84 protein-coding genes and 2 tRNA genes are annotated in these 115,343 nt (G+C 47.0%); 54 read left to right on the top strand and 32 right to left on the bottom strand.

Going from position 1 to position 115,343, the window contains the following annotated elements:
- Positions 1 to 415 precede the first annotated feature (415 nt).
- The 7 genes from BMZ54_RS21855 to BMZ54_RS21825 all read left to right on the top strand — a co-directional run bounded on the left by BMZ54_RS21855 (position 416) and on the right by BMZ54_RS21825 (position 9,251).
- Positions 416 to 1,072, top strand: coding sequence for a TetR/AcrR family transcriptional regulator (locus BMZ54_RS21855; protein WP_202909322.1), 657 nt, complete (start codon positions 416 to 418; stop codon positions 1,070 to 1,072).
- Between the two features lie 143 nt (positions 1,073 to 1,215).
- Entirely contained in the window at positions 1,216 to 2,556 is a 1,341-nt protein-coding gene (locus BMZ54_RS21850; RefSeq protein WP_089917830.1) for a TolC family protein, read from the top strand.
- A gap of 18 nt (positions 2,557 to 2,574) precedes the next feature.
- Positions 2,575 to 3,624 (top strand): efflux RND transporter periplasmic adaptor subunit, encoded by a 1,050-nt coding sequence (locus BMZ54_RS21845; protein WP_089917351.1) that lies wholly within the window; start codon positions 2,575 to 2,577, stop codon positions 3,622 to 3,624.
- Positions 3,625 to 3,635: 11 nt separating this feature from the next.
- Positions 3,636 to 6,686: an efflux RND transporter permease subunit gene (locus BMZ54_RS21840; protein ID WP_089917348.1), complete on the top strand. Its 3,051-nt coding sequence runs from the start codon at positions 3,636 to 3,638 to the stop codon at positions 6,684 to 6,686.
- 21 nt (positions 6,687 to 6,707) lie between these two features.
- Positions 6,708 to 7,484 carry an SDR family NAD(P)-dependent oxidoreductase gene (locus BMZ54_RS21835; RefSeq protein ID WP_089917345.1) on the top strand — a complete coding sequence of 259 codons (777 nt, stop codon included), beginning with the start codon at positions 6,708 to 6,710 and terminating at the stop codon, positions 7,482 to 7,484.
- Between the two features lie 135 nt (positions 7,485 to 7,619).
- Positions 7,620 to 8,075 carry a methyltransferase family protein gene (locus tag BMZ54_RS21830; RefSeq protein ID WP_089917343.1) on the top strand — a complete coding sequence of 152 codons (456 nt, stop codon included), beginning with the start codon at positions 7,620 to 7,622 and terminating at the stop codon, positions 8,073 to 8,075.
- Between the two features lie 150 nt (positions 8,076 to 8,225).
- Positions 8,226 to 9,251 (top strand): NAD(P)/FAD-dependent oxidoreductase, encoded by a 1,026-nt coding sequence (locus BMZ54_RS21825; protein ID WP_089917341.1) that lies wholly within the window; start codon positions 8,226 to 8,228, stop codon positions 9,249 to 9,251.
- Between the two features lie 644 nt (positions 9,252 to 9,895).
- Here BMZ54_RS21825 and BMZ54_RS21820 read toward each other — a convergent pair.
- Positions 9,896 to 9,969 (bottom strand) — tRNA-Asp (locus BMZ54_RS21820).
- 114 nt (positions 9,970 to 10,083) lie between these two features.
- Here BMZ54_RS21820 and BMZ54_RS21815 point away from each other — a divergent pair.
- The gene (locus BMZ54_RS21815) at positions 10,084 to 10,965 is read left to right on the top strand and encodes a glutamate--tRNA ligase family protein (protein WP_089917338.1); all 882 of its coding nucleotides are present in this window, start codon (positions 10,084 to 10,086) and stop codon (positions 10,963 to 10,965) included.
- A gap of 9 nt (positions 10,966 to 10,974) precedes the next feature.
- Here BMZ54_RS21815 and BMZ54_RS21810 read toward each other — a convergent pair whose 3' ends face one another.
- The gene (locus BMZ54_RS21810) at positions 10,975 to 11,844 is read right to left on the bottom strand and encodes an alpha/beta fold hydrolase (protein WP_089917337.1); all 870 of its coding nucleotides are present in this window, start codon (positions 11,842 to 11,844) and stop codon (positions 10,975 to 10,977) included.
- A gap of 92 nt (positions 11,845 to 11,936) precedes the next feature.
- On the opposite strand from BMZ54_RS21810, the gene BMZ54_RS21805 reads away from it, so the two are divergent.
- The gene (locus BMZ54_RS21805) at positions 11,937 to 12,794 is read left to right on the top strand and encodes a LysR family transcriptional regulator (RefSeq protein ID WP_089917335.1); all 858 of its coding nucleotides are present in this window, start codon (positions 11,937 to 11,939) and stop codon (positions 12,792 to 12,794) included.
- 228 nt (positions 12,795 to 13,022) lie between these two features.
- Here BMZ54_RS21805 and BMZ54_RS21800 read toward each other — a convergent pair whose 3' ends face one another.
- Complete coding sequence (locus BMZ54_RS21800) at positions 13,023 to 13,766, bottom strand: SDR family oxidoreductase (protein WP_089917333.1); 744 nt, start codon at positions 13,764 to 13,766, stop codon at positions 13,023 to 13,025.
- Positions 13,767 to 13,924: 158 nt separating this feature from the next.
- Between BMZ54_RS21800 and BMZ54_RS21795 the strand changes: the two genes are divergently transcribed.
- Both BMZ54_RS21795 and BMZ54_RS21790 read left to right on the top strand, forming a co-directional pair.
- Positions 13,925 to 15,073, top strand: a complete 1,149-nt coding sequence (locus tag BMZ54_RS21795) for a glycoside hydrolase family 5 protein (RefSeq protein ID WP_089917331.1) — start codon at positions 13,925 to 13,927, stop codon at positions 15,071 to 15,073.
- Between the two features lie 26 nt (positions 15,074 to 15,099).
- Positions 15,100 to 15,762 (top strand): GDSL-type esterase/lipase family protein, encoded by a 663-nt coding sequence (locus tag BMZ54_RS21790; RefSeq protein ID WP_089917329.1) that lies wholly within the window; start codon positions 15,100 to 15,102, stop codon positions 15,760 to 15,762.
- Positions 15,763 to 15,933: 171 nt separating this feature from the next.
- Here the strand turns inward: BMZ54_RS21790 and BMZ54_RS21785 are convergent, their stop codons facing one another.
- Both BMZ54_RS21785 and BMZ54_RS21780 read right to left on the bottom strand, forming a co-directional pair.
- A complete protein-coding gene (locus BMZ54_RS21785; protein WP_089917327.1) occupies positions 15,934 to 17,118 on the bottom strand; it encodes a PepSY-associated TM helix domain-containing protein in 1,185 nt (394 codons plus the stop codon).
- A gap of 3 nt (positions 17,119 to 17,121) precedes the next feature.
- Positions 17,122 to 19,482 (bottom strand): TonB-dependent receptor, encoded by a 2,361-nt coding sequence (locus BMZ54_RS21780; protein WP_089917325.1) that lies wholly within the window; start codon positions 19,480 to 19,482, stop codon positions 17,122 to 17,124.
- A 586-nt stretch (positions 19,483 to 20,068) separates the two neighbouring features.
- Between BMZ54_RS21780 and BMZ54_RS21775 the strand changes: the two genes are divergently transcribed.
- The 4 genes from BMZ54_RS21775 to BMZ54_RS21760 all read left to right on the top strand — a co-directional run bounded on the left by BMZ54_RS21775 (position 20,069) and on the right by BMZ54_RS21760 (position 28,351).
- Entirely contained in the window at positions 20,069 to 23,284 is a 3,216-nt protein-coding gene (locus BMZ54_RS21775) for a SusC/RagA family TonB-linked outer membrane protein (protein WP_089917322.1), read from the top strand.
- Positions 23,285 to 23,293: 9 nt separating this feature from the next.
- A complete protein-coding gene (locus tag BMZ54_RS21770) occupies positions 23,294 to 24,769 on the top strand; it encodes a SusD/RagB family nutrient-binding outer membrane lipoprotein (RefSeq protein WP_089917319.1) in 1,476 nt (491 codons plus the stop codon).
- A 33-nt stretch (positions 24,770 to 24,802) separates the two neighbouring features.
- Positions 24,803 to 27,112, top strand: coding sequence for an arylsulfatase (locus BMZ54_RS21765; RefSeq protein WP_089917317.1), 2,310 nt, complete (start codon positions 24,803 to 24,805; stop codon positions 27,110 to 27,112).
- A 150-nt stretch (positions 27,113 to 27,262) separates the two neighbouring features.
- Complete coding sequence (locus BMZ54_RS21760) at positions 27,263 to 28,351, top strand: sterol desaturase family protein (protein ID WP_089917315.1); 1,089 nt, start codon at positions 27,263 to 27,265, stop codon at positions 28,349 to 28,351.
- A 118-nt stretch (positions 28,352 to 28,469) separates the two neighbouring features.
- Here BMZ54_RS21760 and BMZ54_RS21755 read toward each other — a convergent pair whose 3' ends face one another.
- Together BMZ54_RS21755 and BMZ54_RS21750 are read right to left on the bottom strand one after the other, a co-directional pair.
- Positions 28,470 to 29,084 (bottom strand): dihydrofolate reductase family protein, encoded by a 615-nt coding sequence (locus BMZ54_RS21755; protein WP_089917313.1) that lies wholly within the window; start codon positions 29,082 to 29,084, stop codon positions 28,470 to 28,472.
- An 84-nt stretch (positions 29,085 to 29,168) separates the two neighbouring features.
- Positions 29,169 to 29,729, bottom strand: coding sequence for a dihydrofolate reductase family protein (locus tag BMZ54_RS21750; RefSeq protein WP_089917311.1), 561 nt, complete (start codon positions 29,727 to 29,729; stop codon positions 29,169 to 29,171).
- A gap of 124 nt (positions 29,730 to 29,853) precedes the next feature.
- On the opposite strand from BMZ54_RS21750, the gene BMZ54_RS21745 reads away from it, so the two are divergent.
- Positions 29,854 to 30,768: a sigma-70 family RNA polymerase sigma factor gene (locus BMZ54_RS21745; protein WP_089917308.1), complete on the top strand. Its 915-nt coding sequence runs from the start codon at positions 29,854 to 29,856 to the stop codon at positions 30,766 to 30,768.
- Between the two features lie 30 nt (positions 30,769 to 30,798).
- Positions 30,799 to 31,233, top strand: a complete 435-nt coding sequence (locus tag BMZ54_RS21740) for a DoxX family protein (RefSeq protein ID WP_089917828.1) — start codon at positions 30,799 to 30,801, stop codon at positions 31,231 to 31,233.
- Here BMZ54_RS21740 and BMZ54_RS33380 read toward each other — a convergent pair.
- The 6 genes from BMZ54_RS33380 to BMZ54_RS21705 form a co-directional block, all read right to left on the bottom strand.
- The gene (locus BMZ54_RS33380; RefSeq protein ID WP_238386645.1) at positions 31,212 to 33,668 is read right to left on the bottom strand and encodes an endo-1,4-beta-xylanase; all 2,457 of its coding nucleotides are present in this window, start codon (positions 33,666 to 33,668) and stop codon (positions 31,212 to 31,214) included. The genes BMZ54_RS21740 and BMZ54_RS33380 overlap by 22 nt on opposite strands.
- Complete coding sequence (locus tag BMZ54_RS21725; protein WP_089917306.1) at positions 33,668 to 35,104, bottom strand: RagB/SusD family nutrient uptake outer membrane protein; 1,437 nt, start codon at positions 35,102 to 35,104, stop codon at positions 33,668 to 33,670. The genes BMZ54_RS33380 and BMZ54_RS21725 overlap by 1 nt, the downstream gene beginning before the upstream one ends.
- 19 nt (positions 35,105 to 35,123) lie before the next feature.
- On the bottom strand, positions 35,124 to 38,522 hold the full coding sequence (locus BMZ54_RS21720; RefSeq protein ID WP_089917305.1) for a TonB-dependent receptor: 3,399 nt from the start codon (positions 38,520 to 38,522) through the stop codon (positions 35,124 to 35,126).
- A 273-nt stretch (positions 38,523 to 38,795) separates the two neighbouring features.
- Entirely contained in the window at positions 38,796 to 39,938 is a 1,143-nt protein-coding gene (locus BMZ54_RS21715; protein ID WP_089917303.1) for a FecR family protein, read from the bottom strand.
- 67 nt (positions 39,939 to 40,005) lie between these two features.
- Positions 40,006 to 40,581 (bottom strand): RNA polymerase sigma-70 factor, encoded by a 576-nt coding sequence (locus BMZ54_RS21710; protein WP_162277639.1) that lies wholly within the window; start codon positions 40,579 to 40,581, stop codon positions 40,006 to 40,008.
- Between the two features lie 77 nt (positions 40,582 to 40,658).
- On the bottom strand, positions 40,659 to 43,418 hold the full coding sequence (locus tag BMZ54_RS21705; RefSeq protein ID WP_089917299.1) for a hybrid sensor histidine kinase/response regulator transcription factor: 2,760 nt from the start codon (positions 43,416 to 43,418) through the stop codon (positions 40,659 to 40,661).
- A gap of 324 nt (positions 43,419 to 43,742) precedes the next feature.
- Between BMZ54_RS21705 and BMZ54_RS21700 the strand changes: the two genes are divergently transcribed.
- The 5 genes from BMZ54_RS21700 to BMZ54_RS21680 all read left to right on the top strand — a co-directional run bounded on the left by BMZ54_RS21700 (position 43,743) and on the right by BMZ54_RS21680 (position 52,721).
- Positions 43,743 to 45,071, top strand: coding sequence for a sugar porter family MFS transporter (locus tag BMZ54_RS21700; RefSeq protein WP_089917296.1), 1,329 nt, complete (start codon positions 43,743 to 43,745; stop codon positions 45,069 to 45,071).
- A 24-nt stretch (positions 45,072 to 45,095) separates the two neighbouring features.
- Positions 45,096 to 46,001, top strand: coding sequence for a carbohydrate kinase family protein (locus BMZ54_RS21695; RefSeq protein ID WP_089917294.1), 906 nt, complete (start codon positions 45,096 to 45,098; stop codon positions 45,999 to 46,001).
- A 54-nt stretch (positions 46,002 to 46,055) separates the two neighbouring features.
- Positions 46,056 to 49,136, top strand: coding sequence for a SusC/RagA family TonB-linked outer membrane protein (locus tag BMZ54_RS21690; protein WP_089917292.1), 3,081 nt, complete (start codon positions 46,056 to 46,058; stop codon positions 49,134 to 49,136).
- An 18-nt stretch (positions 49,137 to 49,154) separates the two neighbouring features.
- Positions 49,155 to 50,873, top strand: a complete 1,719-nt coding sequence (locus BMZ54_RS21685) for a RagB/SusD family nutrient uptake outer membrane protein (protein WP_089917290.1) — start codon at positions 49,155 to 49,157, stop codon at positions 50,871 to 50,873.
- Between the two features lie 327 nt (positions 50,874 to 51,200).
- Positions 51,201 to 52,721 (top strand): glycoside hydrolase family 32 protein, encoded by a 1,521-nt coding sequence (locus BMZ54_RS21680; RefSeq protein ID WP_089917288.1) that lies wholly within the window; start codon positions 51,201 to 51,203, stop codon positions 52,719 to 52,721.
- A 111-nt stretch (positions 52,722 to 52,832) separates the two neighbouring features.
- Here the strand turns inward: BMZ54_RS21680 and BMZ54_RS21675 are convergent, their stop codons facing one another.
- On the bottom strand, positions 52,833 to 53,630 hold the full coding sequence (locus BMZ54_RS21675; RefSeq protein ID WP_089917286.1) for an SDR family oxidoreductase: 798 nt from the start codon (positions 53,628 to 53,630) through the stop codon (positions 52,833 to 52,835).
- 162 nt (positions 53,631 to 53,792) lie between these two features.
- On the opposite strand from BMZ54_RS21675, the gene BMZ54_RS21670 reads away from it, so the two are divergent.
- Entirely contained in the window at positions 53,793 to 54,152 is a 360-nt protein-coding gene (locus tag BMZ54_RS21670; RefSeq protein ID WP_089917284.1) for a winged helix-turn-helix transcriptional regulator, read from the top strand.
- A gap of 22 nt (positions 54,153 to 54,174) precedes the next feature.
- On the opposite strand, the gene BMZ54_RS21665 is transcribed toward BMZ54_RS21670, so the two are convergent.
- Positions 54,175 to 55,041: a DMT family transporter gene (locus BMZ54_RS21665; protein ID WP_089917282.1), complete on the bottom strand. Its 867-nt coding sequence runs from the start codon at positions 55,039 to 55,041 to the stop codon at positions 54,175 to 54,177.
- An 86-nt stretch (positions 55,042 to 55,127) separates the two neighbouring features.
- On the opposite strand from BMZ54_RS21665, the gene BMZ54_RS21660 reads away from it, so the two are divergent.
- Both BMZ54_RS21660 and xth read left to right on the top strand, forming a co-directional pair.
- Positions 55,128 to 55,565, top strand: coding sequence for an Lrp/AsnC family transcriptional regulator (locus tag BMZ54_RS21660; RefSeq protein WP_089917278.1), 438 nt, complete (start codon positions 55,128 to 55,130; stop codon positions 55,563 to 55,565).
- Positions 55,566 to 55,620: 55 nt separating this feature from the next.
- Positions 55,621 to 56,394, top strand: a complete 774-nt coding sequence (xth, locus tag BMZ54_RS21655) for an exodeoxyribonuclease III (protein ID WP_089917276.1) — start codon at positions 55,621 to 55,623, stop codon at positions 56,392 to 56,394.
- Here xth and BMZ54_RS21650 read toward each other — a convergent pair whose 3' ends face one another.
- Positions 56,395 to 57,132, bottom strand: coding sequence for an SDR family oxidoreductase (locus tag BMZ54_RS21650; RefSeq protein WP_089917274.1), 738 nt, complete (start codon positions 57,130 to 57,132; stop codon positions 56,395 to 56,397).
- Positions 57,133 to 57,282: 150 nt separating this feature from the next.
- Positions 57,283 to 58,173 (bottom strand): AraC family transcriptional regulator, encoded by an 891-nt coding sequence (locus tag BMZ54_RS21645; protein ID WP_089917272.1) that lies wholly within the window; start codon positions 58,171 to 58,173, stop codon positions 57,283 to 57,285.
- Between the two features lie 164 nt (positions 58,174 to 58,337).
- Between BMZ54_RS21645 and BMZ54_RS21635 the strand changes: the two genes are divergently transcribed.
- On the top strand, positions 58,338 to 58,748 hold the full coding sequence (locus BMZ54_RS21635; protein WP_089917267.1) for an SRPBCC family protein: 411 nt from the start codon (positions 58,338 to 58,340) through the stop codon (positions 58,746 to 58,748).
- A 30-nt stretch (positions 58,749 to 58,778) separates the two neighbouring features.
- On the top strand, positions 58,779 to 59,153 hold the full coding sequence (locus BMZ54_RS21630) for a nuclear transport factor 2 family protein (RefSeq protein WP_089917265.1): 375 nt from the start codon (positions 58,779 to 58,781) through the stop codon (positions 59,151 to 59,153).
- A 5-nt stretch (positions 59,154 to 59,158) separates the two neighbouring features.
- On the opposite strand, the gene BMZ54_RS21625 is transcribed toward BMZ54_RS21630, so the two are convergent.
- Positions 59,159 to 60,238, bottom strand: a complete 1,080-nt coding sequence (locus BMZ54_RS21625) for a 3-oxoacyl-ACP synthase III family protein (RefSeq protein WP_089917262.1) — start codon at positions 60,236 to 60,238, stop codon at positions 59,159 to 59,161.
- Between the two features lie 478 nt (positions 60,239 to 60,716).
- On the opposite strand from BMZ54_RS21625, the gene BMZ54_RS21620 reads away from it, so the two are divergent.
- The 6 genes from BMZ54_RS21620 to BMZ54_RS21595 all read left to right on the top strand — a co-directional run bounded on the left by BMZ54_RS21620 (position 60,717) and on the right by BMZ54_RS21595 (position 68,231).
- On the top strand, positions 60,717 to 61,790 hold the full coding sequence (locus tag BMZ54_RS21620; protein WP_089917258.1) for a fatty acid desaturase: 1,074 nt from the start codon (positions 60,717 to 60,719) through the stop codon (positions 61,788 to 61,790).
- A 149-nt stretch (positions 61,791 to 61,939) separates the two neighbouring features.
- On the top strand, positions 61,940 to 63,532 hold the full coding sequence (abc-f, locus tag BMZ54_RS21615) for a ribosomal protection-like ABC-F family protein (RefSeq protein ID WP_238386644.1): 1,593 nt from the start codon (positions 61,940 to 61,942) through the stop codon (positions 63,530 to 63,532).
- A gap of 124 nt (positions 63,533 to 63,656) precedes the next feature.
- Positions 63,657 to 64,109 carry a carboxymuconolactone decarboxylase family protein gene (locus BMZ54_RS21610; RefSeq protein WP_089917253.1) on the top strand — a complete coding sequence of 151 codons (453 nt, stop codon included), beginning with the start codon at positions 63,657 to 63,659 and terminating at the stop codon, positions 64,107 to 64,109.
- Between the two features lie 104 nt (positions 64,110 to 64,213).
- Positions 64,214 to 64,525 carry a YciI family protein gene (locus BMZ54_RS21605; RefSeq protein ID WP_238386643.1) on the top strand — a complete coding sequence of 104 codons (312 nt, stop codon included), beginning with the start codon at positions 64,214 to 64,216 and terminating at the stop codon, positions 64,523 to 64,525.
- Between the two features lie 54 nt (positions 64,526 to 64,579).
- The gene (locus BMZ54_RS21600) at positions 64,580 to 65,821 is read left to right on the top strand and encodes an RNA polymerase sigma factor (RefSeq protein WP_089917248.1); all 1,242 of its coding nucleotides are present in this window, start codon (positions 64,580 to 64,582) and stop codon (positions 65,819 to 65,821) included.
- 79 nt (positions 65,822 to 65,900) lie between these two features.
- Entirely contained in the window at positions 65,901 to 68,231 is a 2,331-nt protein-coding gene (locus BMZ54_RS21595; RefSeq protein WP_089917245.1) for an alpha/beta hydrolase, read from the top strand.
- On the opposite strand, the gene BMZ54_RS21590 is transcribed toward BMZ54_RS21595, so the two are convergent.
- From BMZ54_RS21590 to BMZ54_RS33495, 5 genes are all read right to left on the bottom strand, one after another.
- Positions 68,232 to 70,145 carry an eCIS core domain-containing protein gene (locus tag BMZ54_RS21590; RefSeq protein ID WP_162277638.1) on the bottom strand — a complete coding sequence of 638 codons (1,914 nt, stop codon included), beginning with the start codon at positions 70,143 to 70,145 and terminating at the stop codon, positions 68,232 to 68,234.
- 131 nt (positions 70,146 to 70,276) lie between these two features.
- The gene (locus BMZ54_RS21585) at positions 70,277 to 70,549 is read right to left on the bottom strand and encodes a DUF4242 domain-containing protein (protein WP_089917239.1); all 273 of its coding nucleotides are present in this window, start codon (positions 70,547 to 70,549) and stop codon (positions 70,277 to 70,279) included.
- A gap of 226 nt (positions 70,550 to 70,775) precedes the next feature.
- Positions 70,776 to 71,384 carry a hypothetical protein gene (locus tag BMZ54_RS21580; RefSeq protein ID WP_089917237.1) on the bottom strand — a complete coding sequence of 203 codons (609 nt, stop codon included), beginning with the start codon at positions 71,382 to 71,384 and terminating at the stop codon, positions 70,776 to 70,778.
- Between the two features lie 193 nt (positions 71,385 to 71,577).
- A complete protein-coding gene (locus BMZ54_RS21570) occupies positions 71,578 to 71,769 on the bottom strand; it encodes a TIGR02452 family protein (protein ID WP_089917232.1) in 192 nt (63 codons plus the stop codon).
- Between the two features lie 22 nt (positions 71,770 to 71,791).
- Positions 71,792 to 71,914: a hypothetical protein gene (locus tag BMZ54_RS33495; protein ID WP_262487618.1), complete on the bottom strand. Its 123-nt coding sequence runs from the start codon at positions 71,912 to 71,914 to the stop codon at positions 71,792 to 71,794.
- Positions 71,915 to 71,948: 34 nt separating this feature from the next.
- On the opposite strand from BMZ54_RS33495, the gene BMZ54_RS32800 reads away from it, so the two are divergent.
- Both BMZ54_RS32800 and BMZ54_RS21560 read left to right on the top strand, forming a co-directional pair.
- Positions 71,949 to 72,401: a DUF2004 domain-containing protein gene (locus BMZ54_RS32800; RefSeq protein ID WP_162277637.1), complete on the top strand. Its 453-nt coding sequence runs from the start codon at positions 71,949 to 71,951 to the stop codon at positions 72,399 to 72,401.
- Positions 72,402 to 72,861: 460 nt separating this feature from the next.
- Complete coding sequence (locus BMZ54_RS21560) at positions 72,862 to 73,308, top strand: SRPBCC family protein (RefSeq protein WP_089917230.1); 447 nt, start codon at positions 72,862 to 72,864, stop codon at positions 73,306 to 73,308.
- 225 nt (positions 73,309 to 73,533) lie between these two features.
- Here the strand turns inward: BMZ54_RS21560 and BMZ54_RS21555 are convergent, their stop codons facing one another.
- The 3 genes from BMZ54_RS21555 to BMZ54_RS21545 form a co-directional block, all read right to left on the bottom strand.
- Positions 73,534 to 75,240, bottom strand: coding sequence for a toll/interleukin-1 receptor domain-containing protein (locus tag BMZ54_RS21555; protein ID WP_089917228.1), 1,707 nt, complete (start codon positions 75,238 to 75,240; stop codon positions 73,534 to 73,536).
- A gap of 36 nt (positions 75,241 to 75,276) precedes the next feature.
- A complete protein-coding gene (locus tag BMZ54_RS21550) occupies positions 75,277 to 76,281 on the bottom strand; it encodes a hypothetical protein (protein WP_089917226.1) in 1,005 nt (334 codons plus the stop codon).
- A gap of 816 nt (positions 76,282 to 77,097) precedes the next feature.
- Positions 77,098 to 77,171: transfer RNA gene (locus BMZ54_RS21545), tRNA-Asp, on the bottom strand.
- A 138-nt stretch (positions 77,172 to 77,309) separates the two neighbouring features.
- Between BMZ54_RS21545 and BMZ54_RS21540 the strand changes: the two genes are divergently transcribed.
- Both BMZ54_RS21540 and dapA read left to right on the top strand, forming a co-directional pair.
- Positions 77,310 to 78,263, top strand: coding sequence for an acetyl-CoA carboxylase carboxyltransferase subunit alpha (locus BMZ54_RS21540; RefSeq protein ID WP_202909321.1), 954 nt, complete (start codon positions 77,310 to 77,312; stop codon positions 78,261 to 78,263).
- 64 nt (positions 78,264 to 78,327) lie between these two features.
- Positions 78,328 to 79,206 carry a 4-hydroxy-tetrahydrodipicolinate synthase gene (dapA, locus tag BMZ54_RS21535; RefSeq protein WP_089917220.1) on the top strand — a complete coding sequence of 293 codons (879 nt, stop codon included), beginning with the start codon at positions 78,328 to 78,330 and terminating at the stop codon, positions 79,204 to 79,206.
- A gap of 471 nt (positions 79,207 to 79,677) precedes the next feature.
- Here dapA and BMZ54_RS21530 read toward each other — a convergent pair whose 3' ends face one another.
- Positions 79,678 to 80,586 carry a ribonuclease Z gene (locus tag BMZ54_RS21530; protein ID WP_089917218.1) on the bottom strand — a complete coding sequence of 303 codons (909 nt, stop codon included), beginning with the start codon at positions 80,584 to 80,586 and terminating at the stop codon, positions 79,678 to 79,680.
- Positions 80,587 to 80,842: 256 nt separating this feature from the next.
- Positions 80,843 to 81,217: an STAS domain-containing protein gene (locus BMZ54_RS21525; protein ID WP_089917216.1), complete on the bottom strand. Its 375-nt coding sequence runs from the start codon at positions 81,215 to 81,217 to the stop codon at positions 80,843 to 80,845.
- 238 nt (positions 81,218 to 81,455) lie between these two features.
- On the opposite strand from BMZ54_RS21525, the gene BMZ54_RS21520 reads away from it, so the two are divergent.
- From BMZ54_RS21520 to BMZ54_RS21485, 7 genes are all read left to right on the top strand, one after another.
- Positions 81,456 to 83,990: an ATP-dependent Clp protease ATP-binding subunit gene (locus BMZ54_RS21520; protein WP_089917214.1), complete on the top strand. Its 2,535-nt coding sequence runs from the start codon at positions 81,456 to 81,458 to the stop codon at positions 83,988 to 83,990.
- A 677-nt stretch (positions 83,991 to 84,667) separates the two neighbouring features.
- Complete coding sequence (locus BMZ54_RS21515) at positions 84,668 to 86,311, top strand: hypothetical protein (protein ID WP_089917212.1); 1,644 nt, start codon at positions 84,668 to 84,670, stop codon at positions 86,309 to 86,311.
- 95 nt (positions 86,312 to 86,406) lie between these two features.
- Entirely contained in the window at positions 86,407 to 88,599 is a 2,193-nt protein-coding gene (locus tag BMZ54_RS21510) for a hypothetical protein (protein WP_143081097.1), read from the top strand.
- Between the two features lie 21 nt (positions 88,600 to 88,620).
- Entirely contained in the window at positions 88,621 to 90,234 is a 1,614-nt protein-coding gene (locus tag BMZ54_RS21505; protein WP_089917208.1) for a T9SS type A sorting domain-containing protein, read from the top strand.
- Positions 90,235 to 90,566: 332 nt separating this feature from the next.
- Positions 90,567 to 91,259 (top strand): (d)CMP kinase, encoded by a 693-nt coding sequence (gene cmk, locus BMZ54_RS21495; protein WP_089917205.1) that lies wholly within the window; start codon positions 90,567 to 90,569, stop codon positions 91,257 to 91,259.
- A 792-nt stretch (positions 91,260 to 92,051) separates the two neighbouring features.
- Positions 92,052 to 93,872, top strand: coding sequence for a tetratricopeptide repeat-containing sensor histidine kinase (locus tag BMZ54_RS21490; protein ID WP_162277636.1), 1,821 nt, complete (start codon positions 92,052 to 92,054; stop codon positions 93,870 to 93,872).
- A 30-nt stretch (positions 93,873 to 93,902) separates the two neighbouring features.
- On the top strand, positions 93,903 to 94,667 hold the full coding sequence (locus BMZ54_RS21485) for a LytR/AlgR family response regulator transcription factor (protein WP_089917201.1): 765 nt from the start codon (positions 93,903 to 93,905) through the stop codon (positions 94,665 to 94,667).
- Between the two features lie 242 nt (positions 94,668 to 94,909).
- Here the strand turns inward: BMZ54_RS21485 and BMZ54_RS21480 are convergent, their stop codons facing one another.
- The gene (locus BMZ54_RS21480; RefSeq protein ID WP_089917197.1) at positions 94,910 to 96,142 is read right to left on the bottom strand and encodes a 4-hydroxy-3-methylbut-2-enyl diphosphate reductase; all 1,233 of its coding nucleotides are present in this window, start codon (positions 96,140 to 96,142) and stop codon (positions 94,910 to 94,912) included.
- 300 nt (positions 96,143 to 96,442) lie between these two features.
- Positions 96,443 to 97,342 (bottom strand): rhomboid family intramembrane serine protease, encoded by a 900-nt coding sequence (locus tag BMZ54_RS21475; protein ID WP_089917194.1) that lies wholly within the window; start codon positions 97,340 to 97,342, stop codon positions 96,443 to 96,445.
- A 142-nt stretch (positions 97,343 to 97,484) separates the two neighbouring features.
- Here BMZ54_RS21475 and rpsA point away from each other — a divergent pair, with 142 nt between their 5' ends.
- Both rpsA and BMZ54_RS21465 read left to right on the top strand, forming a co-directional pair.
- On the top strand, positions 97,485 to 99,383 hold the full coding sequence (rpsA, locus tag BMZ54_RS21470) for a 30S ribosomal protein S1 (RefSeq protein ID WP_089917191.1): 1,899 nt from the start codon (positions 97,485 to 97,487) through the stop codon (positions 99,381 to 99,383).
- Between the two features lie 254 nt (positions 99,384 to 99,637).
- On the top strand, positions 99,638 to 102,346 hold the full coding sequence (locus BMZ54_RS21465) for an alpha-L-rhamnosidase (RefSeq protein WP_089917189.1): 2,709 nt from the start codon (positions 99,638 to 99,640) through the stop codon (positions 102,344 to 102,346).
- 186 nt (positions 102,347 to 102,532) lie between these two features.
- Here BMZ54_RS21465 and hxpB read toward each other — a convergent pair whose 3' ends face one another.
- Positions 102,533 to 103,189, bottom strand: a complete 657-nt coding sequence (gene hxpB / locus BMZ54_RS21460) for a hexitol phosphatase HxpB (RefSeq protein WP_089917188.1) — start codon at positions 103,187 to 103,189, stop codon at positions 102,533 to 102,535.
- A gap of 317 nt (positions 103,190 to 103,506) precedes the next feature.
- On the opposite strand from hxpB, the gene BMZ54_RS21455 reads away from it, so the two are divergent.
- From BMZ54_RS21455 to BMZ54_RS21430, 5 genes are all read left to right on the top strand, one after another.
- A complete protein-coding gene (locus tag BMZ54_RS21455) occupies positions 103,507 to 104,361 on the top strand; it encodes a bifunctional helix-turn-helix domain-containing protein/methylated-DNA--[protein]-cysteine S-methyltransferase (protein WP_089917186.1) in 855 nt (284 codons plus the stop codon).
- Between the two features lie 293 nt (positions 104,362 to 104,654).
- Positions 104,655 to 106,775 carry a HEPN domain-containing protein gene (locus BMZ54_RS21450; protein ID WP_089917184.1) on the top strand — a complete coding sequence of 707 codons (2,121 nt, stop codon included), beginning with the start codon at positions 104,655 to 104,657 and terminating at the stop codon, positions 106,773 to 106,775.
- Positions 106,776 to 106,837: 62 nt separating this feature from the next.
- Positions 106,838 to 107,614: a uroporphyrinogen-III C-methyltransferase gene (cobA, locus tag BMZ54_RS21445; protein ID WP_089917181.1), complete on the top strand. Its 777-nt coding sequence runs from the start codon at positions 106,838 to 106,840 to the stop codon at positions 107,612 to 107,614.
- Between the two features lie 40 nt (positions 107,615 to 107,654).
- Positions 107,655 to 108,248: a precorrin-2 dehydrogenase/sirohydrochlorin ferrochelatase family protein gene (locus BMZ54_RS21440; RefSeq protein WP_089917178.1), complete on the top strand. Its 594-nt coding sequence runs from the start codon at positions 107,655 to 107,657 to the stop codon at positions 108,246 to 108,248.
- Positions 108,249 to 109,039: 791 nt separating this feature from the next.
- Positions 109,040 to 109,708: an HD domain-containing protein gene (locus tag BMZ54_RS21430; RefSeq protein ID WP_089917172.1), complete on the top strand. Its 669-nt coding sequence runs from the start codon at positions 109,040 to 109,042 to the stop codon at positions 109,706 to 109,708.
- Between the two features lie 267 nt (positions 109,709 to 109,975).
- Here BMZ54_RS21430 and BMZ54_RS21425 read toward each other — a convergent pair whose 3' ends face one another.
- Positions 109,976 to 110,539 carry an acyl-CoA thioesterase gene (locus tag BMZ54_RS21425; protein ID WP_238386642.1) on the bottom strand — a complete coding sequence of 188 codons (564 nt, stop codon included), beginning with the start codon at positions 110,537 to 110,539 and terminating at the stop codon, positions 109,976 to 109,978.
- A gap of 285 nt (positions 110,540 to 110,824) precedes the next feature.
- Between BMZ54_RS21425 and BMZ54_RS21420 the strand changes: the two genes are divergently transcribed.
- The 3 genes from BMZ54_RS21420 to BMZ54_RS21410 all read left to right on the top strand — a co-directional run bounded on the left by BMZ54_RS21420 (position 110,825) and on the right by BMZ54_RS21410 (position 115,215).
- On the top strand, positions 110,825 to 112,483 hold the full coding sequence (locus tag BMZ54_RS21420) for a CTP synthase (RefSeq protein WP_089917168.1): 1,659 nt from the start codon (positions 110,825 to 110,827) through the stop codon (positions 112,481 to 112,483).
- Between the two features lie 167 nt (positions 112,484 to 112,650).
- Positions 112,651 to 114,486 carry a membrane protein insertase YidC gene (gene yidC / locus BMZ54_RS21415; RefSeq protein ID WP_089917165.1) on the top strand — a complete coding sequence of 612 codons (1,836 nt, stop codon included), beginning with the start codon at positions 112,651 to 112,653 and terminating at the stop codon, positions 114,484 to 114,486.
- 327 nt (positions 114,487 to 114,813) lie between these two features.
- The gene (locus BMZ54_RS21410; RefSeq protein WP_089917162.1) at positions 114,814 to 115,215 is read left to right on the top strand and encodes a transposase; all 402 of its coding nucleotides are present in this window, start codon (positions 114,814 to 114,816) and stop codon (positions 115,213 to 115,215) included.
- Positions 115,216 to 115,343: the final 128 nt, after the last annotated feature.

The raw sequence follows: 115,343 nt of genomic DNA, 5'->3' as shown, positions 1-115,343 counted from the left end.
GGCTATCACCATTATAAGTTTTGAGGGTGTACCAGTACACCCTCAAAACTTATTTATTGCAAGAGGGCTAAAACAGCTCATGTAAATAGTCACCCTCATCAGAGTTTATCAGAACTTTGAATTAAAACAAAAAAGGCCGTATCAACTCCAGCCTTTGTAAGTAATCGAAAATCACCGTGCCCCACATAAGAGAATTATCGAACCAGGAGATAGAAGATCTAATCTCCATTTTCAATCTTAAATCTTTAATTAATAAACAATTAAGATACTGATTCTGAACTATTTCGGTATAATTTTCGATCCTTCAAACATTGTATCGATAGTGCCAAACTTGCAGATCGGATTATTGTATTCGTAATATTCGGCCAGTTATTCACTTCAAATGTCAAGCAAAAAATAAAATTTATTTTGAAAAATGAACATTGTTCATTTTCTTTGTACTGAAATTGATTTTATGGGTACTATAGAAAGAAAAGCAAGAGAGAAGGAAGAGCTGAAGGCGCTTATTTTAAAAGCTGCCCGTAAGTTGTTTGTAGAAAAAGGCATCGGACAAACAACTATCAGAAATATCGCTGATTCCATAGACTACAGCATCGGTACAGTATATGTTTATTTCAGGGATAAGAATGAAATACTCCATGCGCTGCACACGCAGGGCTTCGTTGACCTCGGCGGCCAGTTGAAAGTATTATTTAACGTAAAAGACCCGATGGAGCGGCTAAAGGCAATGGGCAAAGTGTATATCACTTATGGCCTGAATAACCCGGAAATGTACGATCTGATGTTTATTCTTAAAGCACCAATGGAGTTCCTTGAAACAATCCAAAAAGATGAGTGGGATGAAGGGAAAGCAAGCTTTGATTCGCTAAGAACTACGGTAAAACAGTGCATGGATGCCGGGCATTTTAAAGGGCATAAACTGGACCCCCTGTGTTTTCTGATATGGAGCTGTATACATGGCATGTGCAGCCTGGAAATAGGTTCCCGTACGAAAAACGCGAATATTAAAAACCCTGAAAACATTGTAACGGATGCGTACGATGAGTTTTTAATAATCATAAGTAATCTGTAAATTTTTTTGCCCTCATAATGAACATTGTTCATTAAAATTATATGGTTCATTAAAATCAGAGCCTTGAAAAAGTTATCGTGTTTTTTTTGCTTTAGAAATGAACATTGTTCATTAAAATAATATGGTTCATTAAAATAAAAATCATGAAAAAATTTATCCCATTTCTTTTGCTGTTATTATGCGTTGGAAGCGCTTATGCACAAACACACCTGGAGCAGTATATCAACACGGGTCTGAGTAATAATGAAACAATCCGCCAGCAGCAATTTTTACTTGATAAAAGTCTCTGGGCTTTGAAAGAAGCTAAATCATTATTCCTCCCCAATGTTGAGTTTAATGGAAACTATACCCTTGCAGGCGGCGGACGCACCGTGGATATTCCGGTGGGAGATTTAATGAATCCCGTTTACAAAACGCTCAACCAACTGACAGGCACTAATAATTTTCCACAAATACAAAACCAAAGTGTACTGCTGAACCCCAATAATTTTTATGATGTAAAACTACATACCACTTTTCCGGTCATCAATGCAGAAATAGCTTACAATAAAAAAATAAAAAGTCAGCAGTATGATTTGCAAAAGATAGAAATAGACATTTACAAGCGGGAACTTGTAAAAGAAATCAAAATCGCTTATTATAATTATTTACAGGCAACGGCAGCCATCGGGATTTATGAAAATGCCCTTGCACTTGTAAAAGAAAATGAAAGGATAAACACTTCTCTTTTTAATAACGAAAAAGTAAACCGCACGGCAGTAGTAAGGAGCAATAATGAAGTAACAAAGATTACTGCACAACTGAATACCGCCATGATAAACCGTGATAATGCCAGAGACTTTTTTAATTTCTTAATCAACCAACCGCTAACCACTCCCATACTTATAGACTCAATAACCAATATTCCTGACCCACATGTTGCAGATGATACTGCTGTAAATAAAAGAGAAGAATTATTAAAGTTAAATACAGCAGCCGCAATCAATAAGAACCTTATTGGTCTTGCAAACTCCTACAAAATACCAAAACTAAATTCCTTTCTTGATTTAGGGTCGCAAGCTTTTGATTTTAAAGTAAATGACAAATCGCCTTATTATTTCTTCGGGATTTCACTTGGCTGGGATATTTTTTCAGGAGGCAGAAATAAATTTAAAGTAAAACAGGTGGAGGCGGATACTAAAGTGATTGCATCCCAGACAAGCAATACCGAACAGCAACTGAGATTACAGGTTAGCACGGCAGCCAATTCATTCAACACCGCGCTTATAAATTACAATGCAGCTGTTTCACAAGTGGCTTCTTCTGAAAAATATTATAAGGATGAATTGCTGCTATATAAAGAAGGTATTTCACTTTATATAGAACTGCTGGATGCACAAAACCAACTCGTATCTGCCCAACTTCAGGCAAATATTTCACTTTACGACACATTAATAAAACAGGCAGAAATAGAACGCGCCAACGCCAGTTTCACCATTCAATAAAATAAAAAAACAACTAAGATGAAGAAAATACAATTGCTCAGTCTTATTGCAGCAATGTCAGTTTTATACTCCTGCAATGAAGAAGACAAATCAAAAAATCCGTTGGGAGAAACGGATGTTATTCCTGTAAAGATTTCAGCAGTGTCTGCATTAGGTTTACCTCAAAAAATAAATGCAACAGGCCTGGTAAGCACAGAAAACGAAGCCAAATATTCCTTCAAAATAGGAGGTGTAATTAACCGTGTTTTGGTAGAAGAAGGCCAGTTCTTCAAGAAAGGCCAGTTGCTTGCCACACTCAATTCTACAGAGATTTCAGCAGGCCTGGAGCAAGCCAGCCTGAATGTTGACAAAACACAACGCGACTATACACGGGCGGTGAATCTTTACAAAGACAGCGTTTTTACTTTAGAACAACTGCAAAACACCAAGACCGCCCTGGATATTGCTCAGAAAGCAAAAGAGGCAATAGCTTTTAACGAACGCTATTCAAAAATATATGCAGCATCCGATGGTTTTGTAACTCAAAAAATTGCCAATGAAGGAGAAGTAATTGGCGCGGGAACGCCGGTCTTTATTATCAACGAAACAAACGGAAACGATAACTATTTGCTTAAGGTTGGTGTAACAGACCGTGAATGGTCCGCTGTCAGTCCGGGCCAGGCAGCGAAGGTAACGCTGGACGGATATGCAGGTAAGGAAATTGATGCTTTCGTATTTCGTAAGTCACAGGCGGCAGACCGTGCGCTGGGCTCCTTCCAGGTAGAACTGAAACTGAAATTAAAAGATATAAAACCTGCAGTAGGCATGTTTGGCAAAGCGGAAATCTCTACTAATTCTGATGAAAATGTAAACGTCATTCCATACAGCTCTTTAGTAGAAGCCGATGGTGATAAAGCATTCGTCTTTGCGCCCGAAGGAACCGGTAAGGTGAGGAAGATCCCGGTAACTATTTCAAAAATCGACAACCAACAGGTGTACCTGAGAGAGGGACTTGCTGATGTGAAAGAAATTGTGGTATCCAACAGTGCCTATCTCAACGAAAAATCTACAATAAAAATTATCAGGTAATAACTATAGATATGAAGATTACAAATTTTGCGGTTAAAAATTACCAGTTCACGCTCATTATTTTCCTGCTGTTTGCAGTAGTGGGCGTACTCACCTTGTTTACCATGCCGCGTTCGGAGGATCCGACCATTCATCCGCCAGAATATCTCATAACGGTCATATACCCCGGCACAAGTCCTAAAGACATGGAAGAGCAGGTAGCCAAGCCGATTGAGAACAAAATTTATGGCCTGGAAAACATTGATAAAATGCTTACCACAATTGAAGACGGCGTGGCGGCAATCCAGGTGAAATTCAAATATGGTGTTGATATTAACAATAAGTACCAGGAAATATCTACAGAGATAAATGCTTTGAAAAACAGTGAACTTCCCAAGGATATCTACCTGGTCAAAACAGAAAAGATCTCTTCTTCGGATGTAAAAATTTTACAGGCGGCATTGGTCTCTGATAATGCTTCCGATAAACTATTGAGAGACCAGGCTGATATACTAAAAACCCGCCTGGAGAAAATAACAAACCTCAAAGAAGTTAAATATTCCGGTATGCCGGAACAGGAAATCCGTGTTGATGTGCAACTGGATAAACTGGCGCAACTGAAAATTCCGCTTAACATAGTTGCAGGCAGTTTGCAAAGTGAAGCGGCAGACATTCCCGGAGGAAGCATCAATCTTGACAGTAAGGTTTTTAATGTAAAGACCAGTGGAAAGCTTAAGAATGTTGAGGATGTTGCCAATACCGTTATTTACAACGCTAATGGAAAGATTATCTATTTGAAAGATGTGGCTGATGTAAGCTATAAAAGCGAAATGGTGAACCATATTATACGTCTAAACGGACACCGTTCTGTATTGGTGACTGCAGCAATGAAAGACAACGTCAACATAGCACAAGTGCAAAAAGAATTTCTTCCAATTGTTGACGAATTTTCGAAAGGACTTCCCTCTAATATCAAACTTGTCAAAACTTTTGACCAGGCAAATATGGTTTCGCAACGTTTGGGACATCTCGGATTTGATTTTGGGTTAGCAATTCTTTTAGTAGCCATTACCTTATTGCCTTTAGGATTCAGGGCATCACTCATCGTAATGATTTCTATTCCGCTTTCGTTAGCAATAGGGCTTATAGCATTGAATTTATTAGGGTTTTCATTAAACCAGCTTAGTATTGTTGGGCTCGTTGTGGCGCTGGGATTGTTGGTGGATGACAGTATCGTAGTTGTTGAAAATATAGAAAGATGGCTCAGGGAAGGACACTCACGAATGGATGCTATCTTAAAAGGCACTAAACAAATAGGTGTAGCAGTTGTAGGATGTACAGCCACGTTAGTAATTGCGTTTTTGCCTCTTGCCTTCCTGCCGGATGCACCCGGTGAATTTATGCGCAGCCTGCCTATGGCTGTTATCACCAGTGTACTGGCATCGATGGTTGTAGCTTTAACGCTTGTTCCTTTCATGGGAAGCCGGATATTGAAAACGCATGCCCATGGAGAAGGTAATTTTTTCCTAAAGCAATTGCAAAAATTTCTCACCTACAGTTATCGCGGTATTATGCCACGAGCTTTAAAATATCCCAAAACAACCATTGGAATATCATTAATACTTAGTGCTTTCGCCTTTTTCTTATTTACAAAAACAGGATTCAAACTTTTTCCAACTTCTGAAAAGCCGATGTTCCTTATCAATATCAAAATGCCGCTGCAGGCTGATATTCCAGAGAGTGATAGGGTAACTAAACTCATAGAAAATGAATTAAAACAACACAAAGAGATTGTGTATTATACAAGCAATGTGGGCAAAGGAAATCCGCAGATATATTATAACATACATCAACAGGACGTTAAGCCCGACTTTGCCCAGATTTTTGTACAGTTGGATGATGAGGCAAGTCCTGCCTCTAAAGTAGCGTTGATTAAACAGCTAAGAGAAAAATTTAAAAGTTTTCCCTATGCCAAAATTGAAGTGAAAGATTTTGAACAGGGACCCGCGATAGAAGCCAACATAGTTGTAAGGGTTTTTGGTGAAGACCCGGACACGCTACGTAAGCTTTCCTTTAAGGTGGAGGATATTTTGCGCAACAACCCAGGTACTGTTTACATCAATAACGAATTAAACACCTACAAGTCTGACGTTAAAATAGAAATAAACAAAGAGAAAGCCCGCACATTGGGTGTGCTTACAAGCGATGTTGATAAGGTAATTCGAATGGCGGTAGCAGGATTAACTGTTGGTGATTATATAGATGACAGAGGCGATGCCCGCAACGTTGTCCTGACACTTCCCAAAGATAAATTTTCAAATTTAGATGCATTCAAAAACCTGTACGTAAACAACATACAAGGTGTTCCTGTATTGGTTAACCAGATTGCAACCATTTCTTTTGAAACATCGCCTACGGCAATAAATCATTTTAATAAATCGCGTTTTATAAAGGTTACTTCTCTAACCAAAGAAGGTATATATGCAAACGATGTACTAAAGGATATTGTTCCGCAACTGGACAAACTTAAAATGCCGCCTGGTTACTATTATAAGCTATCCGGAGAAGCGGAATCGGAAGGTGATGCATTGGGTGGAAACTTCCTTTCAGTTATACTGCTAAGTGCATTCCTCTTTATCGGCGTTCTGTTACTACAATTTAAAACGTTTAAAGGTATCATCATTGTACTATCTATTATTCCATTAGGAATTCTCGGAGGTGTGGTAATGCTACTGATCACCGGCCATCCGATGTCAATCGTTTCTATTATTGGTTTCATTGGTTTGTCCGGCATACAAGTCAAGAATTCGTTGTTACTCGTTGATTTTACCAACCAGTTGCGGGCTGAAGGTTATAGCATAGACGATGCAATTAATAAAGCAGGAGAAACCCGTTTCTTACCGGTGGTGCTTACCTCTATAACCGCTATCTGTGGATTAATTCCTCTTGCCTGGAACCCCAATCCACTTATAGCTCCATTAGCGATTGTATTGATTGGAGGATTAATTAGTTCAACTATTCTTTCAAGAATTGTAACGCCGGTAATGTATAAGCTTATACCACCTTCCATTGAAAGTATTTAATCATTCATAAAATCAAACAAAATGAAACAATACATCTTAATAACCGGAGCATCATCCGGAATTGGTTACGAAATGGCCCAACAGCTTGCAGCTTTAAAATACAATCTAATACTCACTGCCCGCAGTGAAGATAAATTGGCAGCCATGGAGAAGGAATTATCTTCCAGATATGGAATTACTGTGCACTACCTACCCAAAGACCTAAGCAAAACAGAGCAGGCGGCTCAGTTATATGATGATATCAAGAAAGCTAACTACCAGGTATCTCATTTGGTGAACAATGCAGGATTGGGCGACTATGGCTGTTTTTTGGAAACATCACTGGAAAAGGAGTTGAACATGATTGATCTCAACGTCAGCAGCCTGGTTATCCTTACCAAATTGTTTGCAAAAGATATGGCAGCCCGAAAGTTAGGCAGAATCATGAATGTTTCTTCAGTGATTGCATATTTGCCTTTCCCTTACATGTCGGTGTATTCCGCTACCAAGTCTTTTGTCTTAGCATTTTCGGAAACTCTCGCTGCCGAACTGGAAGGAACCGGCGTAGTGGTTACCACACTGGCTCCCGGCACAACTGAAACAGCTTTTGTTTCACCAGAAATGCGGGAAACAAATCTGGTAAAATCTAACAAGCCAGCCCCAGTGAAAACAGTGGCTACTGAAGGAGTGAAACTTTTACTACATGGAAAAGGAAAGAAAATTGTAGGCTTTCAAAACCGGTTTAATTCCATTTTAGCTGGAATATTGCCAGACTCTATGATGATGAAAATCAAGATGAAGCTGGCAAGTGCCAAGTGATGTGTTTGAAAATTCTGTTTTGAAAGATGTGAATGGCATAAAATAAATTAGTACTGATAGAAAAAAAGATTAGGGTATATTCAAAGCTTTGTTTGAAAACAGTTTACCAGCAAGCAATTTGTAAATTAAATCATCATGAGCACTTCAATACCTCGTATTCCTCCTCCAATTTTTTTTCTTATAGGATTAATTGCGATGATACTACTCAGTTCATTTGTTCCAATCGGACGTTGGTTGCATTTTCCTTGGAGGTACATTGGAATTATAATAATTGTTCTTGGATTTTCTCTTGGTCTTGGAAGTGGTATGTTCTTTCGGAAATTAGGCACAAATCTTCGTCCGGGTACTCGGGCAACTCTAATTGTAACAAAAAGGCCATTCAAGTATACAAGGAATCCGATGTACTTGGGTCTTATCACTATGCTTATTGGCACTTCAATACTTTTAGGAACATTTTCACCCCTCATTGTAATCCCAATCTTTTTTTTGATACTTCACACGCAATTTGTACTTCGAGAAGAGAAATGGATGACAGAATGGTTTGGTGAGCCATACTTAGAATATAAAAAGAAAACACCAAGATGGTTATAGTAGCAAGGATGTCTGCTGCTAACCTTGCATTGGCAATATGGCGGGGCGACGAATATATGCTCAACTCTTTGTTCGCTAATTAGCTTTAACTCTAAACAACGAATAACGCCAAGCAACAGAATTAAGAAACGACACACATCCAAAAGCCAAATGACTGAAACGAAAAAAATATCAAGACGAGTACTAATAAAAAACGGTGGACTTGCTTTATCAGTTTTAGCTTTACCTTTTCCATTAACAACATTTTTAAATTTTAATGAAATGACAGATAGTAAAGATTTTGACGTAATCATAGTTGGCGGAAGCTATGCAGGGCTTTCGGCAGCAATGTCTTTGGGGCGAGCATTAAGAAATGTTTTAATCATTGATAGCGGTTTGCCTTGTAACCGACAAACACCTCATTCGCATAACTTCATTACGCAAGACGGAGAAAAACCAAGCGTTATTGCGGAGAAAGCGAAGAATCAAGTATTGAAATACGACACAGTAAAATTCTTAACTGATCTTGCCATTAATGGAACGAAAACCGATAAGGGGTTTGAAATTTCAACTCAATCAGGAAAATTATTTTCAGCTAAAAAACTCGTTTTTGCAACAGGCTTAAAAGACTCAATGCTAAAGATTAAGGGATTTTCCGAATGTTGGGGGATTACAGTAATTCATTGTCCTTATTGCCACGGATATGAAGTGAAAAATCAAAAGACAGGGATTTTGGCAAATGGATATGGTGCATTTCATTTGGCTCGACTCATTCGTAACTGGACAAAAGATTTAACCATATTTACCAATGGAAAATCGGAATTGACACAAGAGCAAACTGACGAAATCAAAAGACACAATATTTCAATAGTTGAAAAGGAGATTGCATCATTGAACCACAAAAACGGAGTAGTTGAAGAAATAGTTTTTTCAGACAATTCAAGTTTTGAATTGAAAGCTATCTATTCAAGACCTCCTTTTGAACAACACTGTAAAATCCCCGAATTGTTGGGTTGTGAATTGACAGAACAGGGACTTATCAAAGTAGATGAATTTCAGAAAACAACGGTGGATAATATATTCGCTTGTGGAGACAGTACCAATCCTGTTCGTGCTGTATCATATGCTGTATCGACAGGGAATAATACAGGAGTATTCTTAAATAACGCAATGACAGAAGAAGAATTTTTAAAATGAAAAAAAGCTGCATATAACATCGGGCTTACTGCTATGACGGGAGGCGGAATAAACTTCGGCTAAATGCAAACATCAGCAAAAGTTCCAGCGTAACGAACAACGCCAAGCAATAGCTGTTACAATCATCTTCATTAACTTAATTCAGCAGCGCTTCAGGACTGGATGTTTAGTGAACACCGCGACAGCAGCAAGCCCTGTTCGTTGGCTATTTTTGCTAATTGAAAATACTCAGTATCCGCACCGGGATTTGAACCATATAAACTATTGCTCTACCTTGATTTGAGCTTTGTCATTCAGAAAGCAAGAATGAATTTAAGCAAAAAAGGCCTCAAGCAGGTCGAATTTTGATGCCTGTATGCAGCCATGTTTTTGTTTGGCATTATCACAGTACTGAATGAATATAGTAGAAGTACCATCTTCATGCACTCTCTTTGTACGGCAAATCAGCTTAATAGACAACTTGATGATCCTGAAATTTTAAAGACCATCACTCAGGTCGAGGTCGAGTTATTAAAGTGTCAAGCTGAAATAAAGGTAGGAAGAATGAGCAGGCGATATTGTTGCTACTTATTGAAAATCAACTCATTAAGTGCAAAGTGAAGTAAAATAAAAAAAGGTTTACCATTGCTGATAAACCTTAGATGCGGACCGGACGGGACTCGAACCCGCGACCTCCGCCGTGACAGGGCGGCATTCTAACCGACTGAACTACCGATCCGTTCCGTGTTAAACGGGCTGCAAATATATAGAGATCTCCCAAATAAACAAATCCGCATCAAAAAATTTTCTCCTCCCACAGCCGGCAGCAAAAAAATAGTAATTTACCCGCGCCATGCAGCTGCACCAAACATTCAATAAAACCAGGCTAGCGCCTACCCCCAGCGGTTTCTTACACCTGGGTAATGTATTGTCGTTTGCCATCACTGCTGCACTGGCAAAGAAAACCAACGCCAAAATACTTCTGCGTATTGATGACCTGGACCGTGAACGGGTAGAGTCACAATATGTACAGGATATTTTTGACACCCTGCATTATCTCAACATTCCCTGGGATGAAGGCCCTGCAGATTACGCTCAATACGAAAAGGAATATTCACAGCTGCACCGCATGGAGTTATACCGTGCAGCGCTGCAGCAACTGAAGAAAAGTGAGCATGTATTTGCCTGTGAGTGTTCACGTGCACAGGTACCGGATGGTATTTATCAGGGCACCTGCCGCAATAAAGGGTTACCGCTGGATCAGGAAAATGTAAGCTGGCGGCTGCGTACTGATACTGCAAAAGAGATCAGCATTCAAACATTGACAGGTAAAGTAAAAACCACCTTACCACCTTCCATGCAGGATTTTGTTGTAAGAAAGAAAGATGGTTTCCCGGCTTATCAGCTAACCTCGGTTATAGATGATCATTATTTTGGCGTGGATTTAATCATAAGAGGAGAAGACCTTTGGCCATCCACCATTGCACAAAATTATTTGTCTGCATTACTGCCAGGTAATACTTTTCAATACAGCACCAGTTATCATCATCCGCTGCTATTGGAAGCGCCTGATAAAAAATTATCAAAATCCGCCGGTGCTACTTCCATACAATTCCTGCGAAAAGAAGGGAGGCAGCCGGCGGATATTTATACAATGATTGCACAAATGTTGGGTTATGAGCAAGGGGTTAAAGATTTAGAAGGCATAACGGGGTTAGTGAAGGTGCCTGTTTGAAAATACCCCCTACGCCGCTAACCCCTTCAAAAATTCCAGCACATCCTGCCCAATCTCCCGGTAATGCGTTTCCAGTGCAAAGTGCCCGGTATCATAAAACTTAACGATCGCTTTCGGGTTATCCTTTTTATATCCTTCTGCACCAGCTGGTAAAAAGAACGGATCTTTATTTCCCCAGGCAGCTAATATCGGCGGCTGGCTGTTACGGAAGTATTCCTGGAATTTCGGGTACAGCGCTACATTGCTGCGATAGTCCAGCATCAGGTCCAGCTGAATTTCTACGTTGCCCGGGCGGTCCAGGAAATGCTGGTCCAGCGTATAGGTTTCAGGGGCAATTAATGATAGATCTGTTACCCCATGCTCATATTGGAAGCGCGTCATTTCATTGGCTACAAATCCGCGCAGCGCATTACGGTTAGCCTCAGATGGGTCTTTCCAATAAGTTTGCAGTGGATTCCATTCTTTACTTAAGCCGGCTTCGTATGCATTCCCATTCTGGGAAATAATACCGGTGATCTTCTCCTTGTTAGCCAGTGCCAGCCGGTAACCGGTAGGGGCGCCATAATCAAACACATAAATGGCAAAACGTTTCACGCCCAGGCCATCAATGAACGCCTGCATGGTGTTGGCCAGGTTGTCAAACGTATAGGCAAACTGGTCGTGCGGTGGCGCATCAGAAAAACCATACCCGGGCAGGTCAGGTGCAATAACATGGTACTGCTCACTTAAAATGGGGATCAGGTTGCGGAACATGAAAGAGGAGGTAGGGTACCCGTGCAACAGCAGTACAGTAGGGGCATCCGCAGGTCCGGCTTCCCGGTAAAATATGTTTAAACCATTGGCTTTGGCAGTGCGGTGAAATACAGTCGTATTTGTCATGGTAAGCATGTCTTTTGTTGATCCTACAAATGTACACTAGCCATTTAATCAGTAAAAATGATTAGTTTTGATATAAACTATCTGTAAAAGAGATGAATTTACATGACCTGCAAACCTTTGAGGCAGTAGCTGCCTTAGGTAGTTTTACCAAAGCGGCAGAAACCATGCACACCGTGCAATCTAACGTTACCGCACGTATTAAAAGCCTGGAAGATGAATTTAAGGTAACCCTTTTCACGCGTACCTCCCGCCGGGTAGAGCTGACAACAGCAGGAGAAACACTGATCAAATACTGCCGGCATATCGGCCAAACCATTGAAGAAGCTAAAAGAGAGCTGTCTGAAACCTCGCAGGTCAGCGGTATTATCCGCATTGGTACAATGGAAACTTCCCTGTCCATGAAGCTGCCGGGTGTTATTAACCGCTTTACGGATCATTACCCGGATGTAGAGATTGAAGTTAAAAGCGCCTTTACCGGTGTGTTAACAAACGATGTGCTCAACTATAAGCTGGATCTGGCTTTCGTAGCGGCGCCCATTGCCTCGCCGGAGCTGCAGGAGAAGGTGATCAAAAAAGATAAGCTGGTGATCATTACCGCCAGCGAACATACCAGCCTCAAAGATTACCTGAAAAAACAGCCGGTAAAGATCATCGTGTTCGACCAGGGCTGCAGCTTCCGCGCCCGGCTGGAATCATGGCTGAATGCTAAAGGCGTGGTAAGCTATAGACGCACGGTAATGAATAGCTGGGAAGGTATCATCAGTTTTGTGGAAGGCGGTATGGGCATGACCATTGTACCGGAGGACCTGCTGCTGCAGCATTATGCTAAACGCAAAATAAAGGTCCATGAGATCAATAAAGAGCTGGGTACCTTAACCACGGTGCTTGTTTACCGGAAAGATCTGCCGCAATCAAGGGCCATGAAGGCGTTTATTGAAATGTATGCATAGTGGCCCGCAGTTTGGATCATGACCAAAATACATTTGTAAATGGAAGAGTACAATAATGAGTCTTCCTGAGATATTACAGGGAACCATAACAATCATTATAAAGATGCATTTGTAAATAGAAGAAGTGCTTTAATGACTTCCTCAAATGCTACCACAGATCATGAGCCTTTATGTAGTACACCTGTGATACAGTAAAACTGCCCGGAGCACCCGCCCCGGGCAGCCGTATCATATCAGTGACGCCCCGCCGTCAATCACCATATTCTGTCCGGTACCAAATTGCTGTTTCATCAGGTATAAAAATGCCAGCGCAATTTCTTCCGCTTCACCTACCCGTTTTACCAGCAAAGCATCGCCCACATTTTTATACAACCCTTCCCGGTCTGCTTCCGGCAGGCTGTTCCAAAGATTGGTTCTCACCACACCTGGCACTACGCTGTTTACCCGTATAGGCGCCAGCTCCACCGCCAGCGCACGTGTTAAGCCTTCCATGGCGCCGCAAATACTGGCAGCGATGGTCCATCCTTTACCCGGACGTAAACCGGCGATACCACCGGTTAAACAAATAGATCCACCGGGGTTAATATGCGGCGCACCATATTTAACGGCCGCCAATGCGCTCCAGTAGCGCAAACCAAAGAACTGGCGTGCATTATCTATTACGGTTTCACTCAGGTTGTTCAGGCTAATATTTTCTGCTGCTGTGTATACCAAATGATCAAAGGCGCCGGCCTTTTCAAAAAAGTCTTTAATGTTGGCCTCTTTGCTCAGGTCTATGGCATATCCTTCACTGCCTGCAGGTAATTGTTGCAGGGCCTGATCCACCCGTTGCTGATTGCTGGATACGATCACTACTTTCGCGCCTTCAGCTGCTGCGGCTTTGGCAGTAGCCAGTCCAAAACCGGAGCTGCCGCCTAATAAAATAACCCGTTTGCCTGCCAGTGCTGATCCTTGTTTACTTTGATTTTCCATGATGCTTGTGTTTTATACCACAAAGGTCTGCCGCTAAGAATTGCTTTCATTTACCAAATGGTAAAAAGCATCCGGGAGGTATTTTGACTAACGGCTGAAATTGCCTATTTTCATCAGCTCACCCGGTTGCTAATTATTTCACGTTAAATATTCACGTTATGGAACGTCGTTCTTTCCTCAAAAACACCGGCCTGTTAACTGCCGGTATCAGTCTGGCCGGTACCGCTGCCATGGCTGCCTTACAGCCATCTGTTATTAAGGCTAACAAGCTGCCTAAATGGAAAGGGTTTAACCTGCTGGATTTTTTCTCGCCCCAGCCTGCAGGTACGAATAAGCCTACTACCGAAGATCATTTCCGCTGGATGCGCGACTGGGGTTTTGATTTCGTGCGCATTCCCATTGCTTATCCCAGCTATTTAAATATTGATCGCAGCCGCAACATTACGCCCGAAGAGGTGTATAAAATAGATGAGCAGGCAGTTGAAAAGATCGATCAGCTGGTTACCCTGGCCCATAAATATAATATGCACGTAAGCCTGAACCTGCACCGCGCTCCTGGGTATTGTATTAACGCAGGATTCCATGAGCCGTATAATTTATGGACAGACCAGGCAGCGCAGGATGCTTTCTGCTTTCACTGGAACATGTGGGCTAAACGGTATAAAGGCATATCCAGCAAAAAGATCAGTTTCGACCTGGTAAATGAGCCCAGCATGCGGGAAGATATGAACGATCAGCATTCACCCTCCAAAGCCGTTCCCGGTAATGTGTACCGCAAAGTGGCGCAGGCCGCGGCAACCGCCATCCGTAAAGAAAATCCCAACCACCTGGTGATTGCCGACGGCAATAGTGTAGGCAATAACGTTATCCCGGAGATCATAGACCTGGATATTGCGCAAAGCTGCCGCGGGTACTTCCCGGGCGCCATCTCGCACTACAAAGCGCCCTGGGCTAACAAAGACCCGGAACATGCCCCTGCACCACTGTGGCCAGGGCAGGTAGGCGATAAATACCTGAGCCGCGGCATGCTGGAAAACTACTACAAACCCTGGATAGAGCTGGCCGCAAAAGGCGCCGGCGTACATTGCGGGGAATGCGGCTGCTGGAACAAAACACCGCATCCTGTTTTCATGGCCTGGTTTGGCGATGTGCTGGATATTTTATCCACTCATCAAATTGGATTTGCTGTTTGGAATTTTATTGGCGATTTTGGAGTGCTGGATTCCAAACGTACCGATGTACAGTATGAAGACTGGTATGGTCACCAGTTGGACAAACAGTTCCTGGAGCTGCTCCGTAAACATTGAGTCATTAATCAGAAGAGATCTATCGTATGAAGAAAGTTATTTTGCTTTGCGCCCTGTTGTTCGCTGCATCTGTTATGGTATTACAGGCACAGGATAAGCCCCGGTTCTGGGACGATGTACAAACCATCAAACAATTTGATAAAATGTACAATCCGCCGGCCCATCCCATCCTGTTCACCGGCAGCTCTTCTATCCGCAAGTGGGACGACCTGGAACGTACCTTTGCCAGTTATGTGGTGCTGAACCGCGGCATTGGCGGAGCCATTGTAAATGACATTACTTTTTATCTGAACGATATTGTTTTTCCATACCATCCGCGCCAGATCGTATTATATGTAGGAGAGAACGACCTGCCGGATGAAGCCAGCACGGCCGATTCTGTGCTGCAAAGAACAGAACGCCTGTTTCACCTGATCCGGAATAAGCTGCCGGATGTACCCATCGTTTATATTTCCATGAAACCCAGCCCTTCCAGGGAAAAATTCCAGCAAAAGGCCATTGAAGCCAATGCGCTCATTAAGGATTTCCTGAGCAAGGAAAAGCAAACCGTTTTCATAGATGTGTTCCATGCCATGCTAACGGCTGATGGAAAAACACGTCCCGAGCTCTTTGTATCGGACATGCTGCACATGAATGCAAAAGGTTACCAGATCTGGAAGGAGCTGGTGGAGCCTCACCTGTTAAAATAAAGCCTGCCAGCCCCGGTGCTGCCTATACGCAATGCATCTGGTCCGGGAGATTGTGTTTGCAAAACTGAACGGCCACAAAGCTTTAAGGATCGCTTAAGCTGAAAGGTATCCAAATAAATAAGGGCTGACCAAAAGTAGTGGTCAGCCCTTATTTAGTAGTTGCTTTGATCTTTATGCCTTGGCAGTTACATTAGGCGTAGCGTAAGCCACCTGCACGCTGCCTGTTTTCTTTGGTGCGCCCTTGTTCTTCTTTTTATCCTTCTTCTTTTTGCCCCACCAAATGTAAAACCCGGTTACCGGTAAAGAAGCCGTGATCAGCGAAGCGAGGAACATTAATATCCTGCCCGGCCATCCGGCAATGGCGCCCACGTGAATATCGTAGTTCATTCGTACGGCCTTATCTGCTATGGTAGCTTCGGAATATTTGCCCCAGTGCGGCACCTTGATCTCTTCCAGGGTATAGGGATTAAAATAGGCCAGGTCAGTAGTATAGTTCAATTGTTCATCATTATAAATGCGCACGCCAACGGCAGCAGAATCTGTGGCAGGCAGCATCAGCATCACACGTTTGGCATTGGGGTTTTGTGCCTGTACAATGGCAGTGATCTTATCCAAAGGGTCTTTTACCGGCTGGGCCACTGGCAGCACCTTCATCTTTGGCAGTACCGGCTTGCTTTTGCCGCCGCTCAATAATGAATATTCCGCTTTAGCCGCCCACTCAAATCCCCATACAAGGCCTGTAAGCACGGCAAACAAAATGATCCAGCTGGCATAAAAGCCCAGCACGTTATGAAGGTCGTAGTTGAGCCGTTTGGGCGAGGCATCCCATTTTACCTTAAAGCTGGTTTTGCGCCGCGCTTTGTTCCGCGGCCACCACAGCACAATACCGCTAATGATAATTACCAGGAAAGTGAGGGTGCCGTAAATATTCACTATATGGCCAATGGGCTGGGGCAGCCATAGGTACAGGTGTCCCAGCAGCGTTACGTAAAAGAAATCCTTATACATATCCTTTACAGCCAGCACCTTGCCGCTGTAAGGGTTTATGTACACATTGTAATAGTAGGGGTTCTTTTTCCGCTCAAAGAACATCACGTTCACTGATTCGTCTTTGCCGCGCAGCATAATGCGGATGGGCTTTTTACCGGGCAGCTGTTTTTCCGCAATAGCTTTAAAAGCGGAGGCAGGCAAAAAAGGCCTGTTCTCCGCTTTTACTGAAAGGTAAGGTTGTGTTGCCTTTGTCAGCTCCGGCTGAAAGGTATAAATGGCGCCGGTAAGCGCAATGGTCATCACTATCAGTCCTGCAATAAGGCCCAGCCACAGGTGCAGCCAGCCGGATATCTTCTTAAAGGTCATACATCAGAATTTAAAGGTTACACTTCCTGCAAAATTTCTTAACGCCTGTGGTGCGCCGTACAGGTCCCAGTTCTTACGGCTGCCTATATTATTCAGCTTAAGGTCAAAGCGCCACTGGTCCGTATCATAGAACAGTGATCCGTTCACGATGGTATAGGAAGGCATGAAATATTTGTTGTCCGTAGCCAGGTAAACTTTATCCACGTAGTTGCCGCCGGCCGCAACTCCCAGGTTCTTCAGCACGCCGGGCAGGCGGTAGCTGATCCATACATTCACCACGTTAGCCGGCGCCGCAGCGGCTTTATTGCCTTCAATGTTCTTATCCGAGGCCCGTATAATCTTGTTGTCATTGTACGCATAACCGGCTATAATGCTCAGGCCTGTTACGGGGCTGGCTATTAATTCCACTTCCATGCCTTTGCTCACTTGTTTACCATCCTGTATAGTGAACAGGTTTGCATCGGTACGGGTGGCGTTATCTATGGTAATGTTATAATAGCTGGCTGTCAGGTTCAGTTTTTTAGAAAAGGCTTCCATCTTTACGCCGCCTTCCCATTGATTGGCAAAAACGGGATCCAGCGCCAGCTGGCTGCCATCGGGCTGGTTCACGGGCGCCATGTTCTGGAAACCGCTCATATAGTTACCAAATACAGATACCTGGTCTTTTATCACTTCGTATACCAGTCCCAGTTTGGGCGCCAGGGAAGTTTGCTTATAGGCGTCAGTACCTTTTACACCTTTATAATTAAAGCGGTCTGCCCGTAAGCTCAGCATGGCTATTAGCCGGTCGGTGATATTCACTACATCACTGGCATAGGCGCTCAGGGTTTGCTGGTCAGAAACTGCAGAGGGCTGCATACTGCCATAGTTCAGCATAAACTGGTCTATCTGGGCTTTGCTGAGTGCAGTAAAGGATCTACGGATATTGATGGTGTCTATAAAACGGTTGTTCCGGCTGCCAGTATAGTTAAACGTGCCGTGGAAATAACGGTAGTTCACACCTGCCAGCAAACGGTGGCGCAGCCGGCCGGTGTGGAAGGTGCCGTTCACATTCTGCTGAAAATTCGTGTAGTCATTATGGATAGGCCCGTAGTTCAGCACATTCCTGGCTACGGTAGTATCCGTAAGCCAGGTGGGGTAGTACTGGTAGCTTTGAATAGCATTTTCACTAACATAGGAGAACAGGGTGGTGGTGCTCCAGTTATCTGAGATTCTGTATTGTCCCTGCAGAAAAAGCTTGTTGGCAAAAGCACGGGCATTGGCGTCGTCCAGATAAAGTGTCTGGTCATAAGGCAGCTTAATATCTGCCGGGTTCGTTATGCCGGAGTTAGCGGCAGTGCGGGTGTACATTACCCGGCTTTGATCGGTGTATAGGTATTCCAGGTCGGCCAGCAGTGTAAGCCGGTCATTTACTTTGTATGATAGGCTGGGCGCTACCAGGTAAGCATTGTTATGCCCGTAATTCAGGAAGCTGTTCTGCCGGTTCACTGCCGTGTTCAGGCGGAACAGCACTGTTTTGTCCTGGTTCACGGGCGTATTAATATCAGCAGTAACACGCTGTAAGCCAAAGCTGCCGAAGGTGTAAGCGGCTTCGCCTTTAAAGGTGTCAAAAGGTTTTTTTGTTACCAGGTTCACCAGCCCTCCAAAGGAGGAGATAGTAGAACCAAACAAGGTACCGGAAGGACCTTTGATCACTTCCAGGCGTTCTACGTTGCCCAGGTCAATAGAGGAGCGGCTGGAAGCAGTTTCCATGCCATTGCGCGCATTTACGCTGGTAACAAAACCACGGGAGCTAATGGCCAGCCCCCCGGCGGGATAAGTAACCGGCGCAGCGCCCACTGCATTGCGCAGGGCTTCTTTAGCGTCCACTACCACCTGCTCTTTCAGCAGCTCTTTATTTACTACAGAATACACCTGCGGGTTTTCCAGGTTAGAGATGGGCATGCGGGCCACGTAGTCGGTATTTTTATTTACCAGCCTTCCGCGTGCGCTGCTAACCACCACTTCCTGCAGCTGGCTGCGGGAAACAGTTAACCGGATAGATAGCTTAGCCGTTTTTCCTTCTTTTACCTCCACGGTTTGCTCAATAGTTTCGTAACCGGTTAGCGAAACAGACAGGGTATAGCTGCCGGGTTTTAAACGGCTAAACGAAAAATGGCCTTCCTCATTGGTGAGCGTGCCTTTGGATAATGATTTGATCTGAACGGTTACAAATGCAGCGGCCGTACCGTCACTGGTAGTAACGGCTCCGTGAATGTTACCATTCTTTTCAATGTCTTCCCGCGCAAACAGCGGTGTATATAAAACAGTGATAAACAGCGTGATTAAAAGAAATGATATGCGGATAGGGGAATAGCTGAACATGACTTAATTGATTAGCACCGCAAAAATCAGGAATGAACGCAAGGAGCGTTTACGCAATCGGGAGAATAACTTATCTAATTGGGAAAATCTGTAACACTTCACAAAAGGGCCGGCTGCCAGACCCCTCCAAAATGATCCAATGCCATACCGCCGCGGCAGGGTATTACTATTTTAAGGCAATTTGGCCTGAAATAAATAATTTATTAGCTCTGTACTTGACATTCCTGAAACTGTTTGTATATTTGTCTACATAATCAGTAGACTAATAAAATTTACCACCACCAACTACTGAACCCTGCATGCGCTGCCCCACCAACAGCACTGCACTTAGCAATAATTTAATTAAAACCAGCTAACAATGAAAAGGCAACTATGCCTGCCGGTATGCGCACAGCCGTACCCTATGGTGGTCCATGTAAAATTCCTGCACTTTACTGCACAGCCGTGCTGTTGTTCCTGTAGCTGATAGCAGCCACCAGCGCTCATTTGTACCAAATGGTTTTTTGTCCGGGAGGATGGGGGAGAGCTATGCCTGGTCATGAGCAAATAAACACACAACCATTCATATCAACTAAAGCATAATTATATGGCAACTGTAAAGGGGCATTCCTATGTCCTGATCCCACTGTTATTACTTGTTTCATTATACAGCCACGCACAAACGATCGTTAAGGGAAAAGTGGTGGACGCCACTTCCAGGGAGCCATTGCCAGGTGCCTCCGTACGCATTACAGATATTAAAACCGGCACCTTAACAGATGCGGAGGGTAATTTTGCATTGAGCGCTACCAGGCCTTTGCCGCAAACTATTACCGTATCGTATGTGGGTTACCAGGTGCAGGAATTAAAGATCACCGGGAACGGGGAGTCTGTAATATCCCTGCAGCCGCAGCAGGCCCTTTCCGAAGTAGTGGTAACAGCGGTAGGTATTAAAAGCACTACCCGTTCCCTGGGTTACAGTGTGGGAGAGGTGAAGGGAAAAGAAATTACCGCTGCCCGCGAACCTAACCTGGTAGCGGCGCTTAGCGGAAAAGTAGCCGGTGTGCAGATCAGCAACAGCGGCGGATCTCCCGGTGGTTCCTCTACTATAAAAATAAGGGGCAACAGCTCCCTGCTGGGTAACAATGCACCCCTATTTATTTTAGACGGTATCCCGGTAGATAATTCCATACAGGATATTTCACCCATCAGTAATAACGTTTCACTGGCCACCCCTTCCAACCGGGCCATTGATATCAACAGTGCGGATATTGCCAGCATTACCGTGCTGAAAGGACCGGCTGCTGCGGCCTTATATGGTATACGTGCTGCCAATGGCGCCGTGATCATTACTACCAAAAGAGGCAGCAGCTTAACAGAAAAACCGGTATCCGTTAGTTACAGCGGATCATTTACCGTTGATAAAATTAACCGCAGGATGCAGCCGCGGCAGAATATTTTCTCAAACGGTTTAGGCGGAAAGTACATACGGCCGGGCTTTACAGGGGCCGATGAGAATTGGGGCGCTTCGCTGGATACCTTAACCTACAGCAATCAGCCCAGCAACTTTGACAGGAACGGCGTGATAGTAGGTAAAAGTGATCCGCTCTCCAACGGCATTCCTGTAAACCGTTACGATAATATCGATAACTTTTATGTGACCGGCTTAACCAATGATCATAACATCAGCCTGTATGGCAATACCGGTAACGCAGGTTACTATTTCTCTTATGGCAACCTGAAACAAACCGGTATTATTCCCACTACAGACTTTTACCGCCATACCTTCCGCTTTAATGGTGATTATAATGTAAATGATAAGCTGAAAATTTCCGGCGGTGTTAACTATATACAGGATGGCGCGCATAACCGCGCATTAATGGGTGGCTTTAATACAAACGTAGTGCGGGCGCTCATGAACTCACCGGCCAATTTTGATATTACCAATGGGTATGAGGATGCCTGGAAACATCCGGAATCCTACAAGCTGGCGCCCACCGTGGCCAAGCCCTGGGGCGACAGCCGTTCCTATGCCAATGGTATTGGCTGGGATAATCCCTACTGGTCGCTGAACATGAACCCGCAAACCGATCAGCTGAACCGCTACATTACTTTTGCCGAAGCTACCTATGATGTAACCGGCTGGCTGAAAGCAACTGCCCGTTATGGTATAGACAACTACACCGATGTACGTAAAGGCGCATTCAGCAACGGCACTTCCGGTATTGGCACCGGTACTATTAATGATGTGAACTTTCGGAGGAAAGATAATAACCTGGATCTGCTGCTGACCTCACAGCATCGTTTAACCAACGACGTTAGCCTTACAGCAGTAGCCGGCTATAACTATTACAGCTCCTGGAAAAATCAGCTCAATACCCGGGGCGATGGGCTAACCATTCCCGGTAACTTCAATATCGCCAATGCATCTTCTGTACAAACCATTGACCAAACCATCCGCAAAAAGCTGGTGGCCGGTTATGCAGATGTAAAGCTGGAATACAAGCGCTGGTTATACCTGGAGCTTACCGGCCGTAATGAATGGACCTCCACGCTGGCGAAGGGGAAAAATGCTTTCTTCTATCCCTCCATAGGTTCCAGCCTGGTATTTACAGATGCGTTAAAGCTGAACAGCAAGCTGCTCAACTTTGGTAAGGTACGCTTCACCTATGCGCAGGTAGGTAATGATGCGGACCCTTATTCATTGCTTACCTATTACATACCCACTACCACCGGTGGCTGGATCCAGAGCAGCCTCAGTTTTCCCTTTAACGGGCAGCAGGGCTTAAGCTATAGCAGCGCCATTGGTAACAGTGAGCTGAAGCCGGAACGCATCAGCACCTGGGAAGCCGGCGCAGAGCTGCACTTCTTTAACGACCGCACCATCCTGGATGCCGTGTATTATTATAACAGCAGTAAAGATCAGATCATACCCGTTTCCCTGCCTTACTCCACCGGTGCAGCCAGCACACTGGCCAATGCAGGTAATATTGTTAACCGCGGTATTGAAGCCTCTTTGCAGCAGAACATCCTGAAGGGAAAGGATTTTTCGTGGAATGCCACTGTGTTGTTCACCAAGAACATTAGCCTGGTAAAATATATTAACAGCAGTATCTCCAATGTTAGCTTAGGCGGTATCTGGATGGAAGCCCGCGGGCAGGCAGGCCAGCCCTATGGCGTATTCTACGGGATAGATGTAACAAAGGATGCAGCCGGTAAATTGGTCATTGATGATAATCCGAGCAGCGCTAACTACGGTTATCCCTTAGTGAATACTACGTTCACGAAGATCGGTGACCCGAATCCAAATTTTAGCCTCGGGCTTAAGAATGAATTTAAAGCAGGCGCTTTTACTTTCTCTTTCCTGCTGGATGGGCGTTTCGGGTTCGATATCTTTAATGCGCCCCGTTTGCAGATGGTATTCAATGGGGTAGATGCTTCCACCGCCAACCGCGGGCAAACCACAGTGTTTGAAGGCGTGAACAGCAAAGGCGCGCCTAACACCATACCGGTAGAGCTGTCGCAGGCATGGTACCGCCGCACCTTCAGCATACAGGGTTTGTATGTGGAGCATGACCTGTACTGGGTGAAGCTGAAAGATGTGAACCTCACCTACAACCTGCCGGAAAGTTTATTGCACCCCACGGGGATCTCTGCCGCCAGCGTGACTTTAACAGCGCGCAACTTTTTACTCTCTACTAATTATACCGGTAGTGATCCGGACCTGGGTACCCGCAACGGGCTGTCCAACTTTTCCGGTATTGATTTCTGGACCACGCCTAACACCCACAGCCTGGGTGTAGCCTTAAACGTTACTTTTTAAAATTCAGGTATGAACAAGCGCTTATACACAATATTGTTTTCGCTGTTGCTGTTATCAGCCTGCGATCTTACGGATACCAACATAAATCCTAATGCCTCCTCTGAAGTATCAGTAAGCGCTGTGCTTAGCGGCGCAGAAGTTACGCTGGGATTTAACGCCGGCGTAAACGCTGGGCTGATTGCCAACATCTACATACAGCAGGTAGCCGGCGCCAATGGTGATGCCGCTTCCTTTGATAACTATACTACTTCCCCCAGTTATTTCAACTCCACCTGGCAGGGTTTTTATGCCGGTGTGCTGGATGAGCTGAAGATCATTAAAGCCACCGCAAAAGAAAAACAGCTGCCTTATTATAGTGGTATTGCCCGCGTGCTGTCGGCTTACTCCTATGGTACGCTTACAGACCTCTTTGGGGATATTCCTTTTTCAGAATCACTGGGCGGTAATGTGATCACCAATCCGGTATATGATAAGCAGGAAAATATTTACCCTGCCCTGCAGCTGGAGCTGGATTCTGCCATACGCGAGCTTTCACAGCCATCCACCGATAATAAGGGCGCGGTACCTTTTAATGATGATGTGATCTTTAAAGGCGATGTAAGTAAATGGATCGCTACTGCCTGGACGCTGAAAGCCCGCTATGCCATTCACCTCAGTAAGCTGGACCGCACCACAGCCGCACAACAGGTATTGGCTAACCTGTACAATGGCAGTGTGTATCGTGGTATAGCAGATTATACGGCTGATGCGCAGGTGGTATTTGGTGCAGCCGCTACCAATGCCAATCCTTTTTATCAGCAAAATACTAACCGTCCCGGGTGGATAGGATTGGGCGCTTCCTTCGTGAATTTATTGAATGGCAACAGCGTAACAGATGATCCCACAAAAGAAGAGGGCACATTTGTAGATCCGCGCCGCGCCGCTTTTGCCACCCAGTCGCCGGCAGGCAGCAATAAATACCGGGGCAGCGCACCCGGCGTGCCCGGCGCATTTTCTGTGATAGGCAGCTATTACGGCAGCGCTACGTCGCCGGTAGTACTTATAAGCTTTACGGAAGCTAAATTTTTAGAAGCAGAGGCCCGCCTGATCTTAGACCCTGCTGACCCGCTGGCGCAAACTGCGCTGGATGCAGCTGTAAAGGCCTCCTTTGCCAAAATAGTGAAGGGCGGCGATGCATATGCTACACCGGAAAAACAAGCTGCTTATGTAACGGCAAAGGCTACGCTCACCGGTACGCCTGAAGCTAAGCTGGAAACGCTGATAACGCAGAAATACATTGCGCTGTTCCTGCAGCCGGAAGTATGGAGCGATTACCGCCGCACCGGCTACCCGGCCATTCCATTGGCAGCCAATGCTACCAGCAGCGCCAACCCGCAGGGCCAGATCCCGCGCCGCATCCCGTACCCGGGAAATGAACAGTCGCTGAATAAGAATACCCCGGCCGGTTCCGGTTATCAAACACCCCGCCTTTGGTGGGATCGTTAATGCTATGCTTTCAAACACGCACACACTAACAACATGAGCTATAAAACGCAATTATTCATTTTAGCCCTGGTGCTTGGCTATCAGGCGCAGGCCCAGTATAGTCCCCAGCCCGCATTTAAGGGAGTAGCGGGTAAAACCCTGTCGGAAACGCGTTCGGGTAATACGGCATTTAATCCTGTAGCGCCGGCTGCTGCGCCTAACATTGTATACATCCTGCTGGATGATGTAGGTTTTGGCGCCAGCAGCGCTTTTGGCGGCTTAGTGGAAACCCCCGTCTTCGACAGCCTGGCCAATAACGGCCTGCGCTATACGAACTTTCATACCACGGCCATTTGCTCGCCTACCCGTGCATGCCTGCTTACCGGGCGCAATCATCACTCCGTAAATGTGCCAACGGTAATAGATGTAGCCATAGATGCGCCGGGACATAATGGTTACATGCCTTTTGAAAAAGGCACCATTGCAGAAATAGCCCGCGAAAACGGTTATAACACTTTTGCAGTAGGCAAGTGGCACGTAACCCCCACGCCGGACCTTACGCCTGCAGGGCCTTTCAACCGCTGGCCTACCGGCCGTGGGTTTGATCATTTCTTTGGCTTTATGGCCGGGGAAACAGATCAGTACACCCCCATGCTCTGGGAAAACACGCAAAAAGTAGAACCCGACCTGCACGGGCAGCACCTCACAACTGTATTGGTAGATAAAGCCATTGAATATATTGCCGGTCAGCAATCCGCAGCTCCCAATAAACCCTTTTTCCTGTACCTGACGCCGGGCGCCACACACGGCCCCCACCAGGTGGAACGGAAGTGGATAGATAAGTACAAGGGCCGTTTTGATGCAGGTTGGGACCATTACCGGGAAGCGGTGCTGGCACGGCAAAAAAAGCTGGGTATTATTCCGGATAGTGTAACCCTTCCTGTTAGCAATGGCGGAGTAAAGCCATGGGATTCCCTTTCCCCCATAGAAAAGAAAGTATTTGCCCGTTTCTTTGAAGCCTACGCAGGTTTCCTGTCGCACACAGATTATGAGATAGGGCGGCTGATCCACTACCTGAAAGACATTCACCAGCTGGATAATACGCTGATCGTATTAATGATAGGCGACAACGGCGCCAGCAAGGAAGGCGGCTTAACGGGCCATGTATACGGCATTAATGAGTACATAGATCAAAGCTTGTTTGAAGAAAAATACGAAGACCGCATCCGTGAAATTGCACGCCGCTATAATGATATCGGTACCTCCCTTACCGGTCCTAATTACCCGGCCGGCTGGGCGCAGGCCGCCAACACGCCTTTCCGCTACCTGAAGCAGGATGCCAACAGCGAAGGCGGCACCCGCAACCCGCTGATCATTTTTTACCCGAAGAAGATCAAACAACCCGGCATCCGCACGCAGTACACGCATGTGAACAGCATTACGCCCACAGCCATTGAAATCGCAGGTTTAAAAGTTCCGGAAACCATTAATGGTTACAAACAGGATAGCCTGGAAGGCATAAGCCTGGCTTACACGCTTGAGGATGCGCAGGCGCCTGCCCGCCACCACACACAGTATTACGAGATCTCCGGCAGCCGCGCCATTTACCAGGATGGCTGGAAGGCGGAAGTATACCACCGCAATGGCGCCTCCTTCAGCACCGATAAATGGGAGCTGTATAACGTAGCCAACGATGTAAATGAACAGCATAACCTGGCCGCAACAAACCCTGCAAAATTAAAAGAGCTGCAGGACCTGTTTGAAGCACAGGCAGAAAAATATCATATTTATCCATTGTTAGGCGATACCACCCCACGCCTGCAGGCGCTCTTAACCAAAGGCCCCTTTGATACACAGCAGCAGTCTGTCCTATATCCCGGTGTTACCCAGCTGCCTGCCCGGGCAGCGCCCTCCCTGTTCCAGCATTCCTTCAGCATAAGCGCAGAGGTGGAGATAAAAGATAACAGCACAGAAGGCATTCTGCTGGCTGCAGGCGGGCGTTTTACCGGCTTTAGTTTTTATGTGCAGGGTAACAAGCTAAAGATCGCGCATAATAACAATGGCAAGCTGGTGTACCTGGAAGCAGCGCAACCATTGAAACCCGGTAAGGCCGTGCTGAAATATACCCTGCAATATACGCCTGCTAAAAAGCTGGTAGATCCTGCCGGCACAGAAGCGCTGTACATTAATGATGAGAAAGTAGCAGAGCGTAAGATCACTAAAGCAGATGCCACTATTATGCCCTATGATGAAGGCGTGGATGTGGGGCTGGACAATGGTTCTGCCGTAGCGCCACAGTATAAGGCGCCGTTTGCTTTCACCGGGGTGTTACATAAAATTATTGTTGATCATCAAAAACCATAGAACTATGAATGTGGCTGACATTGCCTTGTTGGTAAAGAAAATAGCGGTGGGCATTTTCATATTCCTGCTACCACTGCTGATTATAGCCGGTGGTATCTGGCTGGCATATAACCTTTTTAAATAATTGTTGAAGCGTAAAACTGAATTGTTATGAAAACAGCTCAAGACATTCAAAAAAGTATCTGGCGCGATGCTGCCATCAGCATATTCATTTATGCATTACCGGTAGTGCTGATGTTCAGCGCCTTTTACCTGACCAACACCCGGCCCTGGGAAACCCACGGAAATGGAACGCTGCCGTTCCGCTTACCGCATTTCCTGGATGTTGTTTTTGAAAACCTGCGCAGCTGGGGCCTGCCGGCCATTATGCTGGTGCTGGGCATTATTGAATTTGCCGTAGGCCTGTATGAGAACAAATGGACCAGGAACGAACGCATACTGGATATTGTATGCTTCACGGTGCCTAAAATAATATTGCGCCCGGCAATTGCCTACTTTGGCTTAAAGTTCCTGCCCGTGCTACTGCCCGGCGCTGCCAATGCTTTTGCCTGGATCCCTTTTGGCTGGGGTTTGCTGATCATAGCCATTGCAGATGATCTTACGCAGTACTGGTATCACCGCATTCACCACCAGGTGCCCTGGCTGTGGCGTTTTCACCGTACGCACCACTCTGCGCCTTATATGGGTATGGCCATGACCAGCAGGCAGAATGTGCTGTACACGTTCTTCTTTTCGCAGATCTATTTAACCACTACGCTTACCTACCTGGGATTAGGCTATCCCGCTTTGTTTGTAGGCGGTATTAAATCGCTGATCACTACCGGCGCACATTCCAGCATCCGTTGGGATAAGCCCTTCTATACCATTAAATGGCTGAATCCCATTGCCTGGGTTATGGAGCGGCTTATATCCACACCGGCCACGCATCATGCGCATCATGCAGATACAACAGATGATGGCATAGGCAACTATAAAGGTAACTTCGGGAACATGTTCTTCCTGTGGGATATTATTTTCGGTACCGGCATTATAACCCGCCAGTATCCTGCATCCTACGGTATTAAACACTATAAGCAGGAGGAATGGTATGCGCAGTTCCTGTGGCCCATTTTTAAATCCAGGAAAGAGGGCAGTGAGCTCTCTGCCAACGGCCCAATGGTGGGAGATGAGGTGATTGAAAAACCGGAAGCCATCACCAAAGAGCTGCCACAACCTGCTGTTGCCGCTCACACAGCATAAAGCGCAAAGCATAAAGTGCAAAGCATAAAGCATAAAGCACAAAGCCCTAAATGTAAACGTTGAATGCAGCGAACCCCTGCATTCAACGTTTACTATATTAATTATTCATTCTTAATTATTAATTACCCAGGGCGCGGTAAACGTGCACCACAGTACCTGCCTTAAATGCAATATGCTCTACCAGCTGCAGATCCGAGGGCTTGGGCAATTTAGAAAATACGGGCAGGCCGGTACCCAGCACTACCGGGTGTATTACCAGGCGGTATTCATCAATTAAACCGGTAGCTACCAGGCTTTGTACAAAACTGGCGCCGCCCTGTGCCAGTATGTCTTTCCCCTGTTGTTGCTTCAGCTTTTTAATTTCTTCAGCCAGGTCGCCGTTGGCTATCTGCGCTTCTGCCCAGGTGTGTGCATCCGGTGAAGCGTTAGCATCTTTCAAAGCCTGTGCGTTTAATCCCTTGGCTTGCAGGTCAAGTTTATCTTTGCTCGTGAACACTACTTTAGGAATAGCGTTCATGGGTTCAGCAACAGCATCTTTGGCAAAAGGCCAGTGGGACGCCATAGTATAAAAGGTGCGGCTGCCCATAATATGGAGGCCCGCCTGCCACAGCGTGTCCGCCAGCCAGGCGGCACCCTCTTCACTCCTGCTTTTAAAAAACCAGTCCATTTCCCCATTAGGCCCGGCCATAAAGCCATCAACAGACATAGACACTTTCAGTATAAGCTTTCTCATATGTTTTATGTTTTTACAAAACTACGGATTGCATATACCACGCAGGCGGGGAGAAACCGACTAATCAGGGGGGTAGAAGCGCACTTATTTTACCGCTGCATATTCCAATAAAACCACACCCGAGTTATGAGCGGTAGTGTTTATTAAACTAAGCCCCACCCGGTTCTTAAAACCGGAAAAAAGCGGTTTGCCTTCGCCCAGCAGCACAGGGTGCACTGCCAGCCGGTACACATCTATCAAACCCCGTGCTATAAACGTAGTAATAAGTTTACCACCACCGTATAACCAGATGTCTTTACCCGGCTGCTGTTTGATGGCAGCTACCTGCGCTGCAATGTCCCCATGAATGTAAGTGGCTTTATCATCATCTTTCGGATGGTGGGAGAACACATACTTCTTTTTGCTGTGCACCGTTTGCCAGAGCTGCTGTTCTGCCGCTGAAGCATTACTGTCCGGCTGGAACCGCCCCCACATATCATAGCTTACGCGGCCATAAAAAATGGTGTCAATACTATTCAGGAAAGCGCCAAAACCGGATTCCCCATCCATAATGTCGCCATCCATTATACACCAGTCAATTTCCCCGTTGGGGCCTTCAATAAAACCGTCTAAGGTAACTGCTAAGTCCAGTACGATCTTTCTCATGGTTTACGTATTTTAATATAGGTTGAAGGGGGAAGTTAAAAACTCTTGCCAGGAATAACAAACAAGCTGTCACAAAACAGCTGGCTATCCTGTCTTACTTTTGTACCAATGCAGTAATTAAATTATGGACTACAGGGCAGCAACTTTTCTTGAATACAAAAACCTGCTGTTTTCCATTGCCTATAACATGCTGGGTAATGTGGATGCAGCAGAAGACCTGGTGCAGGACACTTTCCTGAAATGGATGGAAATGCCGGTGGAGGATGTGCGCCACCGCAAAGCCTACCTGGTAAAAATGATCACCAATAAAAGCATTAATTACCTGCACAGCGCCCGTTTAAAGCGGGAGGAATATATTGGTATCTGGCTGCCGGAGCCGCTGCAGCAGTATGCCACACACCCTGCTTACCGGCAGGTGGAAATGTACCATGCATTGTCTATTGGGATGATGGTGCTGCTGGAAAAGCTCACCCCGCAGGAAAGGGCCATTTTCCTGCTGAAAGAAGTATTTGCCTACGACTATTATGAGCTGGCAGAGATCTTTGACAGATCAGAAGATAACTGCCGGCAGATCCTGAAACGCGCCAAAGATAACCTGGGCAAGGAAACCCGCCGTTTTGAAGTGGATATTAAAGCCCATGAAAAAATACTGCAGAACTTTTTGCTGGCCGCTTCAGAAGGCAGGGTGGATGAGCTGGTGCAGCTGCTGAAAGAAGATATTACCCTGTTTGCCGATGGTGGCGGTACCGTAACTGCGCTTAACCGCAAACGGCTTACCGCTCCTTTAAATCCCATTTACGGTAAGGAAAATGTGATCAGGCTCCTGAAAGGCGTAGTGCCTGTATATTACCGCGATATGCCGGAGATTAGCCGGGAAATTACCCTGGCCAATGGACTGCCTTCTATTATTTCCTATTCAGGCACATCGGCCGTAAGCATCGTATCCATTGAGCTGGAAGGAGAGCAGATCAAAAATATTTACATACAAACCAACCCGGAAAAGCTGAAACGTTTTAAAAGGTTGTCACAGGATGAATAGCTGCGCTGTCCTATGTATAAACAATACATCATGAAAAAGGACAAGCGCATTTACTGGATCACCACCGGCATCATTTGCACTGTAATGGTATACAGTGTTATCAATTTTAATCTCAAAGCCCCCATAGGGCCGGAAGTATACCGCACAGAAGGGCCTTTCAAACATTTAGGCCTGCCGGATTATATGCGGATAGAGCTTTCCATTGCGAAGGCATTAGGGGTGCTGGCCTTGCTAATTCCCGGCATACCATCAAAGGCAAAAGAGTTCGCCTACGCAGGTTTTGCCATCACGCTGGCATCTGCTGCTATTGCGCATTTGTCTGTGGGCGATGGTATTATCTTCATTATTGATCCGCTCATTTTCCTGGGCGTTTTAACGGTTTCCTACACCTATTTCCGGAAGCTAAAAAGTAAGGCGGCTGTAACACAGACACCGGCCCGTATTCAAAATTCTGTAATGGCGTAATACGCTTTCTTTGGTCTTAAGCGGCTATCAAACAACAAAGGATAATTCTTTCTTCCCTGGGCAGAAGGGGTGCGGTCAAGCCAGGTGTATTTATCAGACACGTTCCAGAAAGTAACACCTGTGAGCACCCCTTTATACTGCCTGAACACATTGAATACGGATGTGTATTGCGCCGCCTGCTGCTGTTCCAGCTGAGGTGTATACGCATCCGGCTGTGCCAGCCAGGCGCTATCGCGCTGTGATTTTGGCGGCAGCACGGAAATATCCAGCTCCGTGATCTGTACCTGCAGGCCCAGTGCGCGGAAACGTTCTATGGTAGCAATCAGTTCTTTTTGCGCAGGGTCCGTAAGGTTCCAGTGCGCTTGTAAGCCAATGCCTTGTACCGGCACTTTGTTATCCAGCAATTTTTTCAGCAACCGGTAAATGCGTTCCCTTTTTTCGGGATGCTCCGTATTATAATCATTGTAAAACAAAATGGCATCCGGGTCCGCTTCATGTGCATATATAAAAGCCTTTTCAATAAATTCTTCCCCGCAGATCCGGTACCAGGGCGAATTACGTAAGAACTGCGTACTATCATCCGAAATAGCTTCGTTCACTACATCCCAGGCATATATTTTGCCCCTGTAGCGTTGCATTACAGTAAAAATGTGCTCCTTCAGCCGTTGCAATAACACTTCTTTACTAACAGGCGCGCCTTTCCTGTCAACAAATAGCCAGGCCGGTGTTTGCTGGTGCCAGCAAAGTGTATGGCCCCGCACTTTAAGGTGATGCGCCTGTGCAAAACTGATAATAGTATCCGCCCCGTCCCAGTTATAACGCTGCTCCTCCGGATGCACAGAGCCAAATTTCAAAACGTTTTCCGTGGTAAGGCTGTTAAACTGTTGAAGGATCAGGGTAGTATCCCCGCCGCTAACATTACGGGGCGATACGGATACGCCTATGGGGAAATAATCGTTATAATAATCTTTTAACCCCTTTGTTGTAGTCGTAGCATGTTCAGTAACACCTACCCACTGTGCAGGTAATTTATCCTGATTGTTGCTGTAATGCACATTGTGCAGGAACAGGTGTTCAATATCCACACCTATCAGTGGTATGCGTGCATCGGCCGGGTTAAGCTGCTCAAAGGTTACATCTGATAAGCGGATGTTTTTAACATGCCGGATGAATAGCCCGGAGCTGGGCAGGTTCTTCCACGTGGTGGGCTCGGGGTAACCCTTTTCATCCTCCGGCACCTGTAATGCATCTCTTATATAATCCCCGGCTTTTACGGCGGTTCTGTTAATGATATGGATATTATTGAGTGATATGTTTTCAATGAGCGCGCCAGGCACGCCGGTTATAGATGAACAATAGTTGCCGGCATTATAAGCCGTTATATTACTGAGCTGCACATCCCTCATTATACCCGGCGCCGGGGTGGAAATGCCTTCCATATAAGGACGGCCACGGTTACCCAAACGTACATATACCGGGCATTCAGTACCTTCAATCACAATGTTGTTTACGTTTACGCCCTCCATGGTACCGCCATCCACTATTTCTAATGAAATGCCGGTAATGCCAATATTGGTGCGGCCCCAAATGGGAGGCAGCTTGCTTTTGGAAGGTTTTACCACGCAATTGGAAATAGTGATACGTTTAAAACCACCCGTGGATTCTGTGCCGCATTTGATAGCATTGGTAAAGCTGCTGGTGATACAATTGTTGATCACCACATCCTCGCAGCCTGCTTTACCCGTGCTTTTTAGCACAATGGCATCATCGTCCGAATCAATGATGGAGTTGGACAGTACAAACCGCCGGCAACCGTCAATATCAATACCATCATTATTCCGGTTGGCATGGTTGTACACTTTAATGCCGTCTACCATCACATCCTCACAATCCAGGTAATGCTGGTTCCAGATGCCGGCATTGTACATGCTTACCTCTTTTACTGTTATGTTGTTGCAGGAAATAAACAGGATGTTCCGGGGCCGCCCGTCCCGGTCGCCATCCGGTTGGGCATGCCGGGGCTGCTGCCTGGCGCCCTGTCCGTCTATAACGCCGCTACCGGTAATGGCTATATTATTAGCGCCGGCTGCATAGATCAGTGCAAACCAGCCGCCCGGGTCTTTCTGCGAGCGGTAGGCAGGCCGTGGTTGCTGCGGAAAATCCTGCGGGTTTACACTGGCATATAAAGTGGCGCCCCTTTCCAGGTGCAGCTCCACATTGTTTTTCAGGATAATGGTGCCGCTTTTGAAATTCCCGGCCGGTATTACCACCCTGCCACCGCCACGGCCGTAGCAAGCCTCCACGGCTTTGTTAATGGCGGTGGTGCTTAAGCGGGTGGTATCGTTCACAGCTCCATATTGCAGGATGTTATAATCCTGTGCGGCTGCCTGCAGGCTATATAACAGGGCAATAGTAACAGTTAAAAGGTATTTCATCAATATCCGGTATTTTGTGTAATGGCGCTATTTTGCTGGCGTACAATTTCCGGTATGGGCAGCAACAGTTTATCGGGTGTTACCGGTTTGCCCTTGGCGCTTAATACCGTCACTGCACGGTTGGTTCTGCGCAGGTCAAAACCCCGCTGAAATTCAATGGCCAGCTCCACCCGTCTTTCATGCTCAATGGCCAGGTCCAGTGAAGGGTATTGTGCTGCCGGGTAACCCGGCATGCCGTATAAAGGCAGTCCTGCACGGGCCCGCACCTGGTTCAGGTAGGCAGCATCGCCGGTGGCTTCCGTAAGCATCAGCAATACATCCGCATAACGCAGCACCATAAAATTATTGCTGCTGGCTTCCCGTGCGTTACCATTAATGGTAACAATAGGCGCCAGACTATCCGTCCATTTACGCGGGTATTTGATGGGGATGAAAGTACCTGTTTTGTTAGTGTAACCCGGTGCAATGCTAAGATCGCGCCGCGGATCATTACTTTCAAATTCATTGTACAGGTCATCGGTCACCATGTTCATACCGCCGGCATACAAGGTAAAGGAAAAGTTTTCGTAAGGGGTGTATTCGTTGTAAAAATCACTTAACGGTACCCCGGTTGAGCCGCCTTTGTACTGGATCTCAAAAACAGATTCTTTGGTATTCTTATTCGTTACTACCCACAGGCTGGCATATTGCGGCAACAGCATATACTGGTTGCTGCTTACCACTTCCTGTAATGCCTGTGCAGCAGCCGTTTTGTTGCCTTGTGTAAGGTATACTTTGCCCAGCAAGGCCTGGGCTGCGCCTTTGGAGGCGTGGCCGGCAGCCGTTACTGCAGGTGCCAGTGGTAATTTACCGGCTGCAAACTGCAGGTCGCTGATCACCTGGTTATATACTTCTGCTTTAGGTGAGCGCAAAATGCCATAGCTTTCTGCTGCCGTAATGTCTTTGGTTACCAGTGGCAGGTCGCCCCACATTTGCGTCATGTAGAAATAATACATGCCGCGTAAAAAACGCATCTCCGCTCTTACCTGGTCCTTATATGCTTCATCCAGGTCCGCGCCTTCTATTTTGTCCAGCACAATATTCACGTTGTATAAAGAGCGGTAGCACTGCTGCCAGAACAGGTATACCTGCGTGTTGGAGGAGTTCACATTAAAATCCTTGAACGCTTTTTTATCTGCCTGTATGCCGTTAATGTTGTAGATGGTAGCATTGTCCGACATCTGTTCAGAAAAGAACGATACGGCGCTCTGCGGCGCAAAGAATACGTAAAGCGTGGCATAAGCTGCGCTTACGGCCAGGTCAAAATCGGCCTTGGTTTTATAAAAATTGCTGGCGTTTGAATTGGATACCGGCGCCAGGTCCAGGAAAGAATTTTTGCAGCTGCTGCCTGGCATACAAACCAGGCCAGCTATTATTATACTAAGTATCTTTTTCATAACTGTGTTGCGGTTAAATTTAAAAATCAGCCTTTATACCTATGGTTATAACACGCGGTACCGGATACGATCCATAGTCTACCCCCAGGAAAGCGCCGGTAGGAAAGGCTGTAGTGGTGGCAGCCGTTGCGGTAGGCGAATAGGCGGTAGCGTTATACGTAGTGTTTTCCGGGTCGTAATTGGTGTATTTGGAGAACAGGAATACATTCTCGGCGTTCACATATGCCCGCACTGCTTTTAAAGCCGGTACATTTCTGAACAAACTTTGGGGCAGTGTATAGGAAAGCCGGATATTTTTAACCCGCAGGTAAGAGCCATCCTCTACCCAGTAGGTGGAGAACTGATTCTGCAGGCCTTTGGGCTCTACAGTGGGTTTAAAATGTTTACCGTCACCGGGGTTACTTTCTGAGCGCCAGTAGTTGTAAGCATCTGCATAGGCATTACGTCCGCCGTTCCATAAACCGCTGTAACGTACCAGCTGATTGGCTATCTTACCGCCATAAGACCCCTGTAAAAGAAAAGAAAATTCCAGGCCTTTAAAGCTAAGCGTGTTGGTAATACCACCTATGAATTTTGGCTGGTAATTACCGATGGTCGTACGGTCATCTGCTGTTATTTTTCCATCGCCGTTCACATCCCGCACAATAGGATCGCCCGGGGTAGTGGTGGCATCATGCGGGCTGGTATTGATCTGGGCCTGATTCTGGTACACTCCGTCAAAAATATAACCGTAGTAGTTAGAGATAGGCTGCCCCACCTCCGTGCGTACGTTCACCGAAAAATCGCTGTAGTTAATGGGTGCATTGTTAGGCCCCAGCTGTAATACCTTATTCCGGTTAATGGAAAAATTAAGATCTGTAGTCCAGCTGAAAGCGCCGGTAATATTTTTGGTGGAGATGTTTAATTCAAGCCCCTGGTTGCGTAAGCGTCCTATGTTGGTAAGCTGGTTAGTGAAGCCGGTAATATCGGGTACAGGTACATTCAGCAAAAGATCGTTGGTAACGGAGTAGTAGGCATCAAAGGCAATGTTCAGGCGGTTGTTGAACAGGCCCATATCCAGGCCGGCATTATACTGCGTGGTCTTTTCCCACTTCAGTCCTTCGTTGGGAATATTAACAACGTTTAAACCATTGCTTACATTACCGCCAAATGTGTAGTTGGAGGATGCCAGCAATGCTACCGGCCCATAGTTCGGGATCTGGTTGTTACCGGCAATACCATAGCTCACACGCAGCTTCAGGTTGCTGATCCATTTCATATTGTCTTTTATAAAACTTTCATCTGAAAGCAGCCAGCCCGCTGAGGCAGAGGGAAAGTAACCATATTTATTATCCTGCCCGAAGCGGGAGCTGCCATCGCGGCGGATGGTGGCGGTCAGAAAATACCGGTTCTTATAATTATAGTTCACACGCGCCAGGTAAGAGATCAAAGACCATTCAGAGGCCAGGGAAGTGCCTCCGGTAACAGTACCTGCATTCAGCGTGTGCACCAGGTCGTTAGGGAAGTTGCTGGCCAGTACCTGCGCATACTCATCCCGCTGGTGCTGTGTGGTATAACCGGCCAGCACCGTGAGGCCATGGTCGCCAAACTGTTTGTCGTAAGTAAAGGTATTTTCCGTAAGCCAGTTAAATACGTTGGTGGAATTACTTTCCGCCACGGCCGGACCTGCAGCGGAATACCCGTATTTCTGCAAGGCATTCTGGTAAGAATTGTACCTGCTGTTGGTAAGGTTGGCATTAATGCTGGAACGGAACTTTAACCCCGCTGTTATATTGTACTCCACATAACCCGTGGCCAGTGTATTGTACGTTTTATTCTGCCTGTCTACTTCGCGCGTTAAGGCATAGGGATGCCACAGCTGCAGATCAGAATACTGCGTAAAGCGGTATAGCGCTGACTTGGGATCGCGGAATCCCAGGTTGCCATTCTCATTATAAACCGGGAAAATGGGATCGTTGGTAAGGCTAAGGCTTACCACATCAGCTTTGCCCAGTATACCATCCGTACGGTCTGCAATACCGGTAACAGCCAGGTTGGCGCCCACGGTAAATTTTTCAGAGATGGTATGTTTAAGGTTGGCCCGTATAGCCAGGCGTTTATAATAATTCCGGTCAAGCACGGCCTGCTGATCCAGGAAAGCGGTGGATAACAGGAACTGCGTTTTATCCGACCCTCCGGAAACAGACACCTGTGCGTTGTGAGAGGGTGCGGTGCGGAACATTACATCCTGCCAGTTAGTGCCCTGCCCAAATTGCTGCGGGTTATCCGTAAAGTCAACCGGTATGCGGTACGCCGGTCCCCGCACACTGTTATCGTCACTGGGTTTGCCGCCTGCTGCTACCCAGGCATTGTTATGCGCATCAATATAATATTGTACAAATTGCTGCGCATTCATCATATCCACCTGCCGGGCCACTTGTTGTATGCCAAATTCATAGCTGGCATTAACGCGGGTATCGCCGGGTTTACCTTGTTTGGTGGTGATTATAATTACACCGTTGGCGCCACGCGAGCCGTAAATAGCCGCAGAGGAAGCATCCTTTAAAACCTCTACGGAAGCAATGTCCTGCGGATTAATGAGGTTCAGGTTAAAGTTCTCTACCGGCAAACCATCTACCACGTATAACGGGTTGGTGCCTGCAGTAATAGAGCTTGTACCACGTATGCGCACTATGGGGGAGGAGCCCGGTGCGCCCTGCGCCTGTGAAATATTTACGCCTGGCAGCTGCCCGGAGAGCGCCTGCGTAACATTGCTGAAAGAGCGGTCCTTGAATTTCTCATACCCCACAGAAGTTACAGCGCCGGTAACGGCACGTTTGCTTTGCGTGCCATAACCTACTACCACTACATCGGTCAGGCCCTTTACATCATCCTTTAAAACAATGCTGAGCTGCAGCTGGCCGGCCACTGCTATTTCCTGCGTTACATAACCTGCATAGGAAATGATCAGTACTGCATTGTTATCAATACCGGTAATGGAAAAGCTGCCATTGCTGTCTGTAATAGCTCCTTTAGCGCCCCCTTTTACGCGCACAGAAGCGCCAATGAGCGCCTGCCCTTTACTGTCGGTAATGCGGCCGCTAACGTTAACAGGAGGCGGCGCATTAGCAGGGTTATCGGCTTTTGCCGCGCTGGTAATAATGATCACTTTATCCCGGATCTCGTAGCGCAGCTCTTGTTGCTGCAATATCTCACGCAGCACTTCTTCCAGGTTGCGGTCTGTAACATCAATGCTTACCGGTTTTGCTTTTTGTATAACTGCTTTGCTGTAAATAAAGTAGTAACCGGTTTGTTTGCGGATGGTGTTCAGCACTGTTTTTAGATCGCTGTTCCGCTGGTGAATGCTTACCTTTTGCGCATACCCCGTGGCGCTCACCTGCAGGGTAACAGCCAATAATATAACACCGGTGAATTGCATGACTAAAAAAGATTTACGGATCGTTCGGTAAAGCTGATGAAGGGCATAGGCTACCCCGCACTGTAAAGCGGCGGCTTTACAATGTATTTTTTGTTTCATACATTTGTTTGGTTGAAGGTGAGCGGATAATCTGTGAAAACATTGATCCAGCGTAACCGGAAACACATAGCTTACCGGCTGCAACCCGGTAAGTTTTTTTCTTTATACGCGGAATGGAATTTTATCAGGTGGAATATTTCATAACGGGTAGTTTTTAAAAACGTGATTAAGTGATCATTGCTGCTTTACTATAATTGTATTGTTACGTAATTCAAAAGCCACGCCCTGCGCAGATTCCAGCAGGTTCAATACTTCCGTTACACTGCTGCTGCGTGGCAGCACGCCGGTAAACTCAATATCCGGTTTACGGCCTTCATACACGACATCTACATTATACCAGCGTTTTATTTCCTCCATAGCTTCATCAATGCCGGTATTATCAAACAGGAACAAGCCTTCTTTCCAGGCCATCACCGCTTCCGTATTGGCAGGCCTTACTTTTATAACAGCGCTGTGAGGGCGTATGCTGGCCTGCTGCCCGGGTGTAAGCGCCTGTACAAGGCTGCCACGTTTTACCTGCACAGCGCCTTCCAGCAGGGTGGCTTCAAAGCCGGTAGCATCTGCATAATCCTTTACATTAAAGTGGGTACCCAGCACAGCTACCTCGTTTTCGCCGGTCTTTACATAAAACGGTAAACGGTTATGGCTTTGGGTATATACCTTGGCTACTTCAAAATAAGCCTCTCCTCTCAGGGTTATCCGCCGCCCGGCGCTGTCAAATGCCGTGGGAAAGGTAAGGGACGATCCTGCATTCAGCCATACCCGAGTGCCATCCGGCAGGGTAAGCTGGTATTGGCCGCCGGCAGGTGTGGTAATGGTATTCAGGCTGCCCAGGGCTGTAGCGCTTGCCTGCGCGGGTTCATAGATCAGCTGACCATCTTTTGTTTTTTTTACGGCTGTACTGCCCTGCATAGCCAACACTCCATTGGAGGCCTGGTTCAGCTCAATGGTAGACCCATCTGCCAGCTGCAGCAGCGCTTTATTATTCCCTGGTGTGGCGGGTTGCTTAGCTAAAGAAGGTGCGGGCGTAATGGCCTGCCTGCCGGCATATTGATAATATAGCGCACCGCTGGCCAGCAGACACAGGATCACCGCGGCAGCAGCATATTGCCAGCTGCGGACACGTTTTATTTTAACAGGGGCCGGCTGTACCGACTGCATTAAACGCGTCAGCATTTTTTCTTCCAGCTCCTGCCGCACAACAGTATCATCCAGCTCAAAGCTGTTGTAAAAGCGCGCCAGCAGCTGCTCTTCCTCCGCAGTGGCCTGCCCTTTCAGGTATTTATCTACCAGCCGTAAGAAATCCTCCTTAGTCAAAATGGGATGTTTTGCATAAGGAGAGTATTAAAAGCGGTGAATCCCCTATGCGCGGCAAAAATATTTTTTATGAATGCAGTAACCAGGCCAGCAGCTCCAGGGTTAATACCTGCCCCAGTGAAAGGCGTAACAGGCTAAGAGCTTTGGTAAGCTGGTTTTCAACAGTTTTGGTGGAGATGTTCAGCTGGGCGGCAATCTGTTTGTGGCTCAGATGCTCTTCCCGGCTGAGCTTATACACGGCCTTACACCGCTCGGGTAAGCTTTCCACGATGGTGTGGATCTGGGTGTACAGCTCTTTATATTCGAGATGCGGGTAATCAGGCCCTGCCTGCATACGTTCAAAAATATGATCAAAAATATCTTCCCGTACCTTGCCTGTTTTAATATGCCGGTACACCTCATACCGCACAGAGGAGTACAGGTAAGATACCAGCGTGGCTTTGATCTCAATGCGCTCCCGGTTTTGCCACAGCTTTAAAAATATTTCCTGGATAATATCTTCGCAGGTCTGCTCGTCTCTTAAAACAGCGTGGGCTGATACATACAGGCGCTGCCAATACTTCCTGTAAATGCAGGCTAATGCGGCAGTTTGTCCCTTCTTAACTTGGGCCAACCATTCATGATCTTCAAGATGGTTATACACGTGGAAACAGGCGTTTAGTAAAACGAATATATAGCTGATATTCCAATTTGTCAATAATAATATAAGCACCTGCTTATCTACACATCCGGTTTCTTATTCACCTGCTCCCGGAAAGTTTTAGGCGTTTGCTGGCTGCGCGCCTTAAATACCGTTGAAAAATATGCGGGCGATGAAAAGCCGCAGGCATAGGCAATTTCTGAAACGGACTGCTGGGAATTTACCAGCAGATATTTAGCCTTTTTAACACGGGTATCCAATATATAATCATTCACATTACAGTTCAGCAGCTGCTTCACCTTGCGGTATAGCTGCATTTTGGAAATGGATAGCTGCTGGCAAATATCATCCACCCCAAATTGGTCATTGCCCAGGTTATTTTCAACAATAGCCGTGAAATCATTTACAAACTTGCGATCCGGCTTATTGGACTGAGGCGTATGCACCCGGGTTTCCGGCTCCGCAATGTAATGGTCTTTGAGCAGCGCACGGTTATTCAATATGCTGCTGATACTTTCTGCCAGGTATTGCAGGTTAAAGGGTTTGCTGATGTAGGCATCTGCATTGTGCTGCATGCCTTTTATACGCTGCTCCTCACTGCTGTTGGCGCTGAGCAGTATAACCGGTATGTGCGAGGTGCGGATGTCTTTTTTCAGGGTTTCCAGCACCTGTATACCATCCATCTCCGGCATCATAATATCGCAGAGGATCAGGTCGGGAATGTGCTGAAAGGCCAGCTGCAAACCCTCTGCACCATTAACTGCATGAAAAACTTCGTATAGCCCGCCCAGGTAGCTGGCCAGGAAGCTGTTCAGGTCCGGGTGGTCTTCAATGATCAATATGGAATGCAGGTGTTCGCCGGTATTAGTGGTGGCCGGCTGCTGCTCTTCCGGTTCTTCCAGGTAATTGAACAGGGAATGGTTCAGCACATTCATGCTTTCAGCTTCCTGCTGGATCTCTTCCGGTTCAAAAGGCGCGCTGCTGGCGGGCAGCGTAAGGGTAAAAGTAGTGCCGGTGCCCTTAGCGCTTTTTAAGCTGATAGTGCCATGGTGCAGGGAAATGATCTCCCGGCTCAGCGCCAGCCCTATGCCCGTGCCTTTGTGCGCGGTTTCCCGGCTTTGGTAAAACAGCTCAAAGGCATGCGCCAGCGTGGCTTCGTCCATACCGGCGCCATTATCCTCAATGCGGATGATCACCTCGCCGGCCTGCTCGGGTTTTTCCAGGTATATATGCACCTTACCGTAATCGCTGGTGAATTTAAAAGCATTGGAAAGCAGGTTGTAGAGCACACGGTCGAACAGATGCTGGTCAAACCAGGCTTTAATGCCCGGCTGCCGGTTAATAAGGCGGAAGTCAATATGTTTTTTTACAGCAATGCTTTTATAGGCTTCCATAATATCCATCATAAAAACCTGCAGGTCCTGCTCTGCTACTTTTAGCTGCAGCTTACCGCTTTCAATACGGCGGAATTCCAGCAGCTGGTTCACCAGCCGCATCAGCCGTATCACGTTGCGGTGCATCAGCTCCAGCTGGTGCTTTTGTGTGGCGGAGAATTGCCGCCCGCCCATCAGGCTTTCCAGCGGCGCCTGTATCAGCGTTAGCGGCGTGCGGAACTCATGGGATACATTCGTGAAAAAAGCAAACTTCGCTTCTGTTGCTTCCTGCGCTTTGGCCGTCATTTCCACCAGGCGGTCGCGCTGCTGCAGTATTTCATCCCGCTGCTGTTTCAGCTGATGGTTAATGCGCCGGTTGGTGCGCAGTATAAAGAACAGCACAATGCCCAGTAAAAAAGCAATGCACAGGGTAGTGGCCACAATGCGCAGCAGGTGCTGCTGGTCCTGGTACAGGGAGCGCTGCTCCTGTAACAGCGATTGCTGTTTTTCTATTTCCTGGTGCTGCGCCTGGATCTTATCTATCTGTAAGCGCATCAGCTTTACGTTGCTGCTGTCTATCAGCACCGTTTGCAGTAAAGTGCTGCGGGGTACTTTTTTGCCGGCTAAAATATCGGCTGCCATGCTAATGGCTTCCTTACCGCCGCTGGGGTACAGCAGCGATGCGCTTAAGATTCTGCGGGATACCAGGTCTATACCGGCATCGGGGTAGGGCGATGCATCCACGCCAATGAACCGGGTGCGGGTCAATCCCTTTGCCCGGCAATAACGGTACATGCCATACGCCATTACATCGTTCTGGGCAAACACCACATCGGCCTGCCGCAGGGCGGAATCATGCTGTGCGGCGGCAGCCTGTGTTTTATCCGCCACCCAGCTGCCTTCCAGCGTGGCTATCAGGTGCAGGCCGGGATAGCGTACCAGCGCATCGTGAAAACCCTGGTGCCTTTCTATGGTGGGGGAGGATCCTCTTAACCCGGTTACTTCTATAATACGGCCTTTGCCGCCCAGCTGGCCGGCAATATATTCCGCCGCCAGCTTACCTATATTATAATTATCGCCGCCAATATAAGCGGTAAAGGAATCGGTGGCTGCCTTACGGTCCAGGATGATCACCGGTATACCTTTTTTATATACCTCGGCAATTACCGGCGCCAGGGGAGTAGCTTCATTGGGGGATACCAGCAGGATATCCATTTTTTGGGCCAGCAGCTCCCGGATCTGCTGTACCTGCCGTTTGCTGTCGCTTTCCGCATCCTTATATAACAGCTGCATTTCCGGATGGTAGAAAAGTTCCCTTTTCATTTCCGTCAGCATGTTACGGCGCCAGTCGTCATTACCGGTACATTGGGAAAACCCGATGCAGTATTTCGGCGCCGTTTCCTGCCGGCAGCTAATGCTGCATAACAGCCCCCATAAACAGCAAAAAAACAGGAATGTTCTTAACATGACATATAACGTGGCGGGTAATCTAATGATGGCAACCTGGTGCTAATTTCTAAAAACAATGATACAAAATTGAAATACTACCCCAGATAATATTTTTATAAGCATTTATAATTAGCTGGTTATTAACAATAAATACAGAATTCATTCCCGTTACAATTTCAAAAGCATTGGAAGCTATCCTGTAATGCCGCCGCCTGGGAAAAGGGCTAGGTTTGAAGCATTAACAGGATCTGCGTTATGAAACCGGACAAGGCTGATTTCTTCTTCCACGGGAAAAAAGCATGTAAGGTTCCCATCCTGCCTTAAAATAAAACAACCAAAAGGATGAATAGCAACATTGTTTTTTTCTGGGCCTTTGTAGTAGCACTGGGCGGTTTTTTATTCGGATTTGATACGGCGGTAATTTCCGGAGCGGAGCAGGATATTCAGCAATATTGGCATTTATCGGAAATGCAGCACGGCTTCACCGTATCCATAGCCTTAATAGGTACGGTGCTGGGCGCCCTGGGTGGCAGCATCCCTTCTGATAAGCTGGGCCGCCGGGCTACCTTATTACTGGTAGCCATTGTATACCTGGTTTCTGCGGTAGGTACGGCCATGGCCACTAACTGGTACCTGTTCCTGTTATGCCGTTTTGTAGGCGGGCTGGGAGTAGGCGCATCCTCCGTAACAGCGCCGGTATATATTTCAGAAGTATCGCCCGCGCAGTACCGTGGCCGCATGGTAGCGCTGTTCCAGTTCAACGTGGTATTTGGCATCCTGGTATCTTATTTATCCAATTACCTCATTGGCGGGCAGGGCGGGGAAAATGCCTGGCGGCTGATGCTGGGCATACAGGCTTTTCCCGCAGCATTATTCCTGTTGTTACTGCGCTGGGTACCGGAAAGCCCGCGCTGGCTATTGCTGCAGGGTAAAGAGGAAGCTGCGGCCGTGAAAACCCTGCAGATCATTAACCCTGCCGGTTATGAGCAGGATATGGTTACCATCCGGCAATCGCAGCAGGTGGTGGCAGGTGCGCCCAAAGAAAAGCTGTTCTCCGGCAAATACCGTACGCCCATTATGCTGGCCGTATTATTTGCCATGTTTAACCAGGTATCCGGGATCAACGCCATAATATATTATGCGCCCCGCATTTTTGAAATGTCAGGCTTAGGCGCCGGGTCTTCCTTATTATCAACAGTGGGTATCGGAATCGTGAATTTCATTTTCACGTTAACCGCTATACGTTTTATTGACCGCATAGGCCGCAGGCAGCTTATGCTTATTGGCACTGTGGGGTTGATTGCCACCCTGGGCCTGGTAGCTATTTCCTTTTACCGGCATACCGGCGGCATCGCAGTGGTGTCCTACCTGCTCATCTACATTGCCTTTTTTGCCTTTTCACAGGGCGCCGTTATCTGGGTGTTTATTTCAGAGATCTTCCCGAACCAGGTACGCGCCAAAGGACAAACCATTGGCAGCTTTACGCACTGGATCATGGCAGCGGTGATCGCTTTCACTTTTCCTTACCTGGCCAGCCATATCGGCGGCGGGCACATTTTCCTTTTCTTCTGTTTGATGATGGTGCTGCAGTTATTATTTGTATGGAAATGGATGCCGGAAACCAAAGGCCAAACCCTGGAGCAGATAGAAGTAAGCATGGTAGTGCATTAACGGAACTTTTAAAACTAAAATCTTATGATAAAGCACAATATCGTTTGCCTTGGAGAAATACTGTGGGATGTGTTGCCGGATAAAGAGCTACCTGGTGGTGCGCCGCTGAACGTGGCTTATCACCTGCAAAAACTCTCGCAGCAGGTGGCCATGGTATCCCGCATTGGGAATGATGATCATGGCAAACGCCTGCTGCAGCTCATGGAAAAAATGCAGCTCACCACTGCATATGTACAGCAGGATAATACTTATGCCACCGGCAAGGTAAATGCCTGGATGGATGCGCAGAACGATATGCAGTATGATATCCTGTACCCCGTGGCCTGGGATCATATCAGCTGGAATGCGCGGCTGGAAAGCCTGTTGCAGCAGCCACACCTGCAATATGTAGTATTCGGCAGCCTGATGGCCCGGCATGCAGCCTCCCGGGAAACACTGGGTAAAGCGTTGCAAACAAAAGCGCAAAAAGTGCTGGACATTAACCTGCGCGCACCCTGGTACACACCCGAAACGCTGGAATGGCTGCTGCAGCACTGCCAGCTGCTGAAGCTGAATGTAGCGGAGCTGCAGCTGATCAGCGCCTGGTACGGCAGCTATGACAATAACGAAGCACGCATACAGGCACTGGCTGCCCGCTTTAATATAGATACCATTATCGTAACGCTGGGCAGCAAAGGCTGTATGGGATATATACAGCAGCAGTTCTACTACCAGGAGGTGCAGCCGGTAACCGTAGCAGATACCATTGGCAGCGGTGATGCTTTCCTGGCGGGCTTTCTCAGCTGCCAGCTCAATAACTGCACACCGGCTTACAGCCTGGCCTATGCCAATGCACTGGGAGCGCTGGTAGCATCGCGGCCAGGCGGCTGCCCGGCATATGATCCGGCGGAAATAACCACGTCACTTAAAATCCCGCAATACAGCTTATAACGATCGTCAGGGACAATCAAGCAAAACCACCTGTTCACAATCCAAATTCCCATTATGAAAAAGTTGTTATACTTAACATCGTTGCTGTTATGCAGCCTTTGGGGCCTCGCACAACAGCGCACTATTACCGGTACGGTTACCGGCAAGCAGGGAGGCATGCCCTTACCCGGTGTAACCGTGCAGGCAGGCAACCGCAATACCATCACCAATGCCAACGGTAACTTTACCATACAGGCTGCGCCGGATGAAGTGCTAAGCTTCTCCTACATCGGCATGAAGCCTGTTTCGCAAAAAGCAGGAGAAGGCAGCACTGCACTGTCTATTCAAATGGAAGAAAATGCCACGGACCTTAACCAGGTAATTGTAACCGGCTATCAAACCCAGAAAAAGGCAGACCTTACCGGCGCAGTATCCGTAGTGGATGTAAAAGAGATCAAGGATATTCCGTTGGGCAATCCTGTAAAAGCATTACAGGGCCGCGTTCCCGGTGTATTCATTACCACCAGCGGCGATCCTAACAGCAGCGCCACCGTACGTATACGCGGTATAGGCACCCTGGGTAATAACGATCCGCTGTATGTAATAGATGGTATCCCCACCAAAAGAGGGCTGCAGGAGCTGAACCAGAGCGACATTGAATCCATACAGGTATTGAAAGATGCATCAGCCGCTACCATCTACGGATCACGTGCAGCCAACGGCGTTATTATTGTTACTACAAAAAGAGCCAAAAAAGGTTACAGCCGCATTAATGTGGATGCTTCCTCCTCTTTACAGTATTACAGCACAAAACTAAAAACGCTGAATACAGATGGCCGTGGCCGCGCCTACTGGCAGGCAGCGGTGAATGATCATGTAGATCCCAACAACAACCAGATCTACCAGTACGACTGGAACGGCGATTACAATAACCCGGTGCTGAATAAAATAAACCTGCCGGAGTTTATTGATGCCGCTAAAACCATGCACCCGGCAGATACTTACTGGTATGACCAGATAGCGCAAACCTCCCTGTTGCAGACCTACAACATATCTGTTGCCAACGGCAGCGAAAGGGGCAACTCCTTTTTCTCCGTAGGCATGTACAACAATAAAGGCATTGTAAAAGCTACCAACCAGCAAAAGATCACGGCCCGCTTTAATACAGATTACTCTTTTTTCAATGGCCGTTTAAAGATAGGAGAGAACCTGTCAGCCACCTATATTAAAGATGCGCTGGTACCGGCTACGGACATACTTTTCGCTGCATTGGTACAACAGCCGGTAGTGCCCGTACATACGGTGGATGGCGGCTGGGGTGGCCCTGCACCCGGCATGACGGACCGCCAGAATCCCGTACGCCTGATCGAAGATAACCGGCAGAACAAAAGCAACTTTTACCGCATTTTCGGCAATGCTTACGCCGACCTGGAAATTATTCCCAACCTGCATTTTAAAAGCAGCTATGGTATAGATTATAATGGTACCTACCAGCGTACCCTGCGCAAAGCTTATACCTCCGGTTTCCTGTCAGATAAAACAAATTTTTCCCAAACCTCGCAGGACTACAACGGTAACTGGGTATGGCAAAATACCCTTACCTACGATGTAACGCTACAAAAACACCACCTGGATTTCCTGCTGGGCGAAGAGCAGATCAAATACATGGCGCAGAACTTTTATGCCAGCCGGCAGGGCTATGCGCTGGAAAATATCGACTATTCCTACCTGAACGCAGGCTCCACCAACAAGGATAACGGCGGCACCGGCAGCGGGTATACGTTGTTATCCTACTTTGGTAAGGTTAACTATTCTTATGATAACAGGTACCTGGCATCTGTTACGCTCCGCCGCGATGGCTCATCCCGTTTTGGGAAAGAGAACCGCTTTGGCATGTTCCCCGCCGTATCACTGGGCTGGCGCGTGAGCGAAGAAAATTTCATCAAAAATAATGTGGCCTTTATCTCAGACCTGAAGCTGCGTTACGGCTGGGGTAAAACCGGTAACCAGGAAATTGCCAACAATGCCACCAACACCTTATACTCCGCTATTTACGGCATAGATCCTACCTGGGATTTTGACAGCGGCAGCGCGTATGATCTTGGCGGCACAGGCTCCGGGCAATTGCCATCCGGCTATACTTTGATACAGCAGGGCAATCCCGCGCTGAAATGGGAAAGCACGGTACAGTCAAATTTTGGGCTGGACTTCGGTTTGTTCGATAACCGCCTCAGTGGTTCTGTGGATTATTTTATTAAGAAAACATCCGACATTCTCATTAGCCCGGCTTACCTGGCAGTAATAGGGGAGGGCGGCACCAAGTTCGTGAACGGCGCCTCTATGCAGAACAAGGGCCTGGAAGTATTACTTTCTTACAGCGGCAACATTGCACCGGGGCTGGCTTTAACCGTTACCGGTAACATCGCTACCTATCGCAATAAAATTACAAAGCTGCCGGCAGAAGTGCTTACCTCTTACCCAGGCAACGGGCAGGATAAAACCATCCTGGGGCGTTCTGTTAACTCCACCTTTGGTTATGTAGCAGATGGCCTGTTCCGTTCACAGAAAGAGGTGGATGATTATTCAGACCAGATAGGCAAAGGCCTGGGCCGCATCCGCTATAAAGACCTGAACAACGATGGCGTGGTGGATGATAAGGACCGCAACTACATTGGCAAAGGCGATCCTGATTTTACCTATGGTTTGAATGTGTCTTTAGAGTACAAACATTTTGACCTTACCTTTTTCCTGCAGGGGATCCAGGGCGTGCAGGTGTATAACACTTTTAAAACTTACACGGACTTTGCCTCCATATGGCCCGGTACTAACTGGGGCGCACGTACGCTGGATGCCTGGACTCCCCAGCATGCAGATGCTTCCATACCTGCTTTAACGCTGGTAGACCGTAATAACGAGAACCGCACCTCCACGTATTTCCTGGAATCAGGTTCTTACCTGAAGCTCCGGAACCTGCAGGTAGGTTATAGCTTCCAGCATTTTTTCAGCAAGCGTTTACAAACGGCCAGGGTATATGTGCAGGGCAGTAATTTGTTCACCATAAAGAGCAAAACTTTCACTGCTACTGATCCTGAAAACCCGAACAATGCCTACCCCATTCCGGTAATTGGCACCGTGGGTTTAAACCTGTCCTTTTAAACTATTAAACACAGCAACATGAAGTACCTTCAATATATAATTATAGGCAGCTGCCTGCTGTTGGGCGCCTGCAGCAAGTTCCTGGATCAAACGCCGCAGGCGGTAATTTCCGGTGATGACCTGAATACGCCGGAGAACCTGGAAAAAATGGTGGTGGCCGCTTATGCCGGTTTGGGTAACGACCACTATACCGCACCTTATTCCAGCATGTGGCCTTATGGCAACATTCGCAGTGGCGATGCGTATAAAGGCGGCGATGGTGCCGGTGACATCAGCGACTATCATTTCTACGAAACTTTTTCCCTGAACCGGGTTGACAATGGTTCCTCTGACCTGTTATGGTTCCGTTTATACGTGTGCATAGGCCGGGCCAATGATGCGCTGGGCCGCCTGAATACCGCCACAGACGATGCCTTTCCCAATAAAACCATCCGCCAGGCAGAAATGAAATTCCTGCGCGGCCACTTCTACTTTTTACTGAAAATACTTTTCAAGCATGTGCCTTATATAGATGAAACCATGCCTAAGGCAAGCTATGATACCATCTCCAACCGCGTATATACCGACCAGGAGCTATGGGGTAAGATCATAGAAGACTTCACTTTTGCAGCCGCCAACTTACCCGCAACACAGCCTGAAACTGGCCGCCCCAATAAGTTTGCTGCCAAGGCATACCTGGCTAAAACCCTGTTGTATGCAGCCTATAAGCAGGATGAAAGTAATAATGTTACCGGCATTGATGCCGCTATGTTACAGCAGGTAAATGCGCTTTGCGATGAAGTGATGGCATCCGGTAAATACCAGCTGGCAGCAGATTTTGCCAATAACTTTTTATCAAAGAATGAGAACGGTCCTGAATCTGTTTTTGCCATTCAATATTCCAAAGATGATGGTACACCCAAAGGCCGCCTGGATTATGGCCATGCGCTGGACTATCCCATGAACCAGGATTTTGGCTGCTGCGGTTTTCACTCCCCCAGCTACAACCTGGTGAATGCTTTTAAAACAGATAACTTTGGTTTACCTATGTTCAATACATTCAACAACGTGAACATCACCAAGGAAAGTGATTTCCAGACCCTCACCTTTGATCCGCGTTTAGACCATACCGTAGCCATACCGGGGCATCCTTATAAATACGATCCTGCTTTTATTTACCAGCGTTCTTGGGCACGCGCACCGGAAGTGTATGGCAGCTACCTAAGTTTAAAGGAAGCCGTATTGCCGGATGATCCTGCCTTTCAGAAGGTGCCGCCTTTTATGTCCAGCTCCAAGAACTGGGAAGTGATCCGTTATGCTGATGTATTGTTGTTTAAAGCAGAAGCATTGATAGAGCTGGGCCGGCAAAATGAAGCTTTGCCTTTAATTAACAGCATACGGCAAAGGGCCGGCGCCAGCACCAGCCTGTTAAAACAATCGAACGGCAGCTTTACCTCCAATTACAAAATGGGCATTTACCAGCCAGGCATTAACTGCACCTGGACGCAGGATTTTGCCCGCCAGGCCATGCGCTGGGAGCGGCGTTTGGAGTTTGCCATGGAAGGCTACCGCTTTTTCGACCTGGTCCGCTGGGGCATTGCAGCAGAATATCTAAACACCTATTTTACCACCGAAAAAACCCGTAGCGCCCACCTCAACGACGCGCTCTTCAAAAAAGGCCGCGACGAATATTTGCCCATACCGCTGAACCAGATTAACTTCAGCAAAGGCTTATACAAACAAAACACCGGCTGGTAAGCCACCACGATATACCGCAAAGTATGTGTTAAAGCATATCAGAAATATATCGTAAAGTAGGCCAGAAGATATGTCAAAAAGCACGTTGAAAAATAAGTCAAAAACATATCAGAAAGTATGTCAAAAACATATCAGAAAGCAGATAAAAAAAACAAAAACATCATAAAACACTGTGCAGCTCAAGGCCCCAAAGCCCGGCACCACAGTAGCAAAAAAACTTAATCAGGGAACTACACCGCAACCGGGCGGTAACCGGTTGCGGGCCCCTTTTTGGTTCCTTTTTGGGGAAGCAAAAAGGAACAAAAAAAAGGAACAAAAAAAGAAATAATGAAAAAACTCTTTTCAATCTCACTCCTCGCAGCAGCGCTCCTACCAGCGATGCTGCACGCCCAGGACGCCACCACTCCTACGCCTCAATGGCGCCCGGTATACCACTTCACCCCAGCCAAAAACTGGACCAACGATCCCAATGGATTGATCTACCTGGACGGCGTATACCACCTGTATTACCAGCACAATCCCTTTGAAAATAAATGGGGCCATATGAGCTGGGGTCATGCCACCAGCAAAGATCTGCTGCACTGGAAACACCTGCCGGTGGCTATTCCTGAAATGGAAAGCAAGGATACCACCACCTGGATCTTTTCCGGTTCTGCCGTGTTGGACAAACATAACAGCAGCGGTTTTGGTAAGAATGGCAAAGCGCCCATTGTAGCTATCTATACCGCAGATCAGCCTAAACAGCAAAAGGAATCACAGTTCATTGCCTATAGTAATGACGGTGGGCTAACCTACACGCAATATGCCGGTAACCCGGTGGTGGATATTAATAAAAAAGATTTCCGCGACCCCAGCGTGATCTGGCTGGAAGACCAGCATAAATGGTTGATGACCGTAGCCGTACCGGCGGAGCATAAGGTACAGTTTTACAGTTCTGCTAACCTCAAGAATTGGGAGCTGCTGAGCGAGTTTGGCGGCCAGGGCGATACGCGCAAGATTTGGGAATGCCCTTCTTTAACGCCGCTGTACGTAGATGGTGATCCTTCAAAAAAGAAATGGCTGCTCATGGTATCATCCGGTAACCCGGATGCTGCTACTGGTATGCAATACTTCATTGGTGATTTTGATGGCAAAACATTTACCAATAACAATCCTGCGGAAAGCAAGCTGTTCGTGGATTATGGCAAAACCTTTTACGCCGCTATCCCCTACAACCACCTGCCGGAGGGCCGGCAGACTATGGTAGGCTGGCTCATGCCTTTTGAAACGGCCACCTTTCCCTGGCGGGGGCAAATGTCTATTCCCCGGGACTTGCTGTTAAAAACCACGCCTGCGGGTATACGTTTATTTCAGCAGCCATCAGCGGTGCTGAATGCTTCGCTGGATAAATTACCGGCAGCTAAAAAACTGGTAAAAAAGAATGTTACTATCAATAACCAGGAGCTGCCTTTAAATACAGCCAACAACTTTAACACCAACACGAACTGGATAGAGGCGGAGTTTACCCCTGCCACTGCAACAGATTTTGGTCTGAAGGTAGCACAGCAAACCGGCGGTACGGAAACCGTGCTGGGTTATAACACCCAAAGCCATGAGCTGTACCTGGCAAATATGAAAGAAGGCAAAGTTACCGGCGATGTGCAGAAGTTACAGGTACAACCTGTGAACAATAAAATAAAATTGCAGGTGCTGTTTGATAAGTCTTCGCTGGAAGTATTTGTGAATGATGGGGAGCAGGTGCTTACTACCTTGTTATTCCCAGCGCCCGGCGCTACTGGTTTTGCAGCTTTTGCAAAAGAGGGGAGTGTAGAGCTGAATGAGCTGAAGGTATGGAATCTGGATAAGTAGGAAAAGAAGATATAATAGTACGAGGGTGTCTCAATTACTTTTGAGACACCCTCTTCGCATTTTTTTGTGCCCGGTAATGGCAGATCCTCGAACCGGGACTGTTTCAGGTATTTAGTTAACTACCGGGAAATTTCCTCCATCGATAACGAGATTCGCGCCGGTGATATAGGAGGCAGCGGGTGAAACAAGGAAGTAGATCAGCTCAGCTGTTTCTTCCGGAGCGGCCATTCTTCCCAACGGTACGCCGCCAACTCTTTCGAAAAGCTTTTCAGTCATTTCCTCTACAGTAATACCTGCCTGTTTTGCATAATCCTCCAAAAATGTGGTCATAGCCTCTGTTTTATTTAAACCGGGCGATACGGTTACTACTCTTATGCCCTTACCGGCTACTTCTGTAGCCAATGCTTTACTATAGGTGTTCAATGCTGATTTGGCGGCACTATAAGCCATGGTGGACTCCCAGATGGGGAACTGACTGCTGGTAGTGGATATGTGGATGATCACACCGCTTTTTTGCTCCAGCATTTTGGGTAGTAATGCCCTGTCCAGGCGAACAGAAGAAAGGAGGTTCACCTCCAGGGCCTGGATCCAGTGTTCGTCAGTTAAGGTACTAAATCCTCCACCAGGATATGTGTTTGCTCCCATGTTATTGATCAGAATGTCTATATGCCCGAATTGCGCATGAATGATGCTGGCTACTTTGCTCACCTCTTCGGCCCGTGATAAGTCTGCAGCAATGAAGGTATCTGTAGCATGCTGTTCATCCGGCTGGTTTCGGGCCGTGACAATAACCGTTGCACCTGCTTGCTCCAATCTTTTAACAATAGCTTTACCAATTCCCTTTGTTCCCCCTGTCACCAGGGCTATTTTACCTTGTAATACCCCGTTAGTTGTTTGTTTACTTTCCATGCTGGATGTTTTTAATTACGTGATGTTCGTTTACCGAAAAAATAGATTTACTTTAGTTTCATAAAGTAACTAAAACTGTTGCTTGTGATTATTCTCACAACACTAATTGGCAGTAACGTTTATGTAACTAAAAGCCGAAAAGTGGTAACATTCATGTAACCAATGAAGAAGTTCAAGGCACATACATCCACCTGCCCGATTGTTCACACGATGACCTATATTGGTGGAAAGTGGAAACCCATTATCCTGGGAAGGCTGGTAAATGGAGCTGTCCGGTTTGGAAAGCTGGCGGTACAAATACCGGATATATCACGTAAGATCTTAGCCGAACAGCTGAAGGAGTTAGAGGAGGATGGATTGATCATCCGGCATAGTTATAACGAGAAGCCGCCACGTGTTGAATATGAGCTAAGCGGGATCGGTCAAACAGTTATCCCTGTTTTGATGGCTATGACGGAGTTAGGGAGTGAAATGCACGAAGCTATAACCAAACATAAGCGCAGTGTTACACGTGCTCATTGATAAATGTTTACGGAAGCCGGCGTCACGGCTTCTTCGCAAAAAATATCCCCGTTAAAGCCACCAGCATACCGGCCATTTCCCCGAATGACAGCCGCTCGTGAAACAGTACATAGGCATACACCGCCGCAATCAGCGGCTGCGTGAGCACCACCACTGAAGCCACCGCTACCGGCAGCTTACCCATGCAATAACTCAGCAACCCCTGCCCAAGGATCTGGGAAAGCACCGCTAAACAGATCAGCGGATACAGGTCCGTAAACGTCTGTGGTACATAAAAACCCTCCCGCCAAACCATCGCCCCAAACAATACCGGCAGAGATCCGAACGCGCTTATAAACATAATGGTCAGCGCATCCACCTTATCCCGTATAGTATACACCGTTAGCAGGAACAGCGCATAAAAAACAGAAGTGGCAAACGCCAGCAGATCGCCTTTGTAATTGCTGAACGTGGGATTTATTTTACCTGACACCAGCAAAAAGATCCCCGCTAAAGTAATGGCCACACCCAAAAAGAACCGGGGCTGCAAACGCTCTTTAAAAACAAAATACGCCACCGGTATCATGGTAAAAGGCACTAAATTGGCAAACAGGTTGGCATTAGCTACAGAGGTCAGGTGAAAGGAGATGTTCCAGAGTATGAGGTCCAGCGCCAGGAATACCCCTGCTATAATAATAGTGGCCATCGTTTTTACATCCAATTGCCGTAATTTACTTTTAACAAACGGGTACAGGAGAAAAACGGAGAACAATACCCGGTAAAAGCCGGTATGAATAGGAGGTAAGGTACTGAGCCTGACAAAAATCCCGCCGCTGGCTAAAAAGCAGATGGCTAAAATAGCCAGCAGGAAAGAACGGTTAGCCGTGTTCACAGCCGTGAGTGTTTTCATGGTACAAAGTAAATACCGGCAGGGCGGAAGGCCGCTTTCGATTCAAAAGAATATCTTCGCCAAACTTACAAACCGAAAGAATTTATATGCAGCTCGATGAATTACATAAAGCCATATTGAATGAACTGCAGCAGAACGCACGTATCAGCAACGCGGAGCTGGGCCGCCGTATAGGCCTTACCGCGCCTGCTGTGGGCGAAAGAATAAAACGGATGGAAGAAGCAGGCATCATCAAAGGTTTTGGTACCCATATTGATTTCCGGAGTTTGCAATACACAGAAAAAGCATTGATAGGCGTAAAGCTGCCGCACGCCCACACAGATACATTTTTAAAAGCAACAGAAAAAATAGCGGGTATAACAGATATAGTGCGGGTAACCGGGGAGTATTGCTTCTTTGTAAGTGTAACGGTAAGCACAAGGGCAGAGCTGGATGTGATCCTGGATCAATTTGGAGCGTACGGGGAAACGGTCACGTATGGCGTATTATCGGAACCGGTGGAAGGAAAGGCGATAATGTTATAACCTAATGGCACGAAATTCGAAATACTGATCCACATAAATCCCATCACTCATCATCATGAAAATAGCTACCTATAACGTTAATGGTGTCAATGGCCGCTTACCTGTTCTGCTGCGCTGGTTAAAAGAAACCGCGCCCGATGTGGCCTGTTTGCAGGAGCTGAAAGCGCCCCCGGAAAAATTCCCGGAGCAGGCTATTACAGACGCTGGTTATGAAGCCATCTGGCACGGACAAAAAAGCTGGAACGGTGTAGCCATCCTCTCAAAAATAGGAAAGCCCCAGGAGCTGCGGCGGGCGCTGCCCGGCGATCCGGACGATGTAAATAGCCGTTATATAGAAGCCACTGTCAACGGCATCTTAATAGGCTGTTTGTACTTACCTAACGGCAACCCTGCGCCAGGCCCGAAGTTCGACTATAAGCTGAGCTGGTTCAAACGCCTGCATGCACATGCAAAGGACCTGCTGGCGCAGGATATACCGGTAGTATTGGTAGGCGATTATAATGTAATGCCTACTGAGCTGGATGTGTATAAGCCTGAAAGCTGGGTAAATGATGCCCTGTTCCTGCCGGAAGTGCGTGATGCATTTAAAAACCTGGTAGCGCAGGGCTGGACCGATGCTATACGCACCCTGCATCCCGGTGAAAAGATCTACACCTTCTGGGATTATTTCCGCCAGGCCTATACCCGTAATGCCGGTTTGCGTATTGATCATTTCCTGCTAAGCCCGCACCTGGAAAAGCGCCTGAAGGCCGCCGGTGTTGATAAGGAGGTACGCGGCTGGGAAAAATCAAGCGATCATGCGCCGGTGTGGATCCAGCTGGATAAGTGATCACCAGGGGCTTTCATCCCCGTCACCATCCATATCATTGCTGAAGTATTTCCCGGTAGGGCCGTCCGCATCGATCGATGCATATTTAACAATGATCTTTGCAGCGTCCTCCACGCTGCCAGGGCCGCGGTGATTATTAAAATCAGTACCCGTATGCCCTGGGTCCACTGCATTTACTTTGAAGGCAGTATCGCGCAGCTCATAAGCCAGGGCAACGGTATACGCGTTCAGCGCCGTTTTGGAAGGACCATAAGCCGCGCCTTTTATCTCATAATATTTCCAGCTGGGGTCACTGTGTAAGGTAAGCGATCCCAACCCGGATGTTACATTTACGATACGCGGGGCAGGGGATTTTTTCAGCAGGTCAAGGAAAACCTGTGTAACGTTAATGGCGCCAAAAAAGTTGGTGTCAAAAACTTCGCGGATGGTGGCTACCTCCGTTGTAGAAGGTGTTTGCGGAAAGCCGCCGCTAATACCGGCGTTATTGATCAGCAGGTCCAGTGAAGCGGTTTGTTTTCCCACCTGCTCCCGGGCCGCTTTTACTGATGCCGGATCAGCTACGTTTAGCTGAATAAGTGTGAGCTGGTCAAAGCCTTCGGCTTTCAGCCGGGCCACGGCCTGCTCTCCATTTTTAAGATCCCTGCTGCCCAGGAAAATAAAATAACCCTGTGCAGCTAATTGTCTGGCAGTTTCAAAACCAATGCTTTTGTTTGCGCCTGTTATAAGTGCTGTTTTCATCTGTTAATATTTGATTTTTTTATGGGTCAGATCGAACCTCGCATTAACATGCCCCTGTGTGAGAAAATGTCTCATGCTCGGTTTCATATGTCTTATTTACAAGGCAAAGTTATTCCTGCCGGTAATGGCAAAACTGCACTTCAAATGGTTTCAATGGTAAATTTCACGGATGGCGCTCCGGTACTGCAACGGAGTTTGCTGGGTAAGCCTTTTAAAGAATTTATTGAAGTAAGACGCCTCTTCAAACCCCAGCTTAAAGGCAATCTCTTTAATAGACTGATCGGTATGGTACAGCAGCCGTTTGGCTTCCAGTATTAAACGTTCATGAATATGTACAATAGCAGGTTTGCCGCTTTGCTCCTTTACCACTTCACTTAAATGCCCGGCAGAAATGTTCATTAGTTGCGCATAGGCGGCTACTTCATGCAGGCGGATATAAGAGTCTTCTATATGTGAAAGATATTTCTTCAGCAGCAGCCGCTCCGGGAACTGGTTTACCTCGCTGAACTGCTCCATATACAGGCGGCTTAAATAGATCAGCAGCACTTTGGTATAGCTGAGCAGCATAGTATGCTGCCAGTCGTGTTTGGCGTGGTATTCAGCATGGATCTTTTCCAGTATATCCTCTACAAAAGCCAGGTCCTGCTCATTCAGGTTCAGCTCATGGCCGTTATAAGGGTTCTGGATAATAGGCAGATTTTTAAGGAAGTCGTTTTCATCCATAGCCAGGAAATCCCGGGTAAAGCTGAGCGTAATACCTGTGAGGGCCGCAGTTTCCTCCTTCAAATGTACCTGGTAAGGCACCGTAAAGTAAAAGGTATTATCCTTTAAGGTATAAGGGGTCATGTCTATCCAGTGCCGGCTGCTGCCCTTTTTTACAAAAGCAAAAAAGTAATAGTCTTTCCGGTGTGGCACCAGGAAGTCGGAACGCCGGTAATGCAGTACACTGTCGTTTTTATTGATACGGAAAAACTTGTTCCCCGTAGCGCTATCCGGCTCCAAAGCATATTTTGGAATAGTAGTTTCTGCAGTGTAGATCATACCTGAAAATTAAACCATTTCAGCGAACCTTTCCTGATCCCGTTATAAACCGCCTGCTCGATAAGATGAAATGGTACTGTCCAAATCCATCCCCCAAATTGTCTAAATGGTACATCCTTGAAGTAATATTTAGACAGTAGTTTTGTTGCATAAACATTAAAACTATGGCAGACATCAGGCATAACGTAGTGATCAAAGCTACACCCGAAAAAATTTACGAAGCAGTTACCACACAGGAAGGTCTTGAAGCATGGTGGTGTAAGCAAACAACCGCCAAACCGGAACCGGGGTTTGTGAATATCTTCATCTTCGGACAATACTATAACGAAATGAAGGTAACTGACCTTATCCCCAACAAAAGGACCGCATGGGAATGCATCAATTCAATTGAGGAATGGATTGGTACCAGCATCTCTTTCGACCTGGAAGAAAAGAACGGGAAAACATTGTTACGGTTTACTCATGGAAACTGGAAAGCAGCTACAGACACATTTGCTGCCTGTAATTATGACTGGGCTTTATTTTTGAAAAGCTTAAAATCTTATTGCGAAACCGGAACAGGACAACCTGCTTAATCATCATCAATTACACAAAAAACAATAACAATGCAAAACACAAAAACACTAACAACACAGGAAGTTGCAGCGCGGTTCCATGAACTGGCGCAGCAGGAAAAATGGTTTGAGATCCAGGATGAGTTTTTCACGGAAAATGTTACCAGCACAGATCCTGCAGACTCTCCATACTTTGGGTATGCAGAAGGTAAGGCAGACGTTCGCAAAAAAGGTGAAGACTTTGTGAAACAGATCGAAGCAGTTCATAGCGCTTCTACAACCGCACCGGTTGTGGGCGGCAATCATTTTGCCGTTGGAAGGGAAATGGATATTACCGTACAGGGATATGGCAGGATACAGATTAACGAGATCATGCTCTATGAAGTGAAAGATGGCCAGATCATATCAGAGCAGTTCTTTTATTAACCCCTCTATGCCGCATACCGGTAACAAACTGCATTAATATTCATCCCGGCGCCAACGGACGCAAACAATACTACATCTCCTGTATTTAACGTATGGTGGTCTAACTGGCCCTTGCGCACCAGGTCATATAAGGTGGGAATGGTGGCTACGGAACTATTGCCCAGCCATTGAATACACATAGGCATAATGTATTCCGGAACCTGTTCTATGGCATACAGCCCATAAAAAGCCTTTACAATAGCCTCGTCCATTTTTTCATTGGCCTGGTGGATGAATATTTTCTTCAACCCGCTGATCGGTACACCGCTTTTGTCCAGGCAGTCCTTCATGGCTTCCGGCACATGCCGCAGCGCATACTCATATACTTTGCGGCCTTTCATTTTAATATAACGGGTATGGCTATCCGCATCCGGGAAGTAGGAGTGGCCAAAATTAATATACTCCAGTTCCTCAAAACAGTCCGACCGGCTGCTGGCAGACAGTATGCCGGCGCCGGCATTGCCTGTTTCCTGGAGTTCAAGAACGCAGGCGCCCGCCCCGTCGGAAAAGATCATGCTGTCGCGGTCGTACCGGTCTATTAACCGGGAAAGGGTTTCCGTACCAATTACCAGGCACTTTTTTGCTGCGCCGGCCCGGAGGTAAATGTCGGCCTGTATTACCCCCTGCAGCCAGCCCGGGCAGCCGAATAAAAGATCATAAGCAATACAGTTAGGGTTGCGGATGCCAAGATTATGTTTTATCCTGGATGCTAACGAAGGAACCGCATCCGTTTGCGATGTACCACTGTTAATATCACCATAGTTATGCGCTACAATGATCTGGTCAAGTGATTCCGGTTCAATACCGCTTTCTTCAATAGCCAGCCGGCCGGCATGGGTAGCCATGTCAGAGGCATTAATGCCATCCGCCGCATAACGGCGTTCGTTGATACCCGTTATCTGCTGGAACTTTCTGATGATCTGTGGTGATGGCTGTTCGATCAGCTCATGTTTATCCGTATAAAAACTTTCTGATTCAAATTCTTCATTCTTTTTCATAACAGACGGGATATAGGCGCCTGTGCCGGTAATAATGGAGCGTTGCATAGATTGTACTGTTCAGGTTAGCTGATTAATAGCCATCATATTGTTCCCCAACAAATGAGCTGCCAAAGAAAGCTATTACATGCTTAGGCTTATGATCTTATCTCCACGTAGATTAAATGCCGCAATTAAGGTATGTGAAAAGAGGAATATAAGTGTTGCAAATATAGGCATCTTATAGCAATGCACAACTTGCTGTATTTCAATTTCTAACTTTAACAAAATATTTTCAATATATTTCATATATTCGTGCCTGATTCTTTTGATAACAACCTACAACACTTGGATTTACTTTTAACTGTTACGGTAACGATCATCGTCTCACCTTAGGGCCGTCAGGGACATGCTATTTACAATAGCAATTTCTTTCGAAGACTAATGTCTCAGGGGCCGGCTTTCACACTTCAGCATCCATCCGGAAAATTTGTTTAACGATCCAGAAAGCCGTCAAGGATTAAAATTTATTAAAACTATTCCATATATGTCATTTATAGAAAATGTACTAGAGACGCCTGATTATGGCTGGAAAGACAACCAGGGATCTTTTTACAAACCCACTCCCAAACAAATTTTTTCCCAATTCTTTAGCAGGCTCAATATTTTTGCCTCTGCCAAGAACTGGATGCCATTTTTTTCCTGGTTATGTACCCTGTCGCTGGCGCCCTTCCTGTTCATTTTCATTGCCATGGAAATAAATGATTTTAATCCATGGTACCTGGCCGCAGCATTTGTATATGGAATGGTATTCATGGGCACGCATGGCACCATCTGGTACCACCGTTATTGTACGCACCAGGCCTACACTTTCCGGAATAAGTTCTGGCGGTTTATAACAGCCAACCTGGTGATTAAGATGATACCGGAGGAGCTGTATGTAGTGTCGCATCATGTACACCATTCATTATCTGATAAGCCCGGTGATCCGTACAATGCAGAAGGCGGCTTTTTATATTGCTTCCTGGCCGATGTGAATCACCAGCCCATTGCCAAGAACCTGAGTGAGGAGGATTACGCCCGCGCAGCAAAAATGCTGGAGCATACAGGTGTAAAGGCCAATTCTTACCAGCAGTATTTAAAATGGGGCTCTGTTGCCTCACCGCTGAAAACGGTGATTGCTACGGTTGCCAGCTGGATCTTCTGGTTCACGGTGTTTTACCTGATCGGCGGCTTTTACCTGGTAGCAGCCTTATTTGCCGGCGCTTTTGTATGGGCAGTAGGCGTAAGGACTTTTAACTATGAAGGCCATGGTAAAGGAGAGAACAAGCAGGTAGTAGGTACTGATTTTAATGAAGACGATAAATCCATTAACCAGTGGTGGCCCGGTATTGTGGCAGGTGAGTGGCATAATAACCATCATCTGTACCCCGCCAGTGCCCGCTCCGGTTTCTTACCCGGTCAAATAGACTTTGCGTGGTATTATATAAGAACTTTAAAATTCATCGGCGCAGTATCTTCCTGCCGGGATGCTAAAAAACAGTTCATAGAAAAATACAGGGCGCCATACCTGCTGGAAAAAAGCCAGCAGAATAATGCGCAGGCTAAATTCGAAATTTAGGCAGGTTTCTTTGAACCGTCTGATACATTTTTTTATTAATTTTGCCGCTCTTATCAAAACAATACCTTAATGTGAGATTCACTTTCTTTCAATAAATAAACAGCGCCGGCCGCTATGGCCCTGGTGATTATTTACTTTTTAAGAAAGGAATGATGATGATGCTTCAGGGTATTACCTACACCCATCCCAACCGGGATCTATTATTTACTGGTATAGATCTCGTTATCAACAAACACGATAAAATTGCATTAATAGGCAATAACGGCGCAGGAAAATCTACCCTGTTAAAGATCCTGTCCGGCAACCTGCAACCCTCCGGCGGCCTGGTAAAAGCAGCCGGCAAGCCTTATTATTTACCACAGCTGTTTGGTCAGTATAACCATCTTAGTATTGCAGAAGCCCTGCAGGTGCAGCATAAGCTACAGGCATTAAAAGAGATCCTGGATGGCCATGTAACAGCTGAGAACATGGCATTGCTGGATGATGACTGGGCCATTGAAGAACGCTGCAAAGAAGCCTTCATGCACTGGAAGCTGGACAGCCTGACCCTTACCCAAAAAATGGGAACCCTTAGCGGCGGGCAAAACACAAGGGTTTTCCTGGCAGGTATTATGATCCACCGCCCGGAAATAGTTTTGTTGGATGAGCCCAGCAACCACCTGGATACCCTTAGCCGGAACATTCTCTATAACTACATACAAACTACTAACAACACCCTGGTAGTAGTAAGCCACGACAGAACTTTATTAAACCTCCTGCATACCGTTTATGAGCTCAGCAAGCGCGGTATCACAGTTTACGGCGGTAATTATGATTTTTACGCAGCACAGAAAATGATAGAGCGGGATGCGCTGGACCAGGACCTCAAGAGTAAAGAAAAAGCACTGCGCAAGGCAAAAGAAACAGAAAGGGAATCACTGGAACGGCAGCAAAAGCTGGATGCCCGCGGAAAAAAGAAACAGGAAAAAGCAGGCCTGCCCACCATTTCCATGAATACCTTTAAGAACAATGCGGAAAAAAGCACGGCACGGTTAAAGGGCGTTCATGCAGAGAAAGTGGATACCATTGCGCAGGAGCTGGATCAGCTGCGAAAAGAGCTGCCCGGTACAGAGAAAATGAAGATGGACCTCGACAATTCCGCCCTACATAAGGGAAAGATCCTGGTTACTGCAAAGGAAATTAATTTCGGATACGGCAGCAGGCAGCTTTGGCAACCCGGCCTTAGCTTCCAGGTAAAAAGCGGTGAGCGTTTAGCCATTAAAGGCCTTAACGGCTCCGGCAAAACCACCTTAATAAAAATGATCTTAGGGGAGCTGCAACCCCGCTCAGGAACCCTGGACAGGGCCGGCGTTAAAGCCATTTATATTGATCAGGACTATTCAGGGATCAACAATACCCTCAGCGTATACGAACAGGCGCAGCAGGCTAATACCGGCGCCCTGCAGGAGCATGAGGTAAAGACCCGCCTAAACCGTTTTTTGTTTACAAAAGAATACTGGGATAAACCCTGCAGCGCACTAAGCGGCGGCGAAAAAATGCGCCTGATGCTTTGCGCCTTAACCATCAGCAACCAGGCCCCGGATATGATCATCTTAGATGAGCCCACCAATAACCTGGACATCCAGAATATAGAGATCTTAACCAATGCCATTAATGAATATAAAGGCACGCTGCTGGTAGTGTCGCACGACGAATATTTTTTAAGACAGGTAAATGTGGAAGGGGAGATTACCTTAGGATGATCCACCGGCCCGCCTGACCGCAGCGGAAACGGCAATAAAAGTTTTTTTAAAAAAATATTTCTCTTTTTGTCCAATCCGGGAAATTCAGTTGTCATTCTGCTTTAACAACATAAAAACTAAAGCAATGAATCAACGTTTGAATCTCCACCAGAAAGGACAAAATGCCCTTAAAACACTTTTTGCCACTGGCAGTTACCTGAAAAAAACATCCCTGGAGCTTTCCTTACGGGAGCTGGTCGATTTCAGGGTATCCCAGATCAATGGCTGCGCCTATTGCCTGGATATGCATTCAAAAGATGCACGGGCCCATGGCGAAACAGAGCAGCGCCTGTATGGTTTAAGCGCCTGGCGGGAAACGCCTTATTATACTGACCGGGAAAGGGCCGCATTAGCCTGGGCAGAAGCCGTTACCGCCTGCCATGTACCGGATGAGGTATATAATGATGCCATACAGCAATTCTCAGAAGAAGAGCTGATCGATCTTACGCTTGCCGTTTCCAACATCAATACCTGGAACCGTTTTAACCTGGCATTCCCCACTACGCCAGGCGGCTACCGCGTAGGGCAGTTCGGTTGATCATACCGCCGCTTTTAAGTATTTACTAAATTGTAGTAATTTTTAATAACGCCAAACAAACAAATAAAATGAATGAGTTCCTGTTAATATTTCGCAGAGATTTCATGAATAAGGAAGCGCAGCCATCACCCGATGAGCTGCAGGAATCCCTGAAGCTTTGGCAAAACTGGTTCGGCGGAATTGCTGCCCAGGACAAGCTGGCCAGGCCCCTGCAAAGATGGGATGGTAAAGGCAAGGTGGTAACGCCTAACAAGGTGGTCACCAACGGGCCTTATGTTGAGATCAAGGAATCAATAGGCGGGTTAGCGATCATAAAAGCGGCGGATTATGAAGAAGCCTGTGAAATAGCGAAAGGCTGCCCCATCCTGTTGTTAGGAGGTAATGTGGAGGTACGGATGGCTAGTCCCATAGAGTAGCGCAGGTTATTTTCTGGAAATGCCTTTGTAATTTACAAAGGCATTTTATTTTCTATGACCGGAAATCAGCTCATCCCGAATTTATTCAGAACAGAGTACCAGAAGATCGTTTCGGTGCTCTGTTACCTGTTTGGCATTGAACATATTGAAATAGCAGAAGACATCGTCAGCGATACATTCCTTGCTGCAACAGAATCATGGAGCCTGCACGGCATTCCGGATAATCCCACAGGATGGCTTTATACCGTAGCAAAAAACAAAACAAAGAATTATTTAAAGCGCAACTCCCTGTTTGAACAAAAGCTTTCAGCGGAATTAAAATATAACGCAAGCCTGGAAACCGGCAGCGAGATCGAAATTGACCTCTCGCCCAAAAACATTACCGACAGTCAGCTGGGCATGATCTTTACCGTGTGTAATCCCGTTATTTCAGCAGAATCGCAGATTGCACTTGCTTTAAACCTGTTATGCGGTTTTGGCATCCAGGAAATAGCGGATGCCTTTTTAACCAACAAAGAAGTAGTGTATAAGCGGATAAACCGGGCCAAGGAAAAATTAAAAGAAGCTAAGATCAAAATAGAAACACCCGGCCTGGCAGAAATTAATACCCGGCTGGAGATGGTGCTCACTACCATTTACCTGCTGTTCTCAGAAGGTTATTATTCAACTTCCAAAAATATAACCTTACGTAAAGATCTTTGCGCAGAAGCAATGCGGCTAACCTACCTGCTGATTGAAAATACAAACACCAATACGCCGGCCGTAAATGCCCTGATGGCCCTTATGTGCTTTCACACCTCGCGGTTTGATGCAAGGATGAACGAAGAAGGAGAGGCCATCCTGTACCAGGACCAGGATACTGCACTTTGGAACCAGGAGCTCATTGCCAAAGGCCGGTATTTTCTGCACCAGGCTTCTTCTTTAGAGGTGTTAACAAAGTATCACCTGGAAGCAGGCATTGCTTATTGGCATACCTTTAAGGAAGACAGCCCCGAAAAATGGGAAGGCATTCTGCAGCTGTATAATAACCTGCTTATCCTTCAATATTCACCCATTGCTGCGCTTAACAGAACGTTTGCCCTGAGCAAGGTAAAAGGAAAACAGACGGCCATTATTGAAGCGGAAAAGCTGGGCCTTACCAATAACCATTTTTATTATTCATTATTGGGGAACCTTTATACGGATATTGATAATAAACAGGCATTGCAGCACTTTGAAAAGGCATTGGAGCTGGCCGCTTCAGAATCCGATAAAGCTATGATAGCAAAGAACATTGCCCGGCTAAGTACCCATTAGTGTTGCCCCTTACCAGGCTAAATACATACAATTTTTATCATGATCACCTATATAGTTTTGTACGTAACAATCCATCCTCATGCAAAAAAACAGCACTTCCATTGGCAATCGCATTAAGAACCGTATCCGGGCTGTCATCCTTGCGCTAACACCAGGCCAGGCAAGCCTGAAAGCCGCAGGTACCGGTGTTTTTATAGCCGCCCTGCTCTTTTTTGTTCTTTCCATGGCAGATACCTTTTTAAAAGGCGTCAGCTTTGGCTATTACCTGGTAAGCGTTGTATGCTACCTGTTGATAGCAGTGGCAGCAGCCTGGTTATTAGGGCAGCTGGTGCGGCTGGTGGCCAAAACACCGCGCAATTTCAGAACAGCAGTGTCGCTGGTTGTTTTGTGCCTGCTGTTTTTCTTCCGGCTCAACGGACAGTATGGCTGGATCCTGATTTCCATCCTGATCCTTTTCCCGGCTTTGACCTTTGGAGCGCTGTACGCCTGGAAAACCCACCGGGGAGCGGCATGGCCTAAAAAGCAGCGCATCATTACCCTGGTTTCGCTGGCCATAGGCATACTGGGTATAGTCATAAGCCTGTACCTTTTCTTATATTCCGGCTCACCGGTTAAGCCCATAAAAGATTATAAGATCCTGGCTCATTTACCGGAGCCTATTCAGGCCGCTGACCCTTCTAAGCCCGGCAGCTATGCAGTATCGTTCCTCACCTATGGGTCAGGGAAAGACAAACGCCGCGATATATATGGTAAGGATGCAAAAATAAAAACGCCTTCAGTAGATGCTACCTTCCTGCTTAAATCCTGGGACGGATTATCGGGTAAGCTGCGTACCTGGTACTTTGGCTTTGATCAAACAGCATTGCCTTTGAATGCCATGGTATGGTATCCCAAAGATCTGAAAGCACCTGCGCCGCTGGTGCTGGTAGTGCATGGAAACCATCTTGCCCAGGACTGGTCGGAAGGCGGGTATGATTACCTGGCTGAATTGCTGGCCAGCAGGGGATATATAGTAGCTTCGGTAGATGAGAACTTCCTCAACTCCAGCTTTACAGACCTGCCGGGTGGAGGATTAAAAGAGGAAAATGGCGTCAGGGGATGGATGATGCTGAAACACCTGGAGCTTTGGAGAAAGTGGAACCAGGATCCCAAAAATCCCTTTTATCATCTGGTAGATATGGACCATATTGCCCTCATGGGCCATTCAAGAGGAGGAGAGGCCATGTCGCACGCCGCCTTATTTAACACCCTGCCCAGCTTTCCGGATAATGCAAATGAAGTGTTCAATTTTAATTTCAACATCAAAGCCTATGTAGCCATTGCCCCGGTTGACGGGCAATATAAACCCGCCGCTATATTGGCCCCGCTGAAAGACATCAACTATTTTGTGATACAGGGAACGCATGATATGGACATGCAATCTTACGGCGGCTTAAGCCCTTTTAAACGGATTGAATATTCCCCTTCATTCAACGGTATTAAAGCCGGCTTATATGTGCACCATGCCAACCATGGCCAGTTCAATACCTCCTGGGGAAAGTACGATGGCAGCAGCCCTTATATTAACCGGTTTAACATGACCAACCTGATGCCGGTCAAAGACCAGGAGCAAATAGCAAAGGTGTACATCAGCGCTTTCCTGGATCTGAACCTGAAGGGCGACAGTGCTTACAAACCCCTGTTTATGGATTACCGTTATGGCCGCCAATGGCTGCCCAAACAAATTTATTTCAACCAGTTTGAGAGCAGCCGCACCACTTATATAGCCCGGTATGAGGAAGATCTGAACCTGCAAACAGCCACCCGGCCAGGCGTTTCCATATCATCATCACATTTAAGCGTTTGGAGGGAAGCGCAGCATAAGCTTATGTGGGGCGATCATATTTCCCGTGCCGCCTATATAGGATGGAACAGGGAAGAGGTGGATTCCCTGGTAGGGAAATATACCTTTACCCTGCCGGATAGCGCAGGCTTAAAGCTGGATGGCCGGGCGCTGGTATTCAGCCTGGCAGAAAGCGACGAAAGCTCCCTCCACGTTGAGAAAGGTAAGAAGAGCAAAGCAGAAAAAAAGAAAGAGAAAAAAGCGGCTAAAGAAGATAAAAAGGACAACGAAAAAAAGCCGGTTGACTTTACCCTGGAATTAACGGACCAGCAGGGCTCCCATATCCGCTTCCTGCTAAGTGAGTGTATGCCGCTGCAGCCGCAGATAAAGAAGAACCTAGCGAAATACGCTTTTCTAAATTCTAACGATGATGCAGAATCCATTCCCGACTTCTTTTATTTTGACCTGGATGCATTGCAAAAGAAACATCCTGCTTTTGTAATGAATAAGCTGCGCAGCATTCAGCTGATCTTTGACCAGTCAAAGGCCGGCGTGATCATTCTGGATGATGTCGGGTTTATGGATTAACTACTTCCCCGAAAGAAAATCCGTTCGGCCCTCAATAGAGATACCTATAAAAGGTCTTACCGGCTGATCCTGGTTTATACGGGGCGGGTCCGGCAATACCCTGGACTGGCTTGTGCCGTCAGGCGGTTGATTAACAATGCTGCCCAGCCCGGGGAAATTGTATATTTTCCCGATCGTTATAAACGTTTGGTTGCCGCTGCCTATGGGGAAAGATACGGATGGTATGGGAAGATCATCTGCCGTAATTGAAAGCAGGTTACCGGATCCTATTTTACCAAGGAACCTGACTGTATCAGGCATTAACAGGTTGCCATATCCCAATCCGCGTACATCGCCGAACCGGTTGGCCTCCAGGCCCCGTAACGGGCTAAAGGGCGATTGGTTGACAGTTACAATGGTTTCATCCCGTTTTTCCTTATTGGTTTCACCCATTGCTTTGCCTCCTTTTTCTATTAACCGTTCCCACCATTTGTCTTTGTCAGAAGGCGGGCGCAGATAGGAGACTAAGCGTTTCATTACAATGTCTTTAATTGCTTTTTCGCGTTCAGCCTTAGTTTTTAACGTGAAGATGTTCTTCAGGCTGATAGCGGTTTCCTGGATCACAAGGGAAGCCAGCAGGATGGCCAGCTGATGGTTTTTGTTAGAGGGATAGTCCTTTGCTATTTTGGCGTGCGAAGTGGTGGAAGACGCTGCCTGGTCTTTTTTAAACTTATCATCGTAAAATTCACTCGTTGTTCCGGTGGTTACATGGGAGGTTATGGAATACAGGGAAGTATTGTCGCTGGTTCCAACAGAGCCCGTAGTAAGCTCAGTGCCAAAAGAAGTATCATGCTGCATAAGCTCTAAAAAGTTGGAATGCGCAAAAAAATCTTCTATGGTATGAAAGGCGTTACCGATCCGGGTGAAGCCGGCTGCAGATGGAGGCGTTTGTTCTACCGCAGCAAGAAATTCCGTTTCAATATATTCAACAGGCGTTTTTTTAGTGGGTTCACCTTTGATTGGTAAGATCCGGGGTACCCATTGCTGGCTTTTTTCATCCCATATTTTGTTCCATTCGTCCCGGCTTATCCAGCGTTCTTTTTCACTGTCCCATACAAAATTATCAAAGTGCTCATAATCCTTATAGCCCCCGAACCGGTTATACTCTCCCAGCAGCAGCGCATTTACCAAAGCATAGGGGCTTTGGCTGTAATCCCGTTGTTTATTGCCTTTTTCAATGTTGCGGATATCTGCTTCTTCAAAAATGCCTGACAAGGCCGATTCGTCTATTACATGGTGATCATCGTCAGCAAACCTTTGAATGGAGGCTGCGCCGCTTTGCTGCACAGTATGCGTAAGCTCATGCGCCAGCAGCTGTTTGCCGCTTTCGGATTGAGGATTGTATTTGCCTTCGTTAAAATAAATATCGTTACCCACCGTAAATGCCTGCGACTGCAATTCGCGGTTCATTTGTATGGATTCGTTATCCGTATGGATCTTTACCCCGCTGAAGTCAGTGCCAAAGCGGTTTTCCATAAAGGTCCTGGCGCCGTCGTCAATAGCGCTGCCGCTTCCTTTGGAAGCATGGATCTTGCTGCTTACAGCATCTGAAGCCTGAGCGCCTCCTTCACTGCCTTTCTTCTGGATAAAGGAAGCTAAGGGCTTGCGTTGCATCTGCTCTTCATTTTCGCAATGCGTGCATTTACGTTGAATAAAAGATGCGGCAGGCATGCGCATTACTTTATTTGCCATGGCATCGGCTTCATGTTCTAATGGATCGCCGGTAGCGCCGATGTTTAATTTACAGGAAACGGATAATGGCATAACACCCATTTCAGGCATGATTGGTTGTACGGGTTCCTGTGCAGGTAATACGGTTGCATTTGTTTTTGTGGCGCCATTCGGGGTTTGTGTGTGATGTATTGGCATGTTCATGTTAAGGCGGTATTTGTTTTGAACAAACAACATGGTATAAGCCCGGTTAAAACGGTACAGGCTTAAAGAGTTAACGGGGAGCATTAAATAAGAAGTAGCAGCAGAGCATTCCGCTGCTACTTCCGGGAATACTATTCTGCAGTGGTGGGGTCAATTACCGTAGCCACCTCGTTGATGGTATTGGCTGGGAACCCTCCCTGCTTTGCATGTTCACGGATCATGTCTGCATTCGGCGCAATGTAAACACAGTAGATCTTGTCGGCGGTTACAAAACTCTGAACCCATTGAATTTCCGGTCCCATTTTGTTTAGCACGTCACACGAAGTTTGAGAAACTGCTTTTAACTGTTCTGCGGATAATTTACCTGCGCCTGGAATTTCGCGCTCGATCACATACTTAGGCATAATTTGATTGTTTTAATTTTTCTATCCATTAACCATTGAAATTTGCTTTATTATAGCTGCTACTTGTTCTGGGGTGGCCATTGAGATAGTAAAAGGGGTACGCCATAAATATACGCAATTATTTCATTGTGCAGGCTGGGCGGTATGAAAGCGGCTGGGGATCTTAGTAACGGCGGCCCTGGTTTGCTCTGCGGTGGTAATTAAAGGATTAACGGCGGTGGCGGCGCTAATACGAAAAGGAAAATTCCTGGTTATTTTCATTTGTTAGTTTCACCGACCAGCTTGCATATTCCTTACTTGCAAACAGCAAGATCTGGTCCCGGTAGGTTTTACCATTTAACTCAAACTCAATGGCAACAGGCGGGTTGGCAACATCTGCGGAACTTTTAGAAGAATAGGCAAGATAAGTGTGGGTAGATGATGCACAACCGGAGCTGGAGCAGGCCGTTCTTGAATTGTAGCTGTCATAAAACCGTAATACGCCATCCAGGTGAAGCCCGTTAATCTCGTATTGCTGAAAGGTGATGGTAACATCCGCAATAGCGCTACTCCGGGTAGAAGATGATGAGGACGAGCTGGTCTTCGTAAAAGATCCGTTCACCACAGCTTTGCCGCCGGCAGCGCCCTCTAATACCTTCCCGGAATAAGTTTGGTTCTCCTTGGTTAAAACTGGTTTCAGGGTAGAGGTCCATAAAGCGTTGATCTTAGCAAAGGCGGCTCTGGCCTGTTCTGCGGTGGTGATCGGCGGATTAACGGCGGCGGTATCCTTATCATCTTTACTGCAAGCGGTTAACAGGCAAAGGCTAACAAGGATCCCTGACAGATACTTTTTCATGGTGATGCTGTTTAAGGTGAGCGGAAATTTTATCTTCACCAAAAGTAGCAAAGGCCAGGGCTGCCATCAATATAACAAAAGTTATAGCGGATATGACCATTACTCCGCACATTACTTTTCCGCAAAGGCATCGCTGAATGCCGCTATATTACTGCCGTCTTTACTTTTATCCAGTACGGCAAAAACAACGGATTTAAAACATTGACTGTACTTCCCGCCATTCAGCAGGTATGATACAAAATACCTGGCGGTATAACAGGCTGTTGGATACAGAATAGGTAATGTCATCTTTAACGTCTATTTTTTCACCATTCACCTGGTAAAAGCCCCGGTCAATAATGGCCAGCGTTTCCTGGGCTTTCTCGGCTCTCGTCGTCTTTTTCATCTTTAAACTTTAGCCGTTAAAGTTATACTATTGCCTGCAATGGCCAGGTATAATAAAAAGCCCCGCGTATAACACGGGGCTTCACATTTGTGTCAGTCTCACTGCCCAACAGCGCCGGGGTTTTGTCCATTTTGATTTTTTCCATGAATGTCATATTTTGGAGTACTATAAGAACAATAATGGCACAGATCACACTACCCCACTTCGGAACAATAGACTCCGGTAATTTGGAAGAATATTATGATGTTGAAGTTACGCTATCCGGAAATACAATTGAGATAGGCCTGAATTTCGACGGCAATAGTATAGACACAGGCCGGATAGAAGCTGCGAAGAAATTTCTTGATAACATCGGCCAATACCTTGGGAAAACCCGTGAATATATTACTGCTGACTTCGGGGATGAGGAAAGCGATTCAGTGAAATTTTATCTGAGCTTTCACAAAGAGGAAATGGGAGAAGCTGAATTGCGTGAAGAGCTGAAGCTGACTGGCGGTAGCAATGATCTGGATCAGCAATTGATCGCAAAATTGCAGCCCGCGCGCATGGCATATATCCCGGAAGTGATGATCACTTTGCAATCTTTGATTATTCTTTTGGCCGGGATTTTACTAATTATATCCTGGTTGTAGCTACAGATGAAAATGGTGAATTGATCGATATGACCGTTGAGAGCTGACCAGCAATGCAAAAACTTTGTTGACACCTTTGCATCCTTATTAAAGCAAGCCTACCGTTTATACCTGAACTGTTTCAGCAGCGCTTCCTTTTTCCGCCACGGCACTGTTATACACCCCATTTAGCATTTAATATAGTGGAGGTTGATAATATTAATATGCGGGTCCAATATATGCGGGACAGGAAGAACTGCCGTTTAGCAAATGGGAGGGATGACTGAGCCGGCGGAGGATTGCAATGTCGTAAATAGCCCTTCAGTTAGTCCGGTATAGCCGCTATCCAAAACAAATTTTCCCGCCATCTTTGTTGTGTCGAAATCAATAAACAATCGGCATAAACATAAGTGGAGCAGCGACCACTTTAAAAACGGGCGGAACCGAAAAGCCAGATGAGTAGGAACAAAAAATATATGTTATGTCAAACAATGTTGTTTCACTGCACAGAGTTCTTAAAACATCGCCGGAAAAAGTATACCGCGCATTTACAGAAGCCCTGGCAATCGCTTCCTGGTTACCTCCTTATGGATTTCTTTGTACCGTTCATGAAATGAATGTAACGGTAGGCGGTACCCATAAAATGTCATTCCAGAATTTTACAACCGGCGGTAGTCATTCATTCGGTGGTACCTACCTGGAGCTCAAACCTAATGAGCTGTTAAAGTACACTGATAAATTTGACGATCCGAACCTGCCGGGAGAAATGACCACCACTGTATTGCTCCGGAAAACTATTGCAGGTACAGAAATAAAAATTACGCAGGAAGGGATCCCGGCTGCTATACCCGTTGAAATGTGCTATTTAGGCTGGCAGGAATCACTGGAAAAGCTGGCTAAGCTGGTAGAGCCTGAGATACCGGCTTGATGCAGATAACATGCGATATATTGCTTTTACAGACCATCAGGTATAGGATTCCGGTGGTCTTTTTTTTGTTGTGTCAAATGTCAGGTAGTTTAATAGCCGTGCTGTTGCTAATAATACATCTTCCTCCGGTATTGCCTACCCAGCCGTAATAAAGCTGCCTCATATTACCTTCATTTTTAGTGTAATTACGATATTATCAGATAGCTTTGGATGGCCAATTATGGACTAAAAGGTAAACGTCGCAAATGGAATCCCCTTCTGCCGCACAATCTGCTCCGGTATCTCAAAATTCCGGATATCCAGTCGGAAAAAATAGGGCGCCATCGACCTCTCTATCAGAGTAGAGATCTCGATGGCTTTGGCCCTGTAATCGGGCTCGCTCCGATTCAACGCCCTTAATGCATGATAATGCTCCGCAATCCCTGGATTTACAATACCATAGATCTTCTCCCGCTCACTGGCATGCTCTGTATGGGAATAATACTCTCTTAAATTTTTTTCATTCGAAAATTCCATCATCATGATGTAATCAACATCCTCGTTAAACAATAGCTCTATACCCAATCTACCGTCAAATGCCTGGATATGCGTGCGGGTTAACAGCTCGATCTTGCGGAAGTTAAAGAACCGCCCGTTCAGGTTCTTTAATTTATTGACCAGTTCAAAAAGCCCCTCCTCCACTTGCCTGGAAGCACAGCACTTAAAAATAGCCAGGTGAATGATCTTTTCCACTTCATTATCTTCCTCAAACATCAGCTTAATTTTATCAGAAAAAATATCTGGTTGTCTCACAAAAACAGGGTCCCACCGGATTATCCTGTAATCCTCCTGGAAGTCACCGTACAGCAACTTCTCTTCGATCTCCTTCAACTTTGTGATAAACCGACTTGTGCCGCCTTCTGTAGGATGATTGATTGAAACCGGCCTAAATTTAAACACATTGTTATCCAACCTGGCTTCTATGAAATGTTCTTTTTTATCGACGTCGATGTAGGAAAGAATGCCAAAGTCATCATCAAACAGGTTGAAAAAGAGCTGGCTCCTGGTAATATCCGACAAGAACTTCTCATAAGTCTTTTTAGAGCACATAAGTACTGCCCCTTTATTATCAGCGCCATAAGCAACGTGATGGGCCTGCAGGATGTTTTTATAATCATTAACCTGCGTGCAGTTCGAGAAAACAAAAAGCCGGATGATCTTTATCTTTTTATTAGATTGTTTCTTCAGGTACTGGATGGCCTTATCTTCATACTTCCGGTCGTCCCAAAAGGTGGAGATGCCTGTCAGGCTAACAGCATAAATGTTACTAGCGCTTTCAAAAATGGAGATGGCTTTTAGAAGGTAGCCATTTTCATTACCAATATCAATGCTATAAGGACCGTCGCCCAGGATATTCTTTGTTTCCTCTAATACGTGCTCAATATGATCATTAGCTAAATTGAGCCGGTAGAATTCCGGATTCCGTTGTTCCACCTCATCCTCTATCTCCCTTAAACGTTTATACATGATTTGTTTGGCGAAATCTTTAGTCAGGCTGAGGCCGCGGATTGCAGGCACTAGTTTTTGCAATGCCTGCTGCTTATGATTTGGCGAAAACCGGATCTGCCGGGCATCCCTGATAAATTGAGGTAGCGCGCCGAGGTTAGTGGATTCGTCTGCAAAACACACCAGGTGTTTCTTTCTTTCATGTGCCCTGGTAAACTCTTCCCTTGTTTCGGTGGATCCCAGCCATTCTTTGGTAGCAATGGCAATCACAATATGCGAAGCGTTCAGCATCGTAGAGATTCGGATATGGATGGGATATCCGATCAGGATATTCTTTTCATCATAATAGATCTCGATGTTATCATCGGAACTGAGTATGTTGATGATTTCATCCCTTAATTCCTTATTGGCATGGGAGTAACTTAAAAATACGCCTACCTTTTCCATAAGATGATATTTTTTGAAGTAATCGGATACAATAGATCACTGGAGAACAAACTCTTTCTTAAATTCCTTGCCCTGATCATCCATGACAGTCATTTTGATCACCTGCTGCTCCGCCCTGGTGGCCGGAACGGTGTACGTAAAGGTGATCGCCTCGTCCATTACGGCGGGGTTCACTATGGGATCGTCATCCATTTTAATGGTCACCTTCCGCTTAGTGAGGGCTTTGCCTTTAATGGTCACTAGGTTCGCTACTGTTTTCTTCAGTGCGGCAGGCATTACTTCGGTTATTTGAAAATCCTGCATCTTATTGGGACGGTCATCCTTTGGTTTGAAGATCACGACGAATACCTCTTCTAGCTTCAGTGTAGCTTTGTCTGTAAACAATCCCGCCAGGGCTGCCAATGAAATGATGCCGTAGATGTTGATGCTTCCACCATTATCAGTCCCACTGAAGAAGCCTGCCCTGAAAACGAAGTAGAAAATCACTGCTACAGCAGCGCCGGTAAAGGGTTTCACAAAATACCAGAGGACCCAGCTACGCTTGAATTCCCCGGCGCCCACAAAATTGGTGAAGGAAGCGGCGATATGTACCATGGCCCCCAGAAAGCCCGCCGATGCCACCAATATCAATAGTAAGATGTTCAAATGGATAGTACTGGCCAGGGGGACTGTTGTCACCTTGTGGGTGGCAGGTGGCTTTGTCTGATTGTTCATGAGGGGGAGCCCTTGTACCACGGCCTCCTCCGGCTTGCTGGCTGAAACATCCGGCGGAGACGGCTTGTTTTTCAGGCTATCCGCTTTTACAGTTACCTTTTTCTCGTTGTTGTCTTTGACAGGGGCCTGCTTTGGAGGCTGTTGCAGAGTGCTATCATACAAGGTCATATTGAACAATTCGTACACATAACGATTAGCCTTTCCGTTTACATCCGGCAAACGGTCCGGCCAAAAGGCGATCAAGGTAAACATGGCCAGTAGGGAACAGCTAATCAGCAGGATACCTGCCATTACTTTTCCTAAGGTAGACATTTGCGTTGTCTCCATAGTAATGAGATTTTGTAGTGGAACAAAACGGTCTTCCGTAGAGTGGTTAAAATTGTGGTGAAGATTATGAAAAGTTATATCCTGTGCGTGGTAGTGCTAGTGCTACTCAAGCAAGCCAACGTCACCATGACGGCATATGTCCCAGGAATCGCAAATTCAAACATGGTAAGGGAATATTTGGAGTTAATTATAGACAAGCATAAATAATAAACAGGCTATTGATCGTTTTAATAACAGATTTTGGGGTAGGTTATTTTGCCAGTCCTTTAACTAGCTGAAGCTAATATTATTTTCATTCTTTGCAAAAAAAATTTGGAAGGCGGCCTGAATTTGTCTCGTTTTTGAATAGTCACCACACTACATATTCCAATATATTCCATGTTGGTCTGTGCTCGCCAGGACTGTTCATCGTGTAAATAACTCAGATAGTAACCATAAGCACGCTTATAGGAATTAATCAGCAGAACACACTTTTAAAAGCCTGACATTATAGTAGAACGATCATCGTTTAAAACCCTTGCCAGGACCATACAAACACACTATCTAAGAATATTGGATTTCTTTCAATAACAGGGCTACTAATGCTGCGGCTGAATCTTTTAATTCCAGGGTCAAAGCCTTTGGAAATGCTATGAGGAGAGTAAGGGATGTAGAATTTTCTTTTTTAGACTTGCTAAATTAATGCTTAAAAAGCAAATCCCAAGGATTTCAACTTGATCCCTTGATCCCCCTATTTGCTGCTGCAAAAAGATCCGTTTCCCCCAAAATAAAAAACCCGCTCATCGAGCGGGCCTTATTTGTATCAGTCTTACTACGCGGACCGGACGGGACTCGAACCCGCGACCTCCGCCGTGACAGGGCGGCATTCTAACCGACTGAACTACCGATCCTCCTTAACTTCACAGGCAAACCTGTTCCGTTTTGGGATTGCAAAGATAACAACAAGCCACCCAATTTTGCAAATCTTTTTTAAAAAAACTTTTACCCGTTATCTTTACACCGTTCTTTAATCAATTTTAAAACTAATTATGCAATTCCTGGACTTCGAAAAACCTATTGCGGACCTGTACGAACAATTGGAAAAGCTGAAGGAAAACGGCCAGAAATCCGGCGTAGACGTATCTGCCACTGTAAAAGAGTATGAGCAGAAAATAGAAACTACCCGGAACGACCTGTATTCCCATCTCACCAGCTGGCAAAAGGTACAGCTTAGCAGGCATCCCGATAGGCCCTATACCCTGGCGTATATTGAAAAAATGTGCACCAACTTCGTGGAGCTGCATGGCGACCGGAATGTGAAGGATGATAAAGCCATGGTAGGTGGCTTTGCAGAGCTGGACGGTGAAACCGTAATGTTCATTGGCCAGCAGAAAGGTATTAATACCAAAATGCGCCAGATCCGCAACTTCGGAATGGCCAATCCCGAAGGCTATCGCAAGGCCCTGCGCCTGATGAAGCTGGCGGAAAAGTTCAACAAGCCCATTGTAACCCTCATAGATACCCCCGGCGCTTTCCCCGGCCTGGAAGCAGAAGAAAGGGGACAGGGCGAGGCCATTGCCCGCAACCTGTTTGAAATGGTTAAGCTGCGCGTACCCGTGATCTGCGTGATCATTGGCGAAGGCGCTTCCGGCGGCGCCCTGGGCATCGGTATAGGCGACCGTGTATTCATGCTGGAAAACAGCTGGTACACCGTTATCTCCCCGGAAAACTGTTCTACCATCCTGTGGCGTACCTGGAATTTTAAGGAAAAAGCCGCAGAAGAGCTGAAATTAACCTCCGACCATATGAGCAAATTTGGTCTGGTGGATGGTGTCATCAAAGAACCATTAGGCGGTGCGCACGTCAATCCCGACGAAGCAGCCGCCCTTTTAAAGGCCAGCCTGAAACAAACCCTGGCTGAACTGAAGAAAATAGACCCGGACACACGCATTGAGCAGCGGATCGACAAATTCAGCAACATGGGATTTTTTGAGGAACGCTAAAAAATATTTAGAGATCACAGGCCAAATGCTAATATTTGCAGACTTTTTGGCTTATAAATAATTCATGGAACAGTTAAGAGGATCGGGTGTAGCCCTGGTTACGCCGTTCAAAGCAAATGAAAGCATTGACTGGAATGCTTTGGAAAAATTGATTGATCATGTTATTAACGGGGGCATAGACTACGTAGTATCTTTAGGCACCACCGGCGAAACACCCACGCTTTCTGCAGAAGAAAAGCTGGACATTATAAAGTTCACCTTTGAAAAAGTAAATAAGCGTATACCCGTTGTAGTTGGTATTGGGGATTATAATACCCGCGATGTGGTGAAGCGCCTGGAAACCTGCCCGCTGGATGAGGCAATAGCCGTACTCAGCGTAGCACCTTACTATAGTAAGCCCAGCCAGGAAGGCATTTTTCAGCATTATAAGGCCATAGCACAGGCATCGCCCAAACCGGTGATCCTGTATAACGTGCCCGGTCGTACGGGCCGTAATATGACGGCAGACACCACGCTGCGTCTGGCGCATGAAGTAGAGAACATTGTAGCCATGAAAGAAGCCAGCGGTGATATGGTGCAGTGTATGCAGATCATAAAAGACAAGCCCAAAGACTTCCTGGTGATCAGTGGGGACGATGCGCTGGCCTTACCGCAGCTGGCCTGTGGCATGGATGGCGTAATATCCGTTGCCGCCAACTACTTTGCCGCCGATTTTTCAGCCATGGTAAAGGCAGCCCTGGCCAACAACATTCCGGCCGCACGCGCCCTGCATTATAAGCTGCATGAAGCATTTGACCTGATGTTTGCAGAGAACAATCCCGCCGGCATTAAGGCATTTTTGCAGCACGGCGGCTTAATGGAGCAGGCCTTCCGCCTGCCCGTAGTACCGGTAAGCAGCGGGCTGAATGAAAAGATCAAAGCCTATCTCGATAAGAATAAGTAGAAATAATTTAACGGATCTTCCGCAGGACCTGACAGGCTCGCAAGACTTGTCAGGTCTTTTTCTTTCGTATCCACACAGTTTTTATGGGGTATTTCCCCGAATTATAGCCTGCGCGCCATTATCCTCCGCGCCTCAAAAGCGGCTTGTCCATTTCTCCGGTCTGATTGCGGTAAAACTGGGGTTTTCCCTACGTGCAACCCGTGCGACATTGCTGCGCAACCCGTGCGCAACTCCTCCCCCCTACATAAAACCCTACATCATACCTACCCCTCATCTTTAAACGAGTTTCTTATCTTTTTCCCATGTCCTTCTCATGAGTTTCTCATGTCTTCCCCTGCTAAATCCCATGTTTCTCCCATGTGAATCCCTGGTGAATCTCATGTCCAACCCATATTAAAAGCACATAAAGGTCTTCTGCCGCACTATTCACCTTCCGTTCTATGCTATGGACCATGGACCATCGACCATGGACTAAATAAGAAACGTAGCCCCTTCCACCGATAGCTCCGTATTCTCAAACACCGGCCGGCACTCATCCAGGAAAGGCTGCAGCTCCGTATACTTGGAAGAAAAATGTCCTATCAGCAGGCGTTTGGCGCCTGCCCGCGCCGCCAGGGTAGCGGCTTGCACAGAGGTACTGTGGTAGCGTTCCGCCGCCCTTTCAGCCAGGCCATGCAGGTAAGTGGTTTCATGATACACCAGGTCAGCATGCTCCATCTGCGCAATCAGCTCCTCATCGTAAATGGTATCCGCGCAATACACATACTTTTTACTGGGGGCGGGGGGTAGGGTTACCCAATGGTTTTTTACCAGCACGCCATCTTTCCGCTGATAATCAGCGCCTTCCTGAAGCTGGGAGTAAAAAGCGGCTGGTATTTCGTAGGCCTGTGCCTGTTCCGGTATGATCTTCCTTTTCTTGCGCCGCTGCTCTATCACAAAGCCAAAACAGGGTATGCGGTGCCGTACAGGGAAAAAACGTACTTCCAGGTCTTTTTCATCCACTATTACGCCGGCGTTTTCCGCGCGCAGCGGCACAAAATGCAGGTCAAACTTCAGCTGGGTGGCTGCGCATTCGAGCTGTAGCTGTAAAATGGCTTCCAGTTCCGGCGTGGCATAAATAGTAAGGGATTCCGTACGGCCTAAAAGGCTTAAGCTGTTTAACAGCCCGATCAGCCCAAAATAGTGATCACCGTGTAAGTGGCTGATGAAAATATGTTTAACGCGGCTGCGCCGGATCTTGTAGCGGGTCATCTGTACCTGGGTGCCTTCTCCGCAGTCAATTAACAGCAGTTGTTCATTACAGGTTACTACCTGTGCGGTGGGATGCCTTTCAGTCGTGGGTATCGCGGAGTTATTGCCTAAAATGGTAACAGCAAACATAGTAAAAAGTCGTAAGCGTAAATTGTTTTTGCTGTGCCGAAAATAGTAATTAGTTAGCAGTTTACGCCAGGTATGAACAGAGAGTACCAATGGTAAGTACCTAACTATCTGTTATAATGGGGCTTAAAAATAGTCACACAAACCATCCACATTTGTTGCCATCATGCATCGTTGATGGCTCATCGGTAATGGTCATTTAATGTTATTTTACCCCTGCATTTCAACCATTCACCACATTGTTTTCTGCCTTTTATGATCACCATTCTTCACCTTCCATCAGTTCTCTTTCCAGTGATTCCATCATTACAATATCAATCGCTTCAGCAAGGGTAGGGGTAATGTTCAGGTCTTCATAGGATTCACGTAAGATACCTGTTAAAGTGTTGTTAAGACCAGTGATTGCGCAGGATTGCCTGCTGTCATATTGCTGCTGGTATACTGTTAAAATGGCCATCAGTCCTGCTTCATCTATCTCAGGTACCAATGCCATATCCAGTATAAGATTGCGGTCTTTCAGCTCCGGCAGATCCGTGATGGATCTTGCAAATTCAACTGACAAATTAACATCCAAACGGGGAATTTCAGGGTGTACAATGAGTATTTTTTCTTTGGTATCAATTTTGAACTTCATGATGCTTGGAACTTGTTTAGTACATTAGTAGTAACTGAAGGAACCTCTGCGAAAATTCTGTAAGAGACCGGCAACTTTTAGATCGCTTTCTCCGTAAGATTAACACAGCCTTTCCAACATACTCAGCACAAAAGTAAATCTTATACTATTAACGTGTTAGAAGAAAAGAATCAAAATTATTTGCTAATATTGTATAAACAAGCCCCCGTAAGGGTTTTAATAATTTAATAATCTCACAATGGACCAGAATTTTTCACCGCAAGTAAAGGAGATCATTTCGTTTAGCAGGGAGGAGGCTTTACGCTTGGGAAATGATTTCATTGGCACAGAACACCTGCTGCTAGGCATTATTCGCGAGGGTGAAGGCACCGCAGTAAAAATTCTGCAGGCTTTGAACGTGGACCTCTATGAATTGCGCAAGGAGGTGGAGTTAGCCGTAAAAGACAAGACCGGAAAGAACATTGCCAATATCAATAGTCTTCCACTTACAAGGCAGGCAGAGAAAGTCATCCGGGTAACCGTACTCGAGGCAAAGGCCCTCAAAAGCCCTACCGTAGAAACGGAGCACCTGATGCTGTCTATTCTCAAGAATAAAGAAAACGTTTGTACACAAATCTTACAACAGTTTGACGTGGACTACGATACATTTAAAAACGAATTGGGCTTTGTTAAGTCCGCAGATCCTAAAGCCGAGTTCGACGATCCCGGAGAGGAAGAATTCGAAGACGAACGTAAAAGTTTTGCTTCTAAAAGCAAGCAGGCTAATACTAAATCCAAAACACCCGTTTTGGATAATTTCGGCAGGGACATTACCAAGCTGGCCGAGAGTGGCAGCTTAGATCCGATTGTGGGTCGCGAGCAGGAGATTGAAAGGGTATCCCAGATCCTCTCCCGCCGCAAAAAGAATAATCCGATCCTGATAGGCGAGCCGGGAGTGGGTAAAACCGCTATCGTTGAAGGCTTAGCCTTACGCATTGTACAGCGAAAGGTATCCCGCGTATTGTTCGACAAACGCGTGGTAAGCCTGGATCTTGCAGCGCTGGTAGCCGGTACCAAATACCGCGGCCAGTTCGAGGAAAGGATGAAAGCCATCATGAACGAACTGGAGAAGAACCGCGATGTGATCCTGTTCATCGATGAGATCCACACAATCGTAGGAGCAGGTGGCGCCTCAGGCTCACTGGATGCTTCCAACATCTTTAAACCGGCATTAGCCCGTGGCGAGCTCCAGTGCATTGGCGCATCCACGCTGGATGAATACCGTATGTACATTGAAAAGGATGGTGCTTTGGACCGCCGTTTCCAGAAGGTAATGGTAGATCCTCCCACCGTGGAAGAAACCATCCAGATCCTCAACAATATCAAACCCAGGTATGAAGAGTATCACAATGTATCCTATACGGAAGATGCCATCGATGCGTGCGTAAAGCTGAGCGACCGCTATATGACAGACCGCCTGTTGCCCGATAAGGCCATAGACGTGCTGGACGAAGTAGGCGCCCGCGTACACCTCAAGAACATTAACGTACCGCAGAATATCCTGGATCTGGAAAAACAGATCGAAGATATTAAGCAGGAGAAAAATAAGGTCGTGAAGAGCCAGCGCTTTGAAGAAGCAGCAGCCCTCCGCGATACTGAAAAGAAGTTGGGCGAGGACCTGGAACGTGCCAAAGGTGTTTGGGAAGAAGAAGTGAAGCATAAACGCTACCCGATCGACGAGGAAGCCATTGCAGAAGTAGTGAGCATGATGACCGGCATCCCCGTAAAACGGATGGTACAGGCAGAAACTGAGAAGCTCCGCCGCATGGGTGAAGACCTGAAAGGCGCGGTAGTTGGGCAGGATGAAGCCATTGCCAAGGTAACCAAAGCCATTCAGCGTAACAGGGTAGGGTTGAAAGATCCTAAAAAGCCCATCGGTACCTTTATCTTCCTGGGACCAACCGGGGTAGGTAAAACCGAGCTGGCTAAATCCCTGGCCCGTTACATGTTCGATTCTGAAGATTCACTGATCCGTATAGATATGAGTGAGTATATGGAGAAATTCTCCGTAAGCCGCTTGATCGGTGCGCCTCCGGGATATGTAGGATATGAAGAAGGCGGACAGCTGACCGAGAAAGTACGCCGCAAACCGTACTCCGTGATCCTGCTCGACGAAATTGAAAAAGCACACCCGGATATTTATAACATCCTGCTGCAGGTACTGGACGACGGTATCTTAACCGATGGCCTGGGCCGCAAGGTGGATTTCAAGAACACGCTCATCATCATGACCTCCAACATTGGGGTGCGCCAGTTGAAAGACTTTGGTGCGGGCGTGGGCTTCACTACCGGAACAAGGCAGATGAATGAAGAAGAGAACACCAAATCCGTGATCGAAAAATCACTGAAACGGACCTTCTCTCCCGAGTTCCTGAACCGTATAGACGATGTGGTGATCTTTAACTCACTCAGCAAGGAGCATATCTATGTGATCATAGACATCACCATGAAGAGTGTGCTGAAACGCCTGAACAACCTGGGCTTCAGCCTGGAGCTGACCGACGAGGCCAAAGGCTTCCTGGCAGAAAAAGGCTACGATCAGCAGTTTGGTGCAAGGCCACTGCACAGGGCCATCCAGAAATACCTGGAAGATCCGTTAGCAGAAGAGATCCTCAATATGAACATCCATAACGGGGACATACTGGTAGCTGACCTGGATAAGGAAAATCAGAAGCTGATCTTCACGATCAAGAATCTGCCTAAAAGCAACAAATCCGAAAAATCGGAAGCCTAAGTAGGTAAATTAGTTATCAGAATAATTTTAGATCCCGCTCAGCGTAAGGCTGGGCGGGATTTTTCTTTTTCGGAAGGCAATTCTAACCCTTGTTATAACACATATATGTTATATCACTACTCAAATTGGTATAATATAATTATACGATTTTGTGCAAAATAATTACTGTGAATATCAAAGGGTTAGACATACAATTAGTCAGGCCAATTGTCCTTTTACCCTCATTATCAATTGTTAAGCGCTTGTTAATAGATGTCTAAACAGACATCCCTTAACTAAATACCTTCAGTAAAATGACATCATAATACCATTTTATACACGGGTTAAATATTTCATTTTTGTCATATGAAAATTATTGTTCATTTCATTATACTAGTGAACCGGACAATACCTTTATCCATCATACGGTAAAGTTTTCTTCCATCGTAGGTAACAGTACTAACTATTTTAATGGACTATCCGGAATAGGAAGTACATCACCAGCCGGCAGCGTTGCAGCCGTAATTAACCTGAGCGAGCAGAGTACAAACAGTGGACAATATCTAAAGTACAGCAATGTGCTTGATGTGGCCCTTATATCATTAAACAAGAACAAAGTTCTATTGGATTAATAAACCACAACAGCCATGAGGTAAAGCCTCATAGCTATTATTTGACTTGATAACTATCCTTATACCATGAACAAATCTCTACGTATCGGAGCAAAGCTGCTCCTGGCAGGCTGCCTTGCCTTATTCTCTGTTACCGTTCAGGCCCAGTTAAAGGTCGGTAGCAATCCAACTAACATCCAGAAATCAGCAGTGTTAGAGCTGGAATCTGACAGGCAGGGTCTGTTGCTGCCCCGCCTTACAGATACCGTGGCTATCAATGCAATTACCCCGGCTCCCCCGGATGGTATGATCATTTACCTGGCCCTGGCGCCTAACGTTGGCCTGTATGTTAGAAAGGGCGGCCACTGGGAAATGATGGCTAATTCATCATCAGCTTTAGGTAACTGGGGATTAACCGGTAACGCAGGCACCAACCCAACCAATAACTACGTTGGTACCAGCGATGCCCAGGAGCTTTCTGTACGTGCAAACAATACAGAAGCCATCCGTGTAACCACTGCCGGTAATGTGCAGCTGAAACAGGTAACAGTAGGTGCTGTTGGCGACCTGGAAGTACTGGTATTAGGTGCAGGTGGTTCTGTAATGCGCCGTACCATTTCTGCTTCCGCCTTCACTGGCGCTATCAGCAGCCTGAATGGATTAACCGGTAATGTACAAACAATGGTAGCCGGTTCTGCCGGTAACGACTTCACGATCACTTCTACCGGTACTGCACATACCTTTGATATCCCTACACAGGATGGTACTAAAACACGCGGTCTGTTAACAAGTGCTGACTGGACTAAACTGAACAACGCGCAGAAAGCTATCGTTATAGGTACTTTCTCTACCACGCCTGTTGCCGGTGGTTTAACCATCGACAATACAGGCCCCCAGGCTTCCCTGGTGCTGCATGCCGCTGATGCTACCAACCCTGGTGCTGTATCAGTTGCCGCACAGACCTTTGCAGGTGTAAAAACCTTCCAGGATAATTTAGTGGCAGGTGCAAACTTAAACGTAACCGGCACTACCGGCTTAGGCGGTGCTACTACTTTAGGCGGTGCACTTACCATCACCAACGCGCTTACCGATGCTGCTGCTGCTGAAAATGATGTGCTGATCCGTACTGCCAGCGGCCTGGTATTAAAGAAAACACTGAATGACGCTGCTTTCAACGGCGCCATCCAGAAGCTGAACAGCCTTACAGGTCCCAGCATTTCCCTGAAAACAGGCACTGCCGGTACTGATGTTGCTTTTGATAGCACCAGCGTAGCTAATGTTATTACCCTGAATGTTCCGGATGCATCACTGACTGCACGCGGTGTGATCAATGGTAAACCTGACCAGGCTTTTGCCGGCAGCAAACAGTTCCGTGATTCAGTGGCAATTGGTGTTGCAGCAAGGCCTAACTCTACTTTACAGGTAGAAGGTTCTGTATCTATGTCTATCACCACAGTTACCACTAACTACACGGTAACAGCTACAGATAACACCGTACTGGTAAATCCTGCAGCAGCGGTAACCGTTACCCTGCCTAACCCTACCGGTATGAAAGGCCGTATCTACACCATTAAGAAAATAACTTCAGGTGTAGATAACATCGACAACACCGTAACCATCACGCCTACCGGCGCTCAGATCGAAGGTGGTGCCAACTACACCATTTACAACGCCTGGACTTACGTAACACTGCAAACTGACGGTACCAACTGGTACATCATTAAAAAATAATAAACACGGTCTGTTAACAGGAGCGGCGTATAGCCACTCCTGTTAACCCGTTTTTATGAAGTAGTCTTCCCTAACCATACGCAAGCGAGTTTGTGATGAAAATAGTTCTACCTATCCGTCTATCTATATTGGCCGCCCTGTGTACCTGCATCAGCACTGCTTTGCAGGCACAACAGCTTAAGCTGGGTACTACCCCCACCGTAATACAGAAGTCTGCATTGCTGGAGCTGGAAAGTACCAAGCAGGGCTTATTATTAACACGTATCTCCGATACGCTTTCCGCGCCTTTGAATACCGCATTGGATGGAACCATCATTTACTTTACACCAGACAAATCATTACGGGTACGCGCAAACGGAATTTGGCAAAAGCTGGGTAGCGGTGTAGGATTGAATGACTATATACAAAACCTCAGCGCCGGCACACAAACGGCCAGCTTTTCCATCAATGGCAGTGGCAGTATTGGTGGCACTTTGGGCCTTCCTTCACTGGCCAGCGGTTCAGTGCTGTTTATGAATGGCGCCAATGTAGCGCAGAACAGCACAAACTTTTTCTGGGATATTGCCAACAGCCGCCTGGGCGTTGGCACCAACACCCCTAACAATAAGCTGGAAGTAGCAGGCACCACAGCGGCTACCGGCACCTCCGGTTTACGTTTAAAAGATCTGGGCACTGCCACTGTGCAGGCCTATAACAGCAAGGTATTATCCATTAATAACAATGGAGATGTTATTGTAACCACCAACGCGGGGGCCAATAACTGGCTGATCACCGGTAATACCGGGATAGATCAGACCCTCAACTTCCTGGGTACCACAGACGATAAAAAGATGAGCCTGCGCTCCAACAACCAGCCTTACCTGGAGTTTGGCCGCCGCCAGACCTTAGGTTTAACAGAAGGGTACACAGACTACACTGATAATGATGAAAAGGTAACGTGGGTACGCTCTGCTTTGCAGTTTGAAGTACCCCCTGCCGTTAGTTTCTATAAACCGAAGATGTGGACCACTACGGATGGTAACTTCCGCATCAAAGGCGCATCCGCCGGTACTGATTATTTTGAGATGGGCGCCACTGGTACTGCCAACAATGGCGGTTTTGAATTTATTATTGGCGATGATGGAGATGAACCAATCCTGTTCAAAAGTTATAACTACGCAACAACCACCTTCACTGAAATGATGCGTTTGCAGAGCGGCAAAGTAGGTATAGGCACCAATGCCTTGCCGGTGCGTAAGCTGGAAGTGCAGGGAGATATGCGCCTTACCGCCAGTGCAGGTACACCTACCAGCCTGTTAGGCCGCGATGCCAATGGAGATATTGCCAACATGGCTATAAACACTACCACGCTGGGAATAGCCACCGGCACTTTAACTGCAAATAATAACAGCAATATCTGGAACGCCAATAAAGTACAGAACCGCAATGTGCTGGATTCTGTACCGGGTACCGGCGACGTGCTGAAGTGGAATCCAACCCGCAGCTTGTGGCTGCCCTCACCGGATATTACCGGTGGCGCTTCCTATGGTACACTTGCATCCACAGATATCCGGAATGCAGATGCACCGGATGCTAACTACAGGATGAAGATCTGGGCAGGCCCACCCAGTGCCCCGGCGGCTGGTACTGTTAGCCAGGGACCCTTAGGTACTACAGCATTTGCCTGGAGCGTACTGTCATTTCAGAATGCAGCTTATACTACCCAGTTATACTTTGATAAAAATACTTTGGCTCTAAGAGAATGGCAGGGTAACACCGCACCCCTGACCGCTAATGCAGGACCGCCGGCTAATCCCTGGTATAAGGTGGTAACTACCCATGGTGATAACATCTTCACGGATGGCGGGCTCATTTTTGCAGGTAAAACTTCTGACGCAAGCACAGAAGTAAAACAGGATGATGCAAACCTGCATTGGGATAATACAAATAAAGAGCTGGGGATTGGCACTAATGCGCCTGCCAGTACTTTAGATGTGAGAGGCAGCCTTTCAATGCCGATAAGGTCCGGTACTACTAATACTACTTTAACGGCAGATGATTACACTTTTATAAAAACAGGTACCGGTAACGCAACAATTAATATACCTGCTGCCAACACTTGCGCCGGCCGGATCTATATTGTCAAACGTGTATCCGCAACCGGTAGCGTTTTTATTAAATCAACCACCGGTACGCTGGATGGGACCAGCCTTACAGCAGGCAGCGGGGTTACTTTCACGGCAACGGCAAATAGATCCTGGATGATCCAGTCAGATGGTACTAACTGGTACATCCTTGCTCAACTCTAATCACAGGGAACAGATCTTATAGTGAAACTAAAAGCGCTCAAATATCTCTTATCCTTATACTTACTTGGTGTAGCCACCCTTGGCTTTGCCCAGCAGGGCACCTACATTCCTCCCGGCGGCCAGGTTTGGATGTTTGGCGGCAACAACGCTCCCATAGCAGTTTTCGGCAATATGCAGCAGGAGGGCACCCTGGGTTCCAATCCTAATTCCTTATTATATTTCCTGGGTAAAAAGTGGACTAACGGTAACGCTGCTACGCTGCCTGATGAAACAGGCGGCAATAGTGGTACCGGTGGTATATTCCGCTTTTCCTCCAACAATATCCTGTACGGTAATATGGGCCAGCAAACCGTGTTTGGCAACTACAACGTAGCCAGTAGCGCAGGTACCAGCTTCCCTAACTTAGAGCTTAACAACCCTTCCGGTTTGCTGCTGGATGATCTGAGTGATCTGAAAGTACGCCGCACCCTTAGCTTCATCAACGGGCACATTTTCCTGAATGGCTGGAACCTGGTGGTAGGCCACCAGTCGCCCGGTACCATTACCGGTTACAGCGATCAGCGTTTTGTAGTAACAGGCACCGGTTCAGTAGGCGGCTTTCTTTACCGGGAAGGTTTGATGGGCACTTCAGGCAGGGTAGTGTTCCCTGTAGGTACAGATGCGAATAACTATGCCCCCGCAGCGCTGGCATACCAGGGCACGGCAGATATGTTTAAGGTGCGTGTGTTCGACAGCATTTATACTGCTGCCAGTGGCGGTACCGCCCTGCAGGATACCTTTATTACCAAAACCTGGAATATAGGCCATCTGCAAACCGGCAGCGCACCTACCGATGTGATCCTGCAGCACATGAACAGCATGGAAATGCCTATTTATGCTACGTACCGGGATAGCAGCTACATTAACCATTATAATGCAACGGCCTGGGATAAGCTCAGCGTCCTGCCATACCAGCCGCAGGCAGGTACGCTTACTACCGTACCTATGAGTGGGGCCACTATGCACCTGCGCAGCTTTAGTGATGGGTTGCTCACCAACGAATACTTTTCCAAAACCGTACTGTTCACCGCCCTGCGCCCGCCGGCTACCATCATCGATTTTCAGGCCTGGCGTTTAGCCTGGGATAAGGTGCACCTGGAATGGTCTACCAGCCAGGAAGTAAACAATTACGTGTTTGAAATAGAGCGCCGCTTTGAGGCCGATACCGCCTTTACCACCATTGCCAGGGTGCCCACTAAAGCCCCCGGCGGTTATAGCAATAAACGTTTGGATTACACTTACCAGGATAATAACAACAGCTATGATGGCTGGACCTATTACCGCATAAAAGTGATCGGACGAAATGGTCAGGTGGTGTACTCCGTGATCAGGGCCGTACCGCCGCTGATCCAGATAGATGTGTATCCGAACCCGAACCTGGGCCAGTTTAAAGTACGCATCCGCGGCATCCGCCAGGCACTGCATATGCAGCTGATCAACAACTGGGGCCAGATCCTGCGCCAGTATGATATACAGAATGAAGGCGATGTGCTGGTGAAAGAGCTGCCCGCCGGCCTGTACTACCTGGTGCTGTACCATAAGGATACCCAGGCAGTAGCCTACCGCACGAAGGTGGTGGTGCTGGGACAACAGTAAAAGCATAAAGCGAAAAGCTGAAAGCATAAAGCAGTGTACATCGCTGCGTTGGCTTTCAGCTTTTTATATTTACTACACTTTCACCCCACCATCTTGCAATCGCAATCAGCATTCACCCTTCCATTTTTCCTTTATCCTTCATCTGCTCTGCAATCATCCGCTGCATTAGGCTTTCAGCTTTCAGCTTTATCCTTTCCGCTTTTCCACATCTTACAATCCATCCGCTGCATTAAGCTTTCTGCTTTCAGCTTTATCCTTTCCGCTTTATCAGGCTTTCTGCTTTATGCTTTCACCTTTTCGCTTTTTTCTTACTTTTGTACAAACACCCGGTTTTGAAGAAGATCATTATAACGATAGACGGTTACTCCTCCTGTGGAAAAAGCACACTGGCCAAACAGCTGGCCAGGCAGCTGGATTATGTGTACATTGACAGCGGAGCTATGTACCGGGCTATCACCTTCTACTTCATACAGAACCAGGTAAGCTGGTCAGACCCTGCCGCTGTAAAAGAAGCCCTGCAAAACATTCACCTGGAATTTGAATACGACGAAACCAATGAAGGCCAGGCCTCCATTTACCTCAATGGCGAAAATGTAGAGCACCTGATCCGGGATATGCTGGTAGCTGAAAAAGTGAGCGAGGTAGCCGCCGTGAAAGAAGTGCGGGAGTTTGCCGTAGCACAGCAGCAGCAGATGGGAGAGAAGAAGGGGATCGTAATGGATGGCCGGGATATAGGCACTACGGTATTCCCCAAAGCCGAGCTGAAGATCTTCATGACAGCAGATACCGCCATACGGGTAGAACGCCGTTTTAAAGAGCTGTACGCAAAAAATAAGAGCATCACCATCCAGGAAGTAAAAGAAAATCTGGAGCTGCGGGATTATATAGATTCTAACCGGGAAATAAGTCCGCTGCGCAAAGCAGCAGATGCTATTATATTGGATAACAGCCAATTAAGCATGGAAGAACAGCTGCAGTTAGCCCTGCAGTGGGTAGAGGATGCCATGATGGTGCAGTCATCCTGACCTCATAATATCCCTTGAATCATAAATATTTATGCCGCCAGTGTAAATATTTTTCCATTTTAAAGAAAGGTTTTATAAATTTGTTTTGAATCCGTTGACCTGCGGATCACTCCAATAATTTACCACATCCTTTAGAATCTCCTGCCGTACATAATTTTCCACCTTATCCATGTGTAAAAGCCATGCTTGATTTTTTGGGCGCGCAATAAAATGTTGTGTGCACGTGTTTGGTATGATAAATATTAAGCAGGGCCGGGATAGGTGCAGTATAATGATGACTATAATGTGTTTTGGAAGATTTTAGCCTAACTGTATCCAAAAGACCTCTGCTATTAACCGATAATAGAAATTTTTATCTATATAAAATTAACGGCCGGACAGGTTGCCAGGACGGCTGTTATTATTATTCAAACTTAATGTGGAATAGGATTGTTTTTCAGTCTTATTTCATGTTTTCAGTAGGTGTATTCGGTTAATAGGAAGAAGGGGCGAATTCTTTCGCCCTTTCGCTTTTTTATCAACCCCGTGAACCGGTAACATTTAATGCCGGTTACAGTTAAAAATTGGGGACAAAAGGTGCAAATGCGCTACAGTATTAATTATTCAGTCTTAATTAGTGATTAATTACTTAAATTGTGTAAGTTCTATCCCTACTGATCCATGTTCAGCAAAGGTGCCTGTATTTTATTGATTCTGACCTTATGGGCAAATGGGCGTTTACGGGGGCAAGACTCATTGCTGGTAAATCGTACGCTTGATTCCGCCAAAGCCTTGCCAAATGACTCCGGCAAAGTGAATTGGTATATTGCAAGAGGCAAAGCAATGGCCCGTTACTTTGACGGCCGGCAGGAAGAAAATGCTTTTTTTCAGGAAGCCATTACCCTGGGACAACGCATCCGCTACCCGCGGGGCTTGGCCAATGTATATAATGAAGTAGGCACCGCCAAAAGGAACCGCTCAGAATACATCCTCGCTAACGACTATCACGAAAAAGCTATTAAGTACGCAGAAGAAACAAAGGACGATCGCCTTATCAGCATATCCCTTAACAATGCAGGCGTGGATAACCGGCGTATGGATCAGCTGCAGAAAGCATTTGATTACCACTTCAGGGCCCTGCAGGCCGCAGAAAGGGCCAATGACGTACGCAGTATTTGCGTGGCCATTAACAGCATTGGCAACATAGAGCTTTCCACCGGAAAATATACAGACGCTATCGGCCACTTTACCAAAGCCCTGGAGCTGGAAGAAAAAAATAACAATGATCTGGGTGTGGCCATTAACCTGGGCAACATTGGATATGCCTACCAGGGCCTGGGCAAAATAGATCTGGCCATTGAATTCTACAAACGCTCCCTGGCAGTGAACCAGAAGCTGAAGAATAATACGGGCATGGCTATATGCTATAACTCCCTGGGCAATGCCTACCAGGAAAAAAAGGATTATGCCCATGCCATGGATGCCCTGCAAAAGGCCCTGGCCGTGAATGATAAGGTGGAGGATAAGATCCACATAACAGAAAGCTACCTGAACATAGGCAAGCTGTTAAGCGAGCAGGGTAAGCATGAAGAAGCCCGCAGGTACATACAACAGTCCCTGGACCTTAGCCTGCACTGGCGCTTTAAATCCATGCTGCTGGAGGTGTATAAAGCCCTGGCCGCAGATTACAAGGCCAGCGGTGATTTTGAACGCTCCCTGGAATTTACAGACAGGTCGCTGTTATATAAGGATAGCATCCTGGATGAAAACGCCGCCATGGCATTGGCCCAAACCCGGGCCATTTATGAAGTGGACCGTAAAGATATCCAGATCAAAGCCCTGGAGCACGATAAACAGCTTAGCGAGCTGCGTACCAAACGTAACATTGTGTACATGTTCTCTACCGCCGGTTTTTTACTGATGCTGGCCGTAGGCGCCTTTTTCTATATCCGCCACCGTAACCTGGAGGCCAATAAGCACACTTTGCAGCTGGAGCTGCGCTCCCTGCGCGCGCAAATGAACCCGCACTTTATCTTTAACTCCTTAAGCTCCATTCACCGGTTTATATGGAGCAACAGCCAGGAGGAAGCCTCAGACTACCTCACCAAGTTCTCCAAGCTAATGCGCATGATCCTGGACAATACACAGCACACCTTCATTTCCCTGAACAAGGAAGTAGAGTCCCTGCGCCTGTACCTTGACCTGGAACGCCTGCGCTGCAACGGTGTATTTGAATACCGCATTAACATAGCAGACGATATTAATGACGATGATGTAATGTTGCCCCCCATGATCATACAACCCTATGTGGAAAATGCCATCTGGCACGGGTTAGTGCATAAATCAGGAAAGGGTATGCTGGACATCAGCATTACCATGCGCAGCGGCCGTACGCTCATTTGCACGGTTACAGACAACGGGATCGGCCGCAAAAGAGCGCTGGAAATAAAGGCCAAAAAAGGGGAAACCCACCGCTCAATGGGCATGCAGGTAACAGAAGGCCGTATAGACCTGATCCGCAAGATCAATAACAGCAGGGATACAAACGTCACTATCACCGACCTGGAATTAGAAGATGGTACACCCGCCGGTACACAAGTAGCTATAACGCTGCCGGTGGAGCATATTTTTTAGTAGAAACTCAAAACCTACAAACCTATAAGCATGAGCGAAATCAAGGCGATCATTGTGGACGATGAGCAGCACTGTATAGATGCATTACAAACCATGTTACAGAAAAAATGCCCGGAGGTAACGGTACTGGGAGGCGTAAACAGCGTGCGGGAAGCCAAGGGCCTGATAGATGAGCTACAGCCGGACCTGGTGTTCCTGGATGTGGAAATGCCCCACCAAAACGGATTTGAGCTGTTAAAGCTGTTTGAAAAGCTGTGGTTCGATGTGATCTTCACCACCGCATTTGAGCAATATGCCTTAAAAGCTATTAAGTTCAATGCCCTGGATTACCTGTTAAAACCCTTTAGCGTACAGGAGCTGCAGGATGCGGTACAGAAGTGCAGGGAAAGAAAGAACAACCGCAGCGCCACTCCCACCTCCTCCCCATTGGAAGTGTTCCTGCAGAACATGAAAACCCTGCATCAGACCCACCGTAAAATAGCCCTGCCTACCATTAATGGCCTGGTGTTTATGCCGGTACAGAACATTGTACGTTGTGAATCTACCGGTAACTATACCAAGATCTTTTTTACAGATAAGAAAAACCTGCTGGTGTCCCGCCCCTTAAAGGAGTTTGAGGAGCTGTTATCGGATGTGGACTTTTTCCGGGTACATAACTCGCACCTGATTAACCTGCAGCAAATGCAGTCCTATATACAGGGAGAAGGGGGCTTTGCCCTTATGACCGATGGTACGCAGGTAGAGGTATCCCGGCGCCGGAAAGCAGAGTTCCTGAAGAGGGCTATGCAGTTTTAGGGCTTCCAGATTTTCACCAATTCACGCCACTTATTTACTATTATCTGCCGGATAATAATTACACGTTGCACGCACTATATGGAACTGGTACATTTGTTTAACGATCACGATCATACTACGATAATACATCGCATAATATAAACTCTTTTTTTCTCTGCATTACTAGCATTGAGTAGCCCCAAAGAAAAAAGGCACCCTCGGGTGTCTTTTTTAATTTAATGTGTATCCTTCACTATTAATTCTTAATTATTCATTAGCTGGTCCGCCAGCTCATCCGCCTTATGTTCCAAACCATAAAACGTCAGCAGTTTCCGGATCACGCCTTCTACCAGCGCATCCGGGCAGGAGGCGCCGCTGGTAAGCATAATGGTGGCCGGCGTTTGTTCCGGTAAAAAGTGCAGGCTGTGTAGCTCCTGCTTATGGTGAAAATCCCAGTGCAGGATCTCTTTTTCAGATAAGATCTTTTCTTCAGAGGAGATAAAGTAGGTAGGCATCTTTTCCTCGCACAGCTCTACCAGGTGTGAGGTGTTGGAGCTGTTATAGCCACCCACCACAATGGCCAGGTCTGCGTTGGTGGCTAACATGCCATTCACCGCGCTCTGGTTATCGTTGGTAGCATAACAAAGGGTATCACGGGTATCGGCAAATCGTTCGCCGGCAGTAGCTTCAGTAAGCTGGTATTGTTGCATAATTATACCCTTAATATAATCGGCAATGGCCTGGGTTTCGGTAGCCAGCATGGTGGTTTGGTTCACTACGCCCACCCGTTGCAGGTCTGTTTCCACGTTAAACCCGGGGGAATACTGGCCCTTGAACAAACCGGCAAAATCTGATGCCGGCCGTTGCCCGGTCATGAACTCGCCCAGTATTCTGGCTTCAGCCATATCATTTACCACAACAGTAGGCGTATTATGCAGGCTGTGGGAAAAGGTGGCCCGGGTTTCTTCGTGTCCCGGCTTACCATGTACAATTACAGTATAGTTCTTTTCACCGATCTGCTCCGCTTTATTCCAAACCCTCTCCACAAAGGGACAGGTGGTATTGTATTGTACGGGGGAAATGCCCAGGCTTGTAAGCTGGGCCTCTATTTCCAGGGTAGTACCAAAAGCAGGGATGATCACAATATCATCCGGTTGCAAAGCTTCCCAGGGTACCAGCTGCTTACCGCTGGTATCCATGATGAACTGTACCCCTTTTTCCAGCAGGTCGCTGTTTACATGGGGGTTATGGATCATCTCACTCAGCAAAAAAATGCGTTTGCCGGGATTTTCCTCTATGGTTTTAAAAGCTATTTCAATGGCGTTCTCCACCCCGTAGCAAAATCCAAAGTGCCGCGCCAGCAATATCTTCAATGCCCCGAAATCCAGCAGGGTAGGGGTAAAGTCCTTCTTCATCCGATCCTGTTGCTTGCGCTTTTGCTTTATAGCGGTGATCAGCGGGCTGCGGTAAATGATGGGAACATTAAACGTCTTCATGTTGCTTCTTAATTAATAATTAAGAATGAATAATTAATAATCACACACACAAGTACTTCCCGTAAAGGAGGTACTTCTATTCATCCTTAATGATGGGGCAAAGGTAATTCATTGCATGGGGAACCAAAAATATAGGGTAATAACGGTATACATCGGGCATCAGCAGCAATACAATATCTCAGCCTGGCCCCGCACCATCAGCCTCCATGATTATTAATTCTTAATTATTCATTATTAATTCTCCGGCCCCGGAGTAGGCAATAGACCATGGACTATGGTCTGTGGACTGCGCGCAGCGCATTACTGCTCCTGACTATGCTTATCCAGCCAGGCCTTTTCCTCAGCGCTTAGGCTCTCGATCCCTCGTTCATTGATCTTGTCCAGCAGCTGGTCTAAGCGCAGCTGTTTGTTCTCCACAATGTTCTTTTTTACCACTTTCAGAGGAGATTTTTTGGGTTTAAAGGAGCGTTTGGTGGTGGACCGGTTACCGCTCCGCAGGTTGGCAATAGCCTCAAAGCACCATATAAAGGGTTGGCCCAGGTCTGTACCGTTCTGCAGCAGCTTAATGTAAATGAAACCCGTAGCAGCACCGCCCACATGGGCCAGTATACCGCCCAGGTTACCCTGCGGAATGGAGATCAGGTCCAGCACTATCACTGCCAGGGCCAGCCATTTCAGCCGCACGCTGCCTATCAGCAGCAGGCCTATTTCGTAATTGGGCATCAGGGTAGCGCAGGCCACCAGCAGGGCCATTACAGAGGCAGAAGCGCCCAGCATGGTAGTATCTGTGCCGGCCGGCAGCAGCAGGTGAAAGCAGAGCATATATACCAGGCCGCCGGTAATACCGCCCAGCAGGTACAGGGGGAGTATGCGTTTATTGCCCAGGAAAGAGCGGAACAGGTTGCCAAACCAGAACAGGTTCAGCATATTGAAGAAAATATGAAAAACGTTCAGGTGCGCAAACATGTAAGTGATCAACCCCCAGGGTTTCCGGAGAAAAACGCCGAGTTCCGAATGCAGCACTATCTGGTTATAGGAAAACATGAACACCAGGTCCGAAACGCCGAAATAGCTTAAGCTTACCAGGCGCAAGAGGCCCAGTACCACAAAGATCGCTATGTTCCAGACCAGCAGATGGTTTACCGCGTTTTCTTGCTTGAGCCAGTAGCGAATATCCGATTGAAAAGAAGTGCCATTCATATCTGAAAATTACTACTTAACGGAGAAATGAAAAATACCCCTTTTTCTACATTTCCTGCATTTTTTTTAGTATCTTTGCCGTCCCAATAAAGGGTTCTGGGCGAAATCCCGGGAAATTTTAAACACAATAAAAGGACAAGTTTTGGAAGAAAACAACATTATTAACGAACAAAACGCTGAACAACAGGCTCCGCAGGCAGCTACTGCCGCAGTAGAAACAGCGACACCAAATGCACCTGTTGCCACCGCTCACGATGATTTCGATTGGAGCGTGGACAAACGGAACGTTTCTTCTTACAACAAAGAAGAAAAAGCTAAGTACGATCAAACGTACGACAGCACCTTCAAGGTAATTGAAGAAAATGGATTGATCAACGGCCTGGTGGTGGGTTTAACCAAAACCGACGTAGTGATCAATATCGGGTTCAAATCCGATGGTCTGATCTCCCTGAATGAGTTCCGCGACATGCAGAACCTGAAAGTAGGAGATGAGATCGAAGTACTGGTAGTAGAAAAAGAAGACCGCAGCGGTAACCTGCACCTGAGCCGTAAACAGGCTCGCCAGCAACGTGCATGGGAACGTATTGTGGAAGTGTACAAAACAGGCGAAGTGGTTACTGGTACCGTTACCAGCAAAACCAAAGGCGGCCTGATCGTAGACGTGTACGGTATGGAAACATTCCTGCCCGGTTCTCAGATCGATGTGAAACCGGTTACCGATTACGACCAGTTTGTAGGCAAAACAATGGAGTTCAAAGTGGTGAAGGTGAACGAAGCCATCCGCAACGCCGTAGTTTCCCACAAAGCGCTTATCGAAAGCGATATCGAGCAGCAAAGAGTGGATATTATCTCCAAACTGGAAAAAGGCCAGGTATTGGAAGGTACTATCAAAAATATCACCGACTTCGGTGCGTTCATCGACCTGGGTGGTCTGGACGGCTTGTTGTACATCACCGACATCAGCTGGGGACGTATCTCTCACCCAAGCGAAATACTGCAGATGGATCAGAAGATCAATGTGGTGGTATTGGACTTCGACGACGAGAAGAAACGTATCAGCTTAGGTTACAAACAACTGACCCCGCATCCGTGGGATACTTTACCCGCACACATCACCGAAGGTGCCAAAGTGAAAGGTAAAGTAGTGAACATTGAAGATTACGGAGCATTCCTGGAAATTCTGCCTGGTGTAGAAGGCCTGGTGCACGTATCTGAGATCTCCTGGGCTTCTACGCCTATCAATGCTAAAGAATTCTTCAAATTAGGCGAAGAGTACGAAGCAGTGGTAGTAACGCTGAGCAAGGACGAGCGCAAAATGAGCCTGTCTATTAAACAGCTCACAGAAGATCCATGGGCTACTATCGAAACCAAATTCCCGCTGGAAAGCCGTCACAAAGGTATCGTGAAGAACATCACTCCTTATGGCGTGTTCGTAGAGCTGGAAACCGGTATCGGCGGTATGATCCACATCTCTGACCTGAGCTGGATCAAACGTTTCAATCACCCGAGCGAATACACGAAAGTAGGTAACGAAATCGAAGTAGTAATTCTGGGTATTGATAAAGATAACCGCAAGCTGAGCCTGGGTCACAAACAGATCGAGGAAGATCCCTGGAACACTTTTGAAACGATCTTCCCGATTGGTTCTCACCATGAAGGTACCGTAGTGAAGAAAGATGAGAAAGGTGCAACTGTACAGCTGCAATACGGCCTGGAAGCTTACGCTCCTGCCCGTCACCTGCGCACGGAAGATGAGAAACCCATCAACGTGGAAGATGTGAAAGAATTCCAGATCATTGAATTCGATCGCAGCGAAAAACGTATCCTGGTATCTCACACCCGCGTTTGGGAAGCTCAGAAAGCAGAAGAGAAAGAAGCCGTTAACAAAGAGAAGAGAGCAGATGCTGACAAAACACGTAAGGCAGTGAAGAACCTTCAGAGCAAGGTAGAAAAAGCTACCCTGGGCGATCTGGGTGCACTGGCCGAACTGAGAGAAAAGCTGAAGCAGAACGAAGGCGGCGAAGAGAAGAAAGGCGAATAATTACGACAAGCTTTAAGCTCACATACCAATCCCCCGGCTTTTAAGTCGGGGGATTTTTTATTTATACGCTCTTCAATTCTCCACAACTACTGCCCACTCCCGGCTGCCAACTATTACACTAGGACACCACAGGATGCCCCTGCTGAAACCCTGCCCTATTTTCATAAGCGGCATTCCACGCATTATTGTTTAAATTTCTACGTTATGGGAAATCAATTGTTCACCCGCAATTGCCCGAAACTATCACAGCAACTATGATACAACAACACTTTTTCCGTGTGTGCTTTACGCTGTGCTTATTGGCTCAGCTGCAAACACATGCACAATCCCTGGCTGTAGTAAACATAAAGGAGCTACGTTGTGAAGCCCGGCAATCGCCGGTAGGTATTGATGTACCGCATCCGGTATTCAGCTGGCAGCTGGAATCCATAGGCCGGGATGTGCAGCAAACGCATTACCGCCTGCTGGTAGCAACATCCGAAGCCCTGCTGGCCGGCACACCCGACCTGTGGGATTCAGGTAAGATACCATCTGCACAAAGCAGCTTTATACCTTATGTCGGCAAGCCTTTGCAAAGCGCTGCCAGCTGTTACTGGAAGGTGGAGGTGTGGACCAATAAGGGAGGCCCGGCCACTGCCGCCGGTGTTTTTACTACCGGCATTATGCAGGCGCAGGAATGGAATAAAGCGCAATGGATAGCTTATGAAAACCTGCCGGATAGCAGTAAAATATACCCCGGTGTGCATGGCAACGGCAATAAGCTGGGCAGCAAAGGCCTGCAGCGCTCCGTTGTGCCATACCTGCGTAAGTCCTTCCTGGTGCAGAAACAGGTGCAGCAGGCGCTGGTATTTGTAAGCGGATTGGGGCAGTATGAGCTGTACCTGAACGGCAATAAGATAGGCAATGATTTTCTTACTCCCGGCTGGACCAATTATAACAAGGTCTGTCTGTACAACAGCTTTGATGTAACCCAGCAATTAAAACCGGAGGAAAATGTAATAGGCGCTATAGTAGGCAATGGTTTCTTTAATGTAAACCGGGAGCGCTACCGCAAGCTGGTAATAGCACAGGGTTATCCTATGCTGCGGGCTAAGCTGGTGATCCGTTATACTGATGGTACCAGCACAGAAATAGTAACCGATAACAGCTGGAAAACAGCGCCTTCGCCAATTACCTTCACCAGCATTTACGGCGGTGAAAGTTATGACGCTACGCTGGAGCAGCAGGGCTGGTGCCGGCCCGGTTTTAAAGATGCCGCCTGGAAGGCCGCCCTGCCCGTACAAAGCCCGGGTGGTGAAATGCGCGCCCAGCGGGAGTATCCCCTGCAGGTAATGGATAGTTTTACAGTACAAGGAACATATACCCCGCAGCCGGGCAGGTACGTGGTGGATTTTGGACAAAATGCTTCCGGCATTATCCGCATAAAAGTAAAAGGGAAAAAGGGCGCAGTAGTACGTATTACGCCCGCTGAGCTGCTGGATGATGAGCACCTGCCTTACCAGAAAGCCAGCGGATCGCCCTACTATTTTTCGTATACCCTTAAAGGTGAGGGCACGGAGGAATGGACGCCCCGTTTTTCCTACTACGGCCTGCGCTACGCCATGGTAGAAGGCGCGGAGCCTGCCGCCACTTACAAAGACGGTGATTCTGCACAGCTGCAGGATATTACCTTTTTACATACCCGCAACAGTGCGCCAACCGTGGGAAGCTTCAGCTGTTCTGATACTTTGTTTAACCGCATATTTGCCCTCATTAACTGGGGCATAAAAAGCAACCTGGCCAGCGTAGCTACCGATTGTCCGCACCGCGAAAAACTGGGCTGGCTGGAACAAACCTATTTGCTGCGCAACTGTGTAGGTTATAACTACGATGTGCTGAACCTCTTTAATAAAACGGTAAATGATATGATGGAAGCACAGCTGCCCGATGGCCTGGTACCGGACATTGCGCCGGAATACGTGGAGTTTGACGGTGGCTTCCGCGACTCACCGGAATGGGGCAGCGCCAGCATACAAATACCCTGGTTCCTGTACACCTGGTATGGCGATAGGCAGGTGCTGGAAAGAGCATATGACATGATGCAGCGTTACATAGCCTACCTGGGCAGCCGTGCGCAAGATCACATCCTGGACTATGGCCTGGGCGATTGGTATGATATGGGACCCAAACACCCCGGCATTGCACAGCTAACACCTTTGGCACTAACGGCTACGGCTATATACTACCAGGATGCAGATGCCATGGCTAAAATAGCTACGGCATTAGGCAAACGCGCAGATGTGAGCCGTTACCGGTCACTGGCAGATAGCATACGGAAAGCATTTAACAAAAAATTCTTTAACCCGGCTACCGGCACTTATTCCACCGGCAGCCAAACCGCTTATGCCATGCCACTATACACCGGTTTGGTGGAGGGGCGTTACCGGCAAAAAGTGTTCAGCAACCTGCAGGATAGCATCCGCAAAGGGAACTACGCATTAACCGCAGGCGATATCGGTTATCATTACCTGGTGAGCGTATTAAGCAATGGCGGCGCATCACAGCTGCTGTATGATATGAATAAGCGGGATGATGTACCGGGATATGCTTTCCAGCTGAAACACGGCGCCACTGCGCTTACAGAAAGCTGGCCTGCGTTGCGCTATGTATCCAATAATCACATGATGCTGGGGCATTTGATGGAATGGTTTTACAACGGCCTGGCAGGCATTCGCCAGGCGCCTGACAGCAAAGGTTTTACGCTGCTGAAAATAGCGCCCATCCCGGTAACAGGTATGGACTGGGTAAAGGCTGGTTTTGAAACATTACATGGCCCGGTGCAGGTGGCCTGGCATAAAGAAGGTAAGAAGTTTGCGCTGGAAGTAACCATACCTGCCAATACGCAGGCCCGGATCATAATGCCGGGTAGTAAAAAGCCGGAACTGATAGGCTCCGGTACTTACAGCTTTACCACGCAGTTGTAACAGGCGTGCAAGGCCTTTTGCTATCAAAATTAAAATTCCCGTTACGAAGAAATATGGTTCGTATAAATGCTATACAACTGCCCTGCAGTAATTATGACGTGTGTGATTATGAATTACGCGGAACGCATAAAGCTTAATGCTGAACGTTGATTGCTTTATGCTTTCAGCTTTATGCTTTCAGCTTATTTAAACAAACGGCGCTAATTCCGCATCTCCGAACGCCAGCAGGGAATCCAGCTTCAGATCTGCCAGCGCATAACGTTTATCGTTACGGTTGTGCGCTTCGGGCACTACCACTACTTTCATGCGGGCTGCCTTGGCAGCTATCATACCGGTAACGGAATCTTCAAACGCCAGGCAGTGCAGGGGATGGCTGTCCAGCGCTTCTGCGCAGGCCAGGTACACCGCGGGGTGAGGTTTGCCATGCGATTCAAATTCCGCAGAGCGGATGGCGTTGAAATAAGGTTTGATCTCCAGGTGATCCAGTGCAGAGTCTATCAGGCGCAGGGGAGAGGAAGAAGCTAATCCCAGCTTGAAACCCTTGGTACGGAAATAATCCAGGATGTAATGCAGGCCCTCCATGGCAGTGCCCTGGGCCAGTATTTTAGAAATAACGGTATCAATGATCTCGGTGGTTACCTGTTCCCGGCTTTTGCCGTTCCATTGGAAATAGTCGTGCCAGTAATCCACTACTTCTACGGTGCGTAAACCAGTGGTTTGGGAAGTGAGCTCAGAGGTCAGCTCCACACCTACTGTTGCAAATACTTCCCGCATTGCCTTGCCCCATAATGGCTCAGAATCTATCAGCAAGCCATCCATATCAAAAATCACCGTATTAACCATATTTTATGCCTTTTTGCGCCGCAAAGATAAAACTAATGCGCTGATCTGCTAATGTGTTAATGTGTAGGGGATTGTTAAAAAAATGGAGTGACAACTAAAAATGTGAATGCATACTGCCGCAAATCTTCACTCATCAATTATCTATCTAAATATTAATCAATACATTAGCACATAGTAAACCCGGTCATCTACCAGCACATCAGCCCTCCGCGCATTCATGCATTCATCATCTGCACATCATCTCCACATTCCGCAATTATCAGGTTGCCCGCCCTCCCCATCTCAGCTACTTTTGCGATATTACAAATGCAAATACAATGGAAATACAAGACAAACTGAATTACGATCGAATTGCCACCGCTATCGATTACCTGTCCGAAAACTTTAAGGAGCAGCCGGACCTGGACGAAGTGGCCGCGCAGGTGCACCTGAGTCCCTTCCATTTCCAGCGCCTGTTCACGGCCTGGGCCGGTGTAAGCCCAAAAAAATTCCTGCAATACTTAACCACCGCTTACCTGAAAGATAAGCTGCAGGCATCTTCCAACCTCATAGAAGCGGCAGAATGGGCCGGCCTGTCCAGCCAGTCGCGGGTATATGACCTGTTTGTGAATATGGAAGCGGTTACGCCTAACGAGTTCCGCAACAGCGGCGCAGGACTTACCATCCAGTACGGGTATCACGATACGCCTTTCGGTAAATGTTTTATAGCTGTTACGCCACGCGGAATCTGCGGGTTAAGCTTTGTAGAGGAAGGGCAGGAGGAAGCTGCCCTGCAGGATCTGAAACAACGCTGGGCCTTTGCCAATATAGAGCCGCACCAGGCCTTTACCGCCGGTTATATGCAGCAGATCTTCCCGGAAGGGGGGATGCCGGGCGGCAAGGTGCACCTGCTGGTGCAGGGTACCAATTTCCAGGTAAAGGTGTGGCAGGCCTTGCTGCAAATACCGCCGGGAGCAGTATCCACTTACCAGCAGATCGCTAAAAGCATTGGCAGCCCGGATGCCTCCCGCGCCGTAGGTACTGCCATTGGCCAAAACCCGGTGGCCTGGCTCATTCCCTGCCATCGCGTTATCAGGCGCGAAGGTATACCCGGCCAATACCACTGGGGCGCCACCCGCAAAAAAGCCCTTATTGGCTGGGAAATGGCACAGATGGAGCCTTCCAACCCATAACCAGCAGTTATTACGCATAATTAATAGTTATCCTTTATGGCCCGCTTTTCACCCCGAAAAGTTTTGTTTATCTGCCCGGGCTGTATATCTTTGTATTAGTCTACTAAAATTATGGGAATATAGGCTATATAAGGAGGCATAGCTATATAACGATAGAAAAAAAGTATTGTATTACAATTACTTATAAAAGCCTCCTTGCATAAGGGAGGCTTTAATTTTAGATACCAGGTTTACGATCCACCACCTCCGCCATAAATCGTAAATCTAAACCGTAAATCGTAAATCAGATCAGTATGCAAAGCTTCAGAACAGAACTGGAAAATCCCGTTGTAGAGAAGGATATCATTGAGCTGGACAAAAAGATAAAATTGTTCAGGGAAGGGCAGATACCGGATGAAAAATTCCGCAGCCTGCGCCTGGCACGCGGCATCTACGGCCAGCGTCAGCCCGGTGTACAAATGATACGCATCAAATTACCCTACGGTAAAATGACGCTGCAACAGTGGGCCCGGATCTCTGACGTATCTGATGAGTACTCCATCAGCAACCTGCACCTCACTACCCGCCAGGATATCCAGATCCACTACGTGAGCCTGGAAAGAACGCCGGAACTGTGGGCACAGCTGGAAAAAGATGATGTGACCATACGCGAAGCCTGCGGTAACACCGTACGTAACGTTACTGCATCTGACAAAGCCGGTATTGATCCGGATGAACCCTTTGATGTAACGCCTTATGCAGATGCCACTTTCCGCTATTTCCTGCGCAACCCCATTTGCCAGGATATGGGCCGTAAGTTCAAGATCGCCTTTTCTTCCAGCGATAAGGATACTGCCTGGGCTTTCATGCATGATGTGGGCGTGATCCCTAAAGTGCAGCAGGTAGATGGTAAAGAGGTACGCGGTTTTAAAGTACTGGTAGGCGGCGGTTTGGGTGCACAACCTTACCTGGCCCACACCGCTTTTGAATTTTTAGAAGCAGATCAGCTGATCCCATATATCGAGAACGTGCTGCGCGTATTTGACCGTTATGGCGAAAGGGCCAGCCGTCACAAGGCCAGGCTGAAATTCCTGATCCAGAAAATAGGTTGGGAAGAGTTTGACCGCCTGGTAAAGGAAGAGCGCAAAGCCCTGAAATCAAAAGTATTTGTGATTGATGGTACCGAAGAAAGAGTAGCGCTGCCGGAAGAAAACGCTGTGCTGCCTGCTTACAGCATCAAAGATCCCAAGCAATACGAAGCCTGGAAAACAACCAACGTATTTGAGCAAAGACAAAAAGGCTTTTTTGCCGCTTATATACGCGTGCCGCTGGGCAACATCAGCACCGGTACTTCCCGTGAATTGATCAAGGCGCTGAAACCCGTTATAGCCAACGATGTACGGGTAACTGCCAACCAGGGCTTGCTGTTAAAATATATTCGTCCTGCACATTTACCTTACGTGTTCAGCGTGCTGGAAGCAGTAGGTTATGCCGCACCGGGTTTTGACAGTATTGCAGATATTACTGCATGTCCCGGTACCGATACCTGTAACCTGGGTATCAGCAGCAGCACCGGTATTGCCGCTAAGCTGGAGCAGGTGATCCACGATGAATTTCCTGACCTGGTATACAACAAGGATATTAAAATAAAGATCAGCGGTTGTATGAACTCCTGCGGCCAGCATGGTATTGCAGCCATTGGTTTTCACGGCAGCTCTTTAAAAAGCGGCGGCAAAACATTACCCGCTTTGCAGGTATTGTTAGGCGGTGGTATTGTAGGTAACGGCGTAGGCCGTGTAGCCGATAAGGTTATAAAGGTACCGAGCAAACGCGGCCCCGATGTACTGCGTTCCCTGCTGAATGATTTTGATGCAAATGGCCAGGAAGATGAGCTGTTCAATGATTATTTCGACCGCCAGGGCGAACGTTATTTTTACGAGCTGCTGAAACCTTTAACAGACCTGACTACCCTGCGGGATGAAGATTTTGTGGATTGGGGTCATGAAGAAAAATACGCAACAGCCATTGGCGTAGGCGAGTGCGCGGGTGTGGTAATAGACCTGGTAGCTACCCTGCTGTTTGAAGCCGAAGAAAAGCTGGCCTGGGGTGCTGATGCGCTGGCTGTAGGTCAGTATTCAGATGGCATTTATCACGCTTACTCCACCTTTGTACAGGGCGCCAAAGCGCTGCTGCTGGGCGAAGGCGTAAGCTGCAATACACAGCACGGTATCATTAATGATTTTGATAAACATTTCGTAGCTACCGGTAAGATCAACATTGAAGGTGGTTTTAAATCACTGGTAATGCAGATCAATGAGCACGAACCGGCTGAAAGCTTTGCCAAACAATACTATCAGCAGGCTGCAGATTTTTACAAACAGGCACAGGCCTACCGTGAAGCAGCTGCTACCGCCGCTGTTCCGGTAACCGCATAATATTAAAAGGTGAGGGGCTTTAAGTCCCTCACCACTACTACAACTGATTTAAAGAGAAGTGTATGCAACCAATAGTTCCAAAATTAACGCTCGTAGGTGCAGGACCTGGTGATCCGGAATTGATCACCGTAAAAGGTTTGAAAGTGATACAGCAGGCAAAGGTGATCCTTTACGATGCGCTGTCTAATAATGAACTGCTGGAACACGCGCCTGCCAACTGCCTGAAACGTTTTGTAGGCAAGCGCGCCGGTATGCATGTATATTCTCAGGATGAGATTAACCGCATGATCGTTAAGTACGCGCTTACTTTTGGCAGCGTAGTACGCCTGAAAGGCGGTGATTCATTTGTATTTGGCCGTGGCCAGGAGGAAATGGCCTTTGCACAGCAGTTTGGTATTGAAACGGAGATAGTGCCGGGCATTTCCAGCGCAGTAGCTGTACCGGGCATTAACAAAATACCTGTTACCGCACGTAATGTAAGCGAAGGTTTTTGGGTGATCACCGGTAATACACAGAACGGCAATCTTGCCCGCGATCTTGAATTTGCCATCCAGGCCAATACAACCGTAGTAATATTAATGGGTATGAGCAAGGTAGCTGAAATAGCCGCTGCTTACGCCGCACAGGGCAAAGGCAGCACACCGGTTGCCATTATCCAGAACGGTACCCTGCCTAACCAGAAAATAGGCGTAGGCACGGTAAACGACCTTGCGCACATAGCTGCCAGCCATGAGCTGCGCAACCCCGCCATTATTATAGTAGGAGAGGTGGTGCGCTTCCACGAAGCGTTCCAGGCCATACAGGAAAAGCTGGCCGCAGAATTAAAAATGGCAGTATAATGTGAACGATTGTCAGCTGAAAGTGAATTAACTTCAGGTCATGGAAGAGAACCATTTGTTTCCCGTATTCTTTAAGCTGAACCGCCTGCACACCCTGGTGGTAGGCGGCGGCAACATAGGCCATGAAAAACTGAATGCCATGCTGCAGAACTGCCCGGATGCCAACATAACTGTGGTGGCAACCTGGTTCTTACCGGAAGTAGAAGCACTGGCGCAGCAACACCATACCATTACCCTTATTCAGAAAGAATTTTCCTGTGGCGATATGATCGGCAAAAACCTGGTAATAGCCGCCACTAACGATAAAGAGCTGAACTATACCATCTGGGAAAAGGCCAAATGCAGCAAGGTGCTCATTAATGTAGCCGATACCCCGGAGCTCTGCGATTTTTACCTGGGCTCTATTGTACAGAAAGGAAACCTCAAAATTGCCATTTCCACCAATGGCAAATCCCCCACGGTGGCCAAACGCCTGAAACAGGTATTACAGGAAGCCATTCCCGATACGCTCGATGAAGTACTGAACAAGCTGCAGGTTATCCGCGACCGCCTGAAAGGCGATTTTACCGAAAAGGTAAAACAGCTGAATAAGATCACCGATGTGCTGGTGCAGGAAAAAGAAAAAGAACAGTAACCTTTCCTTTCATCTCCCTTTATTGCTGGATCCCTTTTTAATAGGTTGTTCCTATACTGGATGGCTATTGTTTAAATATTTTCCGCCCCATTTATTATATGTGTATAATTATAATATAATAGATAGGCTGATAGGTAATCAAATAGGGTATTTGCCAAATAATCATTAAAAGTTATTTATATGATTGTAAATCAATTAATTAAGGTGTAAAATGTCAATTGGTGACCAATTCTAATATTATATTACAATTAAAAATATGTTACTATTTTGATGCTTGAATGGTTAAAAATTCAATTTATCTCTCTATTTTTACAATACAATGGTGAACGGATATTATCAAATAGTAATACTGAAATGTGCGTTCACCAGGGTTACACAAAAGACAAAATCATAAAACCAACCGACGGGAGCAGCGCTACCCGCGCTGTTTCCTTTGTTCTTTCCAAGATTCTTTTATTGCTGTTACAGCAAAAGATAGTAGCGGTCATAGGCGGGGTTCGACTTAACGGGTCCCGGGGTAAGCTAAGGCCATCTAAGATCTTGACCTAGAAACCTATTAGTTGCGAAAAAAGGCTCCGCCTTATGCCGCGCCAAACCCCTGATCTGCCCCATTAAATTATTGTTATTTGCTACGCGCAGATCCATTTATCAACCAGGATTCCCGCTTCCCTATAGTTTACCTTCTACCGGGCCCGAAAGGGGCCCCGGTAAAGGTGTTATAATCGTGTTATGTGTGCGCAACACATCTTAATATTCAGTATATTTATAGTGAACAAGAGTTTTAAGTGCGTATGATTGAAACAACTTTATCGACACAACTAATCAACCCCACCGTAACCTATGTAAAGAAGGAGTTGACCCACGCAGAAGGCGGACACGACTGGTGGCACGTTCAAAGGGTTTGGCAGCTGGCCAGGCATATTGGTTCCAAAGAAAACGTAGATATGCTGGTAGTAGAGCTGGGAGCCCTGCTGCATGACATTGCAGATTCCAAATTTCATAATGGCGATGAAACGGTCGGGCCTGAAAAGGCAAGGGCGTTCCTGCAGTCTATTGATGCGCCGGAATCTGTAACCAAACATGTGGTGTCCATTATTCAGAACATCTCCTTCAAAGGTGGGAACCATCGTCCGGACTTCTGTTCCCCGGAGCTGGCGGTGGTACAGGATGCGGACCGGCTGGATGCTTTGGGTGCTATTGGCATAGCACGTACGTTTAATTATGGCGGCTTTAAGAACCGTCCTATGTACGACCCTTCCGTTACGCCCAACATGACCATGACCAAGGAACAGTACAAACAAAGCCTTGCGCCAACCATCAACCATTTTTACGAAAAGCTGCTGCTGCTGAAAGACCGTATGAATACCAATACGGCCAAAGAAATGGCGGAAGAGCGGCACCGTTTTATGGAGCAGTTCCTGGAACAGTTTTACCGGGAATGGGATGTTGATGTAGCGTAACTGGCAGTAGACAGTTGGCAGTTGCCGGTGAGTAGTTGGCAGTTGCCAGTGGGCAGTTGGCAGCCGTGAGCGGCTGCTGAGCAATTTATTTGGTTAACAAATAATGAGGTAATTCTTTTTTGTTACATCACTAACTTATTTGCTACACTACTACTAATTAATACGACTGATTAATACTACTTTATAACTTAAGTAACTAATTTACTTTGAACTACTCCCTCCTAAAAACTATTTCCTGACTGCCCACTGCCAACTGCCCACTGCCAACTATTTCACTGCTTTCTCAAAGAACAGCGCTTTCAGCTCACCAGCATCCTCCGGTTTCATTTTGCCGCTTAATATCAGGCGCAGCTGCCTTCTCCTGAGCGCGCCATCGTATAATTTTTTCTCTTCTTCGGTATCAGGGATAATAGCAGGTACCGGGCGGGACTTACCATTGGGGTCCAGGGCTACAAAGGTCATAAACGCCTCATTGGATTTATAGCGGTACTGCTGCACAGGATCTTCGCCCCATACACGCATATGCACTTCCATAGAGGTGGTAAAAGCACGGCTTACCCGGGCTTCAATATGTACCACATTGCCTAGCTTGATAGGCGTTTCAAAAGAAATGTTATCCACAGAGGCAGTTACCACCGGCGCGCTGCAATGTTTCATACAGGCCAGGGCCGCAGCAATATCCATCCAGTACATGAGGCGGCCGCCCATTAAATTGCCAAAAGTATTGGTATCGTTTGGTAATACCAGCTCCGTCATCCTGATCACTGAATCCTGGGCATGTTTGGGCGTAATAGTCATATGTTTATAGTTGGTCCATAGTCCATGGTCCATAGTCAATTGCCTATAACGCTCTGCATATCAAACGGGTAAAGGCCATGGACCATCGACTATGGACTATGGACATTCAAACCGCAAACTTAGCAAAATTCCAGGGGCTAATCCACACATTCTGGATAATTAATACAGGTAATCGGGTGGAGGTTGAGGGTTCATAAAAATTTTGTGTTAACTTTGCCTGACCTTCGGAAGTAATTCTACTTGACAGGTACAGATTACACCAAACAAAGTCCGGCGCTTCCTCCTAGGTCAGGGAAATCTTTTCAGAATTTAGTTTTTATGGCAAAATATATCTTCGTTACGGGAGGTGTTACTTCCTCATTGGGAAAAGGAATTATAGCCGCCTCGTTGGCTAAACTATTGCAGGCACGCGGCTTTAGAGTGACTATTCAGAAATTTGATCCGTACATCAACGTGGATCCCGGGACCTTAAACCCTTATGAACACGGGGAATGCTACGTAACCGAAGATGGCGCCGAAACCGACCTGGACCTGGGGCACTACGAGCGTTTCCTGAACACACCTACTTCCCAGGCCAACAATGTTACCACCGGCCGTATTTACCAAACCGTTATTAATAAAGAAAGGGAAGGCGCCTACCTGGGTAAAACCGTGCAGGTGATCCCTCACATCACAGATGAGATCAAACGCCGCATCCTGCTCCTGGGCAAGGACGGTAAATATGATATTGTGATCACGGAGCTGGGCGGTACTGTAGGTGACATTGAATCCCTGCCTTATGTAGAGGCGGTACGTCAGCTGCAGTGGGAGCTGGGCGAAGAAGATTGCCTGGTCATTCACCTCACCCTGATCCCTTACCTGCGCGCAGCTAAAGAATTGAAAACCAAACCCACCCAGCACTCTGTAAGACTGCTGAGCGAGAATGGCGTGCACCCCGATATTATTGTATGCCGCACGGAAGAGCCTATGTACCGCGATCTGAAGAAGAAAATTGCCCTGTTCTGTAACGTGCAGGTAGATGCGGTAATAGAAGCGAACGACGTAGGCACCATTTACGAAGTACCGCTGGAAATGATGCGGGAAAAGCTGGATGTGATCTGCCTTAAAAAGCTGAACCTGCCGGTAGAAAAAGAACCTGAGCTGGTCAAATGGCGCGAGTTCCTGGACCGGCTGAAATACCCTAAAACCAAGGTAACCATTGGTTTGATCGGTAAGTATGTGGAGCTGCAGGATGCCTATAAATCCATCCTGGAATCGTTTATACATGCCGGTTCGGTAAATGAATGTAAAGTAGTGGTGCAGAACCTGCACTCTGAACATATTACACCTGATAATGTGGGCGATAAGCTCCGCAACCTGGACGGCCTGCTGGTAGCACCCGGCTTTGGCCACCGTGGTATAGAAGGTAAGATCACGGCCATCCAGTATGCCCGTGAAAACAACCTGCCTTTCTTTGGTATTTGTTTAGGTATGCAGATGGCCGTGGTAGAATATGCCCGTAACGTGCTGCACTGGACAGATGCCCACTCCACCGAAATGAACCCTGAAACCGCTCACCCGGTAATTGGTTTAATGGAGGCACAGAAGAAGATAACAGCCAAAGGCGGTACCATGCGCCTGGGCGCTTATGCCTGCCAGCTGAAACCCGGCTCCCGTGCAGCCCAGATCTACGGCAGCACGCTTATCAGCGAAAGGCACCGCCACCGCTATGAGTTTAACAGTGAGTTCCAGGAAGATTTTGTGAAAGCAGGCCTGGTAACCTCCGGCCATAACCCGGAAAGCACCCTGGTGGAGATGATAGAGCTGCCGGACCACCCGTTCTTTGTAGGCTGCCAGTTCCACCCGGAGCTGAAAAGCACCGTAGAAAGCCCGGCGCCCCTGTTCGTACACTTTATAGCCGCTGCCAAGCAGTATGCAGAAGGTAAGAACGGCAAGCTTAAAGCTACCGACGAAAAGAAGATCGTTCATCATCCGTAAATAATGTGAAATTAATATGCAGCAGTGCCGGCGGTAATCAATTGATTATCACCGGCACTGCTGCTTTCCACCACCCGCACATTAATTTCATCGTCAGCACATTAGCATATTAGCACATTAGCACATTTTTCACGTACCTTTGCTGCCTAAATTTTAATTGCACTTCGATGGACAGAAACTCGGTCATTGGATTTATACTGCTAGGGGTTTTACTGGTAGGCTACATCGTTTTTAACCAAAAACAACAGACCACCGCCCTCAGGGAAAAAGCCCGGCAGGATTCCATTGCTAACCTGAACAAGCCCAAAACCTTTACAGATACCAGCAGCCAGGCAAGCGGCAAACCCGATTCTGCGCAACTGGCCGGTGAATACGGCGTTTTTGCCAACGCTGCTACTGGTACTGAGCAAAATATAGTGCTGGAAAACAAGGTGGTAAAGATCTCTTTTACCAATAAAGGAGGCCAGCCGGAATCCGTACAGTTAAAAGACTTTAAAAATGCTGCCGGTGGCCCGCTTATGCTGGTAGAAGGCTCTTTTAACCGCTTATCTCTGCAGCTGCCGGTAAACAATCATACCTTAAATACAGCCGACCTGTATTTTACCGGGAGCCAGGTGGAAAAAGCGGCAGATGGTACGCAAACCCTGCGCTACCGCCTTTCCGTAACCAACGCTTCAGAATACCTGGAATATATTTACTCCCTGAAACCTAACGGCTACCTGGTGAATTATACCATTCACGCCGTAGGTATGGAAAAAGCGCTGCCGGCTAACCAGAATACGCTGCAGCTGCAATGGAATAATGAAAACCACATCCAGGAGCACGACATGCAGAATGAGCGCCTGAACAACCAGGTGCACTACAGCAATGTTGATGATAAGCACGATTATTTTACCCTGCAACGTACCAGCCATGAGAAGTTTGATACCAAGCTGCACTGGCTGAGCGTAAAACAGCAGTTCTTTAATACTACCCTGATAGCCGCAGCTAAAGATGCGCCATTTAGCAGCGCCGATGTAAATACCAAGGTGCCGGTAAGCGGTAACATTGTAGGGCAAACCTTTACCACGCTGGATATCCCGTATAACCGCGCACATGATTTCAGCTACCCGGTACAGATCTACTACGGTCCTAACCACTACAAAACGCTGAAGTCTTTTGATATCGGGCTGGAGAACATTATCCCCCTGGGTTCCGGTATCTTCTTTTGGGTGAAGTATGTGAACAAATGGATCATTATCCCTACGTTTAACTTCCTCAGTGGTTTTATCAGCAACTACGGTATTATTATTATACTGCTCACCATCTTCATCCGCCTGCTCATAGCGCCCTTCACCTACCAGAGCTATGTATCCCAGGCTAAAATGAAGGTGCTGAAACCCGAGCTGGATGAGCTGCGCAAAAAGCATGGCGATGACCAGCAGGCTTTTGGTATGGACCAGATGAAGCTGTTCAAAAGCGCCGGTGTGAACCCGCTGGGGGGCTGTTTACCAGCTTTGCTGCAGCTGCCCATCCTGGTGGCCATGTATAGCTTTTTCCCATCTTCTATTGAGCTGCGGCAGGAAAGTTTCCTGTGGGCAAAAGACCTGTCCACCTACGATTCTATCCTGAACTTGCCGTTTGAGATACCTTTTTACGGTAACCACGTAAGCTTGTTCACCCTGCTGATGACGGCTACCAGCCTGGTGCTGGCCTTCTACAACCGTGGCATGGCCGACCAGAGCAACCCGGTAATGAAGTACATGCCGTATATTTTCCCGGTTATGCTGTTAGGCGTATTTAACCGCCTGGCTGCCGGTTTAACGTTCTACTACTTCCTGTCTAACGTGATCAGTATTGCCCTGCAGTGGGTGTTACAAACTTTCGTGATCAACCACGACAAGATCCACGCACGCATCCAGGAAAACAAGAAGAAGCCGGTGTCCAAATCCAAATGGCAGGAGCGTTTGGAGGAAATGCAGAAACGCCAGCAGGGCATGCAGGGACCGCAGCGGAAAAAGTAATTAATAATGAAGAATGAATAATAATAATCGGGGAGGTAATACTTCGGATTATGTAAGATACTAAAGGGAGGCCAGAAGGCTTCCCTTTTTATTTGCGGGTAATATGCAGCTGTAATAGCCCCGGGAGCCTGGTGAGCCTCCCGGGGCTTCTTTTTGCCTGAAGGGACGTGTTGTAAACCAGCAGCAGGATTACGGCAGGTCATTGACAACTTTATACCGGATTATTTAGTGCATGAGTAAACTATCTCCTAAATAAGCCATCCTATATTTATAGGTAAGCCATATGTCACGTCCTGAAAAAGGTTTACACTACAAAAAGTGTAAGACATGCAAAAAACAAACAATTTAGGGCAAAACAGAAAAGGCAAGGGGGGCCGTTCGTTCCAACATTCCCACGCTTTTATGCGCAAAGTAGTAGCAGACTATCTGTTAGGTAGCCAAAGTATGGCAGAGGTAGCGGCTCGCTATAGCGTAAAAGCTAATCAGATAGGCCACTGGAAATCGCTGTTTTCTTCGGAACTTGAGCAACGAACCATCTTACCTACCGTCATGACCGAAGAGGAACAAAAGGAATTGGACGCCCTCAAAAAGCAAAATGAAGCGTTGTTGAAGAAACTGGAATATGCCAATCTGCAGGTGTTCGGGTTGCAGACGATGATAGACATTGCGGAAGAACAGTTTAAAATAGAGATCAGAAAAAAGTCTGGTACCAAACCGTCCACCAAGTGAGGCCTTACTATCCCGAGGTTAACCTAGGAACTCTTTGTGGATTGTTTGGTAAAACCCGGCAAGCCTGGTACAAGCAACAAAAAGCAGATCATCAACAGCACCTGGATGAAGTCATTATTATTAAGCGG

The organism is Chitinophaga rupis (assembly GCF_900109685.1).
GTDB classification, from domain to species: domain Bacteria; phylum Bacteroidota; class Bacteroidia; order Chitinophagales; family Chitinophagaceae; genus Chitinophaga; species Chitinophaga rupis.
This window is presented reverse-complemented; position numbering and strand designations above follow the sequence as displayed.

What these genes read in the sequence shown, in the direction of transcription:
- BMZ54_RS21525 (WP_089917216.1), bottom strand. Translation starts at nt 81,217, where the DNA reads ATGAAGTTCAAAATTGATACCAAAGAAAAAATACTCATTGTACACCCT.
- BMZ54_RS21605 (WP_238386643.1), top strand. Translation starts at nt 64,214, where the DNA reads ATGAATAAGGAAGCGCAGCCATCACCCGATGAGCTGCAGGAATCCCTG.
- BMZ54_RS21480 (WP_089917197.1), bottom strand. Translation starts at nt 96,142, where the DNA reads ATGAAGACGTTTAATGTTCCCATCATTTACCGCAGCCCGCTGATCACC.
- BMZ54_RS21725 (WP_089917306.1), bottom strand. Translation starts at nt 35,104, where the DNA reads ATGAAAAAGATACTTAGTATAATAATAGCTGGCCTGGTTTGTATGCCA.
- BMZ54_RS21785 (WP_089917327.1), bottom strand. Translation starts at nt 17,118, where the DNA reads ATGACCTTTAAGAAGATATCCGGCTGGCTGCACCTGTGGCTGGGCCTT.
- BMZ54_RS21645 (WP_089917272.1), bottom strand. Translation starts at nt 58,173, where the DNA reads ATGATCTACACTGCAGAAACTACTATTCCAAAATATGCTTTGGAGCCG.
- BMZ54_RS21825 (WP_089917341.1), top strand. Translation starts at nt 8,226, where the DNA reads ATGACTGAAACGAAAAAAATATCAAGACGAGTACTAATAAAAAACGGT.
- BMZ54_RS33495 (WP_262487618.1), bottom strand. Translation starts at nt 71,914, where the DNA reads ATGGAAAAAATCAAAATGGACAAAACCCCGGCGCTGTTGGGCAGTGAG.
- abc-f (WP_238386644.1), top strand. Translation starts at nt 61,940, where the DNA reads ATGATGATGATGCTTCAGGGTATTACCTACACCCATCCCAACCGGGAT.
- BMZ54_RS21585 (WP_089917239.1), bottom strand. Translation starts at nt 70,549, where the DNA reads ATGCCTAAGTATGTGATCGAGCGCGAAATTCCAGGCGCAGGTAAATTA.
- BMZ54_RS21600 (WP_089917248.1), top strand. Translation starts at nt 64,580, where the DNA reads ATGACCGGAAATCAGCTCATCCCGAATTTATTCAGAACAGAGTACCAG.
- BMZ54_RS21745 (WP_089917308.1), top strand. Translation starts at nt 29,854, where the DNA reads ATGGACTACAGGGCAGCAACTTTTCTTGAATACAAAAACCTGCTGTTT.
- cobA (WP_089917181.1), top strand. Translation starts at nt 106,838, where the DNA reads ATGCAACCAATAGTTCCAAAATTAACGCTCGTAGGTGCAGGACCTGGT.
- BMZ54_RS21665 (WP_089917282.1), bottom strand. Translation starts at nt 55,041, where the DNA reads ATGAAAACACTCACGGCTGTGAACACGGCTAACCGTTCTTTCCTGCTG.
- BMZ54_RS21555 (WP_089917228.1), bottom strand. Translation starts at nt 75,240, where the DNA reads ATGGAAAAGGTAGGCGTATTTTTAAGTTACTCCCATGCCAATAAGGAA.
- BMZ54_RS21675 (WP_089917286.1), bottom strand. Translation starts at nt 53,630, where the DNA reads ATGGAAAGTAAACAAACAACTAACGGGGTATTACAAGGTAAAATAGCC.
- BMZ54_RS21835 (WP_089917345.1), top strand. Translation starts at nt 6,708, where the DNA reads ATGAAACAATACATCTTAATAACCGGAGCATCATCCGGAATTGGTTAC.
- BMZ54_RS21595 (WP_089917245.1), top strand. Translation starts at nt 65,901, where the DNA reads ATGCAAAAAAACAGCACTTCCATTGGCAATCGCATTAAGAACCGTATC.
- BMZ54_RS21540 (WP_202909321.1), top strand. Translation starts at nt 77,310, where the DNA reads ATGCAATTCCTGGACTTCGAAAAACCTATTGCGGACCTGTACGAACAA.
- BMZ54_RS21690 (WP_089917292.1), top strand. Translation starts at nt 46,056, where the DNA reads ATGAAAAAGTTGTTATACTTAACATCGTTGCTGTTATGCAGCCTTTGG.
- BMZ54_RS21705 (WP_089917299.1), bottom strand. Translation starts at nt 43,418, where the DNA reads ATGTTAAGAACATTCCTGTTTTTTTGCTGTTTATGGGGGCTGTTATGC.
- BMZ54_RS21660 (WP_089917278.1), top strand. Translation starts at nt 55,128, where the DNA reads ATGCAGCTCGATGAATTACATAAAGCCATATTGAATGAACTGCAGCAG.
- BMZ54_RS21630 (WP_089917265.1), top strand. Translation starts at nt 58,779, where the DNA reads ATGCAAAACACAAAAACACTAACAACACAGGAAGTTGCAGCGCGGTTC.
- BMZ54_RS33380 (WP_238386645.1), bottom strand. Translation starts at nt 33,668, where the DNA reads ATGAAATACCTTTTAACTGTTACTATTGCCCTGTTATATAGCCTGCAG.
- BMZ54_RS21805 (WP_089917335.1), top strand. Translation starts at nt 11,937, where the DNA reads ATGAATTTACATGACCTGCAAACCTTTGAGGCAGTAGCTGCCTTAGGT.
- BMZ54_RS21410 (WP_089917162.1), top strand. Translation starts at nt 114,814, where the DNA reads ATGCAAAAAACAAACAATTTAGGGCAAAACAGAAAAGGCAAGGGGGGC.
- BMZ54_RS21855 (WP_202909322.1), top strand. Translation starts at nt 416, where the DNA reads ATGAACATTGTTCATTTTCTTTGTACTGAAATTGATTTTATGGGTACT.
- BMZ54_RS21635 (WP_089917267.1), top strand. Translation starts at nt 58,338, where the DNA reads ATGGCAGACATCAGGCATAACGTAGTGATCAAAGCTACACCCGAAAAA.
- BMZ54_RS21570 (WP_089917232.1), bottom strand. Translation starts at nt 71,769, where the DNA reads ATGAAAAAGACGACGAGAGCCGAGAAAGCCCAGGAAACGCTGGCCATT.
- BMZ54_RS21430 (WP_089917172.1), top strand. Translation starts at nt 109,040, where the DNA reads ATGATTGAAACAACTTTATCGACACAACTAATCAACCCCACCGTAACC.
- BMZ54_RS21610 (WP_089917253.1), top strand. Translation starts at nt 63,657, where the DNA reads ATGAATCAACGTTTGAATCTCCACCAGAAAGGACAAAATGCCCTTAAA.
- BMZ54_RS21550 (WP_089917226.1), bottom strand. Translation starts at nt 76,281, where the DNA reads ATGGAGACAACGCAAATGTCTACCTTAGGAAAAGTAATGGCAGGTATC.
- BMZ54_RS21770 (WP_089917319.1), top strand. Translation starts at nt 23,294, where the DNA reads ATGAACAAGCGCTTATACACAATATTGTTTTCGCTGTTGCTGTTATCA.
- BMZ54_RS21720 (WP_089917305.1), bottom strand. Translation starts at nt 38,522, where the DNA reads ATGCAATTCACCGGTGTTATATTATTGGCTGTTACCCTGCAGGTGAGC.
- BMZ54_RS21670 (WP_089917284.1), top strand. Translation starts at nt 53,793, where the DNA reads ATGAAGAAGTTCAAGGCACATACATCCACCTGCCCGATTGTTCACACG.
- BMZ54_RS21530 (WP_089917218.1), bottom strand. Translation starts at nt 80,586, where the DNA reads ATGTTTGCTGTTACCATTTTAGGCAATAACTCCGCGATACCCACGACT.
- BMZ54_RS21810 (WP_089917337.1), bottom strand. Translation starts at nt 11,844, where the DNA reads ATGACAAATACGACTGTATTTCACCGCACTGCCAAAGCCAATGGTTTA.
- BMZ54_RS21795 (WP_089917331.1), top strand. Translation starts at nt 13,925, where the DNA reads ATGGAACGTCGTTCTTTCCTCAAAAACACCGGCCTGTTAACTGCCGGT.
- BMZ54_RS21755 (WP_089917313.1), bottom strand. Translation starts at nt 29,084, where the DNA reads ATGAGAAAGCTTATACTGAAAGTGTCTATGTCTGTTGATGGCTTTATG.
- BMZ54_RS21620 (WP_089917258.1), top strand. Translation starts at nt 60,717, where the DNA reads ATGTCATTTATAGAAAATGTACTAGAGACGCCTGATTATGGCTGGAAA.
- BMZ54_RS21625 (WP_089917262.1), bottom strand. Translation starts at nt 60,238, where the DNA reads ATGCAACGCTCCATTATTACCGGCACAGGCGCCTATATCCCGTCTGTT.
- BMZ54_RS21485 (WP_089917201.1), top strand. Translation starts at nt 93,903, where the DNA reads ATGAGCGAAATCAAGGCGATCATTGTGGACGATGAGCAGCACTGTATA.
- BMZ54_RS21450 (WP_089917184.1), top strand. Translation starts at nt 104,655, where the DNA reads ATGCAAAGCTTCAGAACAGAACTGGAAAATCCCGTTGTAGAGAAGGAT.
- BMZ54_RS21560 (WP_089917230.1), top strand. Translation starts at nt 72,862, where the DNA reads ATGTCAAACAATGTTGTTTCACTGCACAGAGTTCTTAAAACATCGCCG.
- BMZ54_RS21510 (WP_143081097.1), top strand. Translation starts at nt 86,407, where the DNA reads ATGAAAATAGTTCTACCTATCCGTCTATCTATATTGGCCGCCCTGTGT.
- BMZ54_RS21840 (WP_089917348.1), top strand. Translation starts at nt 3,636, where the DNA reads ATGAAGATTACAAATTTTGCGGTTAAAAATTACCAGTTCACGCTCATT.
- BMZ54_RS21760 (WP_089917315.1), top strand. Translation starts at nt 27,263, where the DNA reads ATGAAAACAGCTCAAGACATTCAAAAAAGTATCTGGCGCGATGCTGCC.
- BMZ54_RS32800 (WP_162277637.1), top strand. Translation starts at nt 71,949, where the DNA reads ATGGCACAGATCACACTACCCCACTTCGGAACAATAGACTCCGGTAAT.
- dapA (WP_089917220.1), top strand. Translation starts at nt 78,328, where the DNA reads ATGGAACAGTTAAGAGGATCGGGTGTAGCCCTGGTTACGCCGTTCAAA.
- BMZ54_RS21520 (WP_089917214.1), top strand. Translation starts at nt 81,456, where the DNA reads ATGGACCAGAATTTTTCACCGCAAGTAAAGGAGATCATTTCGTTTAGC.
- BMZ54_RS21815 (WP_089917338.1), top strand. Translation starts at nt 10,084, where the DNA reads ATGCAGCTGCACCAAACATTCAATAAAACCAGGCTAGCGCCTACCCCC.
- xth (WP_089917276.1), top strand. Translation starts at nt 55,621, where the DNA reads ATGAAAATAGCTACCTATAACGTTAATGGTGTCAATGGCCGCTTACCT.
- BMZ54_RS21740 (WP_089917828.1), top strand. Translation starts at nt 30,799, where the DNA reads ATGAAAAAGGACAAGCGCATTTACTGGATCACCACCGGCATCATTTGC.
- BMZ54_RS21685 (WP_089917290.1), top strand. Translation starts at nt 49,155, where the DNA reads ATGAAGTACCTTCAATATATAATTATAGGCAGCTGCCTGCTGTTGGGC.
- BMZ54_RS21800 (WP_089917333.1), bottom strand. Translation starts at nt 13,766, where the DNA reads ATGGAAAATCAAAGTAAACAAGGATCAGCACTGGCAGGCAAACGGGTT.
- BMZ54_RS21515 (WP_089917212.1), top strand. Translation starts at nt 84,668, where the DNA reads ATGAACAAATCTCTACGTATCGGAGCAAAGCTGCTCCTGGCAGGCTGC.
- BMZ54_RS21780 (WP_089917325.1), bottom strand. Translation starts at nt 19,482, where the DNA reads ATGTTCAGCTATTCCCCTATCCGCATATCATTTCTTTTAATCACGCTG.
- BMZ54_RS21830 (WP_089917343.1), top strand. Translation starts at nt 7,620, where the DNA reads ATGAGCACTTCAATACCTCGTATTCCTCCTCCAATTTTTTTTCTTATA.
- BMZ54_RS21420 (WP_089917168.1), top strand. Translation starts at nt 110,825, where the DNA reads ATGGCAAAATATATCTTCGTTACGGGAGGTGTTACTTCCTCATTGGGA.
- BMZ54_RS21440 (WP_089917178.1), top strand. Translation starts at nt 107,655, where the DNA reads ATGGAAGAGAACCATTTGTTTCCCGTATTCTTTAAGCTGAACCGCCTG.
- BMZ54_RS21700 (WP_089917296.1), top strand. Translation starts at nt 43,743, where the DNA reads ATGAATAGCAACATTGTTTTTTTCTGGGCCTTTGTAGTAGCACTGGGC.
- BMZ54_RS21775 (WP_089917322.1), top strand. Translation starts at nt 20,069, where the DNA reads ATGGCAACTGTAAAGGGGCATTCCTATGTCCTGATCCCACTGTTATTA.
- BMZ54_RS21580 (WP_089917237.1), bottom strand. Translation starts at nt 71,384, where the DNA reads ATGAAAAAGTATCTGTCAGGGATCCTTGTTAGCCTTTGCCTGTTAACC.
- BMZ54_RS21750 (WP_089917311.1), bottom strand. Translation starts at nt 29,729, where the DNA reads ATGAGAAAGATCGTACTGGACTTAGCAGTTACCTTAGACGGTTTTATT.
- BMZ54_RS21765 (WP_089917317.1), top strand. Translation starts at nt 24,803, where the DNA reads ATGAGCTATAAAACGCAATTATTCATTTTAGCCCTGGTGCTTGGCTAT.
- BMZ54_RS21680 (WP_089917288.1), top strand. Translation starts at nt 51,201, where the DNA reads ATGAAAAAACTCTTTTCAATCTCACTCCTCGCAGCAGCGCTCCTACCA.
- BMZ54_RS21455 (WP_089917186.1), top strand. Translation starts at nt 103,507, where the DNA reads ATGGAAATACAAGACAAACTGAATTACGATCGAATTGCCACCGCTATC.
- hxpB (WP_089917188.1), bottom strand. Translation starts at nt 103,189, where the DNA reads ATGGTTAATACGGTGATTTTTGATATGGATGGCTTGCTGATAGATTCT.
- BMZ54_RS21475 (WP_089917194.1), bottom strand. Translation starts at nt 97,342, where the DNA reads ATGAATGGCACTTCTTTTCAATCGGATATTCGCTACTGGCTCAAGCAA.
- BMZ54_RS21695 (WP_089917294.1), top strand. Translation starts at nt 45,096, where the DNA reads ATGATAAAGCACAATATCGTTTGCCTTGGAGAAATACTGTGGGATGTG.
- BMZ54_RS21850 (WP_089917830.1), top strand. Translation starts at nt 1,216, where the DNA reads ATGAAAAAATTTATCCCATTTCTTTTGCTGTTATTATGCGTTGGAAGC.
- BMZ54_RS21590 (WP_162277638.1), bottom strand. Translation starts at nt 70,145, where the DNA reads ATGAACATGCCAATACATCACACACAAACCCCGAATGGCGCCACAAAA.
- BMZ54_RS21465 (WP_089917189.1), top strand. Translation starts at nt 99,638, where the DNA reads ATGATACAACAACACTTTTTCCGTGTGTGCTTTACGCTGTGCTTATTG.
- BMZ54_RS21790 (WP_089917329.1), top strand. Translation starts at nt 15,100, where the DNA reads ATGAAGAAAGTTATTTTGCTTTGCGCCCTGTTGTTCGCTGCATCTGTT.
- BMZ54_RS21650 (WP_089917274.1), bottom strand. Translation starts at nt 57,132, where the DNA reads ATGAAAACAGCACTTATAACAGGCGCAAACAAAAGCATTGGTTTTGAA.
- yidC (WP_089917165.1), top strand. Translation starts at nt 112,651, where the DNA reads ATGGACAGAAACTCGGTCATTGGATTTATACTGCTAGGGGTTTTACTG.
- BMZ54_RS21425 (WP_238386642.1), bottom strand. Translation starts at nt 110,539, where the DNA reads ATGGACCATGGACTATGGACCAACTATAAACATATGACTATTACGCCC.
- BMZ54_RS21845 (WP_089917351.1), top strand. Translation starts at nt 2,575, where the DNA reads ATGAAGAAAATACAATTGCTCAGTCTTATTGCAGCAATGTCAGTTTTA.